This window comes from Streptomyces sp. YPW6 (genome assembly GCF_018866325.1).
Classification (GTDB): domain Bacteria; phylum Actinomycetota; class Actinomycetes; order Streptomycetales; family Streptomycetaceae; genus Streptomyces.
This window is the reverse complement of the sequence record NZ_CP076457.1, coordinates 57,672-173,014: the sequence shown is the minus strand read 5'-3', so window position 1 is coordinate 173,014 and position 115,343 is coordinate 57,672. Positions and strand designations below refer to the sequence as shown.

85 protein-coding genes, 13 pseudogenes and 1 riboswitch (2 of these 99 cut by a window edge) are annotated in these 115,343 nt (G+C 69.8%); of the genes and pseudogenes, 55 read left to right on the top strand and 43 right to left on the bottom strand.

What is annotated here, in order from left to right; all coding sequences use genetic code 11:
- On the bottom strand, positions 1 to 54 hold the start of the coding sequence (locus tag KME66_RS00715; protein ID WP_216317832.1) for an SIS domain-containing protein. The gene continues 834 nt to the left of window position 1, outside the view; only the first 54 of its 888 coding nucleotides appear in the window; the start codon lies at positions 52 to 54; its stop codon lies off the left edge, out of view.
- 260 nt (positions 55 to 314) lie between these two features.
- Here KME66_RS00715 and KME66_RS00710 point away from each other — a divergent pair, with 260 nt between their 5' ends.
- Positions 315 to 1,079 (top strand): SDR family oxidoreductase, encoded by a 765-nt coding sequence (locus KME66_RS00710; protein ID WP_216329003.1) that lies wholly within the window; start codon positions 315 to 317, stop codon positions 1,077 to 1,079.
- Between the two features lie 58 nt (positions 1,080 to 1,137).
- Here KME66_RS00710 and KME66_RS00705 read toward each other — a convergent pair whose 3' ends face one another.
- From KME66_RS00705 to KME66_RS00675, 7 genes are all read right to left on the bottom strand, one after another.
- The gene (locus KME66_RS00705; protein WP_253208190.1) at positions 1,138 to 4,026 is read right to left on the bottom strand and encodes a DUF5682 family protein; all 2,889 of its coding nucleotides are present in this window, start codon (positions 4,024 to 4,026) and stop codon (positions 1,138 to 1,140) included.
- Positions 4,023 to 5,153, bottom strand: a complete 1,131-nt coding sequence (locus KME66_RS00700) for an AAA family ATPase (protein ID WP_216317830.1) — start codon at positions 5,151 to 5,153, stop codon at positions 4,023 to 4,025. Before KME66_RS00700 ends, KME66_RS00705 begins: the two co-directional genes overlap by 4 nt.
- 102 nt (positions 5,154 to 5,255) lie before the next feature.
- A complete protein-coding gene (locus KME66_RS00695; protein WP_216317828.1) occupies positions 5,256 to 6,644 on the bottom strand; it encodes a VWA domain-containing protein in 1,389 nt (462 codons plus the stop codon).
- Positions 6,641 to 8,065, bottom strand: coding sequence for a hypothetical protein (locus KME66_RS00690; RefSeq protein WP_216317826.1), 1,425 nt, complete (start codon positions 8,063 to 8,065; stop codon positions 6,641 to 6,643). The genes KME66_RS00695 and KME66_RS00690 overlap by 4 nt, the downstream gene beginning before the upstream one ends.
- The gene (locus tag KME66_RS00685; RefSeq protein WP_073224210.1) at positions 8,035 to 8,553 is read right to left on the bottom strand and encodes a hypothetical protein; all 519 of its coding nucleotides are present in this window, start codon (positions 8,551 to 8,553) and stop codon (positions 8,035 to 8,037) included. Before KME66_RS00685 ends, KME66_RS00690 begins: the two co-directional genes overlap by 31 nt.
- Before the next feature lie 80 nt (positions 8,554 to 8,633).
- Positions 8,634 to 21,005 (bottom strand): non-ribosomal peptide synthetase/type I polyketide synthase, encoded by a 12,372-nt coding sequence (locus KME66_RS00680; protein WP_253208189.1) that lies wholly within the window; start codon positions 21,003 to 21,005, stop codon positions 8,634 to 8,636.
- Positions 21,006 to 21,278: 273 nt separating this feature from the next.
- Entirely contained in the window at positions 21,279 to 21,608 is a 330-nt protein-coding gene (locus KME66_RS00675) for an antibiotic biosynthesis monooxygenase (protein WP_216317823.1), read from the bottom strand.
- Positions 21,609 to 22,002: 394 nt separating this feature from the next.
- Positions 22,003 to 22,075: riboswitch (cobalamin riboswitch) on the top strand.
- 122 nt (positions 22,076 to 22,197) lie between these two features.
- On the opposite strand from KME66_RS00675, the gene KME66_RS00670 reads away from it, so the two are divergent.
- From KME66_RS00670 to KME66_RS00660, 3 genes are read left to right on the top strand one after another with little or no spacing between them, the layout of a single operon-like run.
- Positions 22,198 to 23,307, top strand: a complete 1,110-nt coding sequence (locus KME66_RS00670; RefSeq protein ID WP_216317821.1) for an iron ABC transporter permease — start codon at positions 22,198 to 22,200, stop codon at positions 23,305 to 23,307.
- Positions 23,307 to 24,089: an ABC transporter ATP-binding protein gene (locus KME66_RS00665; protein WP_216317820.1), complete on the top strand. Its 783-nt coding sequence runs from the start codon at positions 23,307 to 23,309 to the stop codon at positions 24,087 to 24,089. Before KME66_RS00670 ends, KME66_RS00665 begins: the two co-directional genes overlap by 1 nt.
- A gap of 15 nt (positions 24,090 to 24,104) precedes the next feature.
- Entirely contained in the window at positions 24,105 to 25,127 is a 1,023-nt protein-coding gene (locus KME66_RS00660) for an ABC transporter substrate-binding protein (protein WP_216317818.1), read from the top strand.
- 103 nt (positions 25,128 to 25,230) lie between these two features.
- Here KME66_RS00660 and KME66_RS00655 read toward each other — a convergent pair whose 3' ends face one another.
- Entirely contained in the window at positions 25,231 to 26,061 is an 831-nt protein-coding gene (locus KME66_RS00655; RefSeq protein ID WP_216317816.1) for an aldo/keto reductase, read from the bottom strand.
- A 204-nt stretch (positions 26,062 to 26,265) separates the two neighbouring features.
- Positions 26,266 to 27,174: an NAD-dependent protein deacetylase gene (locus tag KME66_RS00650; RefSeq protein WP_216317814.1), complete on the bottom strand. Its 909-nt coding sequence runs from the start codon at positions 27,172 to 27,174 to the stop codon at positions 26,266 to 26,268.
- A gap of 242 nt (positions 27,175 to 27,416) precedes the next feature.
- On the opposite strand from KME66_RS00650, the gene KME66_RS00645 reads away from it, so the two are divergent.
- The gene (locus tag KME66_RS00645; protein ID WP_216317812.1) at positions 27,417 to 27,995 is read left to right on the top strand and encodes a snapalysin family zinc-dependent metalloprotease; all 579 of its coding nucleotides are present in this window, start codon (positions 27,417 to 27,419) and stop codon (positions 27,993 to 27,995) included.
- A gap of 109 nt (positions 27,996 to 28,104) precedes the next feature.
- Here KME66_RS00645 and KME66_RS00640 read toward each other — a convergent pair whose 3' ends face one another.
- Together KME66_RS00640 and KME66_RS00635 are read right to left on the bottom strand one after the other, a co-directional pair.
- Positions 28,105 to 29,289, bottom strand: coding sequence for a GDSL-type esterase/lipase family protein (locus KME66_RS00640; protein WP_216317810.1), 1,185 nt, complete (start codon positions 29,287 to 29,289; stop codon positions 28,105 to 28,107).
- Between the two features lie 83 nt (positions 29,290 to 29,372).
- Complete coding sequence (locus tag KME66_RS00635) at positions 29,373 to 29,945, bottom strand: TetR/AcrR family transcriptional regulator (protein WP_216317808.1); 573 nt, start codon at positions 29,943 to 29,945, stop codon at positions 29,373 to 29,375.
- Between the two features lie 83 nt (positions 29,946 to 30,028).
- Between KME66_RS00635 and KME66_RS00630 the strand changes: the two genes are divergently transcribed.
- The 3 genes from KME66_RS00630 to KME66_RS00620 all read left to right on the top strand — a co-directional run bounded on the left by KME66_RS00630 (position 30,029) and on the right by KME66_RS00620 (position 32,273).
- The gene (locus tag KME66_RS00630; RefSeq protein WP_216317807.1) at positions 30,029 to 30,520 is read left to right on the top strand and encodes an FBP domain-containing protein; all 492 of its coding nucleotides are present in this window, start codon (positions 30,029 to 30,031) and stop codon (positions 30,518 to 30,520) included.
- 299 nt (positions 30,521 to 30,819) lie between these two features.
- Positions 30,820 to 32,070: a cytochrome P450 gene (locus KME66_RS00625; RefSeq protein ID WP_216317805.1), complete on the top strand. Its 1,251-nt coding sequence runs from the start codon at positions 30,820 to 30,822 to the stop codon at positions 32,068 to 32,070.
- Between the two features lie 5 nt (positions 32,071 to 32,075).
- Positions 32,076 to 32,273, top strand: coding sequence for a ferredoxin (locus tag KME66_RS00620; protein WP_073224198.1), 198 nt, complete (start codon positions 32,076 to 32,078; stop codon positions 32,271 to 32,273).
- Between the two features lie 98 nt (positions 32,274 to 32,371).
- Here KME66_RS00620 and KME66_RS00615 read toward each other — a convergent pair whose 3' ends face one another.
- The 4 genes from KME66_RS00615 to KME66_RS00600 form a co-directional block, all read right to left on the bottom strand.
- Complete coding sequence (locus KME66_RS00615) at positions 32,372 to 33,718, bottom strand: hypothetical protein (protein ID WP_216317803.1); 1,347 nt, start codon at positions 33,716 to 33,718, stop codon at positions 32,372 to 32,374.
- Positions 33,719 to 33,925: 207 nt separating this feature from the next.
- Positions 33,926 to 34,486: a tellurite resistance TerB family protein gene (locus KME66_RS00610; protein WP_216317801.1), complete on the bottom strand. Its 561-nt coding sequence runs from the start codon at positions 34,484 to 34,486 to the stop codon at positions 33,926 to 33,928.
- Between the two features lie 74 nt (positions 34,487 to 34,560).
- Positions 34,561 to 35,217 carry a DedA family protein gene (locus tag KME66_RS00605; RefSeq protein WP_216317799.1) on the bottom strand — a complete coding sequence of 219 codons (657 nt, stop codon included), beginning with the start codon at positions 35,215 to 35,217 and terminating at the stop codon, positions 34,561 to 34,563.
- A 223-nt stretch (positions 35,218 to 35,440) separates the two neighbouring features.
- On the bottom strand, positions 35,441 to 35,803 hold the full coding sequence (locus tag KME66_RS00600; protein ID WP_216317797.1) for a hypothetical protein: 363 nt from the start codon (positions 35,801 to 35,803) through the stop codon (positions 35,441 to 35,443).
- Between the two features lie 503 nt (positions 35,804 to 36,306).
- Here KME66_RS00600 and KME66_RS00595 point away from each other — a divergent pair.
- Positions 36,307 to 37,134 carry a class I SAM-dependent methyltransferase gene (locus KME66_RS00595; RefSeq protein WP_216317795.1) on the top strand — a complete coding sequence of 276 codons (828 nt, stop codon included), beginning with the start codon at positions 36,307 to 36,309 and terminating at the stop codon, positions 37,132 to 37,134.
- Positions 37,135 to 37,252: 118 nt separating this feature from the next.
- Positions 37,253 to 37,879, top strand: a complete 627-nt coding sequence (locus KME66_RS00590; protein WP_216317793.1) for a bifunctional 2-polyprenyl-6-hydroxyphenol methylase/3-demethylubiquinol 3-O-methyltransferase UbiG — start codon at positions 37,253 to 37,255, stop codon at positions 37,877 to 37,879.
- Between the two features lie 4 nt (positions 37,880 to 37,883).
- On the opposite strand, the gene KME66_RS00585 is transcribed toward KME66_RS00590, so the two are convergent.
- The 5 genes from KME66_RS00585 to KME66_RS00565 form a co-directional block, all read right to left on the bottom strand.
- Positions 37,884 to 38,435 (bottom strand): GNAT family N-acetyltransferase, encoded by a 552-nt coding sequence (locus KME66_RS00585; RefSeq protein WP_216317791.1) that lies wholly within the window; start codon positions 38,433 to 38,435, stop codon positions 37,884 to 37,886.
- A gap of 205 nt (positions 38,436 to 38,640) precedes the next feature.
- Complete coding sequence (locus tag KME66_RS00580; protein WP_216317789.1) at positions 38,641 to 39,582, bottom strand: sigma-70 family RNA polymerase sigma factor; 942 nt, start codon at positions 39,580 to 39,582, stop codon at positions 38,641 to 38,643.
- Between the two features lie 10 nt (positions 39,583 to 39,592).
- Positions 39,593 to 40,783 (bottom strand): FAD-dependent oxidoreductase, encoded by a 1,191-nt coding sequence (locus KME66_RS00575; RefSeq protein ID WP_216328999.1) that lies wholly within the window; start codon positions 40,781 to 40,783, stop codon positions 39,593 to 39,595.
- 354 nt (positions 40,784 to 41,137) lie between these two features.
- Positions 41,138 to 42,619 carry an FGGY-family carbohydrate kinase gene (locus KME66_RS00570; protein WP_216317787.1) on the bottom strand — a complete coding sequence of 494 codons (1,482 nt, stop codon included), beginning with the start codon at positions 42,617 to 42,619 and terminating at the stop codon, positions 41,138 to 41,140.
- 62 nt (positions 42,620 to 42,681) lie between these two features.
- Positions 42,682 to 43,737 carry a 2-hydroxyacid dehydrogenase gene (locus KME66_RS00565; protein ID WP_216317785.1) on the bottom strand — a complete coding sequence of 352 codons (1,056 nt, stop codon included), beginning with the start codon at positions 43,735 to 43,737 and terminating at the stop codon, positions 42,682 to 42,684.
- A 245-nt stretch (positions 43,738 to 43,982) separates the two neighbouring features.
- On the opposite strand from KME66_RS00565, the gene KME66_RS00560 reads away from it, so the two are divergent.
- The 6 genes and pseudogenes from KME66_RS00560 to istB all read left to right on the top strand — a co-directional run bounded on the left by KME66_RS00560 (position 43,983) and on the right by istB (position 52,052).
- Positions 43,983 to 44,648, top strand: coding sequence for a histidine phosphatase family protein (locus KME66_RS00560; RefSeq protein ID WP_216317783.1), 666 nt, complete (start codon positions 43,983 to 43,985; stop codon positions 44,646 to 44,648).
- Positions 44,645 to 45,421, top strand: a complete 777-nt coding sequence (locus KME66_RS00555) for a DeoR/GlpR family DNA-binding transcription regulator (RefSeq protein WP_216317781.1) — start codon at positions 44,645 to 44,647, stop codon at positions 45,419 to 45,421. The genes KME66_RS00560 and KME66_RS00555 overlap by 4 nt, the downstream gene beginning before the upstream one ends.
- Positions 45,422 to 45,647: 226 nt before the next feature.
- Positions 45,648 to 47,078, top strand: coding sequence for an FGGY family carbohydrate kinase (locus KME66_RS00550; protein ID WP_253208188.1), 1,431 nt, complete (start codon positions 45,648 to 45,650; stop codon positions 47,076 to 47,078).
- 872 nt (positions 47,079 to 47,950) lie between these two features.
- Positions 47,951 to 48,847, top strand: coding sequence for an ATP-binding protein (locus KME66_RS33740; protein ID WP_253208187.1), 897 nt, complete (start codon positions 47,951 to 47,953; stop codon positions 48,845 to 48,847).
- An 834-nt stretch (positions 48,848 to 49,681) separates the two neighbouring features.
- Positions 49,682 to 51,249, top strand: a pseudogene (gene istA / locus KME66_RS00540) (IS21 family transposase).
- Between the two features lie 11 nt (positions 51,250 to 51,260).
- A pseudogene (gene istB / locus KME66_RS00535) lies at positions 51,261 to 52,052 on the top strand (IS21-like element helper ATPase IstB).
- Between the two features lie 31 nt (positions 52,053 to 52,083).
- On the opposite strand, the gene KME66_RS00530 reads toward istB, so the two are convergent.
- The 4 genes from KME66_RS00530 to KME66_RS00515 all read right to left on the bottom strand — a co-directional run bounded on the left by KME66_RS00530 (position 52,084) and on the right by KME66_RS00515 (position 54,382).
- Positions 52,084 to 52,503 carry a DUF5959 family protein gene (locus KME66_RS00530; protein WP_216317777.1) on the bottom strand — a complete coding sequence of 140 codons (420 nt, stop codon included), beginning with the start codon at positions 52,501 to 52,503 and terminating at the stop codon, positions 52,084 to 52,086.
- Between the two features lie 110 nt (positions 52,504 to 52,613).
- Positions 52,614 to 52,805, bottom strand: coding sequence for a hypothetical protein (locus KME66_RS00525; protein WP_216329803.1), 192 nt, complete (start codon positions 52,803 to 52,805; stop codon positions 52,614 to 52,616).
- A gap of 423 nt (positions 52,806 to 53,228) precedes the next feature.
- Complete coding sequence (locus KME66_RS00520) at positions 53,229 to 53,504, bottom strand: hypothetical protein (RefSeq protein WP_253208186.1); 276 nt, start codon at positions 53,502 to 53,504, stop codon at positions 53,229 to 53,231.
- Between the two features lie 212 nt (positions 53,505 to 53,716).
- Positions 53,717 to 54,382: a hypothetical protein gene (locus KME66_RS00515; RefSeq protein WP_216317774.1), complete on the bottom strand. Its 666-nt coding sequence runs from the start codon at positions 54,380 to 54,382 to the stop codon at positions 53,717 to 53,719.
- Between the two features lie 292 nt (positions 54,383 to 54,674).
- Here KME66_RS00515 and KME66_RS34370 point away from each other — a divergent pair.
- Positions 54,675 to 54,896, top strand: a pseudogene (locus KME66_RS34370) (helix-turn-helix domain-containing protein); the annotation flags it as partial.
- A gap of 12 nt (positions 54,897 to 54,908) precedes the next feature.
- Positions 54,909 to 55,124 (top strand): hypothetical protein, encoded by a 216-nt coding sequence (locus KME66_RS00505; protein ID WP_216329802.1) that lies wholly within the window; start codon positions 54,909 to 54,911, stop codon positions 55,122 to 55,124.
- Between the two features lie 85 nt (positions 55,125 to 55,209).
- Here the strand turns inward: KME66_RS00505 and KME66_RS00500 are convergent, their stop codons facing one another.
- Positions 55,210 to 55,878, bottom strand: coding sequence for a TetR/AcrR family transcriptional regulator C-terminal domain-containing protein (locus KME66_RS00500; RefSeq protein WP_216317773.1), 669 nt, complete (start codon positions 55,876 to 55,878; stop codon positions 55,210 to 55,212).
- A gap of 87 nt (positions 55,879 to 55,965) precedes the next feature.
- Between KME66_RS00500 and KME66_RS00495 the strand changes: the two genes are divergently transcribed.
- Together KME66_RS00495 and KME66_RS00490 are read left to right on the top strand one after the other, a co-directional pair.
- On the top strand, positions 55,966 to 57,384 hold the full coding sequence (locus KME66_RS00495) for an MFS transporter (RefSeq protein ID WP_216328995.1): 1,419 nt from the start codon (positions 55,966 to 55,968) through the stop codon (positions 57,382 to 57,384).
- Positions 57,381 to 57,785, top strand: coding sequence for a cupin domain-containing protein (locus KME66_RS00490; protein WP_216317771.1), 405 nt, complete (start codon positions 57,381 to 57,383; stop codon positions 57,783 to 57,785). The genes KME66_RS00495 and KME66_RS00490 overlap by 4 nt, the downstream gene beginning before the upstream one ends.
- 221 nt (positions 57,786 to 58,006) lie before the next feature.
- Here the strand turns inward: KME66_RS00490 and KME66_RS00485 are convergent.
- A pseudogene (locus KME66_RS00485) lies at positions 58,007 to 58,736 on the bottom strand (transposase family protein); the annotation flags it as partial.
- A 504-nt stretch (positions 58,737 to 59,240) separates the two neighbouring features.
- On the opposite strand from KME66_RS00485, the pseudogene KME66_RS00480 reads away from it, so the two are divergent.
- A pseudogene (locus KME66_RS00480) lies at positions 59,241 to 59,432 on the top strand (FMN-binding glutamate synthase family protein); the annotation flags it as partial.
- A 599-nt stretch (positions 59,433 to 60,031) separates the two neighbouring features.
- Positions 60,032 to 60,532, top strand: a complete 501-nt coding sequence (locus tag KME66_RS00475; RefSeq protein ID WP_216317769.1) for a cupin domain-containing protein — start codon at positions 60,032 to 60,034, stop codon at positions 60,530 to 60,532.
- 87 nt (positions 60,533 to 60,619) lie between these two features.
- Here KME66_RS00475 and KME66_RS00470 read toward each other — a convergent pair whose 3' ends face one another.
- The 3 genes from KME66_RS00470 to KME66_RS00460 are packed head-to-tail and all read right to left on the bottom strand — an operon-like array spanning position 60,620 to position 62,583.
- A complete protein-coding gene (locus KME66_RS00470) occupies positions 60,620 to 60,922 on the bottom strand; it encodes a hypothetical protein (RefSeq protein ID WP_216317766.1) in 303 nt (100 codons plus the stop codon).
- 57 nt (positions 60,923 to 60,979) lie between these two features.
- Positions 60,980 to 61,588 (bottom strand): DJ-1/PfpI family protein, encoded by a 609-nt coding sequence (locus KME66_RS00465; RefSeq protein ID WP_216317764.1) that lies wholly within the window; start codon positions 61,586 to 61,588, stop codon positions 60,980 to 60,982.
- Positions 61,585 to 62,583, bottom strand: coding sequence for a GlxA family transcriptional regulator (locus KME66_RS00460; protein WP_216317762.1), 999 nt, complete (start codon positions 62,581 to 62,583; stop codon positions 61,585 to 61,587). Before KME66_RS00460 ends, KME66_RS00465 begins: the two co-directional genes overlap by 4 nt.
- A gap of 237 nt (positions 62,584 to 62,820) precedes the next feature.
- Here KME66_RS00460 and KME66_RS33730 point away from each other — a divergent pair, with 237 nt between their 5' ends.
- The 4 genes and pseudogenes from KME66_RS33730 (at position 62,821) to KME66_RS00445 (ending at position 66,864) form a co-directional block, all read left to right on the top strand.
- Positions 62,821 to 63,621 (top strand): transposase, encoded by an 801-nt coding sequence (locus KME66_RS33730; protein ID WP_367303620.1) that lies wholly within the window; start codon positions 62,821 to 62,823, stop codon positions 63,619 to 63,621.
- Positions 63,573 to 63,683 carry a hypothetical protein gene (locus KME66_RS34510; RefSeq protein ID WP_367303619.1) on the top strand — a complete coding sequence of 37 codons (111 nt, stop codon included), beginning with the start codon at positions 63,573 to 63,575 and terminating at the stop codon, positions 63,681 to 63,683. The genes KME66_RS33730 and KME66_RS34510 overlap by 49 nt, the downstream gene beginning before the upstream one ends.
- 775 nt (positions 63,684 to 64,458) lie before the next feature.
- On the top strand, positions 64,459 to 64,821 hold the full coding sequence (locus KME66_RS00450) for a hypothetical protein (RefSeq protein WP_216317761.1): 363 nt from the start codon (positions 64,459 to 64,461) through the stop codon (positions 64,819 to 64,821).
- 250 nt (positions 64,822 to 65,071) lie between these two features.
- Positions 65,072 to 66,864: pseudogene (locus KME66_RS00445) on the top strand (acyl-CoA dehydrogenase).
- Between the two features lie 114 nt (positions 66,865 to 66,978).
- On the opposite strand, the gene KME66_RS00440 reads toward KME66_RS00445, so the two are convergent.
- The 4 genes from KME66_RS00440 to KME66_RS00430 form a co-directional block, all read right to left on the bottom strand.
- Complete coding sequence (locus KME66_RS00440; RefSeq protein WP_253208184.1) at positions 66,979 to 67,554, bottom strand: hypothetical protein; 576 nt, start codon at positions 67,552 to 67,554, stop codon at positions 66,979 to 66,981.
- 8 nt (positions 67,555 to 67,562) lie between these two features.
- Positions 67,563 to 67,856, bottom strand: a complete 294-nt coding sequence (locus KME66_RS00435) for a hypothetical protein (protein ID WP_253208183.1) — start codon at positions 67,854 to 67,856, stop codon at positions 67,563 to 67,565.
- 1,832 nt (positions 67,857 to 69,688) lie between these two features.
- Complete coding sequence (locus KME66_RS34365; RefSeq protein WP_301184484.1) at positions 69,689 to 69,814, bottom strand: hypothetical protein; 126 nt, start codon at positions 69,812 to 69,814, stop codon at positions 69,689 to 69,691.
- Positions 69,811 to 70,359, bottom strand: a complete 549-nt coding sequence (locus KME66_RS00430) for a hypothetical protein (protein WP_216317759.1) — start codon at positions 70,357 to 70,359, stop codon at positions 69,811 to 69,813. Before KME66_RS00430 ends, KME66_RS34365 begins: the two co-directional genes overlap by 4 nt.
- A gap of 482 nt (positions 70,360 to 70,841) precedes the next feature.
- Between KME66_RS00430 and KME66_RS00425 the strand changes: the two genes are divergently transcribed.
- From KME66_RS00425 to KME66_RS00410, 5 genes are all read left to right on the top strand, one after another.
- Positions 70,842 to 71,990 carry a hypothetical protein gene (locus tag KME66_RS00425; RefSeq protein ID WP_216317756.1) on the top strand — a complete coding sequence of 383 codons (1,149 nt, stop codon included), beginning with the start codon at positions 70,842 to 70,844 and terminating at the stop codon, positions 71,988 to 71,990.
- A gap of 2,047 nt (positions 71,991 to 74,037) precedes the next feature.
- Positions 74,038 to 75,804 carry a CRISPR-associated endonuclease Cas3'' gene (locus tag KME66_RS33720; protein WP_253208182.1) on the top strand — a complete coding sequence of 589 codons (1,767 nt, stop codon included), beginning with the start codon at positions 74,038 to 74,040 and terminating at the stop codon, positions 75,802 to 75,804.
- Positions 75,801 to 76,916: a helicase-related protein gene (locus tag KME66_RS33715; protein ID WP_253208181.1), complete on the top strand. Its 1,116-nt coding sequence runs from the start codon at positions 75,801 to 75,803 to the stop codon at positions 76,914 to 76,916. The genes KME66_RS33720 and KME66_RS33715 overlap by 4 nt, the downstream gene beginning before the upstream one ends.
- Positions 76,917 to 77,237: 321 nt before the next feature.
- Positions 77,238 to 77,969 (top strand): type I-E CRISPR-associated protein Cse1/CasA, encoded by a 732-nt coding sequence (gene casA / locus KME66_RS00415; protein ID WP_216317754.1) that lies wholly within the window; start codon positions 77,238 to 77,240, stop codon positions 77,967 to 77,969.
- A gap of 13 nt (positions 77,970 to 77,982) precedes the next feature.
- Complete coding sequence (locus tag KME66_RS00410) at positions 77,983 to 78,657, top strand: type I-E CRISPR-associated protein Cse1/CasA (RefSeq protein WP_216317752.1); 675 nt, start codon at positions 77,983 to 77,985, stop codon at positions 78,655 to 78,657.
- Here the strand turns inward: KME66_RS00410 and KME66_RS00405 are convergent.
- A protein-coding gene (locus tag KME66_RS00405; protein ID WP_253208180.1) for an IS5 family transposase occupies positions 78,612 to 79,459 on the bottom strand; the annotation gives its coding sequence in 2 pieces (ribosomal slippage) (positions 78,612 to 79,112 and positions 79,115 to 79,459; 846 coding nt in all). The genes KME66_RS00410 and KME66_RS00405 overlap by 46 nt on opposite strands.
- Before the next feature lie 266 nt (positions 79,460 to 79,725).
- Here KME66_RS00405 and casB point away from each other — a divergent pair.
- The 13 genes and pseudogenes from casB to KME66_RS00345 all read left to right on the top strand — a co-directional run bounded on the left by casB (position 79,726) and on the right by KME66_RS00345 (position 93,529).
- Entirely contained in the window at positions 79,726 to 80,382 is a 657-nt protein-coding gene (casB, locus tag KME66_RS00400; RefSeq protein WP_216317750.1) for a type I-E CRISPR-associated protein Cse2/CasB, read from the top strand.
- A gap of 218 nt (positions 80,383 to 80,600) precedes the next feature.
- Positions 80,601 to 81,698, top strand: a pseudogene (cas7e, locus tag KME66_RS00395) (type I-E CRISPR-associated protein Cas7/Cse4/CasC); the annotation flags it as partial.
- A 55-nt stretch (positions 81,699 to 81,753) separates the two neighbouring features.
- A pseudogene (locus KME66_RS33710) lies at positions 81,754 to 81,843 on the top strand (type I-E CRISPR-associated protein Cas5/CasD); the annotation flags it as partial.
- 124 nt (positions 81,844 to 81,967) lie between these two features.
- Positions 81,968 to 82,561, top strand: a complete 594-nt coding sequence (gene cas5e, locus KME66_RS00390; protein WP_367303638.1) for a type I-E CRISPR-associated protein Cas5/CasD — start codon at positions 81,968 to 81,970, stop codon at positions 82,559 to 82,561.
- Positions 82,558 to 83,205: a type I-E CRISPR-associated protein Cas6/Cse3/CasE gene (cas6e, locus tag KME66_RS00385; protein WP_216317748.1), complete on the top strand. Its 648-nt coding sequence runs from the start codon at positions 82,558 to 82,560 to the stop codon at positions 83,203 to 83,205. Before cas5e ends, cas6e begins: the two co-directional genes overlap by 4 nt.
- Before the next feature lie 21 nt (positions 83,206 to 83,226).
- Positions 83,227 to 84,774, top strand: a complete 1,548-nt coding sequence (locus KME66_RS00380) for a Mu transposase C-terminal domain-containing protein (protein WP_216317745.1) — start codon at positions 83,227 to 83,229, stop codon at positions 84,772 to 84,774.
- Entirely contained in the window at positions 84,771 to 85,580 is an 810-nt protein-coding gene (locus KME66_RS00375; protein ID WP_216317743.1) for an AAA family ATPase, read from the top strand. Before KME66_RS00380 ends, KME66_RS00375 begins: the two co-directional genes overlap by 4 nt.
- Positions 85,581 to 86,382: 802 nt before the next feature.
- Entirely contained in the window at positions 86,383 to 86,889 is a 507-nt protein-coding gene (locus KME66_RS00370; RefSeq protein WP_216317741.1) for a hypothetical protein, read from the top strand.
- A 58-nt stretch (positions 86,890 to 86,947) separates the two neighbouring features.
- On the top strand, positions 86,948 to 87,577 hold the full coding sequence (locus KME66_RS00365) for a hypothetical protein (RefSeq protein ID WP_216317739.1): 630 nt from the start codon (positions 86,948 to 86,950) through the stop codon (positions 87,575 to 87,577).
- Positions 87,574 to 88,095: a hypothetical protein gene (locus tag KME66_RS00360; protein ID WP_216317737.1), complete on the top strand. Its 522-nt coding sequence runs from the start codon at positions 87,574 to 87,576 to the stop codon at positions 88,093 to 88,095. The genes KME66_RS00365 and KME66_RS00360 overlap by 4 nt, the downstream gene beginning before the upstream one ends.
- Before the next feature lie 531 nt (positions 88,096 to 88,626).
- Positions 88,627 to 90,180: a DUF4041 domain-containing protein gene (locus KME66_RS00355; protein ID WP_216317735.1), complete on the top strand. Its 1,554-nt coding sequence runs from the start codon at positions 88,627 to 88,629 to the stop codon at positions 90,178 to 90,180.
- Between the two features lie 300 nt (positions 90,181 to 90,480).
- Entirely contained in the window at positions 90,481 to 91,500 is a 1,020-nt protein-coding gene (locus KME66_RS00350; protein WP_216317732.1) for a hypothetical protein, read from the top strand.
- A gap of 64 nt (positions 91,501 to 91,564) precedes the next feature.
- Positions 91,565 to 93,529 (top strand): hypothetical protein, encoded by a 1,965-nt coding sequence (locus tag KME66_RS00345; RefSeq protein ID WP_216317730.1) that lies wholly within the window; start codon positions 91,565 to 91,567, stop codon positions 93,527 to 93,529.
- 258 nt (positions 93,530 to 93,787) lie between these two features.
- On the opposite strand, the gene KME66_RS00340 is transcribed toward KME66_RS00345, so the two are convergent.
- Entirely contained in the window at positions 93,788 to 94,702 is a 915-nt protein-coding gene (locus tag KME66_RS00340; protein ID WP_216317728.1) for a GIY-YIG nuclease family protein, read from the bottom strand.
- A gap of 78 nt (positions 94,703 to 94,780) precedes the next feature.
- Positions 94,781 to 94,939, bottom strand: a complete 159-nt coding sequence (locus tag KME66_RS34505; protein ID WP_216317725.1) for an HNH endonuclease — start codon at positions 94,937 to 94,939, stop codon at positions 94,781 to 94,783.
- 3 nt (positions 94,940 to 94,942) lie between these two features.
- On the opposite strand from KME66_RS34505, the gene KME66_RS00330 reads away from it, so the two are divergent.
- The 5 genes from KME66_RS00330 to KME66_RS00310 all read left to right on the top strand — a co-directional run bounded on the left by KME66_RS00330 (position 94,943) and on the right by KME66_RS00310 (position 99,137).
- Positions 94,943 to 95,260 carry a hypothetical protein gene (locus tag KME66_RS00330; RefSeq protein ID WP_216317723.1) on the top strand — a complete coding sequence of 106 codons (318 nt, stop codon included), beginning with the start codon at positions 94,943 to 94,945 and terminating at the stop codon, positions 95,258 to 95,260.
- A gap of 1,056 nt (positions 95,261 to 96,316) precedes the next feature.
- Positions 96,317 to 96,532, top strand: a complete 216-nt coding sequence (locus KME66_RS00325) for a hypothetical protein (protein ID WP_216317721.1) — start codon at positions 96,317 to 96,319, stop codon at positions 96,530 to 96,532.
- Positions 96,533 to 96,929: 397 nt separating this feature from the next.
- Positions 96,930 to 97,646, top strand: a complete 717-nt coding sequence (locus KME66_RS00320; protein WP_216317719.1) for a helix-turn-helix transcriptional regulator — start codon at positions 96,930 to 96,932, stop codon at positions 97,644 to 97,646.
- The gene (locus KME66_RS00315) at positions 97,643 to 98,206 is read left to right on the top strand and encodes a hypothetical protein (RefSeq protein WP_216317717.1); all 564 of its coding nucleotides are present in this window, start codon (positions 97,643 to 97,645) and stop codon (positions 98,204 to 98,206) included. Before KME66_RS00320 ends, KME66_RS00315 begins: the two co-directional genes overlap by 4 nt.
- Positions 98,207 to 98,306: 100 nt before the next feature.
- Positions 98,307 to 99,137 (top strand): SAM-dependent methyltransferase, encoded by an 831-nt coding sequence (locus tag KME66_RS00310; protein WP_216317715.1) that lies wholly within the window; start codon positions 98,307 to 98,309, stop codon positions 99,135 to 99,137.
- Between the two features lie 57 nt (positions 99,138 to 99,194).
- On the opposite strand, the gene KME66_RS00305 is transcribed toward KME66_RS00310, so the two are convergent.
- On the bottom strand, positions 99,195 to 100,115 hold the full coding sequence (locus tag KME66_RS00305; RefSeq protein WP_216317713.1) for a DUF5753 domain-containing protein: 921 nt from the start codon (positions 100,113 to 100,115) through the stop codon (positions 99,195 to 99,197).
- 101 nt (positions 100,116 to 100,216) lie between these two features.
- On the bottom strand, positions 100,217 to 100,447 hold the full coding sequence (locus tag KME66_RS00300) for a DUF397 domain-containing protein (RefSeq protein ID WP_031032222.1): 231 nt from the start codon (positions 100,445 to 100,447) through the stop codon (positions 100,217 to 100,219).
- A 504-nt stretch (positions 100,448 to 100,951) separates the two neighbouring features.
- Between KME66_RS00300 and KME66_RS00295 the strand changes: the two genes are divergently transcribed.
- A complete protein-coding gene (locus KME66_RS00295) occupies positions 100,952 to 101,446 on the top strand; it encodes a winged helix-turn-helix domain-containing protein (protein WP_216317711.1) in 495 nt (164 codons plus the stop codon).
- Positions 101,443 to 101,799 (top strand): annotated as a pseudogene (locus KME66_RS00290) (transposase); the annotation flags it as partial. The gene KME66_RS00295 and the pseudogene KME66_RS00290, both read left to right, overlap by 4 nt.
- A 13-nt stretch (positions 101,800 to 101,812) precedes the next feature.
- On the opposite strand, the pseudogene KME66_RS00285 reads toward KME66_RS00290, so the two are convergent.
- A pseudogene (locus KME66_RS00285) lies at positions 101,813 to 102,578 on the bottom strand (IS5 family transposase).
- A gap of 111 nt (positions 102,579 to 102,689) precedes the next feature.
- Here KME66_RS00285 and KME66_RS00280 point away from each other — a divergent pair.
- A pseudogene (locus KME66_RS00280) lies at positions 102,690 to 102,908 on the top strand (transposase); the annotation flags it as partial.
- Between the two features lie 289 nt (positions 102,909 to 103,197).
- Here the strand turns inward: KME66_RS00280 and KME66_RS00275 are convergent.
- Positions 103,198 to 103,669, bottom strand: a pseudogene (locus tag KME66_RS00275) (methionine adenosyltransferase); the annotation flags it as partial.
- 163 nt (positions 103,670 to 103,832) lie between these two features.
- Between KME66_RS00275 and KME66_RS00270 the strand changes: the two are divergent.
- Positions 103,833 to 104,216 carry a VOC family protein gene (locus tag KME66_RS00270; RefSeq protein WP_367303618.1) on the top strand — a complete coding sequence of 128 codons (384 nt, stop codon included), beginning with the start codon at positions 103,833 to 103,835 and terminating at the stop codon, positions 104,214 to 104,216.
- 1 nt (position 104,217) lies between these two features.
- Here KME66_RS00270 and KME66_RS00265 read toward each other — a convergent pair whose 3' ends face one another.
- Positions 104,218 to 105,351 (bottom strand): IS630 family transposase, encoded by a 1,134-nt coding sequence (locus KME66_RS00265; protein WP_216317709.1) that lies wholly within the window; start codon positions 105,349 to 105,351, stop codon positions 104,218 to 104,220.
- 90 nt (positions 105,352 to 105,441) lie between these two features.
- Here KME66_RS00265 and KME66_RS00260 point away from each other — a divergent pair.
- A pseudogene (locus KME66_RS00260) lies at positions 105,442 to 105,702 on the top strand (transposase); the annotation flags it as partial.
- 781 nt (positions 105,703 to 106,483) lie between these two features.
- Here the strand turns inward: KME66_RS00260 and KME66_RS00255 are convergent.
- Entirely contained in the window at positions 106,484 to 112,636 is a 6,153-nt protein-coding gene (locus KME66_RS00255) for a DNRLRE domain-containing protein (RefSeq protein ID WP_253208554.1), read from the bottom strand.
- Positions 112,637 to 113,316: 680 nt separating this feature from the next.
- Between KME66_RS00255 and KME66_RS00250 the strand changes: the two genes are divergently transcribed.
- Positions 113,317 to 115,343: the 5' portion of an N-acetylmuramoyl-L-alanine amidase gene (locus tag KME66_RS00250; RefSeq protein WP_253208179.1), read on the top strand. Its footprint extends 25 nt past the window's final position; only the first 2,027 of its 2,052 coding nucleotides appear in the window; the start codon lies at positions 113,317 to 113,319; its stop codon lies beyond the right edge, outside the window.

Below are 115,343 nucleotides of genomic sequence, written 5' to 3'. Positions count from 1 at the left end.
GGCGACCTGCCAGCAGTCGGGCTGGCTGGCCAGCTCCTGAGCCACGTGCGTCATCTGTGCTCCCTGATCGCGGCGATCGATGCTCGAAGCTGCATATTAAGCGCGCGTTTCAAGCATTATCAAGCAGATGCGCGTCAGGTCCGCACGTCCGGCGCGGCCGCCCCGCCCGGCCTGCGGGATCCGGCGAGGGCCGGTCCCCACCGGCGATCGTGAGATGGGTGCCACTTCGCGATCGCGCATTCGGTCCCGGCGGATGGGTAGGGTGGTGGCGTTTCGCGACAGCTGCGGAAGGGTCGAGCCAGGGAGAACGATTCATGGGTTCGCTGACGGGAAAAGTCGCCCTGGTCACGGGCGCCAGCCGGGGAATCGGCCGGGCGATCGCCCGGCGGCTCGCACGCGACGGCGCCTTGGTCGCCGTTCACTACGGCATGCGGGCGGAGGCGGCCCGGGAAGTGGTCGCGGGGATCACGCACACGGGCGGACGGGCTTTCGCGGTGGGATCCCTGCTGGGGGTGCCGGGAGACGTCGAAACCCTGTACGAGGCGTTCCGGGCGGGAATGGCGGACCGGGGAGAGGAACCGGCGCTGGACATTCTGGTCAACAACGCCGGTGTGAGCGGATCGGGGCGCATAGGCGACGCCTCGCCGGAAGTCTTCGACCGCCTGTTCGCGGTGAACGTGAAAGCGCCGCTCTTCCTCATCCAGCAGGGTCTGGCCCTGATGCGTGACCGAGGCCGGATCATCAACATCTCGTCGGCCGCCGCCCACCGCTCCTTTCCGGAGTCCGTGACCTACGCCATGACCAAGGGGGCGCTGGAGACGCTGACGCTTGCGGTGGCAAAGGAAGTGGCGGAGCGCGGCATCACGGCGAACACCGTGGTGCCCGGCTTCGTGGAGACCGACATGAACGCCCGGCGACGTGAGACGCCGGAGGCCGCGGCGGTTCTGGCCGCGCACTCCGTTTTCGGCCGCCTGGGCCAGCCGTCCGACATCGCCGACGTCGTGGCCTTCCTCGCCTCGGAGGACTCCCGCTGGGTCACCGGACAGAGCATCGACGCCACGGGCGGCATCGGGCTCTGAGACGGCGGACCGGCCGGTGCCGGGGCGGCTTCGACCGCCCCGGCACCGCGCACCGCCCTCACGCGCCCGGGAGCAGCGACTCCCACGCGATCGCGGAATCAGGGTGACGCGACGTCAGCGCCGCACCGGCCGGGCCCGAGGGGTCCCCGTCGGGATCGGCCCACGTGCCGTCGCAGCCCAGCAGCTCCGCGACCGCGTCCAGCGTCCCCGGGTGTGCGAAGAGCAGAGCGGCGCCACGGCCCCCGGCGCCGGCCGCCCGTACCCCGCCGTCCGGCGCGTCCCCCTCCGGCGCCTCCCGCCACGGCGGCACCCACGTGTCCAGTGCCGCGAGCCGGGCCGGGAAGACGCGCCCCGCTTCCCGGATCAGCACCGGGGCCAGATCCGCGGCTCCGGCACGCAGGGTCGTGATCAGACTCGGCAGCCACGGCAGCAGAACCGGGTCCGGCAGCCGCCCGAACGCGTTGGACACGGCCTCCACCACCACGTCCGACAGCCCCGGCACCGGCACCAACGCGTGCACGAAGCCGCTCAGATAGCGCGGATAGGCGGGCACCACCAGCGGGTTGGCCAGCAACGCGCCGCAGCGCTCCCGCAGACCGGCCCGCGACAGGGCGCCGAGCTGCACCTGCGCCGCCCACAGGAGCGCGGTCCGCTCCGGGTCCGTGGGGCGGGACTGGGCGACGGCCAGCTCCAGCTGGGCCCGGTCGCAGCCCAGGGACAACGCGAGACCCTCCATGCTGAACAGGAAGCCCAGCATCGCCGCCACCTGTCCCACGGTCGCGTCCTCGTCGGTGAACGCGGTCGGCAGCAAGGTGCAGTAGTGCGCGTAGCCGGCCTTGACGAACGACTCCACCCACGGCGGCAGCACCGGCTCGGCGGTCCGGTAGTACGCCAGCAGCGCCCGCACCCGGCGCAGCACCTCCGGGGCTCCGTCCACCGTCCGCTCGGCGGCGAGGACCTCCAGGGCACGGGCGCCCAGCTCGTCGGCGAGCCGCCGGCCGCCGACATACAGCGTGGCGTCCTCGACGGCGGCGAGGACGCCCGCCGTCGTCGCCCGCGGCCCGTACGCATCGCGGCGCAGCCGCTGTTCGAGGACCTGCTCGATGCTCACGCCCTCGTACCCGAGCTCGATGAGTGCCCGCTGATGAGTGCCCAGCGCCAGGTCCCACGACTCCTGGAGCGACCGCTCGCCGAGCCGGCGCTCACCCATGATCGGCCGTGCCGCGCCGTGCGGCATCAGCCGGCGCAGCATCCACAGCACGTCCGAGCAGGCCGCCAGCTCCGGGCGGGAGTTCAGGTCCAGCAGGGCACGCCGCACTCCCCGCTGCTGGAGCTTCAGCTCCAGCGGGGCGAGCCGGTCGTGCACATCGCGGGCCAGCGGCGGCAGCGCGTCGTAACCGACCCGGCCGGTCCGGTCGCCGCCCATCATGATCTCGACGAGGCGCCGCACATCGCGCCGGCCCGGCACCGCGTCCTTCTCGATGCAGGTGACCGCCGCGTCCTGGAAGTCGTACGGGGTGGGTCTGGCCCGGTCCCGCATCCCGGCGAGCAGGATCGACGTCTCGAACACCGCGATGGCGTCGGCGGTCGACGCCTGATAGCCGCTGCGCCGTGCCGCGCGCACGATGTCGACCGACCAGCCCAGCAGTTCGGCCTCGTCCAGCGTGTCGAGGACCGGTGGCCGCCGCAGGAACCCGGAGAGCCGGTCGTCGGCCGCCTCCGGCGGGGGAGCGGCCACGGCGGGGGCGGCCTTCTTCGTCGCGCGGGGCTTCTTCGCGCCGTCCTGCCCGGCCAGCCGGTAGGGCTGTACCCGGGTGCGCTTGAGGTTCTTCGCCCACTGCGTCGCGGCGATCGACACCGATCCCGGGGCCAGCCCGAACTGCGCCTCGATCGCCGCGTGGCTGGACGGGATCAGCCCGTGCTGCCAGGTGGTGGCGGACCGGGGGGAGATGGTGAACGTTCCTCCGCCCGCCACCCCGAACTCCTCGACCCGGCTCGCCGCGTGGAAGGCGCCGCACACATACAGGCAGTCCTCCGGGTCCGCCTCCCCGGCCGCCAGATGCTCGCGGATCCGGGTCCACATGTACCGTTCACGGTCCTCGTCCACCCGGACCCGGTCCCCGTCGCCGGGGGCGAGCCGCCGGAACAGGCTGCCGACGAGGAACATCACCTGGCGGTAGGCCTCATGATCGCTGTCGCCGAGCGGCACCTCGACGTACTGGTGCCACCACTCCGACCAGTGCCGCACCTTGCCGTGGCGCAGCAGATGCTCCTCCAGCTCGGCGAAGCGGGGCCGCAGGTCGCCGATCCCCACGCCGACCGCCTCACCGTGCAGCTCGGCTTCGGGCTCCGGCCCCCCGTCCGCCGCGGCGGACGCCTCCTGCGAAGCGCGCTCGCCGTGGCGGCCGTCCCACTGGAAGACATGGTCCGAGGACCGGTCGACGAGGACCAGCTCGACACCGGGGGTGTCCAGCGCGTACGCGATGGCCTGGTACTCGGCGGACGCCTCGGTGACCGGGGCGACGACCGACAGCGGCGCCCACTCGGCGGGGAACCCGTCGACGTCGCTCGCGAAGGCCTGGACCGCCACCGGAAGGCGGCAGTTGCGCAGCTCGCCCAGGAGCGGCGCCATGTCCTCGCACAGCTCCAGATACACGACCTTGGGCTGCTTCTCGCGCAGTCGGCGGGCCATGGCGAGCGCGGAGGCGGGTGAGTGATGACAGACCGGGAAGATCTCCAGCGGCTCGCGCACCGCCCGGTCCACGTCGTCGACCATGCCGAGGAGGATGCCCTCCAGGGCGCCGGGACCGTCGGCGAAGGCGGTCGCGGCCTCGTGCAACTGCTCGCGCAGCGCCGCGAAGGACGCCTGCCCGGCGCTGGTCGACGCGGGGGCGGACCCGTTGGCGGAAGGTGCCCGGCCGGGCGCGTTCTGAGGAGACCCGGTCATGACAGCGTGGCGATCGTGTCGCGGCCGCCGTCCAGGAACTCCGGCCAGGAGCCGCCCTCCTGCTTGCTGCGCGGCTCGACGACACCGTGCAGGTACTTGTTGAAGATGGCCAGGTCCTCGGGGTCGCGCCGGGCGAGGGAGCCGACGAGCGAGGAGGCGAGGGTCCGGGCGGTCAGCGTGCGCTCGCCGAAGAAGTTGCTGTGCAGGACGGCGTCCTCCAGCACACCGATCTGCTCCGCCGTCGACAGCGAGGACTCCAGCTTCTCGTCGTCGCTGCCCGCGGCCACGGCCGAGGCCCGCAGATCGGCGAAGCTCTGGAGCAGGACGTCCAGGAGCGTCGGCGGCACGTCCAGGTCGATCGCGTGCCGCCGCAGCAGTTCCTCGGTGCGGAAGCGGACGATCTCCGCCTCGCTCTTCTTGTTCGTCACGACCGGGATGCGCACGAAGTTGAAGCGGCGCTTCAGCGCGGACGACAGGTCGTTCACACCCCGGTCGCGGCTGTTGGCGGTCGCGATGATCGAGAAGCCGGGCTTGGCGAAGACGATGTTGTCGCCCGTGTCCGTGCCGTCGCCCTGCAACTCGGGGACCGAGATGTACTTCTCCGAGAGGATCGAGATCAGCGCGTCCTGGACGTCGCTGGTGGAACGGGTCAGTTCCTCGAAGCGGCCGATGGCACCCGTCTCCATCGCGGTCATGATCGGCGACGGGATCATCGACTCACGCGACTGCCCCTTGGCGATGACCATGGACACGTTCCATGCGTACTTGATGTGGTCCTCGGTGGTGCCGGCCGTGCCCTGCACCACCAGCGTGGAGTTGCGGGAGATCGCGGCGGACAGCAGCTCGGCCAGCCAGCTCTTCCCGGTGCCGGGGTCCCCTATCAGGAGCAGGCCCCGGTCGGAGGCGAGGGTGACGATCGAGCGTTCCACGAAGCTCCGGTCGCCGAACCACTTCTGTGGGATCTCCCGGTCCAGGCCGTCGGCGCGTTCGGAGCCCAGGACGAACAGCCGGACCATCTTCGGGGAGAGCCGCCAGGAGAACGGCTTGGGGCTGTCGTCGATCGACTCCAGCCAGTCGAGCTCCTCGGCGTACTTGGTCTCGGCGGGGGCACGCAACACGTCGGACATCGGAAGGCCTTTCTGAACGGGCGAGAAAAGTGTGAGAAGAAGAGAGGGACACGGCGGGGGGAGCGCACGCGATGACGGGCGGCGGTCACACCCCGCAGGGCCTCAGGTGAGGAACGTCTTGAGTTCGTGCACGAGCTTGTTGATGTGCCCGGAGACCACGGGTGTGCCCAGGGCCTTGAACCGCTCCCGGAACCACGGGTTGACCTCCTGCCGCCCGGAGCTGGTCACCGAGCCGACGGGGATGAACTTCACCCCGGAGCGGTGCACGGCCTCGATGCCTTCGAACAGCGGCTGGGAGCGGTCGAACTCGTAGAAGTCCGAGATCCACACCATGACGGTGTTCTTGGGCTCGGCTATCTTCGGGCGCGCCATCGCCATCGCGACGGGGCCGTCGTTCCCCCCGCCGAGATTCGTGCGCAGCAGCACGTCGAACGGGTCGTGCACCCACGGCGTCAGGTCGATCGAGCGGGTGTCGTAGGCGATGAGATGGACGTCCACCTTCGGCAGCCCGGCGAAGATGGAGGCGAGAATCGTGCAGTTCACCATCGAGTCGACCATCGAGCCGGACTGGTCCACCACGACGATCAACCGCTGCGGCGCCGTCCTGCGCACGGTGTGCCGGTAGTAGAGGCGGTCCACATACAGCCGCTGCTCCTCCGGACTCCAGTTGGTGAGGTTCTTCCAGACGGTGCGGTCCAGGTCGAGGTTGCGGAAGACGCGCTTGGGCGGCACCGAACGGTCCAGCTCGCCCACGGTGGCCTTGTCCACCTGGGTACGCAGCACCTCGGCCACCTCGTCGACGTACCGGCGGATGAGTGACTTCGCGTTGGCCAGGGCCACACCCGACAGATTTCCCTTGTCCCGCAGCAACTGCTCGATCAGCGACATGCTGGGCATCAGCCGCGCGGCCAGCGCCGGATCGGCCAGCACCTCCCGCAACCGCATGCGCCCCACGAGGTCCGCCTCGATCGCCGCCAGCTCCGGCCCGAGACTGCCGCCGTCCAGGCCCGCGCCTCCGGTGCGCCCGCCGCGAAGCTCGCCCGGCGGACAGCCCAGCGCACGCTCCAGCCACCCGGCGTCGGACTGCCAGCGCGCCAACTGCTCGGCGCTCACCGCGCTCGAACCGGTCGCGAAGACATTGAGCAGCACCTTCGACACCAGCGCGGCACGCCGCACCTCCGCCGCCCGGTCACGGGATCCGTCCGTGGCATCCTCCGGCGTCATCAGCCCGTCGAACTCGGCTGCCAGCTCCGGATGGCGCTGCACGAGCGAGTCGAGCGACGCTCCGGGATCCAGCAGCGCGGACGGCAGACCGATGTCCTCGACCACCCCCAGGCTCGCCGACTCCAGGGCGGGCTGCTCCTCACCGTCGAGGAGACGGGCCAGGAGCCGCCAGTACAGCACCTGACGGCGGTTCTCGTACGGGTCGGGCGCGGCCGGGGACGGTCCGGCGACGGGGCCGGGCGACTGCCCGGTGAGGTCCTCGGTCATGTCCGCAACAGCCTTCCGGCGCGTTCGCGCAGCACGGCGACGGCATCGGTGGCGGCCTTCTCCGCCCGGACACCTGCCTTGTCGGTGGTGCCGCCCGCCCACGCCCCGGCGTGCACGGCGACGGCCTTCTTCCGGACGGTCGTCTCGACCGCGAGCGGCTGGAGGAGGAACTCCCCGGCATCCCAGCGCAGCAGCCCGACACAGGCGTGGGAGGCGGCGACCGCCTCGGGCGTCAGCGGACCGGCGGCGGGCATCCGGTCGGTGTCCACGGCCAGGAGCTGCCCGGCGAGATCGAACGTGAGGCGGCCCTCCTCGCTGTGCGTGGCATACCCCTCCAGCAGCACCGGCACGGCGATCCGCACGGGATGCCGGTCCAGCGGAGCGACACGAGCCGCCGTCGCGGCGGACAACCTGACCCGCGCCGTGGCGAAGGGATCGGCCGGCTCACCCGCACGGGCCCGCTCGTCGTCCCAGAGCAGATCCCCTTCGGCGGTCACCGGCATGGCGTCCAGCTCCATCGAGCGTCCTTCGCTCACCGCGGCGAGCAACGACATCCGCGGACGCAGCAGTTGCCACAGCCCCGCCCCGACGACCGTGTCGGGCTTCGGCGCCGACACGCCGGCACGTACCAGACGGGGCGCGCTCCCGTCCGCCGGCTCGAACACGGCGTGGACCTGGGCCTGCACCGCCGTCGCATGCTCCTGCACATCGACGCCGAGCGGCAGCAGCCGACCGGTCACCGAGCCGCAGGACCGCTCCCCGGCCGAGCCCGGCACCGTCAACAGCAGGGCACGCGACCACAGATCGGCCAAGCGGCGCACCGGAACGCGCTCCAGTGTCGCCCCCGGGCAGGACGCGGCGAGCTCGGCGGCGAACCCGTCGAGCAGCGTCGCCCGGCGGCGCATCCCCGGATCGGGGAGCATCGCGGAGACCACCGGGGCGGCCCCGGCGACGAGCTCGTGGTCGATGCCCCGCCAGCCGCTGCGCGCGAGGTCGCACAGCCAACTGCGCGCCGCCGCCAGGAGGTTCACCCCGGTCTCCGGTCCGGCGACGGGCGCGGCGGGCTCCTCCTCGCAGGCGGGCCTGCTCACAGCCTCGTCGATGCGCAGCGCCAGCGCGTCGTACACGGAGCCCAGCAGCGCGCTGCGGGCGGCGGCGAGCGCCACGAAGTGGTCCTCCCCGGCGGCCCCGGCCCCCGCACGGTCGGCCGCCTCCGCCACCCGGGTGGCCAACGGCGTCCCGGCGACGGCCCCGGCGAGCCCGGCAACCGCGGCCGCCTGCGCGGCACCTGGCCGCAGCAGACCGGCCACCAGCGCCTCGTCGAACGCGTCCACGGCGGCGAGCACCTCGTCGAGCCCCTCGACCGGATCGGCCAGCAGATCGCCGCGCATCAGGCCACCGCCCGCGTCGGCGGGAACCACTGCATCTCGGGCAACGGCGCGGTGACCGGAGCCAGTTCGAGATAGGTGAGGTGCCGCAGGAACCGGCTGAACACCTGGGCGGCCGCCGAGGAGTCGTCCTTCACCGGCCGCGTCGCGGTCATGGCGGCGGTGAGCGACTGCGCGTCAGGCTCCCCGTCCGGGCGCTCCACCGCGAGATAGCGGGCCACGCGCCCGGCGCCGTACTGCAGCACCGCCTCGGCGACGAGCGCCTGGATGTGCTTGCAGAACATGCCGCGCGCACCGCCGCAGGGCCGGTTGTTGTTGGTGCTGCACGCGAACGCGTACGTCCGCGCCGCCACCGACGACACGTACACCCGCCCGATGTCCGAGCCGCTGGAGACGACCCCCTGCAACCGCCCGTCGGCCAGTTCGACGAACGGCACCTTGGCCAGCTTCCGCGGGCGCGCGGGCGCCATCACCCGCGCGGTACTCGACTGCTCCCAGACCGACAACGCGTCAACTCCCATGCATGCGAAAGGGGACGTCCACGCCTTCTCGGCGGGACATCAACGAACCTAGTCCCGACCACTGACATTGATGCTGATCCTCAGGTCTCGGTGGTCGTGACGTGGCCACCGGCCGACGCGACGCCGTCGATCGTCCCCGGGCCGATGGTGCGGGTGAGGAGGTGCAGGGGCGCCGGGCGGATGCCCGCCGCCCCGGCCGCCTCCCAGTACGCCAGCCCGGTCGCCGCGTCGACCGGACCGTGGACGAGTGGCACGGCCGCGCCCGAGGCGTGGAGCAGCGACTCCAGGCGGCACGACGCGATGCCGTCCGCCACCATCGGCTGCGCCAGGTATCCGGCCACCGCGGCGGCCGGCAGCCCCGCGGCCACCTGCCGCTCGGCGGACCCGGCACTCAGCAGCCCGCCGCCGACGACCAGGACGTCCTTCGCCCGTTCCATCCGCCCGAGGGCGCGTGACGTGTCGAAGCAGTGCGGGAACGAGTCGTCGACCACCGTCGTGCCCGGGGCGAGCGCGTCGACGTCCAGGAGCGTGCCGCCCCCGCTGACCGCCGCGACGATCAGACGTGCCCCGTACACGGCGTCGGGCAGCCCCTGGTCCGTCCCGAGCACCTCCACGGCCTCGGCGAGGCCGCGTTCCAGAAGGCTGTCGGCCAGTTCCTTCAGGCGCGGCCCGCTGCCCGCTACGTCACAGAGCAGCAGCCTGGCGGGCGGCTCCTCGGCCAGGGTGAGCAGCAGCTCCAGCGAGGAGGAGCCGATCGAGCCGAGCCCCACGAACGCGACGGTCAGGGAGCCCAGCCGCTGCCGCGTCGCGTCGAGCGCGGCGTGCACGGTCCTGACGACGGACACGACGGTCGCCGCGTGCCCGGTGGTGACGGCAGGGGCGGAGCCCGTCGTCCCGACGGCGCGCAGGACGTCGAAGCCGTAGCCGGTGAGCGACGGGATCATTCCGGCCAGGGACACGGCCCGCGCCCCCAGGGACGAGGCGAGCTCCACCCCGCGCGTGGTGTGCCCGAGCAGGGCGTCGCCGGGAGCGAGTTCGTCCGCGAAGAGCGGGACGCACACGAAGCCCGAACGGCCCAGCGGGGTACACAGCGTCTCCAGGAGCCGCGGCCGTCCGTCGGGGAACAGCAGGGTCCGCAGTTCCTCGCGCGGCAACGCCGCCTCCGGCAGACCGGCCAGCCGGGCCAGGTCGTCCGGGGACGGCAGATAGCCGACGAGCGCGGCGTCCACCGGCTCGTCCCGGCCGGTGGGGTCCGGCTCGGCGAGCCGGCCGGGACGACCCGACCGGTCGAGCCCGTGCACACCCTTGCCGTCAGGGATCCCGGGCACGGCCGAGTCCGCCGCGTGCGCCAGAGTGTCGCGTACCGCGTCCGCGAACACGGCCAGCGCCTCGGGGGTGAACGCCGTGGCCGCCGCGCGGACGGTGACCCGCAGCCGCCCGCCCTCCGGACCGGCGGACAGGAACACGTCCGTACCGGTCGGAGGCGGCGTGTACACGCTGTCGCCGTCCTCCCGGGTGACCGTCAGGGCCTCGCCGCCCAGCGGGCCCAGAGCGGTGAAGTCCAGATAAGTGAAGAAGAACTGCGAGGCCAGGGGCAGCCCGTTGGGCAGCGCAGGCACGGCCCCCTCGTACGTCCGAGCCTCGGCGGACTCAGCGGCCAGGCGCCGCAGATCGTCCTCGAACCCCGCGGTCTCCCTCCGCCCCGACGCCGGACCCGCGGGCCGGAGCGGAACGGCCGTGGCGAAGGGGCCGAACACCCGGTGCGCGTCCGGCAGGCCGTCGTCCCGGCCGCTCACCGCGAGACCGAGCACCAGATCCGTCCGCCCGGTGGTGGCCGCGAGCGCCCGGTAGTAGGCGGTGAGCACAGGGGCGTGGAGGGTGGATCCGTGACGCGTGGCCAGCTCGCGCAGTGCTCGGGTGTGCTCGGCGCCGACCGTGAACCCGTGCGTGTGGAAGAGCGGGTTCGCCGCGGCGTCCGGCGGAGCGGAGGTGTCCGGGCCGGGGGAGAGCACGGGCGGCCGGTAGGGAGCGCTCAGCCGGGCCCGCCGGTCCTCGCCGGCCGGGGCACCGGGCTCCGCCGCGGCGGCCGCCGTACGTTCCGCGAGGCGGACGGCGTGGTCGCGGAAGGTGCTGAGCGGGGGCGCCGGAGCCGCCGCGTCACCCCGGGACAGGGCGTCGTACGCGCTCATCAGCTCCCTTACCAGAAGCGCGGCGCTGTAGCCGTCGCCGATGATGTGGTGGGCGTGTGCCACCAGGAGGTGTTCGTCGGGTGCGACGGTGAGCACCCGCAGGCGCAGCAGAGGCCAGGCCCAGGTTTCGAAACGGCGTGCCCGCTCGGAGGCGACCCGTTCCTCCACCTGCACCGGGTCGCTGAGGGTCTCGAAGTCGACCGGCAGGCGCAGCGAGGGCGGCAGCTCCTGCTGGACGGCCGGGCGAGCTCCGGCGGGGAAGACGGTGCGCAGCATCGGGTGGCGTCCGACGAGCGTGTCCACGGCACTCTGGAACCGGGCGGTGTCGAGGCGGCCGCGCAAGCGGAACCGGGTGAGCCAGGACGAGGTGGTACCCGGTGCGATGGCTTCGGCCAGCAGGAATCCCCGTTGGGTGGGGGTGAGAGGGAAGGACGGAGGCGCCCCGGTGCCGACGGCGGTGTCAGCGGAGGCCTCCACCGTGCTGTCGGTGGCGGTGTGAGCGGAGGTCTCCTCGGTGTTGTCGGGGGCTTCGTCGGTCGCCGCGTCCACGGCCGATGCCAGGGCCGCGAGCGTGCGGTCGCGGTAGACGACGGTCGGCCGGGGAAGCGGCCCCCCGCCCCGCTTCTCCAGCCGGGCGAACACCTCCAGCACGAGCAGCGAGTCACCGCCCAGGGCGAAGAAGTCGTCCTCGCGGCACACGTCGTCGGTCTGGAGCAGCGCGGCCCAGATGGCGGCGAGGCGGATCTCGGTCGGTGTCCGGGGCGCGGTACGGGTGGTCGCCGTGGGGGAGGGTGAACGGGGTGGGGTCTCCCCGAGGGCCGGCAGCGCACGGCGGTCGATTTTGCCCGTGCCCGTGAGCGGCATCGTCCCGACACGGGTGATCCGGTGCGGAATCATGTAGGCGGGCAGGGACTGCGCCAGGTGACGCCGCAGTTCCGCGGCATCGTCCCCGGACGGGACGGACGCTCCTGGCCCGGGCGTCACGAAGGCGGTGAGGCGCCCGTCCTGAGCTAGCACGACGGCGTGAGCGACGTCGGGATGCGTCTGGAGCACCGCCTCGATCTCGCCCGGCTCGACCCGGTTGCCCCGGATCTTCACCTGGTCGTCCAGCCGCCCGAGGAACTCCAGAGTGCCGTCCTCGGAGCACCGCACCCGGTCGCCGCTGCGGTACCAGCGCCGTCCGCGCCGCACAGTGAACGCGGCCTCGGTGAGGTCCGGTTCGCCGAGGTACCCCGGGGTGAGACCGGTTCCGGCGATGAGGAGCTCACCGGCATCGCCGGGCCGCGCCGCCTCCCCGTCGGGACCGACGACCTCCACCTCCGTACCCGACACCGGTCGCCCGATGGGCAGTCGCCGCACATGGTCGCCGGGCCGCTCGCTGATGATGTGGCAGCTCGTGTTGATCGTGGCCTCGGTGGGGCCGTACAGGTTGGCGATGCGCCGGCCGTCGCCGAAGAGGTCGAACCAGCGGCGTACGTGCGCGGGTGACAGGGCCTCGCCGCCGACATGGACCCACCGGAGGGCGGACAGGTCCGGCAGGGGTTCGCCCCGGCTCACCCGTGCCTCGGCGGCGCTGAGAAGCTGTTCCCAGAGCGTGGGTACGGAGCTCCAGACGGTGATGCGGTGGCGCTCGACGTGGGTCAGCAGCCGGTCGGGGTCGCGCAACAGGTCCCGGTCGACCGTGACCACGGTGGCGCCGACCAGCAGCGGGGCGAGGAGCTGGCGGACCGAGGCGTCGAAACAGGGCGACGCGGTCTGGGCGAGCCGGTCGTGCGCGTCGTAGCCGAAGGTGTCGATCGCCCAGCCGAGGTAGTTCTCCATGGACCGGTGGGTGATGGGCACGGCCTTGGGCCGTCCGGTGGAACCGGAGGTGAAGATCACGTACGCGATGCCGTCGGCGTCGGTGTGGGCCACGGCGCCGGGCCCGGCTGCCTCGCCCGGGTACCGCACGGAGTTCCGCGAGAGCGGCGGCGGTACGTCGACGGGCACCAGGGTCACGTCGCCGAGCGCTTCCCCCGCCGCGCGGGTCGCGGTGTGACAGAGCACCGTACGGGCCCCGGAGCGCGTGAGCTGGTCGGCCAGGCGCGCGGTCGGGTGCCCGGCGTCCAGCGGAACCCAGCCCGCACCGGCGCGCAGGGCCGCGACGACGGCGACGACGGTGTCCGCGCCCGGTTCGGTGAGCAGCCCGACGAGGCTGCCCGGGGTGACGCCGTGGGCGAGCAGGGAGCCTGCGAGAGCCTGCGAGGCACGGTCGAGTTCGCCGTACGTCAAGGTGGCGGCGCCGGTGTCGACGGCGACCGCGTCCGGGGTGGCGCGGAATCGCTCGACGAGCCGGCGCACGAGCGTGGCGGACCCGGTGGCCGCGAGGGGCGTGGCGGACCCGGAGGCAGGGAGGGGCGTGGCGGACCCGGAGGCCGGGAGGGGCGTGGCGGCGGTGGCCGTGAGGGCTGCCGCGGCCAACTCGTCGTGGAAGTCACGGTCCAGGCGGGCCACCGTCTCCGGGGCGAAGAGCCGGACGGGGAAGTTCCACGAGAAGCGCAGGACGGTCTCGTCCTGCCAGCACAGCAGGCTCAGCCGGGTCGCGGCGGTGGCGGTGCCCGCGGCGGTCGGCCGCACGCTCACCGGACACCGCTCGTCGAGTGCGGCGGGGAAGCGAGAGAAGCTGAAGCCGGCCGGGCCGGCCGTCCGCGGGCCGGGCGCGGCCGGGTCCGCCGGCAGCAGCCGGGCCAGGTCCAGGCCGGTGAGGCCGGCATGCCGCTCGCTCTCCAGCCAGATCCGGGCCAGTCGCCCGGCCAGGGCCCCGACCGGCTCGTCCGGGTCCGTCGAGCACAGCAGGGGGAGGGTGTCGGCGAGCGGCCCCACGAGCCGGTCCAGGCCCGTCGTCCGGCCGTCTCGACGGGCACGGGCGACGTTCACCGCGATCTCCCGCTGCCCGCTCCACCGGGCCAGACAGCGCACCTGCACGGCGAGCAGCAGATGGAACAGGCTCACTTCCGCATCGGCGGCCCGCTTCTCCAGCGCGGCGCTCAGCGCCGGATCGAGACTGCTCTGATGCGTGGTCAGGGGAGCCGAGGGAAGGGCCCGTGGATCACCGTCGTACGGCAGGCGCAGCGGCTCGCCGCGGGATGCCAGCCGGTCCGCCCAGTACCGCCGGTCGGCGGCGAGCACTTCCCCGCCGTCCGTGGAGGACCGCTCGTCGGCGGCAGCGGTCGCGTACCGCGCGAAGTCGGTGCCGAGCGGGGGCAGCGCCGGTGTCTCTCCGTGGGCGAAGGCGGTGTAGAGCGACCAGAGTTCCCCGGCGAGGACGTTGAGGCTGTATCCGTCACCGGCCGTGTGGTGGATGACCAGCACCAGATGGGACAGCTCCGCGCTCTCCCGGGCGAGGACCGCCCGCACGGGAGGCTCGGCGGAGAGATCGAACGGCCGGTTGCACAGGGCCGTTTCGAGCTCCTCGATACGACCGGGCGCCTCGTGGACCTCGTACCAGGTGGACAGGTCGGACGGCGGGGCGACGTACTGCACCGGTGACGCGGACCCCGTGCCGCCCCCGGCGTCGGTGATGCGGATCCGCAGCATGGTGTGCCGGTCGGCGAGTGCACGGAGCGCCCGGCCCAGGAGCCGGCTGTCCAGCGGACCCCGGACGGTCTGGCGCACGTAGCCGTGCGCCGGGACCTCCGGGTGGAGCCGGCTGCCGGTGTGCAGGGCCAGCTGGACCGGGGTGAGCGGGAACGGGGCCCCCTCCGGAACGGGGGCCGGTGTACGGGGGAGGGTGGGGGAGGCGAGGGCCGGTGTGCTGTCCAGGTGCGCGGCCAGTTCCGCGACGGTCCGGTACTCGAAGAACAGCGTGGCGGGCAGGGCCGTGCCCCGTTCCCGTTCGAGCTGCCTGACGAGGTCGACGGCGGCGAGCGAGTCGAGGCCGAGAGCGAGGAACGGTTCGTCGTCCGGAACCTCGGAGGCAGGCAGCCGCAGCGCCGAGGCGAGCAGGCGGCGGAGCAGCGCTCGGGTGCCGGTGCCCTCGCCGGGCCTCCGCGCCGAGGCCGCCGATCCTGATGCCGATGCCGATGCCGATGCCGGCCCTGATGCCGTTCGCGCGCCTTCGACCGCCGGGGCCGGGGGCTCCGGGGACGGCGGGCCCGCAGGCGGCGCAGACGGTGTCGGATCGGCGAACAGCAGCTGCGCCGCGTCGACGCCGCATGCCGCGCGGAGCGCCGCCGACGCGGCAGCGAGGGCAACGGGCCGTCCTCCGGCGCTCCGTACGGTGGGGGAGCCGGCTCCCGTCCCGGTGCCGAGCACCGCCGCCATGCCCGTACCGTCCAGGGCGGCGAGATTCACGGACTGCCAGGGCCTGCCCGCGTGCCGTTCCGACGCGGCGAACGCGTCGAGGAAGGCGTTGGCCCCGGCGTAGTCGCCCAGCGCGCCCGCCAGCCCGGGGAGCACGGCGCTCACGGAGGAGAGGGCGACGCGGACCGCCGGGTCGAGCCCGTGCCGGCGCAGGGCCAGCGAGAGCAGCAGGGTGCCCCGGGTCTTGGCGGCCAGCGCGTGCGCCGTCTCCTCCGGGAGCCTGTTCCGCAGGGTGCCCGGGCGTACGACCCCCGCCGCGTGGAAGAGGGCGTCCAGGCGGGGCAGCCCGGCCAGGAGCGCGTCGACATCCCGCTCCGCCGAGACGTCGGCCACGCGGTAGTGGACGGTGGCGCCCAGCCTACGGAGTTCGTCGGCCAGCCCCTCGGGAAGCGCGGGGGAGCGCCCGGTGAGGACGAGGGTGGGCCGGCCGCGGCCCGCGAGGTCACGGGCGAGAGCGGCGCCGACCCCGCCGCCGCCCCCGGTGATGAGGAAGGTGCCGTCGGCCGGCAGCGGAGACCGGGCCGGCCCGCCCGGTGCCGGGGCGTCGGCCGCCGTCGGCACGAAACGGCGGGTGAGCCGTCGTCCCGCACGCCAGGCGACGACGGTCGTGCTGCCCGGGACACCACCGGACTCCAGCTCGGCCAGCACGGCCGCCAGACGCTGGGACGGGGTGTCCAGCGAGCAGAGGTCGAGGGCGGTGGCCGCGGCACGCGGAGTCTCCTGCGGCAGCGCCAGCAGAAATCCGCCGAGAACGGCATGGGCGGGCCGTGGCCTTTCCCGCACGGTGCCCGTGGCATGCACGTCCTCGGTCACCACCAGGAGCCGGTGCGCGCGCGTCTCGTCGAACCGTGCGAGGGCCTCGTCGAAGGCCGCGGACACGGCATCGTGGGCCCGGCCGAGGTCCTCGCCGGTGTCCTGGGCGGGAGCAGGCCCGGCCACCAGGACCACGGCATCGGGAGGCCCGTCGTCATCCGCTGCGTGGCGACGTACGCCCGCGGTCGACAGGTGCGAGGCGAGCCGGTCGACGGACGCGGGGTCGGGTCCGGTCAGCAGCACCGAGCGCACGGAGCCCGCCGTCTCCGCCGCCTTCGCGGGCAGGGGGTCGTCCTCCCACCGGACCCGATGCAGGAGCGGACCTGCGGGCGGCCCGGCCCAGTGGCGGCGGCGCTGGAAGGGGTAGGTGGGCAGGGGGACGCGGTGGTGGCCCGCGTCGAGCGCGGTCCGCTCCAGCGGCGCGCCGAGCGACCAGAGCCGTCCGACGGTCGCCAGAAGATCTCCGCGCCCGCCGTGCCGGTCATCGGGCGTGGGCGCCTCATCCGCCCGCCCGGCGGAACGCCCGGGCAGGGCACTCATCACCGTGATGGCCGCGCCCGGCTCACCGGGCGCGTACGTCCTTGTCGCCGCCCGGACCGCGTCCGACAGCACCGGGCCGTGCCCGATCTCGACGAAGGTGTCGTATCCCTCTCTGGCCAGGCGCTCCACGGCCGGCCCGAACAGCACCGGGCGCTCGGCGTGGTCGCGCAGGTACCGCGCATCGAGAACCGGCTGCCAGGCGGCGGTGACCGTGCTCATGAGAGGGACGGACGGGATGCGCGGAGCCAACGCGCGGGCCGCGTCGGCGAGCCGGTCGGCCACCGGCCGCATCAGCGGTGAGTGGAAGGCTCGCGAGACCCGCAGACGGCGCGTGGGGACGCCCCGGGCGTCGAGGGCGAGTGCGGCGTGCTCAATGCCGGAGACCGTCCCGGACAGGACCTGGAGTCCGGGGCCGTTGTACGCGGCCACGGTGAGGGTCCCGCCGGAGTCCGCCACCGCCGCCGCGACAGCCTCCTCACCCCCGCGAACGGCGAGCATGGCGCCGGGATCGGTGAACGCCCCCATGAGACGCCCGCGTTCGGCCGCGAACCCCACCGCCTCCCGGAGCGTCAGCATCCCGCTGACACAGGCGGCGGTGATTTCCCCGACGCTGTGCCCGGCGACCGCGTCCGGCTCCGCACCCCAGGTACGGAGCTGGCGCGCCAGCGCCACCCCGGAGGCGACGAGGAGCGGCTGGGCCACCTCCGTCACGGCCTGCGCGGCCGGATCCACCTCCGGGTCCAGCCCCCAGTCCAGCAGGGTCCGCCCGAGGACCGGGCCGAGGAGCGCGGACGCCTCGTCGAACGTGTCCCGGAACACCGGCGCAGTCCGGTACAGCGCCCGGTCCCGGCCCGGGGCCTGGGCGCCCTGCCCGGGAAACAGGAAGGCGACGCGCGGGCGGGAACGGACGACGTGCGCGGCGGGCACACCGGTCGCGCCCCTCAAAGCGGGTCCGCCCGCTCCGCCGGCCCCGGCACCACTAACCGTCCCGCTCTCTCCCGCGCCCCCGGCCGCTCCGCCGGTCCCGGCGGCGAAGGCGGCGAGACGCTCCCGCAGATCACCGTCGGCGACGAGGGCGAGCCGGTGGGGCCCTTCGTCCCAGGCCGTACTCGCGGTCCGGCAGACGTCGCCCTCGCGCAGTCGCGGACGGCCTTCCAGATGCGCCGCGAGCCTTTCCGCCGCGTCCCGGAGCGCACCCGCACTCCGTGCGGACAGGGTCAGCAGATGAGGCCCGTCGGCGGTGACTTCACGCACGGCACCCGGCGACGACGCGGCAGATCCGGCTGACGTCGGCGGGAGCGGGGCCTCTTCGAGAACGGCATGGGCGTTGGTGCCACCGAAGCCGAACGCGTTGATCCCCGCGACGAGAGGCCCGGCGGACGTCCAGTCCCGAGCCGCGGAGACCACGGCGAAGCCCGCAGAGGCCAGGCCCGGCGCGGGCGGGGCGTGGTGCAGCGACGGCGGCAGGCGACGGTGGCCCAGAGCCAGCACGACCTTCACCAGCGCGGGCAGCGCGGCGGCGTTCAGCAGATGCCCGATGTTCGTCTTCACCGAGCCCAGCAACCGCGGCTCGCCGTCCGGCCGTACGGGAAACGCGTGGGCCAGCGACCGCAGCTCGATCGGATCGCCCACGGCCGTACCCGTGCCATGGGCCTCCACATAGCTCACCGAAGCGGGATCGACGCCCGCCGCCTCGTACGCCCGGGTGATGACCTCGCGCTGCCGCAGCGGATTGGGCGCCATCAGGCTCATCGACCGGCCGTCGTTGTTGACGGCCGTCCCCCGGACCACCGCGAGCACCTCGTCGTCCGCGAGCCGGGCCGCGTCGAGACGGGTGAGGACGATCGCCGCCCCGCCCTCGCCGGGGACGAAGCCGTCCGCGTCGGCGCTGAAGGCACGGCTGCGCCCGGTGGGGGACAGGGCCTGCGCCGCTTCCAGGAGCCGGTGCGGGGTCGAGGTCAGATGGAGGTTGACCCCGCCGACCACGGCGAGGTCGCACTCGCCGTCCAGCAGGCTGCGCCGGGCCAGATGCAGGGCGACCAGCCCCGACGAGCAGGCGGTGTCCACCGCGAGCGCGGGACCGTCGAGGTCGAGGCTCTGCGCGACCCGGGCGGCTGTCAGGGCGGGCAGACTGCCGGTGAGCACGGTGGGCAGCGGAGCGCCGTCGTCCGAGGCCCGGTCCAGGATCTCGCGGTAGCCGCTGTCGCCCACCGACGCGAACACGCCGACCCGGCGACCGCGCCGCCGGGGTCCCGCGTATCCGGCGCGTTCGAGTGCCTCGTGCGCGAGTTCCAGGAAGAGACGCGCCTGCGGGTCGATCGCGCGCGCCTCCTCCTCGCCGATGCCGAAGTGATCCGCGTCGAAGGCGGCCGGGTCCTTCAGGAGCCCCGCCCAGCGCTGCCGGGGAGCGGCCCGGTGGTCGCGGACGTCGTCGTCCCAGCGACCGTACGGTACGGGGGTGATGGCGTCGTGCCCGTCGATGAGGAGGTCCCAGAAGTCCTCGGGGGTGTCGGCGCCGGGGAACCGGCACGCCATCCCGATGACGGCGGCGACGGCGTCCCCGCCTCCTGCGGTCCTGTCGGCCCCGGCCCCGGCCCCGGGCGCCGGGAGGCCGGGCACCACGGTCAGAAGGTGACCGGCGAGCGCAGCCACCGTGCCGTGGTCGCGGATGACCGCCGGCGGGAGCGTCACCCCGAAGGCGTCCTCCAGTGCTACCAGGACCTCCATCGCCTTGAGCGACGTCCCCCCGAGACTCCCGAACGGCTCCTGCACACCGATCGAATCGGCGGGCCGCTCCAGCACCCGCGCCCACACCTCCCGGACGGCCTCGACGGTCCGGCCCCGCGCCCGGGGCGCCTCCGCCGACGGCACTGCGGCCGGGGGCACGTCCGTGCCGGGAGCCGAGGCCGGAGCACCGCCGCCGCCCGCCGCCCGCTCGCCCGTCGCGAACGCGTCAGCCCCGAACCCACCGGCCTCGAAACGCTCCCGCAGCCGTCGCCGCTGCAGCTTGCCGCTGGTCGTACGGGGAAACCCCGCGGGCGGCAGGGCCAGCACCCGCACATCGTCGTGCAGCAGCGCCTCCCGCACCCGGGCCGCGACGCGTTCGAGCACCTCCGCCGCGTGGCGCGGGGGCCGCGCCCAGGGGACGAAGACCATGACGCGCTCCGCACCGGTGACCGGGTCGGTCGAACCGACCACCGCCGGGGCCCCGGGAGGCAGCCCGGGTGTCGCCGCCGCGACCTCCTCCAGGTCCGTCGCGTGGAAGGTGCGGCCGTTGAGGAACAGGATGTCCTTGTGCCGGCCCGTGACGCACAGCCGGCCCTCCCGCAGGAACCCGAGGTCACCGGTGCGCAGCCACCCGTCCGTGAACGTCTGCGCGCTCACGCCGGGAAGACCGTGGTAGCCACGGGCCAGTTGAGGACCGCGCACCATGATGTGCCCGACCCGCCGCTCCCCGAGGACGCCGCCGTTGTCATCGACGATGCGCACGGCGCATCCGGCCACCGGCCGGCCGACGTCCATCAACTCGACGGCCTCCAGACCCTGTTCGGTGTCCACGGCCACGCCTTCGCTCAGCGACGCCCGGTCCAGGACCAGTGGCTCGGCCACTTCCCCCGCCGGCGGGAAGGTCACCGCGAGCGTTGCCTCCGCCAGGCCGTAGACGGGCTGGGCCGCCGCCGGATCCAGCCCCGCGGGTCGCGTCCTGTCGGTGAACGCACGCCACACCGCGGGTGCGATCGGCTCCGCCCCGACCAGGAGCAGCCGCACGGCCGAGAGGTCCAGCCGGGCCAGGACGTCCGCGGGAACGCGCCGTACGGCGAGCGCCAGGGCGAAGTTGGCCGCCGAGAGGACCGTGGCCCGGTGCCGGGCCGCGACCTCGAACCACAGGCGGGGCCGCTTCGCGAACGACAGCGGACCGATCTTGACCTGCCGGGCCCGGGCGGCCAGCGGAGCGAGATGCGTACCGATGAGCCCCATGTCGTGGAAGTACGGCATCCAGCTGACCACCACGTCGTCGGCGCTCAGCGCCGATGCGGCCCGTATCTGCTCCAGATTGGCCAGCACCGCACGATGCGTCACCTCCACCCCCTTGGGTGCACCGGTGCTTCCCGAGGAGAACTGCAGGAACGCCACGTCGTCGCAGCCGCCGGGTACGGGTTCCCGCAGCAACGGCCCCGCGCGCAGGGCGTCGAGGTTCAGGGCGCGTGCACCGTCGGGAAGCTCACCGACCAGCGTCGCGGTCGAGGCGTCCACCACGAGGGGCGGCCGGCCCAGGTGCTCCCAGACCGGCAGGACCCGCCGGGTGTCGGCGGCCAGCGGAACGGGAACGAGACCGGCCGCCACCGCGCCCCAGAACATCGGCTGGAAGTCCTCGCTGCGATCGGCGAGCAACGGCACACAGGTCCCGGGCGCGACGCCCGCCTCCCGGAGGCCGCCGGCCACCCGCAGGGACTCGTCCAGCAGCCCGCTGAGCGTGACCGTCAGCTCGCTTCCGTCGCCACGGACGTGCACGACGGTCTGCCCGGGGGCCTCACGGACCGCGTCCAGCAGTACATCCAGCAGTGTCATGGGGTGCTCCACCGGCCGATCGATCCGTTCCGCGCGATTTCTCCGAAGTTCCCGGATGTTCTCCGAAGAATGATCTTAAAAACGCGCGGGCCCGGGGGAATCAACCGCCGGGAGGAGGCGGTGTGCACCCTGGGAGTGACACGGCGGGGGAGTCCGGCCGCGGACGCACCCGGGACCGGCCCCGGCGACGTCGCCCGCTCGACGGACAGCACGAAGAGCCCTGCCCGGCCGGTCGGTACCGGCCGGGCAGGGCACACTTCGGTGCGTGCTCGCCTACGCCTCCTTCGGCGCCGCCTGCTGCACGACCTCGAAGGACCACACCGTGGACCCGCTCGCCGCAGGCTTGGGGCGCTCGCCGCCGGAGGCGTCGCCGCCCTGGTGGGCCGACTTCATCGGACCCTCCATCCACGCCTGGAAGGAGGCCTCGTCACGCCAGCGCGTGTAGACGAGGTAGTCGTCCGTGCCCTCGAAGGGCCTGAGCAGTTCGAACCACTCGAATCCGTCGGAGCTCTCCACGGCATGGGCGCGGGACGCGAAGCGCTTCTCCAGCGTCTCGCGCTGTTCCTGGGGGACGGTCAGCACATTGATCTTGACTACGCTCATGGCACCATCCTGCCGCACGAGGTCCGGGCCCCGTCGCTCCAGGGGGAGGGAAGCGTCCGTGTGGGTCTCCCGTCCCCCTCCCGGCGGCGGAGGAGAGTTCCACCGTGACACGCAGCCGCAGCCGCAGCCGCAGCCGCAGCCGGTGCGTGGCGGGAGCGCGAGGGCCCCGTCGTGGGCGCGGGCGCGGAAGAACCCGGGGCGGTCGGCACCGTACGCGGCGGCACGGCACCCGGGTCACCGCGACGATCGCGGCTCCCGCACACGGTGATGGCGCACCTCCCGCCTCCTGCGCCCGTCCGCGGGGACAGCCCCGGCGGCGCCGTCTCGCCTCCCGCTGTCCGCTGCCCTCCCGGCGGCCGGGGCGGCGGACGCGCTAGGCTGCTGAACCGCCACGGGGGAAGTCCGGTCGAAGTCCGGCGCTGACCCGCAACGGTAGGCGGACCCCCGGTCCGTGAGCCCGATCACCCGCGGCACAGAACGCTCCTGACCATTCGCCGTGGACTGCGAAAAGGGCGCTGCGCGGGACGGCCGCCGTCCGGTGACGCTCCTCCTTGCGCGACGCACGGCCCGAGGCGAAAGCGACCCGCCCGTGGCCACGTCCCTCGACCGCATACCCGCCAGGCCGCCACGCCCCGCGCGCGCCGGCTCCGGACCGCCCCCGCCACGGCGCGTCCCCCTGCCGCTGCTCCTGACCGGCCTGGGCCTCGCCCTTCCCCTCTCGCTCGTCTGCGGGGCGGCACTCGGGGCGTCCGGGCTCTCCTGGGCCGAGGTGACGCGCTACCTGTGGGCAGGGCTGACCGGCGGAGCCATCGGCTCCCACGAGGTCCCGGCCTACACCATCGTCTGGGAACTCCGCCTGCCGCGAGCGGTTCTGGCCGCTGTGGTGGGCGCCGGCCTGTCGGCCATCGGCGTCGCCGTCCAGGCCATGGTGCGCAACGCGCTCGCCGACCCGTTCGTGCTCGGCATCTCCTCGGGCGCCGCGGTCGGCGCCAACGCCGTACTCATCTTCGGGGCCCTGGGCGCGCTGGGCATCTGGGCCCTGTCCACGGCGGCGTTCGGCTCCGCGCTCCTCGCCATGCTGCTCGTGTACGCGGTCGCCCGGACCGAACGCGGTCTCACCCCGCTCCGGCTCGTGCTGACGGGGACCGCGATGTACTACGGCTTCTCGGCCGTTACCACGTTCATGGTGTTCGCGGCCGAGCGCGGCGAGGCGGCCCGCTCCGCGATGATGTGGCTGCTCGGCAGCCTGAGCGGGGCCAACTGGGCCGCGGTGCCGATCGCCGCCGGGGCGGTGCTCCTCGGCCTCGCGCACCTCGGCTGGTCGGCGCGGCGGCTGAACGCCCTCGCCATGGGTGACGAGACCGCCGCCGCGCTCGGCGTCGATCCCGGGAGACTGCGCAAGGAGCTCTTCCTCGTCTCCGCGGCGGTCACCGGGGCGGTCGTCGCGGTCAGCGGCGCCATCGGCTTCGTCGGTTTGATGGTTCCGCACGCCACCCGGATGCTGGTCGGCGCTGACCACCGGAGGCTCCTGGCCGCCGCACCCCTCGTGGGAGCCGTCCTGATGGTCTGGGTCGACATCCTCTCGCGTGTGGTGCTCGCCCCGGCCGAACTGCCGGTGGGTGTCCTCACCGCGGTCATCGGCGTTCCCTGCTTCCTCCTTCTCATGCGCCGGCGCGCCTATTCCTTCGGGGGCATCTGATGCGGATCGACATCGACGCGCTCACCGTCGAGACCGCCGGCGCGCGCCTGGTGGACCAGGTCACCCTGGCCGCGGCCGACGGGCAGTTCGTCGGTCTGGTCGGCCCCAACGGCAGCGGGAAGTCCAGCTTGTTGCGCTGCGTCTACCGCGCGCTCCGCCCGTCCGCCGGCGCGGTCAGGATCGGCGGTGAGGATCTTCACGCCCTCACCACCCGGGAGGGTGCCCGACGTCTGGCCGCACTTCCGCAGGACGCGGTCGCCGATTTCGACTTCACCGTCGCCGAGATCGTCGCCATGGGCCGTCTGCCGCACCAGGGGCCGATGGCCCGGACGACCGACGAGGACCGCCGCCGCTGTGACGAGGCGCTGGAAGGAGTCGGGGCGGGACACCTCGCCGGACGCGGCTTCCTCAGCCTCTCCGGCGGCGAGCGGCAGCGCGTCCTGATCGCCCGCGCGCTCGCCCAGCAGCCCCGCGTCCTGGTGCTGGACGAGCCCACCAACCACCTCGACATCGCCCATCAGTTGGAAGTCCTCGCCCTCGTCGGCGGCAGCGGCCTGACCGTGCTGACCGCCCTGCACGACCTGAACCTCGCCGCGCTGCACTGCGACGTCGTCCACGTCATCGACGGCGGCCGGATCGTCGCCTCCGGACCGCCGCACGACGTCCTGACCACCGAACTGCTGGCCGACGTCTTCGGCGTGCGGGCACACCGCGTCACGCACCCCGAGACCGGCGCGCTGCAACTGCTCTTCGATCTCCACCCGGCCCGTTCCGCCTCCTGAAGGAGTCCCGCACCCATGCTCCACCCCCTGCGCCCCGCGGCCCTCGTCCTCGCCGCTGCCCTGGCCCTCACCGGCTGCGGAGCCGACGTCACGCCGGAGGCCGACGGCAAGGACAGCGCCGCACAGGCCGACCGCCACTACCCGGTGACCGTGGAGAACTGCGGTGAGAAGAAGCGCTACGACAAGGCCCCGCAGCGCGTCGTCACCAACGACGTCGGCATCACCGAGATCATGTTCGCCCTCGGGCTCGAGGACCACATGGCCGGATACGTCATGCCCGACGACAAGGGCGACATGACGTCGGTCCCCTGGAAGGACGGCTACCAGAAGACCAAGTGGCTCTCCAAGGAGCGCATCAACAAGGAACTGGTCCTCGATGCCCGGGCCGACCTGGTCTTCGCCGGCTGGAACTACGGATTCAACGAGGGCGAGGGCTTCACCCCCGCCGCACTGCGGCGCGTCGGCGTCGACTCCTACCTGCTCAGCGAGTCGTGCCGCAACGGGCGGGGCAAGGCCCGCGGCGTCATGCCCCCGCTCGAAGCGCTCTACACCGACCTGCGGAACCTCGGGAAGATCTTCGACATCGAGGAGCGGGCGAACGCCCTCGTCACCTCCTTCCGGAAGGAGGTCGCCGACGCGCGGTCCCGGGCGGCCACGGGCGACGACCGCCTGCGCGTCTTCCTGTACGACGACGGGAAGGACAAGCCGTTCACCTCGGGCGCGTACGCCGGACCGCACGACATCATCACCAAGGCCGGCGGCGACCACATCATGAAGGACCTCAAGGACAGCTGGACCACGGTGGGCTGGGAGACGGTCGTCGACCGCGATCCCGAGGTCATCGTCATCAACAACTACGGTGAAACCGGCGCCGACGAGAAGCGGAAGTTCCTGAAGTCCTACGAGCCGCTCGCCGGGGTTTCGGCGATCAAGAACGACCGGATCGTCGTCCTCGACTACGTGGACCTCGTGGAGAGCCCGCGCAATCCGGCGGCCATCAGCGCCCTCGCGAAGGACCTGAGGGCGTTCGCGCGGTAGCGGTCATCGCGCGCGTACAGGGGGGAGCACCGCGTACGCACGCAGGGCGGGCCCGGCGCCGGAGATGCTCGCCGGTGCCGGGCCCGCCGTGCTCCCCCGCGGGTCAGCCGTTGAACGTGTCCGGGTCGGGCCCGGTGCGCTCGTCACGGTTGAGGGCGGCGATCTCGCCGATGTCGCCCTCGCTGAGCTCGAAGTCGAAGACCGCGATGTTGTCCTGGATGCGCTTGAGCGTCACGGACTTGGGGAAGACGATGTCCCCGCGCTGCAGATGCCAGCGCAGCACCACCTGCGCGGGTGTCCGGCCCACCCGCTCGGCGATCCGCGTGATCGCCGGGTCGGAGAGCACCTTGCCCTGGGCGATGGGCGACCACGCCTCCGTGGCGATGTCGTGCTCCGCCCCGAAGGCCCGCAGGGGCTCCTGGGTGAGGTACGGGTGCACCTCGATCTGGTTGACGGCGGGCACCACCGTGCTGCTGTCCAGCAGCCTGCGCAGATGGTTCTCCTGGAAGTTGGAGACCCCGATCGCCTTGGCCCGCCCGGACCGGTAGATCTCCTCCAGGGTCTTCCACGTCTCCACGTAGTCGCCCGGACCACCGGGCAGGGGCCAGTGGATGAGGAAGAGGTCCAGGTAGTCGAAGCCCAGCTCCTCCAGGGAACGGTCGAACGCCCGGAGCGCCTCGTCGGGTGCGTGCGCGCCGTTGTCGAGCTTGCTCGTGACGAAGACGTCGGCACGGTCGAGCCCGGATTCCCGGACCGCCTGGCCGACCTCCTTCTCGTTTCCGTACATCTGCGCCGTGTCGATGTGCCGGTAGCCGGCGTCCAGAGCGGCGACGGTGGTCTCGCAGGTCTCGTCCGGCGGGATCTGAAAGGTCCCGAAGCCGAGCTGGGGGATCGTCACACCGTTGTTGAGGGGGACGGACGGTACTGAAGGCACGGTTGCTCCTTGCTCTGTCGACGGCCTCGGAAGGCGGTGTGAGGGACGTAAGGGACGAGGCGGACAGCCGCCCCACAGTGGCGTACCCGACTCCCTGGGCGGAAAACTGCCCAAAAGCATCTATATCGGTAATACTCCGTGCGCGCAGAGTGGCGGAGGCGTGCCTGCCGCGCCGCTACGCCGTGAGGCGCGCCTGCCGCGTCGCTACGCGGTGCCCGCCGGGGCGTCGGCGGGGACGGGGATGCCCAGCCGGCCCGCCGCAGCGGTGAGGGCCGACCCCAGCGGAACGGCGACGCGGGTCACCGCGTGCCGGTCGCCCCTGGTGGCATCCCGGTTGACGATCAGCACCGGCGTGCCGGCGGCGGCGGCCTGGCGGACGAAGCGGAGCCCCGACATCACGGTCAGCGACGAGCCCAGGACCAGCAGGGTGCGCGCCTCGCGGACCAGTGCGCGGCAGTGCTCGACCCGCTGCGGGGGAACCGCCTCGCCGAAGAACACCACGTCCGGCTTGAGGACGCCCCCGCACACGGCGCAGGGCGCCACCCGGAAGTCTCCGACCTGTTCGTCGGTGAGGTCCGCGTCGCCGTCCGGGTTCATCGAGGAGGCCACCGGCGCGAAACCCTCGTTGGCCGCCTCCAGCCGGTGTGCGAGCTCGCGGCGCGGGCTGAAGGCGCCGCAGGACAGGCAGACGACCCGGTCCAGGCGTCCGTGCAGGTCCACGGTGTCCTCACTGCCGGCCGCCTGGTGCAGCCCGTCGACGTTCTGCGTGATCACGCCGGAGAGCAGGCCCTGCCGCCCGAACGCGGCCACGGCGCGGTGCCCGGCGTTGGGCCGGGCGCGGCCGAACGTACGCCAGCCGAGATGGCTGCGGGCCCAGTAGCGGCGACGGGCCCCGGCGTCGGCCGTGAAGTCCTGGTAGGTCATGGGCGTGTGACGGCTCAGGCTCCCGCCCTCGCCCCGGTAGTCCGGGATGCCCGACTCGGTGGAGATGCCCGCCCCGCTCAGGATCAGGACACCGCCACCGCGCAGCGCCTCGGCGACCGGCTCCAGGTCCGTCGTGCCCGGCGGCAGCTCCTCGGAGGAGGTCCAGCTCAGGGTGGGGCGCATGCGCATGTCCTCCAGGGTACGGAACGGGCCCCGGCGTCGCCGGACCCGTGCCGCCACGGGGCAGGGGCGGTTTCCGGCCTCATTTTGTGACAGGGGCATGACCAAGGAGCGATCGCGGCATAGGTCATGCGGCCCGGGAGGCACGGCAAACCGGCCGTCGAGGCCGTCCGGTTCCCCGCGAACCGGCCGTTCTCCCACTCGCCCGGCTCCGAGCGGAGCCGGGCCCCCCATGAGTGAAGGGACGAACAATGCTGGATTCCAGATGGTTCAAGGCGGTCGGTGTCGCCGCGGCGCTCACCCTGGCCTCGGTCACGGCGGCACAGGCCGCCCCCGCGCCGGACCTGGCTGCGAAGAGCACGGCAGCCGTCGTGACGCTCCGCTACGACGACAGCCGGGCCGGCGGCTGGGAGGCAGCGATCGCCGCAGGAGTCGCCTCATGGAACGCGAACGTCCGCAACGTCAAACTCGTCGAGGCCGCCCCCGGTACACGCGCCGAGATACAGATCGTGGCCACCAGCGGCTGGCCGCAGGCCACACTCGGCCCGGTCCGCCCCGGCGGCCGGGCCTGGGTGGAGCTGGGCAGTCAGGCGGTCACCCAGGGCCATGACAAGACCCGTATCGCCGCTCATGAACTCGGCCACAGCCTGGGCCTGCCGGACACCAAGCCCGGCCCCTGCTCCCAGCTGATGTCGGGTTCCAGCGCCGGTACGAGCTGCACGAACGCGGTTCCGAACGCGGCCGAGCGGTCCCGGGTGGAGTACGCCTACGCGGGCGGCCTCGCCTCCCGCGTCCCGGCCGACGGCCGCATCCTCGTGGACGCCCCGTAATCGGCCGCACGGCGGAGGCGGGGAGCGGGCCTCGTTTCGAACCGGCTCCCCGCCGACCTGCCAGGGGCGCGCTCGGCGGGGAGTCGGCCGGTGATCCGGACGCTCCGGGTCACCGGTCCTGCGGGGCGAAGGGACCGCCGCGGCCGAAGGCGTGCCGGGCGAAGCGTTCCGCGATACGCCGGTGGGCGGCGGGATCCGGGTGCAGACCGTCGGGCAAGGGAAGCTCGGCGTGATCGTCCGCACCGTAGAGCTCCAGCCCGTCGAGGTGGTGCAGATGGGGGTCGGCGGCCGCGCGCTCCCTGACAATCCGAGCCAGTTCGTCCCGGATCACGGTCAGTGTGAGCTTCCCCGCGGGGACCTCCGCGGGATCGCCTGTGGCCTGGAACCCCACTCGCCCCTCGCGCATCGCCGTCAGGTCGGGGGCCAGCGGCCCCGGGGTGTTCTCGTGGAGGGGGCAGTAGATCGGCGAGATCACCAGCAGCGGTGTGGTGGGATGCCCTTCGCGCAGCGTGTCGAGGAAGCCGTGGACGGCCGGGCCGAACGCGCGCAGCCGCATCAGGTCGGCGTTGACGATGTTGATGCCGATCTTGACGCTGAGCAGGTCCGCGGGGGTGTCGCGCATGGCGCGGGCGGTGAACGGGTCGAGCAGGGCGCCGCCGCCGAAGCCCATGTTGACCAGTTCGGCACCGCCGGAGGCCGCCGCCAGGGCGGGCCAGGTCCCGGTCGGGGTGGTGGCGTTGGAGCCGTGGCTGATGGAACTGCCGTGGTGCAGCCAGACCGGCCGGCCGCTCGGCCGGGGACTGCGGACCGGAGCGTCGGTGCGCAGGGCGACCAGGAGCGTCGTCTCGTCGTGCGGCAGCCAGATCTCGACGTCCTTCTCGACGTCCGGCAGACCGGTGAACCGGAGCGTCTCCACCGGCCCCGGCCGGGTCTGCGCCGTCCCCGTGGACAGGTCGATGGTGAGCGTGTCGCCGGCGGGGGCGGCTGACCGGTCCACGAGGCGGCCGTCCACGAGGAGTTCGTACACCCCGTCGGGGCGTGCCGGCGCCCCGGCGTAGACACGCTTGGTGGCCACCACGTCCAGTTCGACGGCGCTGGCCCGGGTGCGGAACGCCAGCCGGACTCCGGAGGGCTGCGACTCGGCCATGGCCAGCTGGCCGTCGGTGATCTGCTGCCGCGCCCGGGCGGGCAGCCGGTGCGGCAGCACTCCGCGCTCGGTCTGCTCCAGGTCGAGCGCGCCGCGCAGGATGTCGGCGCTGATGGGGGTGGCCGTCCAGCCGTGCCGGGTGGTCATGTTCTCGCTCTCTTCGTTCGTCGCAAGGGGCAAGGGGCAAGGGGCAAGGGGCAAGGGGCGGGGGTGGGGGAGGGGCATCCGGGTCAGGGAGAAGCGGGCCAGTTGCGCAGCAGGGAGTCGAGGGCGTCGATGATCTCCGTCCAGCTCTCCTCGGAGGAGGGGGAGCTGTGGCTGAAACCGCCCGCCATCTCCAGTTCCACATAGCCGTTGAAGACGCTGCCCAGCAGCCGCACCGCGTGCGTCTCCTGTCGTTCGGGCAGGTCGTAGCCGCGCAGGATCGCCCGGGTCATCCGGGAGTGGCGCACCGCCGCGCTCGCGGCCGCCGTTTTCGTATCAAGGCGGAACCGCGCCGCGGCGAAGCGGCCGGGGTGCTGGAAGGCATAGTCCCGGTAGGTGTCGGCGAAGGCGCCGAGCGCGTCCCGGCCCGCCCGCCCCGCGATGGCCGCCGAGGCCTGGTCGGCGAGTTCCTCCAGGGCCAGCAGGGCGATCCTGGTCTTGAGGTCGTGGGCGTTCTTGACGTGCGAATACAGGCTCGCGGTCTTGATGCCCAGCTTCCGGGCGAGCTCCGACGGAGTCACCCGATCGAAGCCGATCTCGTCCGCGAGCTCGGCGCCCGCCCTCACCACGCGCTCTGCGGCCAGTCCCGCTCGTGCCATGCCACTCTCCGAATGCTCACTCGTGATCGCCTAAAGAAAATATAGGTTTGCCTAATAGATTTAGGCAAATTAGCGTGGATCTCATGAACCCCGTGACCGAGCGAGAGATCCGCAGCGCCTTTGTGAACTGCACCAAGGGAGAGGCCAAGCGCCTCCACGTCCCCCGTGACCTGGCCGACCGGCCGTGGGGCGACCTGGACTTCCTGGGGTGGCGCGACCCCCAGGCCCCCGACCGGGCCTACCTCGTGATGCCGTCCGGTGAGGGTCACGTCGGGGTCCAGTTGCGCTCCTCCGACGCCGGCTCCTCGCAGACCCGCCGCAGCATGTGCTCGATGTGCGTGACCGTCCACACCGGAGGCGTCCGTCTGCTGGTGGCGCCCAAGCCGGGGAAGGCGGGCAAGCAGGGCAACTCCGTCGGCGCCTACATGTGCGGCGACCTCGCCTGCTCCCTCTACGTACGAGGGAAGAAGGACGCCGGGGTCGGCGGGCGACTGCGCGAGTCCCTCACCCTGGAGGAGCAGATCCACCGCACCGTGACGAATCTCGCCGCCTTCATCGCCAGGGTGACGGCGTGACCGCAGCCGCTCCGCAGACCCGGAGCGGCCCGGACCGCATGGTTCCGGACAGTCCGGTGGAGGTAATCGGGCCCCGCTTTTCCAGCCACTTCGTCCACATCCCGCCTGCGGATCGATCCTGGACCGAGGGGATGCGGAGATGTTCGATCATGTGCGAACGGCACCGGCCAGATCCGAAGCTCCGCAATGTGGCCGGTCCTTGCGTGGACCACATGGGTGCCTGAGGCATCCAATTGACGGTGAGGTGCGGAGCGACCCGCTCCGCACCGTCCACCGAGCACTGCGAGGCGACCGCTCCCATGACGGACTCCACGACGGAACCGGCCCGCCAGGACCGTGCCTTCGCCGGCACCGACACCGGACCCACCCCCGCGCCCCCGTTCCCGCAGGACCGTGAGTGCCCCTACCACCCGCCCACCGGCTACGAACCGCTGCGCGCACAGGGCCCGCTGAGCCGGGTCACCCTCTTCGACGGACGCCCGGTCTGGGCCGTCACCGGACACGCGCTGGCCCGTCGCCTCCTGGCGGATCCCCGGCTCTCCACCGACCGCACCCACCCCGGCTTCCCGATTCCGGCCGAGCGTTTCACGCAGACGCGGCAGCGGCGCTTGGCGCTCCTGGGCGTCGACGATCCCGAGCACAACGCCCAGCGCAGGAAGCTCATCCCGAGCTTCTCCGTGAAGCGCATCGCCGCGCTGCGCCCCCGGATCCAGGAGACGGTGGACGGGCTGCTGGACGCGATGGAGCGGCAGGGACCTCCCTCCGAACTGGTCGCCGACTTCGCGCTGCCGGTGCCGTCCATGGTGATCTGCGCACTCCTCGGCGTGCCCTACGCCGACCACACCTTCTTCGAGGACTGCTCGCGCCGCCTTCTGCGCGGCCCTGCCGCGAGCGACGTGGACGGCGCGCGGATCGAACTGGAGGAGTACCTGGGCGCGTTGATCGACCGCAAGCGCGCGGAACCGGCGGAGGGACTGCTGGACGAACTGATCCACCAAGACCACCCGGACGGGCCCGTCGGCCGCGAGGACCTCGTCTCCCTCGCCCTGATCCTGCTCGTCGCCGGACACGAGACGACGGCGAACATGATCTCGCTCGGCACGTTCACACTGCTGCGCCATCCCGGCCAGCTGGCGGCGCTGCGGTCCGGCAGGACGACGACGGCGGTGATGGTCGAGGAACTGCTGCGCTTCCTCTCCATCGCCGAAGGCCTGCAACGGCTGGCGGCCGAGGACATCGAGGTGGACGGGACGACGATCCGCAAGGGCGAGGGCGTCTTCTTCTCGACCTCGCTCATCAACCGCGACGCCGAGGTGTTCGAGCATCCGGAGACGCTGGACTGGGACCGGTCCGCCCGGCACCATCTCGCCTTCGGCTTCGGCGTCCATCAGTGTCTGGGCCAGAACCTGGCCAGGACCGAGCTCGACATCGCCCTGCGCACCCTGTTCGAACGTCTGCCCGCCCTCCGGCTGGCGGTACCCGCGGACGAGATCCGGCACAAACCCGGCGACACCATCCAGGGCCTGCTCGAACTGCCCGTGGCCTGGTGAGGGGCATGGACATCCGGGTCGACAGGGAACGCTGCGTGGGCGCCGGGATGTGCGCGCTGACCGCGCCGGACGTGTTCACACAGGACGACGACGGGTTCAGCGAACTCCTTCCCGGCCGCCCGGGGGTGACGCGGAACCACCCGTTGGTACGGGAAGCCGCACGCGCCTGCCCGGTCGGGGCGGTCGCCCTCACCGACGACTGAAATCCGACAGCCGAGGACGGCGACGGGCCGGGACACCGGGTCCGGTCCGGGCCGGACCCGGCGGGGAGTGGGGACCCACCCCCGCCGGGCCTCGGCCACTACGCGACGGGGGTCGGGTTGACCGTCACCCAGGCCGTGTTGTTGCCGGGCTTCGGGTCGTGCGGGAAGCCGGCACCCGTGATCACCGGACGCAGGGCCACCTGCCCCCTCGCGTCGGGCACGACGGTGTCGATACGGAGGTCGAAGCGGAAGGTGCGCACGGTGTCCTCCAGCACCCAGTACGGCATCTCGCACAGATAGCGCGGAGCGCCCAGACGCCCCTGCTGGTAGCTGCCGCCGGCCGACGTACGGGGGTCGCACGCGGCGGGTGCGCGGGTGACGGTGACCCCTTCGGGAACCGTGAAGTCGACCAGGGCCACCGAGTCGCCCGAACCGAGGTTCCCGACCCAGCCCGGCCCCTTGTTGCGGAAGGTGAGCGAGGCCTTCACGGTCTCGCCGACGGCGCCGCCGACCCGGGAACCGCGCACCGCGAAGTCGGCCGTGTTGACCGCGTCCACTTCGAGGCTCCTGTAGTTGTTCCCGTCATCGAGATCCACGACCCCGCCGACGGGCTGCACATCGACGTCGAGGCGCTCCCGGAGCGCGTGGTCCGCCAGGGCGATGCGCAGCGGCTGCGGCAGGGTGAAGCTCTCACCGGGCTGGAGCACCCGGTCGAAGGCGCACTCGGCGCGGGACATGGGCGCGTAGTCGCCGCCCGTCTGCGTGTACGTGCACGCGTCGTACCGCGAGTCGAAGCCGAGGCCGTACGTCGCCGTCATCCCGAGGGTGAAGCCCCGGGCGGGCTCCTGCCCCTCGTTGCTCACCGTGAGCGCCGCCGTGTGCACCGTCCCCGGGGTGGCGCCCTCGACCGGGTCGAGCCCCTCCAGGACGAGGTCGGGTCCGGAGGACAGGGTGAGTGTCGTCTCGAAGGAGTCCAGCGGGGCCTCCAGCGTCCCGTCCGGGCCGCCGGTCGCGGTCGCCGCGTAGGTGATCCGCCCCTGCGCTCCCGCCTCGGCGCCGTCGGCCGCCCGGACCTCCAGCAGCACCTGCGGGCTGTAGTCGGGGCCGATCACGGGTACCTCGGCGACGGTGCACACGGCGGTCGTCCCGGTGACCGCGCAGTTCCCGGGCCAGGTCACGTCGGCCACCCCGGCGAGCCCGGAGGCGTCGACGGTCAGGCGGCCGTCCGTGACGGTGAAGGTGTCGTTGTCGTGATACAGACCGACCTCGACCGGGGCAGCGGCCCCGGCGCCTGTCTGCAGGTTCATCTCGTACGGCGCGGCGATCCACAGCTGGTCGGACTCGGCGGCCGACGCCGGTACGGACAGACCGGCCAGAAGGATTCCGGCGGCCGCGACGGCACCGGCGCCGAAGCGGACGAACGGACGGGCGGAGACGGGTCTCATGGTTCTCCAGTGACTGGGCACGATGCACTCCTGCCGGGGCGTGGGATGCCCCGGCAGTCGTTTGACGATCAAGGAACACCCAGGGTTGTGCTGCGCCTCGCCCGAATCGGACGGGGCGTCGGAGCAGAGACCTGACCACTCCGATGCCCCGTCAGGCGGGCCCGCCGCCCCGCAACGAGAGTCCGGGGCGAGGTGTCACCGTACGGCTCAGAGACCGAACTCCTGAGGGGAGACGCCGAGCGCCGTGCACGCCTCCCGCAGAACCTGTGCCTCGGCCGGGGCGACATACCCGTCCGCGCCGGCGATCACGAAGCCGGTCTGGACGACCGCCTTGGCCTCCACCGGCTTCTTCGCCGCCTTGGCGATCTCCTGCATGGCCTCGGCCCTGCCCTGCTGGAAGTTGAACATCAGCTGGTCGACATGCTTGTTGAACCGCTGCCGCAGCTGCTCGGGCGGGAAGTTCTGCAGGACGTCGTTCTGCAGGATCAGGTTCTCCACATGGTGCCGCTCGGCGGGGTCGACGGAACCGTCGGCGGCCGCCACCAGCGCGCACATCGCCATACTGGCGTCCCGGTAGGCCCCGCTCTTGAGCTCCGTCTTCAGGGAGCCGAGCTGCGACTTGAGCAGCCCGACCAGCTTCTCCTTCGAACCCCCCGCGTGCCCCGAGCCCCCTGTCCCCGGCTGCCGCTGACCGGCGGGGCCCCTCGCGCCCTGCGCCTGCTGCTGCAGCCCCTTGGCCTGGTCCTTGATGCGATCCCACATGGCCATTCCTGCCTCCTTGTCGATCGGATCGATGGCCGCACACTGCGCGCGGCCTCGTGACGTTCATTGCCGGAAAACGGTCACACGCGGTGGGCCCGCCGCTCGTTGCGCCGGGTACGCACCCGGCGAGTGACCGCCACGACCAGCGCCGCGACGACGAGCACGAGCACCACCTTGGAGAGCACCCCGACGTAGCGCTCCACGAGCTCCCACCGGTCACCCAGCAGATAACCGGCCATCACGAGGACGAAGTTCCAGATGAAGCTGCCGAGAACGGTGAAGAGCACGAAGGTCGGCAGGGGCATCCGTTCGACGCCTGCCGGGATGCTGATCAGGCTGCGGAAAATGGGAACCATCCGGCCGAAGAAGATGGCCTTCCTGCCGTGCTTGAGGAACCACTTCTCGGTCTTCTCCAGGTCGGACACCTTGACCAGGGGGAGCCTGTCCCACAAGGCGTACATGCGCTCCCGGCCGAAGAGGGCCCCGATCCGGTAGAGCGCGACCGCGCCCACCGCCGATCCCAGCGTCGTCCAGAAGAGGGCGGAGAACAGGCTGATCACCCCCTGCCCCGCCGCGAAGCCCGTCAGCGGAAGAATGATCTCGCTCGGAAGCGGAGGGAAGAGGTTCTCCAGGGCGATCGCGAGCCCGGCCCCCGGGCCGCCCAGGGTGTCGACGAGGCCGGTCGCCCACCCCGCGATCCCGCTCGTCGGTTCCGAGGCGAGGGGGAAGTGGTACATGTACGTCTGCTCCTGGAAGAGTCAGGGGTTCCGGAGATCCCGTACGGCCGTATCGCGCAGGAATTCCGTGGCCCACGGGTGAGAAAAGGGATCGCAAACACGAAAGGCGAAAGACTGAATCCTTGTGCGCGACGCGTGTGAGACGGGACGCGATGGCCAGGGCGGCCAGCGGGAGATCAGCGCTGGGGCGGCCGGACGGTCACCGGGTGATCGGACGGCCCACTCAGCAGCGAAGGATCCGGGCCTGGGCGGGGCTCCGCGATCCCGAAGGCGGAACATCGTGCCGGGCGATGCCCGCCGGACAGGCATACAGATCCGGCGCCGGGGAAAGAACGCCCGACTGCACGGGGGACGACGCCGTCGCGCTTCCGGCTTTGTGGCGCTGCTGGAGCGTGACGTCCCCCTCCGTACCGTCCAGCGGAACTTGCGCCCCCGGTGCGTCGACCGAGGAGACGGCACGGGCCGGGGCGTGCGCTGCCGCGTCGACGGCCGCCAGGGCCTGGGAGGAGAATCCCGGGGCGAACGCGGACATCAGCAGGAGCACGGCGATACCGGCGTAGCGGGACAGCATCTCCCTGTAGCGCATTCCGACGCTCCTCGTCCCGGTCGAATCGGCCGCATGCTGAACTGCCGAAGCCGCTCGGCGAATTACTGCCGAAGAACCGCACTTTAGCAGCCCGGACTGAAGAGAACCTGAAGCCCGACCGGCCACCTGATGCCTCCCCTCACCGGCCGGGGCGAGGCGATCCGTCGTCCCGGCCGACCGGCTCGCGCCCGGTCCGTCCCCCCGCCCTCCCACCGGCCCACGCCGATCCAGCCCCGAGCCCCGGCCCGGCACCGTGCGGGCTCCGGCGGGTGCCCCCGCGTGCACCGATCGGCCCCAGCCACGGCGAGCCTCGGCCGCGCGGAGGACGGCCGGTGAAGGATGACCGCGGGCGGCCCCGGACCGGGGCCACCCGCCCATACCACCCCTGTCGCGTGGAGAGGCCCGGCCATGGAACTGCTCGACGACCTGCCGCCGCACCCTGCCGACGGCCGGGCGCCACGCAGCCACCGGGACGACCGGCCCGGTGCCGTACCGGTGACGGCGTGACCTCCGCTCCGCCCGGAGGCGTGCCGGGCGAGGGCCGCTACGGCGAGGCGGCCTTCCGCCCCGACCGAGCGGGGGAGGCGGAGCGCATCGACTTCGGTGCGCTCGCCTACGACGCCATCACGATGGCCCGGCTGCGGGCGCTCGGCGCCGGGCCGGGATGGTGCTGCCTCGACATCGGAGCCGGAACGGGCACCGTCGCACGCCGCCTGCTGGGCGAGGCCGGGGTGGCGAGCGTGCTCGCCGTGGACCGCGACGTGCGGTTCCTCGACGCACGCCCCGCCCCCGGCCTCCGGGCGCTCCAGGCCGATGCCACCGCCCCCGACTTCGCCCCCGGCCTCTTCCGGCTCGTCCACGCGCGGTTCGTGCTGATGCACCTGCCCGAACGGGACCGCCTGGTCGGCAGGCTCGCCGAACTCCTGGTGCCCGGCGGTGTGCTGGTGCTCAGCGACGCGGTCGACGTGACGGGCGAGCGGACACCGGACACCCCGTACACCACGGCGATGCGGGCGATGTGGCGGGGGCTGCGGGACACCATCGGCACCGACGTCTCCACGGTCACGTCGTACCCGCGTCTGCTGCGCGAAGCGGGGCTCGACCAGGTGGCGGCGGAGATCCACGTCCCACCGCTGGAGCCGGGCAGCGCCATCAGCCGCTTCTGGGCCGACACCTGGCGGCGCAGCGGGCAAGCCATGCTCTCCACCAGCCTGATCGACGCCGCGGGCATCGACGACGCGGTGCGGTACCTGGAGAGCGACGCATGCGCCGCGCTGTCGGCCGGAATGCTCACGGCGTGGGGGCGAAAGCCCCAAGGCCCCGTCGGCTGACCGCACGGGCTGCCCTCGGCCCCCGTTTCCCCGGACCGGCGGCCCGGGCCGCCCCCGTGGTGGGCGGCTCGCCTATGCTCCCGCTGGGGAGAGAGCCGACCGGAAGGCATGCGGAAACATGACAGGGCAACGCGACCGTTGGGCGGAACTGACCGGTGGGCAGGCCGGGGAGGAGTACGCGCGGCGATTCGCCCGGCTCGCCGCATCGGGCCACGACGTCCACGGCGAAGCCACCTTCTGCACCGCGCTCCTGAGGCCCGGGGCTCGCGTGCTCGACGCGGGCTGCGGCACCGGCCGCATCGCGATCCGGCTCGCCGAACTGGGCCACCACTGCACCGGTGTGGACGTCGACTCCTCGATGCTGGCCGTCGCACGTCGCGATGCGCCCGCACAGGACTGGCTGCTCGGTGACCTGGCCCGGCTGGACACCCTCGGTCTGGCCACGGACTTCGACCTGGTGCTCGCCGCCGGCAACGTCATCCCCCTCCTGGCCCCCGGCACCGGAGCGGCCGTCGTCGGACAACTGGCCGCCGTACTGCGCCCCGGCGGCCTCCTGGTCACCGGCATGGGACTGGACGCCGCCCACCTGCCGCTGGAGGAAGCACCGATGACCCTCGCCGAGTTCGACGGGTGGACCACCCGGGCCGGACTCGTCCTGCGGCGGCGCTACGCGACCTGGAGCGGTGACCCCTACAACGACGGCGGCGGTTACGCGGTGAGCGTGCACGCCCGTCCGGCCGCCTGAGATCTCACCGCCGGTGTGCCGCGACCGGGCGCCGGGCGCCGAACCACTGCTCCGCGCCGAACTCCTCGAACCGCGACACCTCGGTGAACCCCAGCTTCAGCGCGAGGCGCAGGGAAGGAGCATTGTCGATCCGGGTGCAGAGTGCCACCGGCTCACCGGGGAGTACGGTGCTGAACCAGTCGAGCGCGGCGGTGCATGCCTCGGTGGCGTACCCCGATCCCCACGCCTCCGGCAGGAACATGTAGCCGAGTTCGGTGCAGCCGCCGTCCGGACCAAGCCGCCCCGGACGCTCGGGGGTCCGCTCCTGGAGGGTGACCGTGCCGATCATCGCTCCCTCCAGCTCGACGACGAAGAGTCCGGGCCGCCGCCCCGGGACCAGGGGGACAGCGCGTTCGAGTTCGTCCCGGGAATGGGGGCCACCAAGGTGGGCACGCACCTCCGGCGACGCGAACAACTCGACGAAGGCCGCACGGTCCCGGGCCTCGGACTCACGGAGCACGAGCCGTGCCGTCGTGACCGGGGCCGGTGGCCAGGAGAACGATGCGGGCTGCGTCATGACGGGGAACCTATCGCACGCCCATGCGTGGATGAGCGGAGTCGCACGGATCAACACGGAACGGAGAAGGCCGGGTTGAGCCGAACCGGCCGCGAGGCCCGGAGCCGTCGACCACGTGACTCCGGCAGGGGCCACCACCGGGAGCGACCGTGCGGCGCGGGCCCGGCGCCGCCCGCCTCGGCGGGTTCCGGCGGCACGACCCCGGTCACCGGGCGTCGACGACCGGAACACCCGGGTCGTGCCGCCGCCAAGCCGCGTCCAGGCGCGTGAGCCGGTGCGCGGCGGCGATGCCGTACAGCGCCGAGACCTTGCCGTCGCCGACGTCGAACGCCACGGCCCCCACGACCCGGCCCCCGGCCACGGCGATCACGGCCGGTGAGCCGTTGACCCGCGCGAGATACATCGCCGTGGGGCCACCGGCCAGGCGGCGCTTCGCCGGGGTCGACCTGAACCCCGCCCTGACGAACGAGGCGACCCGCTCCGGCGTCCGGTGCCGCAGCAGCCGCCTGGCCAGTCCCGCGCCGTCCGAGACCGCCGTCACGTCGTCGGTGAGCAGCGCCACCAGCCGGTCGGTGCTCCCCGACGTGGCGGCGACGAGGAACTCCTCGACCACCCGGCGCGCCGCCGCGGGGTCGGCCGCACCGCCGGTGCCACGACGTGCGTCCGCGAGCCGGGTCCGGGCCCGGTGGGCGTGCTGCTGGCTCGCCGCCACCGTGATGTCGAGGATCGCGGCGATCTCGGTGTGGCTGTACGCGAACGCCTCCCGCAGGACGTAGACGGCCCGCTCGTTCGGCGAGAGGCGTTCGACGAGGGTGAGCACGGCCAGGGACACCGACTCCCGCTGCTCGAAGGTGTCGGCGGGGCCGAGCATCGGGTCACCGTCGAGCAGTGGTTCGGGCAGCCACGCACCGGCCGTCCGCTCGTGGCGCGCCCGCGCCGAGCGGAGCCGGTCGAGGCAGATGTTGGTGGCGACCTTCGTCAGCCATGCCTCCGGCACCTCGATCCGTTCGCGGTCCGCGGACTGCCAGCGCAGGAAGGTGTCCTGCACGGCGTCCTCGGCATCGGCCGCCGATCCGAGCAGGCGGTACGCGAGTGAGGCCAGCCTGCCCCGGCCGGCCTCGAACGTGTCGACGGCTGAGCTGTCCATGCGCGGCACTCTAGGCGGCGGCCCGCACCGCGGCCCCGTCCGGCGCCGGCGCCGGACGCCGCCGGCGCTTGGGAAGGCCGAAGGTCGGATGGGCGATGCCCCATGCGGCCCCCTTGAGCACTCCCGACTTGAGCCGCGCGGCCGTCCGGCCGCCGAGGTACCAGGGCTTCGACCGGACGTCGTCGCCCACCATCTGGAAGATGGCGTCCCGGCGGCCGAGACTGATGTGGTTGCCGAAGTACTTCAGTCCGGTGGCCGGGACGTCGCCGCCCGTCAGACGCGCGATGATCGCGCTGGTCGCCTGCATGTTGGTGAGCCCGGCCGAGGCGCAGGACATCGGCAGGGGCCGGCCGTTCTTCCCGATCGCGTAGGCGCAGTCGCCGGCGGCGTAGACATCCGGGTGCGAGATGGAGCGCATGGACCCGTCGACGACGATCTGCCCGGTGGCGGCGACCTCAAGGCCGGCGGCGGCCGCGATGGGGGCTACGGCGAATCCCGCCGACCACACGGTCACCTCGGCCGGAAGGACCGAACCGTCGGCGGTGATCGCCCGGGCCTCCTCGACGGCGGATACGGCGGTGTGCTCGTGCACGGTGACACCGAGCTGGTCGAACGCGTCCTGCAGATGACGCCGGGCCCCGGGGGAGAGCCAGGCGCCCAGCTGACCGCGGGCGGCGAGCGCGACCGAGAGACCGGGCCGGGATTCCGCCAGCTCGGTCGCGGTCTCGATACCGGTCAGCCCCTCGCCGACGACCAGGACGGATCCGCCCTCGGGGAGGTGGTCCAGACGTTCGCGCAGGCGCAGGGCCGGACCCAGACCGGTCACGTCGCAGGCGAACTCGGCCACGCCGGGGACGCCGTGGTGGGCCGCGGAGCTGCCGAGGGCGTAGAGCAGGGTGTCGTAGGGCAGTTCCCCGGGGCCGTTCGCGCCGGTCAGGAAGACCACCCTGCGGTCCAGGTCGAGTCCGGTCACCCGGGCCAGGCGCAGCCGCACCCCGGTGCCCGCGAACACGTCGGCGAGCTTGCGGCGCGCGATGTCCTGTCCGGCCGCCACCTGGTGGAGACGCATCCGCTCGACGAAGTCGGGCGCGGCGTTGACGACGGAGATCTCGGTGTCGGCGGGGGAGAGCCTCCGGGCCAGACTTCCGGCGGCGAAGGCCCCGGCGTATCCAGCGCCGAGTACGACGATGCGGTGCTTCATGAGCGTCATGACGGGCTCCTGTCTCGTTCGCGTACCCCTTGAACGGGACAGCCCGGCGATTGCTGACAGACCGCGGGTGTGACACAGGTCACGAGAGGGTGGCGATGCGGGCCCGTCGGCGTCAGTGATGTCGTGCCGGTCGCCCCGGCGGTTCCTGCCGTCCAGGTCGGGCCGGAGGGCCGCCGGACGGACATCGCCGGGAATGCCGACAGGGGGTGCGGATCGCGATCCGGTCCAAGGGTGCTCGGCAGGAATCTCCCGGTCGTCAGGCGCGGAGCCTCCTTCGCGTCACGTGCACGCGGAAGGAGCTGAGAGCCAGGAGGAACGTCGTCAGTATCGGGCGGTCCGGAGCGCTCAGAGGTTTCCGGGGTGTCCCGGCGGCCGAGGGTGGGTTCCCCATGCGGCCCGGGCCGTTCCCAACTCCGCGCGGTACCGCCCGTATCCGTCCTCGTACAGCGCCCGTACGTCATCACGTGGTTCGATCACCCGATGGCGCCCCGGCGACACCGCGTACCCGGGGTACAGCGAGGCCCTGGCGACGGACACCACGCCGAGTGCCCCCACCTGTTCCTCCCCCGGGATGCGAACGGGCCGGCCGAGGATGTCGGCGATCAGCCGGGCCCACGTCAGCGACCGCGTGCCGCCGCCGCACAGGGCCAGGGTGCCGTTCAGTCCCGCCGCCTCCAGGCAGTGCCGGGCCGCGTAGCCGATGGCCTCGCAGACGGCCCGGACGGCGTCCGCCCGGCCGGTCGCCAGGCTGAGGCCGTCGAGTCTGCCCTGCGCCGACGGGTCGACGAACGGGGCCCGTTCGCCCGCTTCGGACAGGAAGGGGAAGGCGCGGACACCGCGTGCGCCGGGCGGGCTGTCGGCGAGCAGGCAGTCCACGTCGGCCGTGGTCGCGCCGACGAGACAGAGCACCCACTCCAGCGCCGCCGTCCCCACCATCGCGGGCATGGCACGCAGCCACCGGTCGGGGGCGGGCGTGCACAGCCACATGCCGGCGGGCTCGGCGAGCGGATCGAGGGCGACCCGGTCGGTCAGCACCTGGCTCGCGAGGGTCGTGCCGAGGATGAGGACTCCGTCTCCCGCCTCACGGACCCCGCTGCCGATCGCGCAGGCCGGCAGGTCGTACGGCCCCGCCACGACCGGGAGCCCCTCGGGCAGGCCCAGCAGTCCGGCGCCGGGACCGTGGAGGGCGAGCACCGTGCCCGGGGCGGCGGGAGGCGGCAGCAGCCCCGCCCGCTCGGCGATACCGCACGCCGCCAGCGCCTCGGGCGCGTAGCGACGGGTACGGGGGTCGAGGAACGGCAGTGTGGCGTCGGATGCGTCCAGGCAGACTCGGCCGGTGAGGCGCTGGGCGACGGCGTCGACGCAGTATCCCGCGACGGCTGCCCGGTCCAGCGATCGCGGCTCGTGCTCCTGGAGCCAGTTCAGCAGCGGGCCGTGGCACCCCGGGAACATGCCGGAGCCGGTGTGCGCGTAAGCCGTGCCGATCGTGCCGTCCGTCAGCCAGCGGGCCACCAGGTCCGAGGCCCGCGCGTCCATCCAGGAGATCGCGGGCCGCACCGGGCGGCCGTCCCGGTCCCGCAGCCACAGCCCGTCTCCCTGGCCGGTGAGCGCCACGGCGTCCGGCAGCCGGCCGAGCTTCGCGGTGACCTCCCGCACGACGCCGCCGACACCGGACACGACGTCGTCGAGGTCCTGCTCGACGCGACCGCCGGGCAGCATCTCCAGGTGTGAGCGTTGGCTCGCGGAGGCCAGGGCCGTGCCGTCCTCGCCGAACGCCACCGCTTTGGTGACCGATGTCCCGATGTCCACGCCGATGATCGTGCTCAAGCCTGCTGCCTCCTGTGCGAGCCGATGGGGGCCGAGGGGCCGGGGTGCTGGGGCGCCGGCCCTCAGGGCCCGCCGTCCCCCAGGACGTCTCCGTTCGCGAGATGCCGCAGTTCCTCTCCCCGTACGAAGCGGCCGACCTCGGCGGCGGTGACGGCCGCCGCACGGTGTGCGGTCTGCCGGGTCGCGCCCGCGAGATGGGGCGTGGTGATCACGTTCGGTACGTCGTGCAGGGGCCAGCCGGCGGGGATCGGCTCGATGTCGTACACGTCGAGGGCGAGAGCCCCCAGTGCGCCGCTGCGCAGCAGCTCCGGCAGCGGCGCGTGGTCGAGAAGCCCGCCGCGGGCGGAGTTGACCAGGACCGCACCGGCGGGCAGCAGCCCGAGGCGGCGGGCGTCGAGCAGGTGATGGGTCTCCTCGGTCAGGCGGGCGTGCAGGCTCACCACCGAACTCCTGGTCAGAAGGTCGTCCAGTCCGACGGGTTCGACACCGTCCGCCGCGACCGCCTCCGGGGCGGCGTACGGGTCGGCCGCGAGCACATGCGCCCCAAAGGCGCGCATCACCCGCGCCACGATGCGGCCGACGGCCCCGTAGCCCACCAGCCCGACCGTGGCCCCGCCGAGCTCGCCGCCGGTCTCCTCGTACGCGTAGAGATCGCCCCGCCAGACGCCCCGCTTCAGCTCCGCGTCGGCAGCGGCGATGTGCCGCATCGCGGCCAGCGTCAGCCCCACCGCGAACTCCGCGGCGGCGGGGGCGTTGCGGCCGGGGGCGAAACTGACCCGCACCCCGTGGCGGGTGGCCGCGGCCAGGTCCACGTTGACCGGCCCGCCCCGCGAGACGGCGACGAGCCGCAACCCGGGCGATGCGGCGAACACCCGCTCGGTGAACGGGGCCATCTGCGTCACACAGACGGACGCCCCGTCCAGCGCCTCCACGATCTCGTCCTCCGTGCCGCTCGCCTCCCGGACCTCCGCGACCGGACCGAAGGGCTCATGGGGCCAGGGCAGCGTCAGCTCGGTGAACTCCGGGAGCTTCTCTCCCGTGCGGGACAGTTCCTGACCCACCGCCGCGCGAATCGACGCGGGACGGACGAAGTGGTCGCCTGCGGCGAGGATGCGCATGACGTCGGATGCCTTCTGCGAGGAGGGCCGCTGAGGTGGATGCCGAGCAGGCCGGCAGGTTGATCCGGGCTTGACGCGGGCCTGGCCGGGGCGTGGTCCGAGCCGGGGGAGACCGGCCCGGGTTGTGAAATGTCTGTTAAATTTAACAGCGCTGCCGTTAACCGGCAATGCGCCTTGCCGCCGCGGACAACGGCGGCCCCGCGCCCGCCGCCGCGCCCCGGCCCGACCCGGAAGGGGCTCTCCTCATGACCACGCGTCTCCTGCTCGTACGGCACGGCGAGACCGAGTGGCACGCGGAGAACCGGTACGCCGGCGTCACCGACGTCGCCCTGACATCGCGAGGCGTGGCCCAGGCCCAGGACCTCCGGGCCTGGGCCGTGCGCAGCGGCGTGGACGCGGTCGCCTGCTCGCCGCTCAGCCGCGCCCGCCTGACGGCGGGCCCCGCGGCGGCCGCGCTGGGCCTGGAGCTGGAGGTCCAGGAAGGGCTGCGGGAGGTGGACTTCGGATGGGGCGAGGGCCGCACGATCCAGGAGATGGCCGATGAGGACCCCGAAGCCGTACGGCGGTTCCGTGAGGACGCCGACTCCGGCGCCTTCCCCGGCTCGGAACCCGTCCACCGGGCAGCGGCCCGGTCGACCGCTTCCCTGCGCGCCCTCGCGGACCGGCACCAGGGACAGCGGGTGCTCGTCGTCGCCCACAACACGCTGCTGCGTATCGCCCTGTGCGGACTTCTCGGACTGCCTCTGGGGCGCTACCGGCGGATCTTTCCCCGGCTGGACAACGGCGCCGTCACGGAGATCGAGATCGGCGGCACACAGACGGCGCTGCGGTCGCTCAACGTCCCTCCGGCGCCGTTCCCCGCCCTCGCCCCTGCGCCGGGTCCGAGCCCTGCGGGAGACCGGCACCCATGACCAAGAGATCCGCCGAAGAGCGCCGGCGGCTCATCGCCGACCATGTGATCGAGCAGGGCACGGCCACGGGCGCCGCCCTCACCCGGCTCACGGGCGTGAGCCTGATGACCGTCCACCGGGACCTGGACGACCTGGCACGCCAGGGGGTGCTGCGACGCTTCCGCGGCGGGGCGTCCGCCCTGCCCTCCACGGTGTTCGAGTCGAGCCTCGACTACCGGCTCGGTGTCAACACGGCGGAGAAGGAAGCCGTCGCGCGGGCCGCCGCCGCGCTGGTGGAGCCCGGCATGTCGGTGATGCTCGACGACTCCACCACGGTGCTGGTCATGGCGGGTCTGCTGGTCGAACGGGCCCCGCTCACCGTCGTCACCAACGCCCGGCGGGTGCTGGACGTCTTCGCCGGATGCGAGGGCATCCGTCTGATCGCGCTGGGCGGCGAGTACTCGCGCACTCATGACTCCTTCCTCGGTATGCCCTGCGTCGAGGCGGTGGAGGCGCTCTCCGTGGACCTCGTCGCGGTCTCCACGTCCGCTCTCGACGCCAGGGCGGCCTATCACCAGGAGCAGGACGTGGTGCTCGTCAAACGGGCGATGCTCACGTCGGCGGCAACGAAGGTGATGCTCATGGACCACACCAAACTCGCCCGCACCGCGCTGCACCGGGTGGGTCCCGTCGATGACCTCGACCATCTCGTCGTGGACGACGGAACTGACGCCGAACTGCTGGTCGGACTCCGCGAACGGACCCGGGTCACGGTTGCGGCCGTCGGACCGTGACCCGGGCCCTCGTCGCTCCCACCGCGCCGGAACACCCGCCGACTTCGCCTTCGGGCCACCACGGCGACGGCCGGCCTCCGTCCGGTGACCGGCCCGCACCCGTGAACGTCCGGGGAAGGACACAGAGCGTATGAGCCTTGATTCCCACAGCCCGACTCCGCCCCCGTCATCCTCTCCGCCCCCGCCACCCTCCCCGCCCCTGTCATCCTCTCCGGCCTCTCCGGTGGTGATCGGCATCGACGTGGCGACCGCGTCCGTGCGGGTGCTGGGTGTGGACGAACAGGGCCGCGTCCTGGCGGGGGCGCGGGCCGATCTCCCACCCCCCGCACGGGCCGGCGCAGGCACGAGCGAGCAGGACGCCCGGTCGTGGTGGCCGGCCGTGCGGTCGGCCCTGCGCCGCACCACGGGAGCCCTGCCCCGCCGGGGACGGGAGGTGATCGCGGCGGCCGTGTCCGCCACATCCGGCACCATCGTGCCCACCGGGACTCGTGGTGAGCCGCTCGGCCCGGCTCTGATGTACGACGACCGGCGGGCCGCCGGCATCAACGCCCAGGCCCAGCGGGCGGGCAGCGTCCGGTGGGAGGAGCTCGGCCTGTCGGTGGGTCCCACCGCTGCGCTCGGCCGGGCTGTGTGGTGTCTGCGCACGTACGGTTCCGCTCTGCGCCAGGTTCTGCACACCCCGGAGTTCATCGGCCGCGAGCTGACGGGGCACCCGGTGGCGACGGACTGGAGCCACGCGCTGAAGTCCGGCTACGACGCCCGCGCGCAGCAGTGGGCGCACGAGGTGTTCGACGCCCTCGGATTCCCGCTCGGACTGCTCCCGCCCGTGGGCGCCCCCGGTACCGAGGTGGGGGTCGTCGGCCCGGAGGGCGCCGCGGCGACGGGGCTGCCCGAAGGGTGCTCCGTACGTCTGGGGATGACGGACGGCTGCGCGGGCCAGATTGCCACCGGCGCGGTCGAGCCGGGCCGCTTCGTGGGGGTCGTGGGGACGACGTACGTCCTCAAGGGGGTGTCCGAGCACCTGGTCCGCGATGCGGCCGGGGCGTTCTACAGCCATCGCCACCCCGACGGCTGGTGGCTCCCCGGCGGTGCCTCCAACACGGGAGGGGAGTGCCTGGCCGGGGTCGCCCCGGCCCGCCTGCCCGAACTGGACGCCGCCGCGGCGGCCCGGGGGCCGGCGTCGTACGTGCGCTACCCCCTGTGCCGTGACGGTGAACGCTTCCCCTTCGTCTCCGGTGCGGCGCGCGGCTTCGCACTGGGCGGCCCGCGCGACGAGGCGGACGCCCACCGCGCCGCGCTGGAAGGAGTCGCCTTCCTGGAACGGCTCGCCCTGGAGCGGATCCAGCGTGCGGGCATCCCGGTGCTCGGCCCGCTCCACGCGGCCGGCGGGGGAAGCCGCAGCGCCGTCTGGACGGCGATCAGGGCCACGGTCCTGGACCGCCCGGTGAGGGTCGTCGATCGCGCGGAGACGGCGTTCGGCGCCGCACTGCTCGCGGCGGCCGGTACGCTCCACGAGGACCTCGCCGCGAGCGCCGCCGCGATGGTGCGCAGCGGCACCCTCATCGAGCCGGTGCGGGCGGAACGCCCAACTCTGGAGGAGGCCTACGGTCGATTCGTCGCGGAGCTGAGCGAACGCGGCTGGCTCCCCGACGACTGACGCGGCCGAGCCCGCGCCCCGAGGACGCGGGCTCGGCCGCGCTTGTGAGCTCTCCGTGACGTTGCGGGATGTTCACCTGCGGCACAGAGTCTTGAGCGAGACGGCTTTCCAGGGGGCTCTGTGCCAGGGGGCCCTGTGCCAGGGGGCTCTGTGCCCGGGGTCAGGGACTCCGCCTCTTCAGCACGTGTCCTGCATGTAGAAGGAGAATGCGTTGGCAGCGGGCGAGGGCTCATGCCGTTGGGGCAGGACGAGGCCCTGTCCGGAGGGTCCCGATGGGGCCTGGCGGTAGCCGCTTGGGTTGTGCCGCGGTGCTGCCGTGTTCAGATCCATCAGGTTTCGTCGGTGCCGGTGATGTGATCGACGCGTAGTCGGTGGCTGGTTGCACCTGGCACGGCGAGCCGGCTGATTCTGAGGTTGAACTCGTGGTGCCGTAGGGGCCGACGGCAGGCCGTCGGCTGCGGTATCACCGGGCATGCGGTATCCGCGAGGAGGCGGGCCGACGGCCGAACGGCAGCAGTTGCGCGAAGAGTTACGGAGGAAGGCTGCCCGAGAGGCTCGCCCGGGGCGAGGCGAGTTCGGTGATCGCCAGGGACCTTCGGGGCAGCGTCCGCTCTGTGCAGTGTTGGCGGCAAGCGAACAAGTAAGGCGCTGGCTGACTTTGCCCTGGCCGGGCCGCGTGAGGACAGCGCGGCGAAGGTGGCTGCGCGCCGGCCGCCGCACCCCGCGTCAGCGGCTGCGGGCCCGGCGGCGGGAGGAGAGCGGCGCAGTTGCGGGTGTGGTGTTGCCTGGGGGAGTGCAGCTGGTGCGGACGTCGTCGGTGAGGCCGGTTGCCGGGGCGGTCGGGCAGACGATGGCGGCTCAGGGGGCGGTGTGTGTTCGGCGAACCGGGCCGGGGCAAGACCGTGGCCGTGCGGCTGGTGCTCAATGAGGTGCCCGCAGGCTGGAAGGTGACGTGGGTGCCGGTGCCGGTTCGGCCGTCGGTGGCCGACGTGCGGCGTGCGGTGTTCGACGTTCTGCCGCTGCCGGGCCGGTTACCGCACACATCGGCGCGAGCCGGTGCCACGGTCGCGCGGGTGCTGGTGGCCGATGAGGCGCAGCGCCTTCCTGTGCCGTGCCTGGAGTATCCGCAGAGCCTGTGGCACCACCCCGGCACGCGCATCAGGCTGGTGCTGCTCGGTCCGGGCAGTGAGCGGGCGCTGACCCGGCTGCCGCATCTGGTAGGGCGGATGGACGCGTGGCAGGTGGTTCCACGCCTGGCCGGAGCGGAAGTGGCGACTGTGGTGACGGGCCTTCATCTGCTGTGGCGTACCGTCCCGGCCCCGGATCTGAAGTGGATCGACCAGTCATTCACGCGCGGCACGTTCCGTACGTGGGCCGCTTTGACTACGCACCTGCAGAACGCACCGCTCACCACCGCTGATGCATCCGTCGACCGGGCTCTTGCTATGGCGGCTGTGGAAGCGGGTCGCGCCGCGATGGTGAACGGGGCGCTCCTGCAACGGTCGGGGCGCTCGCATGCTTTCAGCCTCGGCAAATACACAACGTCTCACCGAGCGAGGAGAACTGGCATGCAGGATGAAGGCCGTCCGTGCAGGCGGCGGACTGCCTGCGGCGTCGAGGACGGCACTGCGCGGTTCTGCGGTGCGGCGGCTGCTCGCCCTGCGGGCGGGGAAAGAGCTGTCAGCCGGTCCTGTTCGCGTGGCTGTGAACGCGCTGGGGTGTCGGAGCGCACAGTGCGGCGCTGGCTGGCCGCAGCTGAGAAACGATGAGGCCGCAGCCGCCGCCCCTGGCGCATGGTTCCGGGCCGGTACGAGGTTCACGATGACGTCTGAAGTCCGTGGGCTGTTGGCGCTGTGGAATGGGGAACGGGCGGGCGGCCCATCGAGAACTGGTTCTCCGCGCGGCCCGGCAGTTTCCGCCTGGCGACGCACCGTCGTTGACGACACTGCACCGGGCGATCCGTCGTGATCTGATGCCCGGGGAGCGGGCGGGGCTCACAGGTGGGGAGCGGGTGGCGCGCGCACGATGTGTTCCTGGCCCGGCCGCGGGGCTGGCGCAACCAGGTGGGGGAGACGGACCTCGGATCGGGCAGCGCCATGACCCCGCGTAACAAGGTCATCCGTCCCGCACCGGAGGCAAGCTGGGCAGCCGGCCGAGCGTCGGCCCGTCCCGCCAGTGCGAGCCCCACCCGCTGCAGGGCGCGGGTCAGCAGCGTGGTGAACCGCGCGTACGGCGCGGCCAGCCGGGAGAACTGCTCGGCGAACGTCCGGCGCGGGCAGTCCGCCGCCCCACAGATGGATCGCGGGACCGTCAGCCGGATCACAAAGCCCTGCTCGGCGAGCGGAAGGTCCTTCAGCCTGCGCCGGTAGCGGTCATGGCCCCGGTCCGAGGACAGGCTGGCTCTGTAGGTGAGTTGCAGGAACGTCTGATGCTCAGCGGCGGGAACACCCGGTTCCAGGGGAGAGTGATGTCGCTGAGTTCTGGAGAAACCTCGGTGCTTGCTTCGGGACCATGGATGTGCTTTGCACGACGAGGGGGCCCGGGTGTAGCCGAAGTCCAAGGTCGATCTGTACGCGGCGATCCGCCGTGACGCCAGGACGGGCATGGCGACGCGGGCGCTCATGCGGAAGTACGGCGTCGGCTACGAGACCGTGCAGCGGGCTCTGGTGTCGGCCCTGCCGGAGCCGCGCAGGAAGATGAGGCCGCGCGCGACGCGCCTGGATCCCTACAAGCCGGTGATCGACGCGATCTTGAAGGCGGACCTGACCGCGCCGCGGAAGCAGCGGCACACGGTCAAGCGACTCTACGACCGGCTTCTCGACGAGCACGACGCCGTCGACATCTCCTACCAGATGGTCCGTACCAACGTCGCCGAACGCCGTGGGGAAATCCGTCTCCAGGCCGACAAGGGGTGGTTGACGCGTTCGCCCCGCAGACCCACCGGCCCGGAGCCGAGGCCGAGGTCGACTTCGGAGACGTCACCATCAAGTTGGCCGGCAAGCTGGTGACCTGCTACCTGTTTGCCTTCCGGCTGTCGTACTCGGGCAAGGCCGTCCACCGCATCTTCGCCTCGGCAGGGCAGGAGGCGTTCTTCGAAGGCCACGTCCACGCTCTCAACTTGCTGGGCGGAGTGCCGACCGGGAAGGTCCGCTACGACAAACATAGAGCCGCCGTCGCCCAGGTGCTGGGCCTCTCACGCCGCCGCATCGAAGCCGAAGGCTGGACTGCCTTCCGCTCCCACTACGGCCTGGATGCGCTCTACTGCCAGCCCGGCATCCGCGGCGCCCATGAGAAGGGCGGAGTCGAGGGCCAGATCGGCTGGTTCCGCCGCAACCACCTGGTCCCCGTCCCCGAAGTGGCCACCCTCGCCGAACTCAACGAGATGATCGACCGGTGGGACCAGCAGGATGACGCCCGCCGGATCCGCTCCCGCCCTCACACGATCGGTGAGTACTTCGCGGCCGAGCAGCCGCTCTTGGCGCCGCTGCCGGAAGAACCGTTCGAGACAGGCAGGCTGTCGACACCACGAGTCGACCGCTACAGCCAGATCTGCGTCCGGATGAACCGCTACTCGGTCCCGGTCCGGCTGATCGGGCGCACTGTCCGCGTCATGCTCCACGCCTCCGAGCTGGTGGTCTACGACGGCCGCGAGGAGGTTGCCCGGCACGAGCGGCTTATCGCCCGCAACGAATCCCGCCTCGATCTCGACCACTGCCTGGAAGCCCTGATCCGCAAGCCCGGCGCCTTGCCCGGTGCCACAGCCCTCGATCAGGCCAGGGCTGTCGGCCGGTTCACGCCGATCCACGACGCCTGGTGAGCAGCCGCGGTCAAAGCACACGGCGAACGCGAGGGCACCCGGGCCCTGATCGAGGTCCTCCTGCTCAGCTGCCATCTGCTGCACGATCAACTCGTCGCGGGGCTCGCAGCGGCCTTGAAGAGCGGTGCCCTGACCGCGGATGCCGTCGCCCTGGAAGCGCGCAAGGCGGCAGATGCCGAAAACGATCCCGAGCAGGCTCCGTCGTCGGCCGCGCTCGGCCGTCAGACCGGCATGGCCCAGCTGCCAGCAGCCGTCCGGGCTCATCTGCCGCCGGACAAGCGGCCCCTCCCGTCTGTCGCCCACTACGACCTGCTTCTACGACTCCGCCCACCCGACCGCCCCACCCAGTCATAGAGGAGATCACCGTGTCCCTTCCCCGCCAGCGAGGACTCACCGAGCAGGCCGCCACCACCGGCGTCGTCCAGGCATGCCGCATGCTCCGCCTGCCCACCATCCGGTCCCAGTTCTCGGATGTGGCCGAGACCGCTGAACGCGAGCAGATGTCCTGTCTCGGCTTCCTCGCCGAGCTCCTCCTGGCGGAGTGCGACGACCGGGCCCGCCGCCGCTCCGAGCGCCGCATCAAGGCCGCCGGGTTCCCCCCGCGACAAGTCTCTGCGCAGGTTCGACTTCGACGCGAACCCCAACATCGACGCAGCAAGGATCCACACCCTCGCCAAGTGCGAATGGATCAAGAAGGGCCTGCCCCTCTGCCTCATCGGGGACTCCGACACCGGCAAGTCACACCTGCTGATCGCACTGGGCACCGAGGCCGCGATGGCCGGCTACCGGGTCAAGTACGTCCTGGCGACGAAGCTGGTCAACGAGCTGGTCGAAGCCGCCGACGAGAAGGAGCTGACCAAGACCATCGCCCGCTACGGCCGCGTCGACCAGCTCTGCATCGACGAACTCGGCTACATGGAACTCGACCGCCACGGCGCCGAACTCCTCGTCCAGGCCCTGACCGAACGCGAAGAGAAGAACAGCGTCGCCATCGCCTCCAACGAGTCCTTCTCCGGCTGGACCAAGACCTTCACCGACCCCCGCCTCTGCGCGGCCATCGTCGACCACCCTTCGGCGGCAACATCATCGAAACCGGCACCGACTCCTACCGACTCGCCACCACCCGAGCACGCGCCGAACAGCAGGCAGCCGGCTGACAAACACGCCGAGCAGCACCACACGGGACGGTCAGCCAGAGAACAACCGCCGCACCCTTTCGAGACGCGCACGCTGATCATCGATCCAGCCAGTCGCCGGAAAGAGGGGCACGCGGACCGTCACCTGTGACGACGGACCATCATGGACCGACACCGCGATCACACCAGGACTCACCGGCTTGATCTTGAACTGCACGGTCCGTCCCGAGTTCAGCCACGACACGAACCGATTCCCCGCAAGCGCCCCCAGAGCCTCTTCCCAGTCATCGAGGTCATCGGACGTCACATAGACAGGGAAGCTGCCCTTGACTGTCTCGGTCTCCACGACGAACTCACAGTCCAAGACATCCCCGCCTGGGGCCGGCCGCGCCAGCACCCGCAGCGAGACAACGTGACCGCTCGTCCCCGGCGGATCGGCCAGATAGATCAGCTCGCCCAGATCGTCTTCCACCACAGCCCCTCCCACCGGATTCGAACAGAAGTATCATCCCTTAGCCCGCCGACACACACGGCGCCGAGGTGGGTGTTACTGATTCTCACCAACATCCCGCAGCCAGTTGATCACCCACTGCTGCCGGAACTCCACGACAAACGTTCTCCGTTGCCGCCTACGAAGCCAGACAGGTCGCAGTCCGGACACGCCGCCACGGACGCGCGGCTTCTTGCTACCACCTCGACCGTAGGCGCCTCGACCTCCACCTCGTCGATACCGTCGAACACCAGCGAGTCCCAGAACTGTGCATCGGTCCGCATGGCCAGCACCATCACTTTCTGCGGCCAGCCGGAGCAGCGACCGGAATGCCTGTGAGGGAGAGTCACTTTTGGTGTCAGACGCCAAGGCGTACGCCGTCTCGTATGAGCCAGTCACTCGCAATACTTCGTCCGAGGCGGCAGCGACGGTCGCTCCTCGTGGGTGACCCAGGCGGGTGAGTGGAGCCGGCTCCGGCGAGCGGGAAAGCCCCGGGTCCCCCGGAGTGCGGCTCGGGCCCCTGCCTCCACGGTCTGACGGGACGCCGGACAGCCTGCTCGGGCTATGGGAGCGCTGTGGCGCTCCCATAGCCCGAGCAGGCTCCTGCGGTACGGCTGCGGCGATACGGACTTCCCGCCCGCGCCGGGGCTTCGGCCGTCTCTTGGTCCGTCGCGGCTCATCTGCGGCGGTTCTGTCAGACGGCTGGCTTACTGCTCGACTGTCAAGGCCCAGCGGATCCCCGCTGGTGCTGTCACTCGTACGGTTCCCTTCTCGCGTTCCCGCTTGAGGTGGACCTCGTTGTAGGTGCTGCTCACTTCCCTCTCCACGCAGTCGAGAGGGAAGGAAATCCCTGTCGGGTCGATGGAGACCTGGATCTTTCCCTGGCCCTGGCAGTTCACTTGGATTGCCAGCCTGCCGGCGCCGATGTCCTCGGTCAGGGGAAGTTGCGCGTTGCCCTTCTGGGAGGCTGCGGAGAGCAGCACTACTCCGTCGCCGACCGGTTTCGGTGCGGTCGAGACGGACTCGCCCTCGATGTGCTCTGCTCTGTGCGTGTCAGTCGTGGTCGGCTCGGCGGGGCGGGAGCTTGCGGCTTTCGACGGGCTGTTCCCGCCGTCGCTGCATCCGGTTGCGCTGAGCGCCAGCGCACACACCAGTGGCGCGAGGACCAGGTGAGCACGCTGCGGCAGAGAGCCGCCTAGTCTTCCCACAGGTACCAGCCGACCTTGATCGGCGTGTAGCTGGTGATGGTCTTCTTCGCAGAGGTCTGGCAGTTGCTGTAGATCTTGTAACTGGTGCCGGTGTTCTTCAGGCGGTAGACGCCGTACTTGGCATTGGTCGTCTTCTTCGCCGGGGTGTCGACTGAGATGCTGTTGCCGAGCTTCGCGGTCAGTTTCGCGCTCAGGTTGACCTCGTACTTGGCCTCGATCTCCGCGATCATGGCGGAGACGCTGCCCGAGAGGCCCGCAGTCACGCTGACTCCTACTTCTCCGGTGACTTCGGAGACGAAGGTCGAGCGTGCGGTGCGCGAGGTGCCGTTGTAGTTGGAGTTCGTCGGCCCGACACCCTTGTGGTACTGCTTCCCCTTGGTCTTGGGAATGTAGACATTCCGCGGGGAGCAGTACTCAGCATCGGGTGTGTCGACCGGAGGCTTTTCCGGCTTGAACGTGGGATCCGGATCGGGTGCCGGATTCTCCACCAGGTCGGTCTCCTCGGGCTCCTCAGGCGGAGCGGTGTTCACGGTCGTCGGCTCATCAGCCGTGACCGCTGTCGGCGCACTTGCCGCAGAAGGTGCCGCAGCCGCACCACACATCACGGTGAGCGCGAGGGCGGAAGTGAACAGCCCGTTTCTTACGATGCCCACGAGGCATCCTTTCCCCCTGCCGCCCCCGATCGGGGGCGGTCTCCCCATATTTCTCGCACATCCGCAGACCGCGGTACAGAGCAAGATCATTCTTTGAGGAGAAATTGAGGAAACAGCTTGGGTGCCGCGCGGAACCTCGCGCAGGCATGTATCCCGGGAGAAGGCATTGGTGGCGCTGAACGGCGCAGGGTGACAGGTTCTTCGGGCGTCACCGCGAGATTACTGAACTTGATCTGGTGATGTCGGGCTGTTCGCCGGACAGCGTGCGGGTGGCTTCGGTAGTCCTGGTGAGGTGAGATATCCGCAGGGTGGTGGCTTGACCGACGCCGAGAGGGCCGCGCGAGAGCGGGTCCGGCTTCAGGCTGTGACTGGCTTCGAGGCCGGCGGGAAGAACCGGGAGATCGCTGCCGCGTTGCGGGTCTCGGACCGGTCGGTGGAACGCTGGCGGCGTCAGTGGCGCGAGGAGGGCTTGGCTGGGGTGGCGTCGAAGGGATCGCCTGGTCGGCCCCGACTGTCGGAGAAACAGATGGCCAGGTTGGAGCTCAACGGGCACGGTATCCGAGTTCGCATCGCGCGCAACGCGGCACTGGCCGCCCTCGCTGCTGATCTGCCCAGCCCGGTCCTCGCCGACGTGACCGGGACGCACCGCCACACCGTACTCCGTTGGGTCACCTACGCCAGACGTGACTGGGCCCAGTACCTCGCCGCCCGCGCCGAGGAGGTCACCAGCAGCAGATCGTAGCGATCGTGAGATCGGCTTCGTGAGGATCCGCGGCGGAGCCGTTGGCACCGGATCGGCGCCCGAGAATATGAACTGAATGAGCAGGTCAACGGGGAGCCAGGAGGCCGTCTACCAGGGCTCGGAGCCCGTCCAGGTAGGTGTCCTTGGCGGTCAGTGGTGACCACTGCTCCGCTACCTGTGCCAAGCGGGGTAGCTCGCTCGGGTCGAGATCGGCGAAGACTTGTTCCCGGTAGGTGGGACGGTCGTCGTCCGTGCGCCGCCGGGCTGCTGTCACGCGGACCACGATCTCTCCGGCGGTGTAGTACCAGATCGCGCGGTAGCCGTGTACGGCCCGCTCGGAGGACAGGCCGCATTCGACCAGGCCGTCAACGATCTGCTCGACAAACCAGAGAGCGGATGTGGCCATCAGGTCGTCGGCGGTCAGCACCTCCACGATCCACGGGCAGGCGGCGAGCGCCTCGTGGATCGTTGCGGCGGCGTCGATGATCCGCTCGCGGGGCCGAGCGGGCAGTTCGCGTCGGTGCAGCGTCCGCGTGGCGTAGTCGTCCAGCAATAGGACGAGCAGTTCTTCCTTGTTGCGGACGTGGTGGTAGAGCGCCATCGGCGTACTGCCGATCTCCGTGGCCAGCCGCCGCATGGTCAGCCGGTCCACGCCTTCCGCGTCCACGATCCGACGGGCCGTTGTAACGACCTCCTCGCGGGAGATGCGGGGAGGTCGGCCGAGGGTTTTGCGCGGTGCGGACGGCTGCGGCATGCCCTCATCATCCCCCAGGTGTCGACAACGTCGATCCCCTGGCGCTACTTTTCGTACGTGTATAAAAAATTGCGAGGGCGACCCGGAATGGTGCTGGCGGCCGTGGCCGTCGCCCAGTTCGCCGTCGCCCTGGACTTATCCGTGGTCAACGTCGCCCTGCCCGCGATCCGCACCGCGCTCGGGTTCGCACCGCTCGACCTGTCGTGGGTCGTGCATGTCTACGCGCTCACGCTCGGCGGATTTCTGCTGCTGGGAGGCCGAGCATGTGACCTCTATGGCCGACGACGGCTGTTCGTGCTCGGCCTGGCCGTCTTCGGGCTGTGCTCACTGGCGGGCGGGCTCGCCCAGGCACCCTGGCAACTGATCGCCGCCCGCGCCGGCCAGGGCCTGGGAGCCGCTGCGGCCACACCGGCCACACTGGCGATACTCACCACCACCTTCCCCGAGGGCCCGCAGCGCGTGCGCGCGCTCGGGGTGTGGAGCGGGGTGAACGCCGCAGGCGGAGCGCTGGGCGTGCTGGCGGGTGGGCTGCTGACCCAGTACGCGGGCTGGCGCTGGGTGATGCTCATCAATCTGCCCATCGTCGCGGTGGCTCTCGCGCTGGTCCGCGCAGGCGCGCCCGCCGAAGCACGCCCCGCCCGGCGCGAGAGGCTGGATGTGCGCGGTGCCGTCTTGGCCATCGGTGGAGTCGGGCTGCTGGTGACCGGTGTCGTGCGCACCGACGCCCAAGGATGGGACTCCCCGACCGCATGGACAGTGTTCGTCGCCGCAGCCATGCTCCTGGCCGCCTTCGTCGTCACCGAATCCAGGGCTCCCGCACCGCTGTTGCGTCTCAGCCTGCTGCGCAGCCGCTGGGTCGCCGGGGCCAACGTGGTGGTCTTCTTCTCCACGGCCGGGCAGTTCGCGGCGTTCTACTTCGTGTCCCTGTACATGCAGCAGGTTCTGGGCATGAGCGCCGCAGCAACCGGCGCCGCGTTCCTGCCCTTCTCCGCAAGCCTGGTCGCGGGCACCCTCGTCGCGACCCGCGCCACCGCGGCACACACCCCCCGCGTCTCCCTGGTTCCCGGCGCCATGCTGGCCGCCGCGGGCCTGGCCTGGTTCGCCTTCATCAGCCCAGACGGCGACTTCCTCACCGACGTGCTCGGCCCCAGCATCATCACCGGTATCGGCGTCGGACTGGTCATCGCCCCGATCGTCGCTGCCGCAACCACCGGCGTCGCACCCCATGAGGCCGGCATGGCCTCCGGCCTCATCAACAGCTCCCGCCAACTCGGCGGCTGCATCGGCCTGGCCACCCTGGCCACAATCGCCACACACCGCACCGGCACGGCAACCGACCCCGCCGCGATCAACGACGGCTACGCCCTGGGCCTTGCCATCGCCGCCGCCCTTTTCATTCTCGCCGCCATCGTGGCGATCTGCTTGCTACCCCGCCGCCGGGCCGAAACACCTGCCTCGCAACTCGCCACCTCCGCAGAGAATCGACTGGAAGGAACGCCGTCATGACGACAACACCCCTCTCACCCATCGACCTCTTCGCCGCGGCGCTGCACATCCATCCCGACGGCGATGTCCGAGCCGCCGAACGGCGGATGACGAACAGTGACTCCGGCGCCTGGCAGCTCGCGACGTTCCACGTGGAGACCGACGTCGACGTTCACGCCGACCGCTGGGAGATGCACCCGCAGGCCGAGGAGGCGGTCTGCTGCCTGACCGGCGGTGTCCGCCTCTACTTCCGTCCCGCCAGGCCCGACGACACCGAGGACATGGTGCAGTTGCAGCCAGGCACCGCCGTGATCGTCCCCCGTGGTCGCTGGCACCGCCTGGAGCTGGACGCCCCCAGCGACCTGATGTCGATCGCCCTTCGCCACGGCACCCGCCTCGAAAAACGTGCCAACACTCGCTGACAGCGGGCTGGCCCGGCTGAGCCTGCCGCCGGGCCACCCCGCGACAACTGCTCTGGGGAAGGCGGTCACCGCAGGATGCCTCCTCGTCGATTCGCCGCCTGGGATCCATCCACCCCGGGTAGAGCTCAGAGCCCCGGCGTCACGTACTCGGATTCACCAGTCGGGGCGAGCGATATCGGGGAATAGCGCACGGTCGGAATAACCTCCTCCCGCCAGTAGACGAGGACGGCCTTCACCACGTCGGTGATGCGGTTGGTGCTGCAGCGGAGTTTCCGCAGGAGCCGCCAGCCCTTGAGGGTGGCGATGGCCTGCTCGCCGAGGCAGCGGATCTTGGCGTGGGTGGTGTTGTGACGGCGCTTCCATCGCTTGAGACGGCGGCCACGAAACGGGACTCGGACGGTTCCGCCGGCACCTTGGTATGCCTTGTCAGCCCAGCATGTGAGTCCCGCTTCAGCGAGGGCTTCGATGGTCCCGTGCTGGCGCGCGGCGGTGAGCGTGAGTGGAGCCGGGAAGCGCGGGCGAGGCCCAGAGCAGTCGTCCGAGCGGGTCCATGAGGACCTGGACGTTCATGCCGTGGCGCTGGTGTTTCCCGGAGTAGTACGGGGTGTCTGTGGCGGTCCGGTCGATCGGCAGCAGGGTGCCGTCGAGGATGACGAACGCCTTCGCCCGGGTCGCCTTGATCGCCTCGGCCAGGGCCGGGGCGAGGGTGGCCAGGATGTCGACGGCCTCGCGTATGTAGCGGAAGGCGGTTGCGATCCCGATGCCGAAACCGGCCGCGAGCTGTGCGTAGGTGTCACCGCACCGCAGGTGGGCCAGGGCCGGCAGAGCCTGTCGCGCTGAGGGAAGCCGCAGCCACCGTGTGCCGATCTCCCTCCGCCTGGCTGTCAGTTGCCCGGTCAGGAGCGGCAGGGTGCGGGTGGACAGATCGATCCACGACGGGTAGACAAGCACACGAAGCTCCTGGCGGACACGGGTGATCTTGGTCGAGAACCCATCTACCAGGAGCTTCGTCGTTACGCAGGACCGGCCAACTCGTGGTCAACGCCGCCAGCTTGGAAAAGGCTCAAGGATCCACCCCCTGCTGAGCGAACTCGCCCAAGTGACGGCCTCGGACGAACGCACAGCCCAGCAGCTCTACAAGGCCGCGGCACGCAAGTGGCACCCGGATGCTGGGGGAGACACAGGGACATTCGCGCTGCTCCAACTGGCCTACCACCCCGGGCGCAGCAGGAGGGGTTCTGAGGGCGGCAGAACGTGCACGCAGTCACCGGCCGATGCTGTAGTTTCCTGTTCCTTCTGTCCGGCCGGTCGACCGGCTGCTCGTCGGTAGGCGGGCGGGCCGCGACCACTGGTGCTCGTTCACCGTGTCACCCGCTCTATGACCTTGCAGTGGGTGAAGCCGTTTTCCATGGAGGAGCCTCCCGCCTGCCAACCGGGACCGGCGCGAGCGCTTCCACTCAGCGGCGTGAACGCCGCTGCACCGGGGCCGGCGTCCTCCACCCGTCGCTCATCACCCCCACCGACATAGACATCCTGAACGGCGACTACGACGCCCGCAGTCTGGGGAGTGCGTACGGCTACAAGGACGGCTGGGGCTCGCTCGGCCCGGAGCTCGCCCATGAGATCGCCGAACTGCTCACCACCTGAGCCGGCTACTCGGCCACCTGTCGTCAGTCAGCTCCTGCACTGCGCGCGCTCGCCGGTATCCGTCGCGCCGGCCAACTGCTCCTCGTACCACGGCAGGAACTTCGTCCCGCCAGACCTCCGCCGCAGCCGCACGCCCATCCGGCCGCGTCGATGCCGGTAGCCACGTCGTACTCGTCGTGCCGGGGCGCAGGTCGAGTTCGCGGACCATTTCAGCTGATCGGCGGAACCGTCTCAGCCGTGGACACAGCCCTGCCCCCACACGTCGAGCGGCGATAGCTGGGGGTCGACGGTCTCAACATGTTCGTACGAGCCGGCCGGGCCGGAGGCTCCCTGGCGAGTGAGGCCCGGTGTTGCCGGGAACAATGGCGGACCATGGTTGATCGAGGCACCGGGGCACCGAGGCGCCACTCCGCAGTGTGCCGCGCCGCTGCTCGGTGGCTTCCAGCTCTCCGGGACAGGCCCCCGCGTTGCCCGTAGCCTCGGTGGCGTGAGCACCCGGACACTCCCCGCACCCCCGCCTTCGCCCGTACGCCCGCTGCCACCTGAGGACGACCGCGTAGTCGAGTCCTCCTCCGGGCGGCCGTTCGGAGGAGGATCGCATGATCACCGCTGAGCATTGGATCGAGGCGCTCGGCCTGGAGGAGCACGTGGAGGGCGGGTATTTCCGCCGGACGTTCCAGGCCGATCACCGCCCGCGTATCTCCACCCCGGCGGGCGACCGGTACACGCTGACGTCGATCCACTACCTGCTGACGCGCGGATCGCCCGTAGGCCACTGGCATCTCAACCAGTCGGACATCCTGCACTTTCACCACCACGGGGAAGCGATCACCTATCACCTCCTGTATCCCGACGGCCGCCACCGCACCGCCGTGCTCGGCCAGGACCCTCACCGGGGCCAACTCCTCACGCTCGCCGTCCCCGGTGGAGTCTGGAAGGCGTCCCACCTCACCCAGGGCGACCACGGCCTGATCAGCGAAGCCGTGGCACCCGGATTCGACTACGCCGACATGACGCTCGGCCAGGAAGCCGACCTCCTGGAGCGTTTTCCCGAACAGGCAGAACTGATCCGCCGCTTCTGCCGACCCGCCGCACTGTGACTGTCCAGGCGGCGGCATTGCCTCATGGCATGGGAGAAGGCCGGACCGGCGAGGCGGCGGCCGCCGGTCCGGCGTCGGGCAGGCTGATCAGACCCAGATGTAGTTGTCGTCGGTGACGGCTTCGAGGGCGGCGTCGGTGACGGTGGCGGGGGGATCGGGCAGAGCGGCGAGGGCGGCCCCAATGGGCGGGAAGATCGGCAGTTCGGCGGTCTTGCGGTAGTCGACCCACTCGATGACACCGGTCTCGTGGCTGCCGTCGGGCAGTTCGTCCAGTTCGACCTCGGCGAGGGTGGCGCGGACCTCGGGGTGATGTGGAGGCGGTAGATGAGGTGGAGCTTCCGCGGCGGCGGGGTGGGGCCGGGGCGTGTGACGGGCGGGTCGACGACCCACATGAGGTCGCCGCCCTCGGCCTGGTTGCCTGGGGCCGAGCGCGGCTGCCGGTTCCGGTCAGCCGACGATGGGTTCGTCGGCGAGGTAGGGCGGCGCAGGATCGTACTGGATGTACTGGCGTACCGCGCGGGCGTGCTCGCGCCCGTGCATTTGGCCCACCAGCCACAGGGCGCTGTCGATCCCGGCGGAGACTCCCTGGCTGGTGACCAGATTTCCGTCCACGACGTACCGGGCGTCACGGACGACGGTGACGTCACCGAGAGCCTCAAGCTCGTCCTCGTGGCTCCGGTGGGTGGCGACGCGCCGCCCGCGCGCGGGACCAGCGGCGTGAATGAGCACCGCACCGGTGCACACGCTGCTGACCCAGGAGGCCTGCGCCGCGGTTCGGGTGATCCAGTCGGTGACGACCGGGTTGTACGGTTCTGTCTCGCGAGCCCCGCGTCCGCCCGGGACCAGCAGTACGTCGAGGGGCGGGTGGTCGCCGAATGTGTGGTCTGGCAGGACACGCATCCCTTTGCCGCAGCGCACAGGCTCGGGCTTCTCGGAGATGAGGACGGCGGTGTCCCTGCCGTCGCGCAGCATCGAGGAGGCGGTGAACACCTCCCAGGGGCCGACGAAGTCCAGCTCCTCGGCATTGTTGAAGATCAGCAGCCCGTAGGTGGTCATGAATGTTCCTGTTCCTGTTGCGGTTCCGCAGCGGAGGTGGTGGACCGGAAACGGGCCCGGTAGTCGGAGGGCGCAATGCCCAGGTGACGGTGGAAGGTGCGGCGCAGTGTCTCGGCGGTGCCGAAGCCGCAGCGCCGGGCGATGGCCTCGACCGGGTCGTGGCCCTCGGCGAGCGCGCGCTGGGCGGCCTCGACGCGTACGCGTTCCACGTACGAGGCTGGCGGCATACCCAGTTCGGCGGTGAACCGGCGCTGCAGATGACGCGGACTGAGCCGCGCGTTCTGCGCAAGTTCGGCGATTCCGTGCCGAGCACCGGGATCGGCATGAATCGCTGACACCGCGGCACGGACCGGGTCGGTCGCCGGCTCTTTCGACCACAGCGCCACGCTGAACTGGGACTGACCGCCGGGCCTGCGCAGGAACATGACCATCTCGCGTGCAACAGCACGGGCGATCCCCCGCCCCAGATCGTCCTCCACGAGCGCCAGGGCGAGATCCATCCCGGCGGTGACACCGGCCGATGTCCACACACGCCCGTCCCGGATGAAGATGGGCTCGCAGTCGACATCAACCTCCGGATGCTCCCTGATGAGCTGCTGCTCCCGGGCCCAATGAGTGGTGACCCTGCGCCCATCGAGGAGTCCGGCGGCAGCCAGCAGGAACACCCCGCTGCACACCGAGGTTACGCGGCGCGCGCTCGCCCCGGCCTCCCGGATCCACCCGGTCAGCCCCGCATCAAGGCACGCCCGGTCGACTCCCTTGCCGCCGGCCAAGACCAACGTGTCGACACTTTCAGGATCCAGGTCGTCCACCCCGTACTCGGCGTGGACCGGAAGTCCGCTCGCCGCCTGCACAGCCCCGGAACGAGGCGCTACCACCTGGCATCGATACCCGCCCGCCAACCGCCTGGCGTGCTGGAACACCTCGTGGGGGCCGACGAGGTCGAGAGGCTGAAACCCCTCATAGATCATGAAAACAACGCTGCGCTCCGTCATGCCTCCACCCTCGGGGAACCAGTGCAATGGCGTCAACGACATACATCCCACGAATCGCGCCACAGGGGGTGACTGTGTTTGACGCGCGGCCCCCTCTAACTTGATCTTTAGCCTCGGGCGTCGAACGGCCTCTCGTACTTGATCATCCGGTCTGGTAACTGCCGTACGTGCAGACGGCCTTCGGCTGAGCATGTGCTCCGACCAAGGAACACACACGCTCAGCACGAAGGCCGTGGGATGAGTGTGCTGCATCAAGCTGTCCGGCAGGATCCGTTCGAGGAACTGTCACGCTTCCGGGGCGAGTTCTACTCCTGTTTGACCAGACGTGCGGACGCTCTGTTCGAGCTGGCGGATGCCGTGCTGTGTGCGGTCGGCCCGGTCAGGTCGCTGGTGGAGCTGTCGCTGGTGGGCGAACACCGTCGTGGGCACGGCGGGCTCTGCGACGCCCTGGCCGCCGGCAGGGGGGAGGTGGCCCGGCTGCGTCGGGCCCTGGCCGCGGTGCCTTTGCCGCGGGCGGCGGACGGGCGGCTGGTGCTGGCCGCCGACATCACCTGCTGGCTGCGGCCCGACGCGCACACCTCACCACAACGGATCCTGTGCCACACCTACGGACGCGGCAAGGACCAGCACATTCCCGTCCCCGGCTGGCTGTACTCGGTGATCTGCGCACTGGAGACGGGCCGCAGCTCGTGGACCGCTCCGTTGGACGCACTGCGTCTCGCCCCGGGTGACGACGCCGCCACGGTCACCGCTGGGCAGATGCGTGAACTGGTCGAGCGGCTCGTCAGCGCCGGGCAGTGGGGAGGCGGCGACCCGGACATCCTGATCGTGGTGGACGCCGGTTACGACGTGCCCCGTCTGGCCTTCCTGCTCAGGATCTGCCGGTGCAGGTGCTGGGCCGGATGCGCTCGGACCGCGTCCTGCGTCGCGCTGCACCACCCCGTGAGCCCGGCACCCGGGGCTGCCCGTCCCGCCACGGTGGCGAGTTCGTGTTCGGCGACCCCGCCACCTGGAACACCCCTGACGCGGCGACCGTGACCGAGACCCGCCTCTACGGCGTCGCAGCCGCCCGGGCCTGGGACCGGCTCCACCGAGGCTGACCCATCGCTCCCCTGGACCGCCCAGCTGGGTGCGCTGCCGGTGATCGAGGGCACCGTGATCCTCCTGAAGGTCGAGCGCCTGCCCAGCGGTGCCACCCCCAAGCCGGTATGGCTGTGGTGGTCGGGCACCGACGCCACCGCAGCCCAGGTCGACCTGCTCTGGCAAGCCTTCCTGCGGCGCTTCGACATCGAGCACACCTTCCGCCTGTTCAAGCAGACCCTGGGCTGGACCTGTCCGAGGATCCGAACCCCGGAGGCCGCCGACCGCTGGACCTGGCTGATCCTCGCGGCCTTCACCCAGTTCCGGCTCGCCCGCCCGCTCGCCGCTGACCTTCGCCCCCTTGGGAGAAACCGGCCCCGACCGACAGACTCACCCCTGCCCGAGTCCGCCGCGACTTCCGGCACCTCCGCCCGAAGGCCGTCTGTCCCGCCGGAGCACCGAAATCCTCCCGCCCCGGTCCCGGACGACCACCCGGACGCAAGAACACCCGGCCGACCCCACGCCACGACGTCCACACAGTCCGCAAAACGGGCATCACGAAATCGAATGCGAAGAAGTCCACTTCTCCTCGCCCACGCCGCACAGGTTAAAGATCAAGCTAAGGGCTGTCCCGTCATCCCTGCCGGATCAGCGCGCGGCGTCAGATGCGGTGCATCGCAGGGCGGAGGGACGTCCGCATACTGGATGTATTCGGGTGTCGACAACGCGGCGAGGCGCCGTAGCTGTCGTCGTGCGCCCCGGCAGGGATTGCGGGACAGCCCTCGGCGTCTTCGCATGACGACTGAGAGCGCCCGCCGGGATCTGGCGGCCACGTGCACGGCTGCGGACAGCGGCTACATCCTGCGCGTGGTGCGTTGGGGCAGCAGTGAGCTCCTCGCGGAGGAGGACCTCACGCACTGGCCCGGCTGGCCCGACTTCCCGGTCGATGCCGCCCACGCGGCGGGGGGGCTTGTGATGCTCGGCTACATGATCTGGCCCGACAGCATCACGCCGGACTCGCTCCTGGGGTGGCGGCCTGTGCCGGATGGGCGGGGGTGGTCGGCGCGGGTCGGAACGTTCGAGCAGCTGCGAGACGCCGGAATGCGGGACGCTGAAATCCGATCGCGGCTGCGCGAAGGGCCGTCCGGCCGGCGGTGATCCGGAGACGCTGTTGCCCTGGGTGTGGTGCTTCCCCCGGGTGGCACCGCATCCCGTTACGGCGAAGGGCCGTTCCGTACCCGTTTCCGGCGTGCGGAGCGGCCCTTTCGTGTTCCGGTCGGGTGGTTCAACAGGCCGCTGAGCAGGTGGAAGTGAGTGACGGGGCGGGTACCTACCGTGTTTTCGCCCTGCTCAATCGTGGTGATCCTCACGCCGTCAGACGTGATCGATCAGGCTAGTTTTCTCCGGTGTGACTGTCTCTCAGATTCCGGTTTCCGGTTCCGTCTCCTCTGTCCCCGTTTCCGCCGCTCTCGCCGGCGTCCTGTTCGCCGGTCAGCTGCGAACCACGCACGACCGGTGGAGGAGCTTGTTCAGCTCCGCCCCGTTCCGTTTCCGGGAAGGGCTCACCCATCGGGAGCGAATACGCCTGAGCTACGACCGGCTCCGGATCGTCAACGAAGCCGTCGAGGCTCCGCAGGCGCTCGCGGTCGATCCGGTCGAGCTGACCGCGATCCATGAGTGGGCCGGTGCCGTCGACCCGGGCATGGCCACGATCATCTCGATCCACTACAACCTGTTTCACGGGAGCCTGGCGGACCATGATGCGGCCGGGCGGGACCTGGGCGAGTACGTCCGGGGGGATCGCATCGGGACGTTCCTGTGCACCGAGGTGGCCCACGGCAACGACGCCGCGCAGATGGAGACCACCGCGACGTACGACCCGGCGGCGCGGGACTTCGTGCTGCAGACCCCGCACCCCGGTGCGGCGAAGTTCATGCCCAACACCGGCCCGGCCGGCGGGGCGAAGGGGGCCGTCGTCGCGGCCCGCCTGATCGTCGAGGGCACCGACCAGGGCGTCTTCCTGTTCCTGGTGCCGCTCAGCGGCGGCGACGGCAGCCCGCTGCCGGGCATCGGGGTGCGGCCGCTGCCCCAGACGACCAGCAGCCCCGTCGACCACTGCGCCACCACCTTCGACAACGTTCGCCTGCCGTACGACGCTCTCCTCCAGGGCGACCACGGACGCCTCACCCCGGCCGGGAAGTTCGCCAGCGCGCTCGGCAGCTCCCGCCGCCGGTTCCTGGAGTCCATCGGCCGGGTCACCATGGGCAAGCTCTGCATGACCGCCCACGGGCTCGGCGTCATGCGGCACGCGCTTCACGTCGCCATGCGCTACGCCCACACCCGTCACACCTCCGGCATGACGAAGGGCCAGCGGGTGCCCTGATCGCCCACCGCGGGCACCACACGCCGCTGCTCGACGCCGTGGCGACGACCTACGCCGCCACGCTGCTCCAGCGCTCGGTGGTACGGCAGTGGGACCGGGCCGGCGGAGAGGAGCGCGAGGCGTACGAGCGGCTGACGGCGATCACCAAGGCGTGGATCACGTGGCAGTCGAGGGCGGTCATGTCCGAGTGCCGCGAGCGGTGCGGAGCACAGGGCCTGATCCAGGCGAACGGGATCGCGCTCCAGCTCGCCTCCATCGAGGGCACGATCACGGCCGAGGGCGACAACACGGTGATCATGCAGAAGGCCGGGGGCGAGATGCTGCTCGGCGGCGTCGACCTCAAGCCCGAGAGCGAGATCGCGGCCGAGAGCCGGGAGCTGACCGACCCCCAGTTCCTCCAGGATCTCCTGGCCGACATCGAGCGCATCTCCCACACCCGCGCGAAGGCCCGGCTCCGGAAGCCTGCCGCCTCACCGCTGGCCCGCTGGAACTCCACGGTGACGCCCGCCGTGGCCCTGGCCGATGCCCACGTGCACCGGCTCGCCGCCGAGGCCCTGCTGACCGCTGCCGCCCAAGCGCCCTCTGGAGTCCCGGCGGACCTCCTGCGCGCCCTGCACGCTCTGTTCGCACTGCGCAGGATCGCCGCGAACAGCGGGGACCTGTTGGCACGCGGGAGGGTGACGGCTGTTCAGGTCGAGAGCCTGCCCGACGCCGTTGAGGAAGTCCTGGGCTTCATGGAGCCGCACGCGCTCACCCTGACCGGGGCGTTCGGCATATCCGAGGAGATCCTGGAGACGCACCCGATGCTCAGCGCCTGACCAGCGCTGTGAAGGGGGGAAACGGGCTCCGGCCGCCGAGCGGGGCGGCGGCCGCCGTGACGGGTCACAGGTACAAGGACCGGTGCATCGTGTACATCCACCAGTCGCCCGTGCTCAAGGCGAGGCAGAACTGGTCGCGGTAGTCCGCGTACTCGGCATGCAGAGCGGCGTCGAGGCAGACCTCCGACGCCGCCCCATCAGTTCCGCCACCAGGGCGCGAGGCGCTGACAGCTGCAACGCCTTCAGCACCCGGCGGTAGTTGTCGACCAGCTCCCGGTCCAGATCGGGTTCCCTGATCTCGGCGAGCGCCTCGGCCAGCGGACTGCGCAGCTCCAGCTCCGCCAGTTCCAGCAGCCGGAGGCATTCGGTCAGGTTGCTCAGGCTCTCGACGCTCACCTCGACCGCGTACATGCTGATCAGTTGCTCACCCTCGGGCCCGTAGAGGCTGTAGCCCTTCGACCTCCGGCGGCTGTACTCGGCGATCTCGAACGACTTGTGCGTGTGCCAGGTCAGATGGCCTGGAATCGCCCGCTGGATGTCGCCCCAGGAGTCGTAGGCCCGGCGGATCTTCTCGGCCTGAACCTCGGGCAGTTTGGCAAGGTGGAGGTAGTACAGGGAGTGGAACAGGGGCTCTTCCATCTCCAGGAACCGCGTCATGAACATCGGGTCGTCCGGCACCAATATGTACACAACGGCTCCTAGTCGCCAGGCTCGAAGATGAAGGTCATGACGGTCGCGCCGGTGGCCCGGACGGGGACCGGGTGCGCGGTCCCGTCGCCGAGTGCCGGGTGGTGCAGAGGCAGGGACGCGCCGCCGAGCCCGCTGCCGTTCTCCTCGATCGCCCGCAGCCGGGCGTCGTCGGCCATCTCCGACAGCAGCTGGGCCGCTGCGCCGTCCAGCTGCGCCCGGTAGCACGCCAGCTTGACCTCGGTCAGCAGTCGCGGGGCCCAGGCCCGCTCCCAGTCCAGCAACAGCCCCCTGCTGACTGTCACTTCCCTGCCGTAGATGATTCTCATTTCAGTGTGATCTGGGGTGGCGCATCTTAGCTACTGGAGCAGGGGCGATATGAGGTTGCTTAAGGAATGTCATGAGAACTGCTGATGCAGGTGCATGAGAATTGCCTGTTCGCTCCGCTGAGAGTTGCAATAAGACGATGCTCTTGACCTGCGGTTTTGTGCTGAGTTTACTTCTCCGTACTCGGTGTCGCGTGCGCCCGGGCGAGCTTGCCGATCGGCGAACGGGTTGCCACCTCACACGGGACCCGCTCAGTAAGCGGCAGGTCAAGGCCATCGAGAGCCGGTTCGTTCCTGCTGGAGCCAGCCCTCAGCGGCTGTCACTACTCTCATGGGAGCGAGAAACACTCCCGTTCGCGTGGGCTCTACCAATGAGCGAAGAACGTTTGTCGCAACATGATCGAGTTACTCCTGCTTGCGCGGACTCTAAGGCTCGGTGGAGTTCCACAGGAGGTGCCACTCGAGTCGGCCCCGCTCGCGCGGGCTCAACTGGTCCTGGCCGTCGGACAGACGCAGGACCCCCGAGTCAGCCCCGCTCGCGCGGGCTCTACCCAATGTCCCTTTTGCCGGGCCGGGTTGGCTGGGAGTCATCCCCGCTTGCGCGGGCTGCACTTGTGGACCGACTCGCCCATGGTGCTGACGAACGAGTCACCCCCGCTCGCGCGGGCTCTACGATCTCCACGAACCCTCAACCCACGAGGACGCCGAGTCAGCCCCGCTCGCGCGGGCTTTCGGACATTCCGGGCCGACGGTGGTGGTGTGGAATCACCCCCGCTTGCGCGGGCTGCACTCCCGCATCACCCGGATCCCCATCTGCGACGGCGAATCACCCCCGCTTGCGCGGGCTGTACCTGCCCAAGTTGAGCGGCGGCGGTACGGGGTACGAATCACCCCCGCTTGCGCGGGCTGTACTGGTGCACCCGCTGACCAACCTCGGCTGGCTGCGAATCACCCCCGCTTGCGCGGGCTGTACCCTTCCTGACCTGGATGTTCTGAGCTGCTTTACTGTTTCTTTGCTTGTGCTGCCTCAAGGTTGGCCAACAGGTACTCCTGGTGGCGTACGCGATGAGCTTGAGCATATCGACGGCAGGCTGATCTCGCATCGCTCATGTCATGAACCTGTACTCGTGGATGCTGCAGCCGCCGGAGAGGCGGGCTCGGCTTCCGGGATGACCGGAGGGATCAGATTTTCGCTGGCCTTGACCAGGCGAGGCTGACGAAATGTTGCTGGCCCCGCCCGAGGAGGACCGCCCTTATGTAACCGTCGTTGCGGCCGAATATCCCACGGAGTTGGAGGCTCTGTCCGCCGCCCAGACATCGCAACTCCTCTTACCGGGGAAGGGCGAAGACGCCCGCGTGACGCTGCTGTCGACTCCGCGGGCTGGCCTGCTTCCGGCCGGCGTCGGTCGAGGGGGTGCGCCGAGGCCCGCGTGGACGAGCCAGCCAACCGGACCGGCGGTCCTCATCCTGATCATGCAGGTCTCGGCCGGATGCAACACTGACGAGACCCGTGCTCCGAGCCCCTGCACGCCCGATTTCGACGCGTGGACACTCCCGCTCGCGCGGGATGCACGCAGCGAACCTCCGACGTGTCGTCACCACAGGCTGGTTGCTCCAGCCCGCGGGGGCTCTGCAGTGGAGCCCACACTGTGTTTCGCCGCAACGACCCATTACCCCTGACCGCGCGGGCTCTTCCGCGGCCCGCTGCGCATAGGCGGTCTCACTGCCAGGGCGCCCCGCCCCACCGGAGAACCTGATCCCACACGCCTGCGAACAAGGGCGGACTCTCTGCCTTTGTGGCGGTCATGCCCTCAGGAGTCAGAGGGGCGGCCGCTGTGCGGGACGGGGGAGTCGAAGACATCGACGACGAATTCCGAAGTTCCGCTGCCCTCGAAGTCGACGTCGTAGTGGCTGTGCAGCAGCGTATGGACCCTCACCCACCGGCCCTGATCTGTTGCGTCCGCTGCCACCTGGAGCGCGCCGCGAACAGGGCCGGCGCTGTTGTCCTCTGCTTGCTCGTCCAGGTCCGTGCGAGCTTGGCCCCCTCGGGGAGGGCCCAGGTGCGCGGAGTGGCGCTGGCCGGTACGGAGACCTCGTCATCGAGGAGTTGGATGACCCATTTGATGCCGTCGCCGTCGCGCTGTCGCTCGTTCGACATGCGAATGCCGAGCCCGATCGTGTAGGCGCCCTCGAGGTACTCCTCGAGTTCCTCGTCGACCCCTCCGAAGAACACAGCTTCGCGCACAACCTCGACCGGCCCGCAGTCGGTGAAAGCCCCCATCACCGGGGCGCACTTGTCCTTCAGGTACTGCTGCACGGCCATCCGTACCGCCCTAGGGACCCGGTCCAGTACCTCTCCCAGGGCACGGTCGTCACGGTCGTAGAGATAGGAGTTGAGGACTCGGACCAGTTGCGTGGTCAGGTGGAGGTCTCCGGCTCCCAGGGTGGTCACTGCCTCCAGCTCGTCCCCAGGATTCTTCACCAGGGCGAACACTCTGCTTCGCCCTGGGCTGGTGTGCGCGATGAACGAATGAATCATTTCCTGTCTCACATCACATGTCAGAACGGTCTCTGGCGCGAACAAGCGCCAGGCCATAGAAGAACGGGGGAAACCCTGCCAACCGACGTGTCGCACGAGCTGCCAGCTCGTCCGCATGGATCGGAGGTGAGTCGCTGTCGGATCCGGTACTTCAGCCCAGGATCCGCATGGCTGTCCGCAGCTTACGCACCGCGAACTGCCGGGGGCAACGACACGCTTGCTGTCCCCGGGCGCTGAGGCCTCAGCGAGTCCGTGACGGCAACATCCTGTGCATCAGGCCCCACCCAGGCCTCCCGTGCCACCGCGACGATTCGAGGCCGGGCGCTGATACCTGCGCGACAGTGCCCGGCGGAAGTCTCCGTCTGCCGTATGCGCCCCGGGCAGCGCGTTGCCCGGGGCGTGCCGCATACCGCATCATCGCGCCCATGAGTGATGCTTCCCGTCAGCCCAACCCCGGCACAGGCCTGCTCGGCCCGCGTTACGCCCGCCGCAACCAACTCGGCGCCACAGCAGACATCGAGGGAGGGGGACGGTGGGTGGCCGTCGACGAGTCAGGATGGGACGGCGACCAACTCCACGGCGAACAGCGCAGCCGCTACCTGTCGGTCGGATCAGTAGCCATCAGCGACGCCGACGCGGAGCCCATCGTGGATGAGATCCGCTCCGCTACCCGCCTGCAAGCACCTGAGCTGAAGTTCTCAGGTGTCTTCGCCGGCCCGAAGAACGGCCAGCGGCGCTCTGCCCTGTCCGCGCTCCTCGCACCGGGCGGTGCTCTGCACGAAAGGGCATCGGTCTATCTGCTCGACAAGCACTACTTCGTCGTGGCCAAGCTGATCGACCTGTTCGTCGAAGAACAGGCGCACAAGCACGGCAGCAACTTCCGCAACGCCGGCGATGCCCGCAAGATGGCCCGCAGCCTGTTCGAGGAAGGCCCCCGCGCCCTGGGCCCGGCGCTCTTCGGCCGGCTGCTGACGTCCACCGTCGCCTTCACATCCCAGAGGAACCGGGACCAGCAGGTCACTGTCGACGACTTCTACGAGGTCGTGGAGGCCTGGGCCCGTTCATGCCGGCGCAACGTCACCGAGGCCCTGGCACTGCTGCGTACCACCCGGGAGGAAGCCGGCGAATTCCTCCAGGCCGCACACGGGCCCGACGCCGCCATCCCGCAAGCACTGGAGCCCCTGATCCCGGCCGTAGCCGCGGTCACCGCCAACTGGTCCCGGAAACTGGGCAGGGTCAACATGCTGGTAGACGACCAGAGAACCCTGTCCGATACGAACCTCGACGACATCGAGGCGGAAGCACGTGACCGCGGCTACCCCGAGTTCCGCCACCTGTCCCGTGGGGTGCATCTGGGCCAGCTCCTGCGAGGGCAGTCCACGCAGCACCCCTCGCTACAGCTCGCCGACCTGATCGCGGGGGCCGGCTTTGCCGTGGCACAGCGCCATCACGGACTCGCCAACCCCGCTGGAGAGGACCTGCACCCCGTCGTGGTGCCCCTCATCGACGTGGCGGGCATGCTCCCTCACGACGAGCCCGCACGGGTAGCCCAACCAACCCCGCCCGTAACCTGACCGCCAGCCCCGCGAGGACTCACGGCACGCGCTGGACAGCGCGCCCGGCCTCCGGGCTCACCGGGGGCCGGCCCCCGGCTCGTCCCTACCGAGAACTACCGCCCGCAGGGGAGCGCCGTGACGATCTGACTCATCAACGAGCGGCGTTCGCATTCCAGCGCGACCGGCACCGGCGCGACGTGTCAACCCGTTCACATCCGCTCTGGAGCAGACGAACTCTGCGAGTGCACCCCACGCACATGCGAAAGCAGTCGGGTTCCGCCAGGCCAACTCTGTCCGGCCAGGTGCTACGACCACCTGGCCCAGAAAACACGACCGGCTACTCTCGCCCGCGCAGGCTCTACCACGTCCGGCCTTTCAGCGCTCTGCGCCATCTGGGGTCACTCCCGCTGGCGCGGACTGCACCGGGCGATGGCCCATATCGCCTCGTCGCGGTTCGGAGCACTCCTGCTCGCGCGTGCTGCAAATCGGCCTCGAGGTCGCCGGACAGCCGATCGGTCCGCTCCCCGCTCGCGCAGCCCGATGTCCGGCCCGGGCTGCGGTCCACTCCCGCACGCGCGGGCAGCACGGGTTCCGTGCATGAGAGCGGCGTCCTGGGGCACTCCCGCCTGGGCGGGCTGCACCACCGCACCTCGTCAGTCCGTTCGTCCTGGACGAGTCACTCCCGCTCGCGCGCCTCGCGTACGAGGACCAGGCGATCGTCAAGGTGTGCGTGAAGGCCCTGGAACGGGCGGGTTACGGGGCGGAGCCGGAGCGCGTGTCCGGCTTCGGGTCCGCCCTCCGCTTCCGCCGGAAAGACCGTCGGGGCAGCATCCTGCACAGGCACGCCCCTACTTGCCTGCCCACATCACCTCCGACCTCCGTGAAGTCGGTCTGATGTTCGGCCACCACGCGACATTCCGCCCGTGCGATGCCCTCACGCTCGCGCAAGCGAGGGCTGCATCCCGACGGCCGCCGGATCGCCTGCAACACCGCCGAGTCAGCCCCGCTTGCGCAGGCTCTGCACCGCGCCGGCCGGCACGATAGACGACGGACGCCAGTCAGTCCCGCTCGCGCGGGCTCAACGATCACCCGCACCGCGGTGACGATCGGCACAGCGAGTCAGCCCCGCTCGCGCGGGCTCAACTCCATTCGCCTGGCCGGGCCAGGACCGCGGTCCGAGTCAGTCCCGCTCGCGCGGGCTCAACTTCCGGGTAGTTCGCGGCGGGATCCCCTCCGCCGAGTCAGTCCCGCTCGCGCGGGCTCAACCCTTTCTGACCTGGGGATTCTGAAGCGCTTTGCCAATCTTTTGCTCGCGTTGGCTACTCAAACGATGCCATACGGATTGGACGCCCGGCTGGGTGTTCACTACCGGGCCGCATCACGCCCGCTCTCGCGGGTAACACATCGAGATTCCCCGCGCCCGGGCTCCAGCACAGGGCGCTCTAGAAGGCCGAGCCCATCCATCTCGTGCGGGCGCTACGCCAAACCAAGTTCTAGGCATAGGCCGAGATGACCTACGGTCTCTCCCACTCACGTAGACGCTCCACCTTCCACAGTCGAACCCTGGACGCGCTGGCCGAGTTGCTCCCGCTCGCGCAGGCTCTACTGGGTCAGATCGGAACACCAACATGGCGGTGATCGGATGAGCCCCACTCTCGCGGGCGATGGCAGTAGACCCGTTCCCATGGCCCGAATCCGCGCGGGTCACCCCCGCTCGCGCGGGCTCAACGAAGGCCAAGAGCACGAGGTCAAGGCCGGGGTCGTGTCAGCCCCGCTCGCGCGGGCTGCACGGTCCCGCCGGACTCCGTCTCGGCCAGGCCTGCGAGTCAGCCCCGCTCGCGCGGGCTCTACGGCCAGGAAGTCGGCCGTGTCCTTGTGCTGGGCGAGTCAGTCCCGCTCGCGCGGGCTCTACCCCTTTTAAGCTGGGCGTTCTGAGGAGTTTTGCCAGTCATTTGCTCGTGCTGGCTAATCGAATGATGCCACACGGGTTGAACGCCAGGCTGAGTTCTCCGCTTTCTCCGCGGTCTTGATCTGAGGAGGCTGGTGGGGTGGCAGCGTTGGGGGGATGGGAGTTCTTGAGGATGTCCGGTATGAGGGTGTTGATCTTCGTCCGTGGGGGAAGTTCGATGGCGCGACGCGGATGGTGTATTCGCTGCTGTTCCACTTGATCGATGTGGGTGCGGTGGCTGGGGTTTTGTGGGACCGGTTCCTGACTCCGAGCCAGCGCGAGGTCATCAGCGCAGGACTTGGCATGTCGCAGGAGCGGGTGCGTTCGCTGGTGTCGTTTCTGGCTGCCATGCATGACATCGGGAAGCTGATCCCGTACTTCCAGTCTCTCGAATCTGTGGCGCAGATGCGGTTGGGGGAGGATCTGCTGGCGGATGCGGGCTGTGTGGTGGAGGTGCCGCACGCGCGTGCGTCGATGCATGCCGGGCTGCGTCTGCTGGTCGAGCTTGGATTCGAGCTCGGGGGTAACGACAGCCCCGCCGTACGCGCTGCTCAGTGTCTGGGCGGCCACCACGGCCGGTTCCTGCAGCTCGATGTGGACGGAACAGCCTCCGCTCACCGGGTGCAGGCCACCTTGGGCGGGCCCGTGTGGCAGGATCTGCGCCGCCGCTACACGCGCCTGCTCTGGCACCTGTTCGGAGTCAACGAACCCCCGGAGCGGGTGTCGGTCGAGGCTGCGGTGCTGATCACGGGGCTGACGATGGTCGCCGACCGGGTCGCGAGCCAGCGCCGGTACTGGGTCCCCAACGCACACACTCCGTCCTTCGGTGCTGCCGAACATCACAGCCAGGCCCGCCGGCAGGCCGAGGAGGAAGTCGAGCGGCTCGGCCTTGCCCGCTTTTCCTTGGATAGCGTCTCGTTCACCACCGCTCACCCCGGACTCGTGGAACCGAATGCTCTGCAGGCTTCCGTGATGGAGGAGTTGCCGCATCTGGTCGCCGGGCGGGGGAGCGGCATCGCGGTGGTCACCGACGCCATGGGCGCGGGCAAGAGCGTGACCGCCCTGGAGATGGCACGGATCTTCAACGAGCACTGCGGCACCCAGGGGGTGATGTGGCTGCTGCCATCCACGGCTGCCGCCGACCAGGCCTACGAGGTCCTGGACCAATACGTGCGCGCACACCGGCCCGAGTACGCCCCGGTGACACTGGTGCACCACCACAGCGACCTCAACGAGGCCTACACCCAGCAGCGTCTCTTCCCGGAAGACGCATCCGTCCTGGACGGGCCGCCCGACGGCCCGTTCGCCGACGATCAGGACGGACTGTTCGCCGACGACGAGACCGAGTACGGACCGGCGGCCGCATGCCCGGACCGGTGGCTGCGCGGACGGGACCATGCGCTCCTGGCCCAGTACAGCGTGACCACCATCGACCAGGCCCAGATGGCCGTTCTCCCGGTCCGGCACAGTGCTCTGCGCATGCTGGCCCTGTCGGGCAGGACGGTCGTGGTCGACGAAGCTCATGCCCTGGATGCGTTCAGCCAGCTGCAGTTGCTGCGTCTGCTGCACTGGCTGGGAGCCCTGAACAGTCCGGTCGTTCTGCTGTCGGCGACGATGCCCGCATCCACGACGACCGAGTTGGTGCGGGCCTACCTGTCCGGAGCGGGCCGCACCGGACACCATGGCGTTCCGTTCGCGCCCGGTTATCCCGGCTGGCTGTTCGCGGACGCGGCCACAGGCACCGCTCACCTCATGCCGGAAGCGGCCCAAGACCGGCAGCGGGCCGCCCAGCGTCGGACCGCCCGGATCCGTACCCGGCCGGTCACCTACCGCCGCCTGGGCCAGACCGGCCGCAGCGTGGACGCCGGGAGCGCCTGGCCGTGATCGCCGACACCCTTCAACCGGTCGTTCACCACGGCGGGTGCGCGGCGGTGGTGTGCGCGACCGTCGCCGATGCGCAGGACACCTACGCGTACCTGTGCAGCATCTGGGCCGGCCCGGCCCACGACCTGGTCCTGGTCCATGGCCGGGTGGGCGAGCGGCGACGGCAGAACACCCTGGCAGACCTCCGCCGCGAACTAGGGCCCGCAGGCCCGCGTCCGCTGCGGCGCGTCGTGGTCACCACCAGCCTGCTCGACATGAGCCTGGACATCGACGTCGACGTGATGGTCAGCGATCTCGCTTCCGCGGCACGGCTGCTGCAGCGCCTGGGCCGCCTGGGACGGTTCACGCGCCGATGGGCCGGCCAAAGCCGCCGCCCGGTCTGGTGGGACGGTGACGACAGCCCGACCCTGACGGTGCTGCACCCGGTCAACTCCCGCGGGGCGACCTCACTGCCACCCGGCTGGGGCACGATCGAACCTCCTGTCACCCTCCACGAAACCGCCCGGCTCCTGCCGCAGTTGGAGAAGAAGCCCCTCGTGGTGCCCGACGACGTGCAGGCCCTGGTCGAACAGGTCCACGGCGTCACATCCGGCTTCGCCGCAGAGACGGCCCGCCTTCAGCGGATGGCCGCCGCACACCGGGGGCGGACCAGCCGCCTGCAGCAGCTCAGCGCACTGCACCTGGTGCCACCGCCGAAACGGGTCTCCTCCCTGGCCGACCTCCACCGCCAATACCTCACCACCGCCCAGGCGGCTACACGCCCCGGCGTCCTGCCCCGCCGCGTGCTGCCCTGCTACCGGACCGCCGACGGCCTCCTGACCCTCGACGCCGCCGGTCTGGTTCCGCTGCCGGACCAGGAGCATCTCAGCCCCCGCCAACTGCGCAGCATCCTGGAACACACGGTGCCCGTCCCGGCCGCCTGGGCAGCCCGCGCCGGTGCCCGCCATCAGCCGCCCGCCAGCTGGAAGCAGCACCCCATGCTCACCGACACACTGCTGCTGCCCACCCCGCTGGTCACCCGGGAGAGTGAATGTGACCGGGGTGAGCAATTCGGCCATCACTGGCTGCGCATGGACGACGAACTCGGCCTTCTCCACCACAAGCAGCAATGATCACCGTGCGTGAAGGCCACTAGCGAAACTATTACGCCACTACTTGATCGTCGTACTTTCTCACCGGCAGTGAGGTGGCGTCGCGACGTGATTCGCTTTGGCCACGCACCGCCGAACACCCGGCCGCACATCGCACACCGTTCCGCCTCACAAGGGCCCGGTGATGCCCCCTGCCGTCGACGCCTCGCGCGCAACTGCTCGGGGACACCCTGCTGCCGCCTCCACCACACGGAGGACCCCGAGATCCCCGTGTGACTGGCTGCCGACCTTTCCTGCGGGCCCGCTTCCACGCACCTGCCTCATTACCGAAAAGACCTTCCAGTGCCACCATTACCCTCCTCCGCCGCTACGTTCAGCGCAGCCGACGACCCCTGGATCGACACCCGCACCGGCCCTCACTACAGCCAACGAGGCCTGCGGGACCTGTTCCTGAACGCCCACACCATCGACGACCTCGCCCTGCCCCACCCCCCGGCAGCCTCAGCTCTGCTGCGGATCACGGTCGCGATCACGGCCCGGATCACCGGCCTGGATGATCCCGAACTCACCGCCTCCCAGTGGAACGCCCTGCGCCGTACCTGCCTGAAGCAGGGCCGTTTCACCCCGGACGCCGTCCACGCCTACTTCGACCAACACGCCTGGGACGTCTTCGACTTGGTCCGGCCCTGGCTGCAGGAGCCCGCGCTGCGTACCCAGTGCGACCACAGCAGCGGCATCAACGCCTTCGTGCCCGGGCGCCCCGCCGGGAACAACCTGGCCTGGTTCAGCCCGCACGGCCACCACACCGCCGAGCCCGTGCCCACCGCCGAGGCACTGCAGATCCTGCTCATCCACCACTACTACGGCCGCTCGGGCCAGTGCACCCCCCGCACCGTGGACGGGGTCACCACCGGAAGCCAGAACAGCGGGCCCCTGCGCTCCACCGTTTCCTTCCACCCTCTGGGCCGCACCCTGCACGAAACGCTTCTGGCCGGTGTGCCGGCCTTCACCGGCGACGAACAACTGCCCAGCGCCGACGCCTGCCCTGGGAAGAGACAGCTCCCAGCCCCATAACCCGTCAGCTCTGGTGTCCTGGCCTGGCCGGCTACTGACCGGACAGAGCCAGCACGCGATCCTCCTCGTGCCCGGCCCCGGCGGGCACCGTCACCGACGCCTACCTCACCTGGGCCACCAAGGGCCCAAGGAGCCCGAGGCCGAGGAGGCCGACGAGCCCAAAGAGCCCGAGATCAGCACCGATCCCTACCTCTCCTACCGGTTCATCACCGAACGCAAGAGCGTCACCCGACGCCGCACCAAGAACCGCGCTGATGCCTCCCGCGCGTGGTGGCGGGAACTGGACACACTGGTCCTGGCCCCAGACGAACACGGCACATACGTCCGACCGGCCGTCTTCGACACCCTCAACGATCTTCCAGAGGACCTGCGGCGCAGTCTGCGGATCCGCATCCACGGATTCGACCAGGACGGCAAGGTCATCGACCGCCAGTGGTACACCGCGATCACCCCGCCGCTGCTGAACTGGACCCAGGAACACGACCCGGCCAAAGCCCAGCGCATCGCCGAGTGCTGCCGGGAAGCCGAACAGACCGCCCAACGGCTCGCGACCGTCGCAAAGAAGGCATGGAAGACCGCCACCCACAGCGGCGCCTCCAAGACCACGTGGGCGAACAAGGCCCTAGAGATCGTCTTCAAAGGTCAGATCCAGAGCATGATGGAGGCGATGGTGACGGCCGCCTGGTAGGACTCGCGGGTTTTGTCATAGCGGGTGGCCAGTCCGCGCCACTGCTTGAGGCGGTTGAAGCAGCGCTCGACGACGTTGCGGCGGCGGTAGATGCACCGGTCGAAACCGGGCGGCCGTCCGCCGCGTGTGCTGCGGTTCAGCCGGCCCAGGATCTGGTCGGCGCGTTCGGGGATCGTGTGGGGGATGCCGCGTCGTCGCAGGTAGGCGCGGATCTTTCGAGAGCTGTAGCCCTTGTCGGCGACCACGTGGTCGGGCCGGGAGCGTGGACGCCCGGACCCGACTCTGGGCACGCTGATCGAGTCCATCACCTTCTCGAGGCGGGTGCAGTCGTTGGCGTTGCCGCCCGACAGGACGAAGCCGAGAGGACGGCCGCGCCCGTCGCAGGCCAGGTGGACCTTCGTGCTCAGTCCACCACGGGATCGGCCGAGGGCGTGATCACCCGCTTCGTCCTGTCGACCGCCCTTTTGCCGCCGGCGGCATGCTGGTGGGCCCGAACGATGGTGGAGTCGACCGACACCAGCCAGTCGATGTCCCCGGCCGCGTCCTTCTCCGCCTGGACGGCCCGCAGCATGCGCGAGAACGTCCCGTCCAGCGCCCACCTGCGAAAACGTGTGTACAAGGTCTGCCAGGAGCCATAACGTTCCGGCACATCACGCCAGGCTGATCCGGTCCGCAGCTTCCACACGATGCCGTTCAGTACCAGCCGGTCGTCCGAACGAGGCCGCCCCGCAGTCCCCGAACTCGGCAGCAACCGCGACAGCACAGCCCACTCGGCATCCGAAAGCTCATGACGACGCACCATGACAAGCATGATCCCTCATCACCTGATCACCTTTGAAGACGATCTCTAGCCCGGTACTGGCCGAAGGCCGAGACAGCGTTCTGGCGGCTGCTGGACGAGCCCGAGACAGACGCACCCGCCGCTTTCGCGGCCGCGGCCGCGGCCGCTCTGCGGGAAGTCACCGAAGCCGCCCGGATCCGCCACAACTCCGCAGCCCACGCCGTCGCCCATGCCGTCAAGGGCCTCTACCGCCGGCGGCGGCCCTCAGCACCCCGGAAGACCGCCTGATGCCCACCACCGCCGAACACCGCGCCTCCTGCGACGAGTTCGTCGCCCACATCCACGACCTGTGCGCCGAACCCGGTACCCGCGTCCGCCTCAGCCGGGGGAGAGGCCGACCTGTAGAGGAATGTGCTCCCATGGACCGCTATCTGGCCCGACGTACCGCGCACCGCGCCGGGCGCCGCGCCTACTACACCGTCGCCAGCCTCATCGCGACAGCAGGCCCCCAGACCCACACCCCAGGGGTGCGCCCCGAACCGGAAGACCCTGCCGCCCTCCTGACCACAGGAGAAGACGCCACCGGCACCCTGGGCGCCCCTCTCGTTGTCCCCGCGGAGCCGGCCCCTGCTCCGCCGGAGCCCGACCCCGCCGCATGGTTCGCCCGGCCGAACCTCGGCGCCACTCTCGCCGCCGCCGTCCGCACCGCCGGGCACAGCGCCGGCCGCACCGAAGACACCCTGAGTGTCCTCACCCGCCTGAGCGACGACCAGCTGCACCGCCGCCTGCCCTCCACCGTCACACGACTCCTGAAGGACAACGTCACCCCCGACTGGGGGGTCCTCCTCTACGACCTGGTGCAGCGCCCCTACCAACGTGACCAGGTCGGACTGCGCTGGCGCGACGCCTTCTACCTCGCCACCCCCGAACCCCGGCGCTCCTGATCCTCCCTGCCGCGAGCAGCCCCGCTGCTGCCTGCCGGTACTAACCGGCCAGACACCCCTGGCGCAGGCCACCAGGCGGTTCACGTTCCCGACGTCCGTCCGACCCGGGTCCACCAGCACAGCACGGACAGGCCTCGCCCCCTTCCTTCAGCCCACGACTCCGTACTCCGCGGAGCGTCCCTGCGGCATGCCCGCCACCTCACCGAAAGAGCTCTCCCTTGCACGAGCCGGCCCGCTTTCTCGACCTGCACATCCTGCACCCCGTGACCGCGGCGAACCTCAACCGTGACGTCGACAACGACCCCAAAACCCTCTCCTACGGGAACGCGACGAGGGCCCTCGTTTCCCCCCAGGCGTGGAAGCGCCCCATCCGTCTCAACGTCGAACAGGAACTGGGGGAGCACGCCGTCCGCACCCGCATGGTGCCGCCCCTCGTCGCCCGGAAACTGCAAGAAGCCCAGTGGCCCGAGGACCTTGCCGCGTTCGCCTCCGCGCAGATCGTCCACTCCGCCAAGGGCGGGGGCCTCAAGCACAACGCCAAGGACGGCAACCGCACCCAGGCCATGCTCTACCTCCCCGCCGGCGTCATCGACGACCTCGTCGCCCTGTGCGAAAAGCACCGCACGGAACTGGAGGAAGCCCTCGCCGCCCACACCCCCAAAAAGGAAATCAGCCCGGTCCTGCCCACCAAGGACCTCGCCGCGCACCTGACCAGCCGCACCGCGAGCATCAACCTCTTCGGACGGATGCTCGCCGAACTGCCCGCCGGCCACGTCGAAGCGGCCGTCCAGATGGCCCCCGCCTTCTCCGTCCACCGCAGCGACCCGCAGCCGGACTTCTTCACCGCCGTCGAGGACCTGCCCATGGGAGGCGACAGGGGCAGCGCCCATCTGGAGACCGCGTTCCTCACCACCAGCGTCTTCTACCGGTTCGCGACCATCAACATCACCGACCTGCACCACAACCTCGGAGCCGCCACCCCCGCCGACACCGTCACCAGTCTCGTCGAGCTGTTCGTCCGCCACTTCATCCTCAGCATGCCCGGCGGCAAGAAGACCTCAACCGCCCCCCACACCCTCCCCGACCTCGTCCACTACACCGTCCGCGACCGCCGCTCCGTCTCCTACGGCGCCGCCTTCGAACAGCCCGTCAAAGCCGCTCCCCAGGGCGGCTACACCATCCCCGCCCGCCAGGCGCTCACCGACTACGCCACCACCGTCAGCCGCCTGCTCGGCACCCGCCACCTCATCGCCCACGGCCACACCAGCACCACCAACAAACCCATCAAGACCCTCGGCACCCACCACACCTCCTTCGACGACCTCGCCGCCGCCTGCGCCACCGCAGCAACCACCACCCCGCGGGCCGACCGTGAGCGGGCTCATCCTGCGCCTGGCCGGCCTGCTCCAGTCCTCCGGCGAACGCGGCGTCTTCCACTACCGCGACACCTGCGCCTTCCCCACCCGTTCCCAGCTCATCGGCATGTTCGCCGCCGCCCAGGGCCGCCGTCGTGAACACGCCCTCGACCCCTACCCCACCTGCAGGCACCCGGTGACACCACCGCCCCAGCCACCGCGACCTCACCATCACCATCCGCATCGACCAGCCGGGCATCCTCTACCGCGACTTCCACACCGTCGGCGGCGGCTACCCCCGCGAAGAAGGCATTCTCACCGGCAAAGGAGAGCGCCGCAGCCAGGCCAAGGCCACTCTGGTGTCCCAGCGCGACTACCTCACCGGCGCCGTCTTCACCATCGCCGTCCAGGGGCCCGCCGCGCTCACCGCCTACATCGCCGACACCCTCCAGCGCCCCCGCTTCGGGCTGTTCCTCGGCCGCCGCGCCTGCCTCCCCGACGAACCTCTCGTCCTCAACCCCCACAGCTCCGACTCCGTCACCGAACTCCTCACCCGCACCCCCCTCACCCGCACCCCGGCACTTCCACCCACCGCCGCACACCTCCCCACGACCTTCGTCTGGGAACACCCGCCCCCGGGTGCGGACCCCACCACTCCGCCCGACCGGGAAAGCACCAGCGAACCCGTCAACCTCACCAGCCACGCACGGCGCCACCTGCCCCGCCGCTTGTGGATGACCACCGAACACCTCCCCGCACACCTCCACGCCGGACCCCGGCCGCTCGACACCCTCACCGCGTACATGCACGGAGAACCCGCATGACCAGCCTCACCCGCATCGCCCTCAACCCGCACAACCGGGCAGTCAGAGCCGACCTCGCCGACGTCGACAGCCTCCACAAGACCCTCATGCGCCTGGCCCCCGACCACCACAACAGCCCCACCCCCCGTGCCGCCGCGGGCCTGCTGTTCCGCACCGAGTCCGGGCCCGACCCCACCCTCCTCGTCCAGACGGCCCACGTACCCGACCTCACCGCCCTGCCCGCCGACTACGGCACCGCCCGGACCGTCGACCTGGCCCCTCTGCTGAACTCCCTCACCCCCGGGCGCACCGTCCGCTACCGCATCACCGCCGCCCCCACCGTCGCCCGCTCCGCCGGCAACCCCAACCGCCACCCCGTCACCGGGAAACGCCGCGGCAAGATCACTCACCTCACTGGAGACGACGCCATCACCTGGTGGCAGACCCGCGCGCAAGCCGTCGGACTTCAGCCCGCCAGTGTCTCCGGCCTTCCCAGGCCCTTCCCCCGCACCCGGGTCACCCGCACCTCCCCCCACTTCATCCTCACCCAGTTCGACGGCATCGCCCGCATCACCGACACCACCCTCCTCACCCACGCCCTGACAACCGGCATCGGTAGAGCCAAAAGCTACGGAGCCGGCCTCCTCTCCCTCGCCCTCACCTGAACCCGAACAGAAACCCCTCCCATGTCACCTGCCCCTGACCTGAGCGCCCTGCGCGCCGCCGCCGTGCACCGCCTCTACACCCTCGAGCAGTCAGAACAGCTCACCCGCACCCGGATCACCGGCGTCGCCGACGCCTTCGGCGTCGACCCCCGCACCGTCGACCGCTGGCTCGCACGCGCCCGCGCCAACAACGGCACCTACCAACCCCCCAGCCGCACCAGCTTCACCCTCACCCCGCACATGCTCGACGCGATCGCCCGCTGGCGCGGCAACGCCACCGCCGCGTGGAAGGAACTACGCGCCGACGGCCACCCCGTCCCCTCCCTGCCCACCTTCCACCGCGCCACCAACAGAGCCCTCACTCCCGGCATGCGCGCCGGCCTCCGAGGCGGCGAGAAAGCACGGCGACGCTTCGACGTAGCCGGCGAACGCGACCGCCACCACCGCAACTACGCCTGGGAAACCGACCACGTCGAAGCCAGCGTCAAAGTCCGCGTCGAAGGCCACATCCGCAAACCCTGGATCACCTTCTTCATCGACTGCGCCACCTCAGCCATCTGCGGCCTCGCCATCACACCGCAACGCCCCAGCCGCGAAGCCGTCCTCGTCGCCATCCGCGACGCCGTCCTCATCGACGAACACCACGGCCCCTTCGGAGGCATCCCCACCTACCTGCGCGTCGACGGCGGCAAAGAATTCCTCTGCGCCACCGTCAAGGAAGCCCTCGGCGCCCTGGGCACCGACATCATCGAACTGCCTCCCTTCACCCCCGAAGGCAAACCCAACGTCGAAGCCGTCAACGGCGCCATCAAGATCACCCTGTTCGCCGGCATGCCCGGCTACACCCACGCCCCCACCCTCCGCGGCGGCAAACCCGTCGACCCCGACCAGCCCCTGCTTCCCTTCGAAGAGTTCGTCCGCCTGGTCCTCGCATGGGTCCAGCACTGGAACCACGAGAACACCCCCGCGAGCCTCAACGGCCGCACCCCCCGCGAGGCCTGGGACGCCGACCCCGCCCTCATCGACACCGTCACCACCGAAGCCCTCCACACCTACACCCTGGAACGCCACGGCCGACCCCTGACCATCAACAACGGCGGCGTCCGCTGGCGCAAACGCAACTACATCGCCGACTGGATGCACGGCCGCGTCGGCGAAAAGGTCCACCTTCGCTACCTCCCGCACCACGACCACCGCGTCGAGCTCTACGACCCCCAGACAGGCCGCCACCTCGGCCACGCCGTCATGGCCCAGCAAGCCACCCCCGAACAGGGCCTCAGCCTCAAACGCGCCCGAGCCCGCCAAGCCGACCGCCTGCGCACCAAGCTCCAGAAAGCCGAGAAGAACCGCAACATTCGCTACGCAGCCGCAACCCGGCCCGCCCCACCCGTACCCCTAGACGCGATGCCCGAAGAAGAAGCCCTCGAACACCTACGGAACCTCGACGGATTCGACCCCGCCGCAGAAGCACTCCCCGACCTCATCCAGCTCCCCGAACCCGACACCGGCCTGACCCTGCCCATCAACCCCAACCCCCCGCCACCGACCGACCCCAAGGACCAGCCGTGAGCACCCCCGCCACCCCACCCCGCCCCACCCAGCTCCCACCGCCCAGCCAGGACCACTTCGCCGGACTCACCGGAGCCAACGCCATGGCCACCCGAGGCATGGCCGAGACCGAAGCCCGCATCCTCAAAGCCATCAAGCACAACGCCATCGTCTGCATCCACGGACACGTCGGCCTCGGCAAAACCTTCGCCGTCCACACGATCCTGCGCCGCCGCGCACCCGAAACCACCATCCGGCTGCGCTACAACAGCGGCGCCAACATGAACGAAATCCGCACCCACCTCTGGAGCCGCCTCGGCCTGCCAGGAGAACCACCGCAGGCCGCCGGCCCCTGCGACCAGCAGATCCGCGACGCACTCGAAGCAGAACCCCGCATCCTGCTCATCGACGAAGCACAAGGACTCGGAACGAAACCCCTGGAGTACTTCCGCACCCTCTGGGGCGACGACGCCCGCCGCGCCGCCATCGTCCTCGTCGGCAGCGGCAACACCCGCCAGAAGATCCTCAACAACCCCGCCCTGCACTCCCGGATCCTCGACTGGTACCAGTTCAGCCCGCTCACACCGACCGAGGTCCAGGCCACCATCCCCGCCTACCAGAAGATCTGGGCCACAGCACCACCCGAACTGATCCTGTACGCCGACGACATGGTTGGCCACGGATCATTCCGGAACTGGGCAAGGATCACCCTCCACCTCCACGATGCCCTGGAGGACAACCCGAAACTCACCCTCGACAAAGACCTCGTCCGCTGGGTACTGAGCCGCATCGACCCCACCACCCGCCATACTCCACAACGCAACTGACAGCACCGCAGGTCTTCAACAAGGCGCCTTGGGGCGGATCCCGAACGCTTCTGAGAGGCGATCAGAGAGCCCTGCGGCAGGGACCTCACCAAACCTGAGGGCTCCAATAGCCGTCGGCCCGTCGGTCCAGGTGCTCGGCCAGGTCCCTGAGGACCGCCCCTGAGCTGCTGCCAGCCGAAAGTGATGGTCTCGGCTATCTCCGTGATCTTCGAGCAGATCGCATCTCTCGCTCGGCCTCGGGCGTTGCGCTGCTGGGCCCTCGTGGGGCCCATCCTGAAGATCAAGTGCTGTGTTACCAGGGTGACATGAGTGATGGGGATCAGGGTCGGCCAGAAACGCTACTGTACCTGCGGCCGTCCGCCACCAGCTCAACGCCCCTTTCTACGTAACCGGTTTGTGCAGATTCTCTCTCTGTGTCCGATTCGGTAGAATGCGTGCATGCTGCGGGTCGGCCCGCCAACTGCACCACCTCGTCGAGCTGTTGACCCATGTCGCATGCATGCACTTTTTGTGAGGACATGCATCGTCATCCACCGCAATGAGATACTGATGAGTGGCAGCGGGCTGCGCCGCAGCCGCCGGGGGACGGAGGGGTGCGTTGAGCCGCTGGTACGGGCCTCATGAGCAGTGGCCGGCTCATCAGAAGCCATCGTGGAAGCAGACTCTTCGTGAGGCCCGAGCTGCGGGCTGGCACCTCATGATGATCGAGGGGCACCCCTGGGGGCGTATCTCCTGTGATCCGGGCTTGGGGGATGACGGCTGTACGGAACTGGTCTTCAGCTCCGGCAGGGCGACGGAGACAGTGGCGATCCAGACTCGCGGCAAGATCAAGCGGTGCGACCACGGCGAACTCGAGTCGCAGCAGCAGATCGTCTTTCGCGCATCGGGCCTCCTCGATCAGGCGGACAGCCTTCTGGGTGCCGCTGATCTCTGCCTGCGGGCGGCCGGCAAGACCGCAGAGGTGAGGCACCTCCTCAACAGAGTCGACGCTGTGGCAGATGAGGCGGACAAGCTGCTTGAGCGTGCTCTCGTCGGCGAGGGCGACAGTGCCCGGCTCATCGAAGGGGCATTCGATTCTCTGCCGCAGGGCTATGAACTGGGGTTTCCGCCGTCGCATGAGGATGTTCGGGACCTCATCACGGGTGCTGACGCGCGGGCCGACGAGGCTCGGCAGCTTGGCGATGAGCTGCCTGCGGGAGACCTCGGTGCAGCCCTGAGCGAGAGAATTGCGCAGGTCAGAGCGCGGGCGAGCACCCTTTCAGGGGATCTTGCCCGAGTCTGGAATGCCGAGGATTCTTCCGGCGCTTAATGTGTTGGAGAAGTCCAACATGAGGGTATCGTGGCAGCAGGAAGGAGGGGGTACTTCCATGGAAACGGTCATTCCTCTTGTTGTGCGCAACATCAGTCTCAATGATGACGAGACAGCCAATCAGCTGGCACTACATCTGTCGGACCTGGGGTGGGGGGCGAACGCTGGGCAGGTGGTGGCATCCGTGTACACCACAGATGCCGACCCCGTCGCAGCGGCGGCAGCAGCAGCGGTAGCCATCAAGCGCGCTCTGCCACAAGCACGCATCGAACGCGTCGATGAACAGTTCGTTTCGCTTGCCGACATCGCCGCCCGCACCGGCTTGAGTCACGAAGCCATCCGGCTCTGGACCACAGGCAAGCGGCGGGCTTCGGGCCAGCCCTTCCCGGACGCGCGCGCACACGTTGGCCAGGGGCGCGCCACAAGCAAGATCTGGACCTGGCCGCAGGTGCGCGACTGGCTCAAGGCTCAGTACTGCCTGGATCTCGACCCTGATGTCGCCTACCTATCTCCGCAACAGGTGATGAGCTTGAACGCACTCCTGGCCCAGCCGCCACAAGAGCGCTGGCAACCCGTCGCCCAGGCCGGCGTCACGCGTACTCTCGCTCAAGTCGACGCCGCTCTTGAAGAGGGCTCGGCGGCTCGCTCCATCAGCAAGCGTTTCGCTGTTCAAGGCCCGCCATCATGAGCTTTACAGGCACGACCACGGAAGACGACGCCCAGGGCCCGGACCTGCAGCAGCAAGTAGCCGACTTGAACAGCCGGCTACATCTGACCGATGTGCGAGTGCAGCGTCTGGAAGCCGAAGCCCATCAGGACCCACCCTTTGACGTCCACCGCATCCAGATCCACATGTCGGCCAGCGAGGTACTCCTGGAGCCCCCGCGCTTTGCTGCACGCTTCAGCCAGACAGTCGAGCTGCAGGACAGCGAGGAAACAACGCTGGCGCACGTAGAGGTGGCCGTGGTCGTCGACTACACCCTGGATGACGGCCCGCTTCCTTCCGGGGAGGCGGTGACGGCATACGTAGAGAACAACAGCTACTTTGCTGCTCACCCCTATCTTCGCGAAACGCTGCAGAGCGCCACCCTGAGACTCGGGCTCGAACCCGTAGTCCTAGGTGTCCTCGGGCGAGGACAGCCCCGGCCTACAGAGATCAACATGGTCCGTCGAGTACCCGTTTCCATGAGCGAAGAAATGGACTGAGCACGGCCGCCGTCATCATCTCCCAGACCACCGCGAGAATGCGGGCGAGGTGCATCGTCTTCGCGCCACCTCGGACCAGTTCCTGTGCCCAGACCCAGCTGGCGATCGAGCCGTCAGGGTCGTGGCCGGCCTTCCGGCCGACCGTCTGGGCGAGGGATCGCAGACGCCGGGCCTCAAGCCTTCCTGCAGGCCGCCCGGGCGGCCATCGCGGCGGATCCGGGGGGCGTGGCGGTGAGGATGACTGACAGAGTCGGACAAGGACAGTCTCCCCGGCGCGGTCTGCGATGCCCGGGAGCCTAAGGGTTTCGCCTGCTCGTGCCTCGGACCGCCAGGGCCCACCGAGGGCGAGCTGCAGCAGGGACGACGGGTCCACCTCCGTCGCCGTCTGAGTTTCGATGCTCGTGGACCAGCCAAGGTGCTCTTTGCGCCGCTTTTCGTGATCGGTCCTTCTCCCGGCAGGCTGCGCGGCATGATCGCAAGAGTTGCTCTGGGTGTGTCACCGAACGGTGGCTGAGTGGGGGGAAGGCGAGCGTGAGCGTGAATGGGTTCCGGTTCAACCCGCCGCCGAACTGGCTGTTGCCCGAAGGATGGGTTCCCTCGGACGGCTGGCAGCCTGATCCCTCGTGGCCACCGCCCCCGCCGGGCTGGCAGTTGTGGCTGGCTGACTCCCCCGACGCCGCTCCGGTGACCGGTGCCATCCCTCACCAGTCCGCACCTCAGCCCGAGGCTCCTGCCGGCCGGAAGCGGGGCTGGTTCGGCCGCAGGCGACAGACTGAGGCAAGCGAGCTCGAAGAGCTGAGGGCATGGATCGCGCAGGCCCACGGCGCGGACGCCGCACAGGTTGCCGTGCTGGTGCACCGGACACGTCATGAGGCGGCCGCGCTGCTGACCCAGGCCCGGGCACAGGCCGAAGGCATCGTCGAGGAAGCACGCCAAACTGTCAAAGACGTCAAGAGGGAAGCCAAGCAGGTCGCCAAAGACGCCGAGACAACTCGCAAGGAAACCGAGCGGCAGCGCAGTGAGATCTACCAGGCCGAAACCCGTCTGACCGAACTGCAAGCTCAGATCGTCACCACCGACGAGACGGTCCTTCTCCAGCAGGCAGGGATCTACGCCTACCGGCACCAGTTGCACGACGCTGTCGCCTACCGCAGCCGCCTGGATTCCCTCAAGGCCGAGATCAAGGATCTCGCACGCAACAATCAGGCGGTCCTGGCAGCTACGGACTGGACCGTCAACGGCTCTGCGCGCGAGGGCCGGAAGATGATCCGCGACTTCTCCAAACTAATGCTGCGCGCCTACAACGCAGAAGCTGACTACGCGGTACGCACCATGCGCCCCCACCGCCTCACCTCACTGGTCGACCGCCTCTACAAGAGCCGGGAGACCATCGCCAAGCTCGGCGCCACCATGCACATCCGGATCTCCGACGCGTATCACGACGCCCGCGTCCGCGAACTGCAGCTGACGGCCGACTTCCTGCAGAAGAAGGACGAGGAGAAGGAAGCCCAGCGCGAGACGAGAGCCCGCGAACGCGAGGAAGCTGCAGCCCAGCGTGAACTGGACCGTGAGCGAGAGAAACTCAACAAGGAACTCAACCACTACGAGGCTGCCCTCGAACGTCTCCGCTCCCAGGGCAACCACGACGCGGTGCGCGACATGGAATCCAAACTCGCCGAGATCCAGCAGGCACTCCAGGACGTCGACGCACGAGCGGCGAACATCCGCACCGGCTACGTCTACGTCGTTTCCAACATCGGCGCCTTCGGCGACACCATCGTCAAGATCGGCATGACCCGGCGTCTTGAACCCCTCGACCGCGTCTACGAACTCAGCGGCGCCGCCGTCCCCTTCCGCTTCGACGTCCACGCCCTGATCTTCAGCAAGGACGCCGTCGGCCTGGAAACCCGCCTCCACCAAGAATTCGCCGACCGGCGCGTCAACCGCGTCAACAGCAGGAAAGAGTTCTTCTACGTCACCCCCACCGAAGTACGTACCGCGCTGGAGCGCTTCGCAGGGGAACACCTGGTGGAGTTCAGCGAGACCCCGCAAGCACTCGAGTGGCGCGCCAGCAAGACAGGCTGATGCATCACGGCGCAATCACTGCCGGTAAGCCGGGCGAGCACGTGGCCTTCTGGCAGAGCCGGGCGGCGACAGGCGGCTGCACTCCGCGCTGAAGGCGGCGCAGCCTGCCCCAGACGGGCTACGTGTGAAAGTCGCGGTCCACGACGTTGTGAAACCAAGGTCACCTCTTCAACTGCGCCGACACGAGCCACCTCGACGCCCCCCGGGGGCTCCGTTGCACTCGTTCCGGCTGAAAGTCAATGACACCGTGTGCTGGGCACCGGTCTGACCGATGTCAGTGCACGGGAGTAGCGTCGGCGCATGTACATGAAGGCGGAGCCTGACGAGGCGTGGGAGAAGCTGCGTGTGAGCCGGGCGAACCCGCCCGGCAAGGCCGGCAGCGGAGCACGCCGGAAAACGTATGCTGCGGCACTGGAACAAGCAGAGCAGATGTTCCGCGCGGCCGCCGTGGTAGGCCCCGCCACTCGCCCCCTGCAGGTTTTCTACGGCCTGAGCCAGGCCGGCCGGGCCATCGCCGCCGCGGCGGTCGACCTCAAGGGCGAGGACTGGCGCCTCGACGGTCACGGCATCAAGGCCAGCGGCTTCGACAAGCCCTTCGCCGACATCGAGATCCGCACCGACCCCGCGACGTCGCGGAGCAGTTTCGTGCGGCTGAGCCAGCTCCTTGACTCCCCGGTCTGGGGCAGGGACCCGGTACGCCTCGAAGACCTCTGGGACATGCTGCCGGTCAACCGCGAGTACCCGCTCACAGACCGGAACCGGCACCCCACCCTGTACACGGACGACCGCAGCATCCACGGCGACCCCCACCCTCTGCTGCACGTCCCCGTCTGCGACATCCCCGACTGGGTCATCGACGACGGCAGCCGCAAGACGGTGAACGCGTTCTTCGCGAAGTACCCGGGCCTCGCCCAGCACCACGAGTACGTCCGCCGGACACCCCGCCCCGACGGGCCCCCCGACTTCACCCGCTACGACCACGGCGGCGGCGAACTCCGGGTGAGCTGGCTCATGCCCCAGGGCAACGCACTCGTCGAGGAGCGCCGTGAACACCTGCGTGGCCTCTCCCGCAGCCACGGAGACTCGCGCTGGTTCCTCCCGGCGATCGAACCGACAGGACGACAACCGCATTTACTGATGGTGTGGTGGTCGGTGGTGTACACGCTCTCCATGCTCGCCCGCTACGACCCAGCCGCCTGGGCCGGACTCATCAGCGTGGACGGCAGCCACCACGCCGTCCCCATCGAAGGCGTACTTAAGCGCGCCATCAGTTTCCTTCCCGGCCTCATTGTCCGCACCGTCGAAGAAGTTTCAGGCTGACTGCCGCAGACAGCGAACCCGTCTGCCGCAGTCAGCACCCGCTCAGACAGAAGCGATCCATCCCATGACCTCGTACGCCTTCAGACTGTCCTACACGCAGATCAGCTGCTCGGGATGCGGTATCAGCCGCATCCGGGGAATCATCTGCCCCGACTGCGGCCACCGTCCCCAGCCGTGGGAGATCGACACGGCCGGCCGAGCACGCCGCGAGGCCGCTGCCGAGGCGCGGAAGCTGCTGACGCAGCCCGTCGCCCCACTGCCCACCGGCCCGCTCGGAGTCCCAGAGACCCTGCACGCCGATCTGTTCCAGCGCCTCGCAACATGGCACAGCGGCTTCTTCACAGCCGTAGCAGAGGCAGCACAGGCTACCGAGTGCGGAGCGCCAGACCTCAAAGCCTGCGTCGCCGAGTTCACCGAACTGCGTACCTTGGTCCACAACACGGACGCCAGACGCCCACTGACAGTACGGCTCACCATCCTGCGTGAGCTTGTCGCCGAGCTGACCTCGATGATCGACGCCTACCTTGCCGCACTGCTGGCCGCCACCCCGCTCGAGGCACAGAAACACGGCACACACGCCCAAAGCCACCTCGACCGCGCCGCGGGCCTCATCAAGACCGCCAACGACGCTGCGGACGGAGCGGAACTTTTCTTTGCCGAGCGGGACACCGCGCGGATCCAGACCATCCTGCTGGCTCGCGCACTACGCACCTTCGAGGTTCCCGATCTGCTGGCCCTGGACGCAGCAGCCCGGGACCAGCTGCAGGACATCACATCCTCACGCGGCGTCAACGGCTCCGGAGTCATGCTCGCCGTCGGGCAGGTACTGGCCCAGAGCATCTTCGACCCAGACCGCTTTTGTGAGGTCATCCGCCTCGCCTACGACGTGTTCCGCTCCAACCCCCAGGTTCTGCGCGCACTCGCACAAGAACCGGTCTTCGAAGGTGACTTCAAGCGGGCCCTGCACGAACTGTTCGACGGCACGATGGAAGCCGTCCATGCCGTCGACCATGCCACACACTCCCGACAGGCGGGCCGAGCCCTGCTCAGCATCGCCCTGGCACAGGTCGAAGGGCCAGGTCAGGTCATCGCCACCGCCCTCCTGCTGGCCTGCGGCCGCAAGACAGCCGCATACAGGGACCTGCGGCACAAGAACGCCACCGAGCTCATCACCGCAGCACAACAGGAGCCGAGCCTTCACGGCCTCCTCGACGGGCTGGACAACGACCTGCGCACCGGCCGCGCCCACGCCCTGGTCCACTACGACGACACCGGCATAGTGATCGAGCGGAAGAAGAGCACCCGCACCATCGCGTGGCGCGATGTCATCGACGGCGTCTTCCAGGGCTATGAAAGCATCCACGCCTGCCAACTAGCGCTGTGGCAGGCCATGGGCGAGCTGGGATACACCAACTTCGCCACCGAAGACCTGTGGCAGACGCTGGGCCTCACCCCCGAGCAGATGATCACCATCATGCTGGAGAACTCGAGCTACCAGGACGTCGCTGTCACACCAGGGGAGAGGCACTGGACGGTGGAGGCCCGGACAGAATCTGCTCCGACGCTCTCCGTCCATGCAGCTCTCATCCGCACCTACCTGCCACGCCACGTGGACAAGCTCACTTTCACCGTGCACCAGAAGGACGGAGTCCACACCCTGTCCGGCCCCCTTGCTCCCTGGCACGCGTTCACGACAGCACCCCAGGACAGCGAGGCGAAGATGATGGCCTATCTTCGTGCCCAGCTCTCATGGACGTACGACAACACCCCCGTCCTGTCCACCGATCACGTGCGCCGGTGGACCGCCCTGCAGGCCGCGCAAACCATGAACCAGACGCCCGCGGAAGCCATCACCCGTCTGCGCGCCTTCCGTGACCTGGCACGGTTCGCAAGTGATGACGAGCTCGTCTGGGCGCTCACCGGAGTCATCCGGTACAAGCGGCTCGGCAGGACAGCCAAGGCGACAGCAGAGCTGTCCCGGATGCAGTCCTGGTGCAGCCTTCTGGCACTGCTTCCCGAAGGGCGCTGAACCCGCGAAAGCACAGGAGAGCAGCCGCAGGCCCGCAGATCTGCGTAGTGGACCCACGCCCGGGTCGAGTCCCCGCCAGGAGCGGCGCTGCCGGCCCTTCGCTGCGCATTTCCTGGCCCAGGAGGCGGCCAATGGACCGGGAACCCTCTCCGAGCCACTGTCCGAAGCAGGGGGAAGCCGCAGACCGGGACGGCTCCTGGTTCAGGTACTGCACGGGGAGGCGTACGTTCGGCAGGGTCCCGGTCGGACCGCCCCACTTCACGCCGGGGACGCGGCGGTCGCTTCCTCGTTCTCCTTGATGGTCCGGCCCTGGTCGTCCTTCCATTCCGTCCGGCCGTTCTTGCTGCCGCCGGCCAGCACGCTGGCAGCACTGGAGGGACTGTCGAAGATGAAGGTTCTGGCCAGCCGGTACTGCCGGTCGTTGACGCTCACCAGAATGCCTTCGGCGACGAGCTCTTCACGTATTCTCTGGTAGCCCGCAACCATGACCTTCGTTTCCTTGCGGGCGAGTGCACCTGCGAGGACGGCGAAGCCCCGTGAGTCGCTGTATCCCTCGGCTTCGGTCAGCTGGGTCGTCAAGCGGTAGCGCTGGCCGGCGATCCGCGCCTGATCGTTCTTCGTCACCTGCGCCGCCGTGGACGCGGCGGGCTCGTCGTAGATTTCGAACGCTGTGACCCCCAGAAGCGGAAGCAGGATCAGCGCCTCGTCGAGGTAGGCCTCCATGTCCGACGTCTCCGGCTCGGACAGCCTGCCCAGGGCTGCTGGGTTGGTCGCGTTCTCGACCCCCGCGATCTGCGCCGTTTGGGCCATGGCGATCAGACGCGCCTCCAGGTACCTGATGTGCGCCTTGTTCAGGGAGTCGTCCTTCGTTGTCAGGACGAAGGCGCTGGACCAGAAGTCCTTCTCCCTGACGTGCGCATCGAGCCGGATCCGCACCTCTTCTCCCTCGCCGATGTAGATTCTCACCGGCCGCGCTCCCTGGGGATCGGCCCCCACCAGCACGTAGACGCCGGAGCGCTGGAGCTCAGCGCGGTGGCGAGCACGGTCGTAGTCGGAGCGCGAGAAACTCAGGCAGCAGCCGGTCCAGCCGATGCGCTCGACCAGCCTCATCCCCTGAGGAGTCCCATCGATGAGGAAGATACGGATACTGGCCCCACGCTGCTGATCGACCATGACACCCTTGCCGTAGAGAGCCGCGGCGCCCGCCTGGAGAAGCAAACCACCACCGACTGCGTTCCAATGGAGAGAAGATCATAAGACCGTGAGCGCGACAGGCGGCTCGCGACGGCACGGCGCCTTCCTTCCGAGCCGCCCAATCCATGCCTTTCTGTCCCCTTTGTCCAAGTTGCAGTGAAGGCAGGCCGGCACCAGGCTCCCGAATCCGTCTCTTCCGCCTGGAGAAATGGGCACAACATGCTCCTGCTGCACAGAGCCAGGGGAACCGCTCGCGTCCCATGCCCGCGACCGGAAGTGGTTGCCGCCTGCCGTCGATACTTCGGGCCGGACTACACCAAGGGTGGCAAGGACTGCGACGAGTACCCCTTCGCCACCACATATGAGGGATCGGCGCAGGCGGACCATGACCCGTTCGCGGAGAAGCTGAACTACTCCGCGATGCCGGTCAACGCCCGGCAGAGCCAGGATGCCGGCATCCTGCTGGGCCAGTTCATGACCAAAAACCGGATCGTCGACGGCCCTGAAGGCGGACTCATCGTCAAAATCACCTCATAGGTGGTGAGCTGTCCAGTGGGCGGGGGCCGGCCTGCCGGTCTCCGCCCACTGGCGTTCACACGCCGGCTGGCCAGAACTGCGCCAGGTGGCGCTCTACACCCTCGGGAACGCCCTCGCGGGCCAGGGGTCGTACGTCGTCGCGTCCACGGCAGCGCGCTCGTACGCTCCATTGCCCGCCGTGATCCGACAAGTGTCTGTGCAGCCCGCCGTGGAAGATGGCGACGGCGCTCGGACTTCCTCTGCCGTGGGAGCAGGCTCGGTTGCCTCGGAGAGGCGAGGGATGCCCGGTCCGCCGGGGCACTCTGGGTGCGACCGGCAGGCGCCCGTCCGCAGGCCCGTCCGGAGTCGTCGAGCGCCAACTGTGATGCATGTCACGGGGGTTGCCCGACGGGGCCTGGCCCGCCCTTGCTCCGTTTGCGGGCAAAGCATGCAGATCGAGGCATGAGGCCCTTCCTGGCAGGGTGCTGGACACGCTGCGGAGTCACCCGGGAGGGAAATTCACGCACCGCAACCGAAATGTTGCGCTCGCAACGTTTGCATTATTCCCATAATCCCGTGCGTACGGAACGGATGTGAGGGTTCCGGATTAAGAGAACGTCGTGTCAACTCAGATTGACCAATCCGCGCTGCTGAGCAGGAAATCCGGCAGGGGCTGATCACAGCTGCTCAAAATGCGGAACGAACCGTCATGTAGAGGGCCTAGATTCAACCATTCATCGAGCCCTGATATGACAGCAGTCCGGTCCGAACTGGGCCTGATTGCACACCTGTTGCATGCGGGACGCTTTCCCATCCTGGGAACTTTTCCCAGGGGGGAGGGAACGGTCGTGAAGCCGTCCATCGCGCAGCTAATGTGTGGAATGACAGCGCGCAGCCGAGTAATGGCACGCTGTGCGCAGGTGGTCCCGGGATTGCAGCCCGAGACCACCCGGCAGGCCATCGTCAACCTGGAAAGGGTCAACAGTGACCACGGAAAACAGCCGGGAACAGGCTAACGTTCCCCCGGTCGTTCCATCGGGAATTATCCCTGCCCCACAGGCTCCCAAACCCCGCGGCGTGCATCTGTACGAGCTGCGTATCTGCGCCAGCCTCCTCCTCATGCTCCTGATCATCCTGCTGGGCATCGTCGCGTTCCTGTCGGTGCGGCCGGGTTGGCAGCAGCTGCCCGCCCTCTGGCCGTTCCTCTTCCCGCTCGCCCTGCCCCTGATCGGCCTTCTGGTCGCGCTGTCGAAGCGCAGCTACCTGCGCTACGTCCGCGTACGCCAGGTCTGATCTCCAACACCGTGGGGGACCGCCGCCCGGCGGTCCCCCACGGATCACTCCCTGCCGCCTGCGCGCCCGCACCCCGGATGCGCAGGCGGCAGGGGGAAGGGATGCAGTGATGTCTGACGCTTCAGGCAAAGCCCGTTGCGGTTGTGGCTGCGGGAAAACCATCGACCGGCGTCCCGGTGGCGGACGCCCGCGCGACTACTACGACGAAAGCCACCGCAGCCGCGCACAGCGGAAACGGGACCATGATCTGCGGGCCGCGGTACCCGGGTTCTCCCACCGTTCCGTCGCCACGGAACTCGCCCTTCGTGCAGATGAGCTGTTCGCGGCGTGCTTCAGTAACGTTCCCCTCGACGGGGTCCTGGAGCTGACGTCCAGGATCGTGGACGATGCCCAGTGCGTGGCCGCGGCAGTGGTGAGCGAGGAGCGCTCCGCGGGCCGCACCTGGTCGGAGATCGCCGTCGTGGCCGGACTGACCGAGGGCCAGGCCCGAGCGCGCTGGGGCGGTGCCCGTACCGCTCAGCGGCTCTCCGCCCGGGAACCAGCACCGTGGGCCCGCCAGCCGGATGGCACCGATGCGCACGCCTCGCGGACGGCGCCCCCCGCCGCTCAGCGCACGAGCGACGCCGCATCCGCCCTGGGGCGTGCCCTGCGTACGCTGCGGGAGCATACGAAGGCCGGCTTCGAGGACCTCGCGGCCGAGGCCGGTATGCCGGCCTTCGCGGTGCGCTGGGTCCTGGAGGGGAAGGCGGTGGTCCCCTGGACCACGGTCTTCACGCTCGTTCACCTGCTGGGCGGTCACCCCGCAGACCTGCGCCTGCTGTGGGAGACCGCGTCGAAGTCCGTACCCCGCCTGCCCGACGCGCCCTACCTCGCCGACCACCTGGCCGCAGGACTGCGCGGCGCACGGCTCGCCGCGGGACACCCGGCAGCAGCATCCATATGCCTTCCCGGGTTCAGCCAGGCAGAGACGGACGCAGTCTTCGACGGACGGCTCGTCCCGGACTGGAAGGCACTGTGCGAGGTACTGCAGTGGCTGGACGCCGATCCGGAGCCCTTCAAAGCGCCCTGGGCAGCTCACCGGGCAGCTCAAGAGCAAGGGCGGCGGTCCACGTGAACCGCACCAGCCGCCGGCCGGCGAGACCTGCCGGCGAGCGGATGCCGGCCGCCTTCTGCCTCGAGTACGCCGCCTTCCGCGAACTCCATCTCGACTGGTACCTGCGCTACGCCTACGTACGGACCGGTGACTGGCCCCGGGCGACCCACTGCGTTGAGGCGGCCTTCGACGCCCTGAGCGCGGGCTGGGCAACAGTTCTGCGCAGCGCCTGTCCGGCCGCCCGGGCCTGGCGGCTGCTGCGGGACCAGGCCAGCGAACGGACCACCTGCGCCGAAGGCCACAGCTGGAGCATCCACTGCCTGCTCCGCGACGCGCAGGCCGACACGGTCCTACTCCACCACCGCCTCAACCTCTCCATCAAGCAGACCGCCGGCCTGATGGGAATCGACGATCACGCTGTACGTGCCCTGCTGCGCAGCGCCGAGCGGGCACTTGAAGCATTCCCTCCCTGCGTCACCCCGCGCCTGTACGCGGCCTGCAACGCCCCGGCACACGACTCGGCCCTGCGTACGCCGGTGAGTGATTCGCACGACTCGAAATCGGTCATGAGGCCCCGTTGACGCCCTTTGGGTGACTGGCGGGTCAGCTGGACGACTCCTACGATAGATCTCTTCAACCGGGAAACATCGCCCTTCACCAAGGGCTCCAGGGAGTTGACGCATGGCCTACGGGGAGAAACCCCAATCTCGACGCCCCATCGACACCAGCACCCCCAGCGTCGCCCGCATGTACGACTATCTCTTAGGAGGCAGCCAGCACTACGAAGTCGACCGAAGAGCCTCCGCCGACCTCCTCAAGATCGCGCCCAGTACGCAGCAACTGGCCCGCAGCAACCGCGACTTCCTCCGCAGAGTGGTCCGCGTCCTCGCCCAGGACATGAACATCCGGCAGTTCCTCGACCACGGCTCGGGACTGCCCACCCGGGACAACGTCCACGAAGTCGTCCAGCGCATCTCATCGGACGCCAAGGTCGCCTACGTCGACAACGACCCCATGGTCCTCGCCCACGGCCGCACCCAACTGCACGAGAACGACAACGTCATGGTCATCGACCAGGACATGCGGGAGACGGAGAAGATCCGCTCCGCCACCACTGACTTCCTCGACTGGACCCGGCCGATCGCGGCCCTCTTCGTATCTGTCCTGCACTGCCTTCCCGACACCGACGACGAGCGGGACCCCGCAGCCCTGATAAAGCGTGTGGCGGCCGAACTCCCGGCCGGCAGCTACATGGTCATCTGCCAGCTCGTCAGCGACGACTCCGAAGTCCGCAACAGAGTCACCCGCCTCATGGCCGATACCACCCACAACCGGTGGGGCCGGGTACGGGAGCGGCACGAGGTCCGCCAGTACTTCGACGGCATGACCATCATCGACCCGCCCGGCCTCGTCGACGTCATCGACTGGCAGCCCGACCACCCCACGCCACCCGAACACCTGCGCCCCACCGACTGGGTCGAGTGGGGCGGCCTCGCCAGAATCGAGGCGTGACGCAGCTGTTCCCCGCTGACACCGGAGCGGTGGCACCCGACCACAGTCGGCCCGGCGTCACCGCTCCTTCGCAGCCCGCATCGCCCACTCCTTCGCGGCCCGCTCTATCTCCTTGATGCTCTCCTCGCGCCCCAGGGCGTGGTCACGGGCATCGGACAGCACCTTGCGGTAGTTGTCCAGCGAGCGCTGCTTCGTCGCATAGGTCGCACCCTCGATGTTCTCCAGGTAGGCGAGATCACCCGGGACGTGGTCAGGGAACTGGAGATAAGTGATGGCCATCGGCGGAGACATTGCGTCCTTGCTGATGATCCGCAAGTTCAACTTCGGCATCCGGGCCGCAGCGAGCAGATGCTCCATCTGCTCACGCATGACATCGGCGCTTCCCCGCCTGCGCTGCAGAACCGTCTCGTCCAGCACCGCAGTGATCCGAGGCAGATCCTGACCGAGGATCATCTGCCGCCCCATCCGCAGTGCAACGGTACGGGCGATCTCCGCCTCCGAGACAGGATTTGCCTCCATCATCCTGATCAGCGCCTCGGCGTAGCGCTCGGTCTGCAGCAGGCCGGGCACCACCTGATTCTCGAAGATCGTGATCTCCTCGGCACGCCCCTCCATACGGATCAGACGCTTGAGGAAACTAGGCGTCACATCGGCGAACCGCTCGTACCACTCGGAGTTCGACGCCTGGGCCAAGAGCTGCTCGAGGAAGCCCAAGTCCTGCCGGGACAGACCGTAGAAGGTAGCGAGGTCATACACATCGCGCGGCTTGGCGGGACTCTCCCCACGCTCCAGCCGGCTCATCTTCGACGTCGACCCCCGAATGGCACGCGCCGCCGCCCCCAGAGTGAGACCACGGCGCTCCCGATGCCGGCGCAGCTCCTCGCCCAGAAGCTGCGCGGCAGGGCGCTCGGTGCCCGCTGACGACAGATCAACCACCGATGACTCAGGATCTGACTGCCAATGACGGGCGGCGGCCATGTGGACTCCGAACAGTGCTGGGACATAAGTCGCCCCAGAATGCCCGCGCACATGCCCGCCGCACAATCTATGGCCAACGCGCAACGCTCCGCTTACGCGTATCACGCGGCGAAGTCGTCGAACTCCTCCCGCTTCGCGCCGTCGAGAAACGCGGCCAGCTCCGCCTTGCTGAAGACGAGTGCCGGCCCCTGCGGAAACCTGGAGTTCCGCACGGCCACACGTCCCTCCGGAAGCGAGGCCACCTCAACGCAGTTTCCGTTGTTGATGCTCGCGCGCGCCTTCCTCCAGGACGCCCCGGAGATCTGGTCCGCCTGCATGCCATTCGCGATCATGACTACTCCCTCGTTCCCGTCACGGTTTCCGCCACACCGGACTGCCAGTTCCCGTATGGGAATGCCTCGGTGGCCTGCGTGCAAAATGCTAGCCACGGGAGCGCGACAGAGCATGTCCCCGAAAGAGTGCAGTTCAGGGCCGCTTTCCCTATGAACGTTCTAATCCCTACGGTGTGAAAGCTAACCATCCGCGACGATTCCCGCGGCATGCAGACCAGGCCCTCTGCGCAGCCACACGGCAGCCAGCCGCCGCATGAGCGGGGGCGAACAACCTGACCGCTACTCCCACGGCGGCCCGAGGCGAGCCGGAGGGTAGAGCAATGCCGGTGCCTGACGTGCTGACCCGCCTTTCCGACAGCCTGAGCAGGCCGCGAAGGCGTCGATCGTCATCTCTCTCAGCGCAGCGGTTCCCTGTGAGGAGGTGGGCCTCGGCGCCACTACTGAGTTTGAACTCGTGGTGTCGTAGGGGCTGACGGCTCGTCGTCTGTGCGGTATCACCGGGACATGCGGTATCCACAAGGGGGCGGGCTGACCGCCGAGCGGCAGCAGTTCCGCGAGGAGTTACGGCTGAAGGCGGCCGAGAGGTTCGCCCAGGGCGAGGCGAGCTCGGCGATCGCCGAGGACCTACGGGTCAGCGTTCGTTCGGTGCAGCGATGGCGGCAGTTGTGGGACGAGGGCGGTCCGCGGGCTCTGCGGTCGCAGGGGCCGGCGTCGCTGCCGAGGCTGAGCGAGAAGCAGTTCGCCCAGTTGGAGGCGGAGCTGGCCAAGGGACCGGCCGCGCACGGCTGGGAGGACCAGCGCTGGACCCTGAGCCGTGTGAAGACGGTGATCGGCCGACGCTTCCACCTGACCTACACGATTCAGGGCGTGCGCAAGCTGCTGGTCCGTAACGGCTGGTCCTGCCAGGTCCCGGCCCGACGCGCCGTCGAGCGGGACGACGAGTCGGTGGCCGGGTGGGTCAAGGAGGTGTGGCCGTGCGCGGAAGACTCGCGGCGGTGAGTGGAGCCTGGCTCGTCTTCGAGGACGAAGCCGGTTTCTCCATGACGCCGCCGCAGGCGAAGACCTGGTCGCAGCGCGGTCGAACCCCGGTGGTGGGAGTCCGCGGCCGTTCCCGCAGACGGATATCCATCGCGGCGCTGACCTGCTACAAACCCGGCCACAGGTCGCGGCTGATCTACCGGCCGCGCCGGGACGACGGCCGCCGCGACGGTCGTAAGAGCTTCTCCTGGCGCGACTACCGGGACCTGCTGATCGCCGCCCACCAGCAGCTCGACGGCCCGATCGTGCTCATCTGGGACAACCTCAACGTCCACAAGGCCGCCGACCTACGGAAGTTCGCCGAATCACGTGACTGAGCCTTTTCCATCATCGCTCTGAGCTGGCCAGATGCAGGGTGAGGATGGCTTGGACGAGTGCGGTGATACGGGTGGTCGAGCATCGGATCTTGCGGAGGAGTCGCCAGGCTTTGAGGGTGGCCATGGCCTGCTCGACGAGTGCGCGGATCTTCGCGTGTGAGCGGTTGACGGCCTTCTGGCCGTTGGAAAGGGTTTCCCAGCGGCCCCAGTAGGGAGTGCGGACCGTTCCACCGGCGCCCCGACAGGCCTTGTCAGCCCAGCAGGTGACGCCGGCCTCGGCGAGGGCGTCGACGATGCCGTGTTCGCGGGCCGCGCGGACATCGTGGACGGCGCCGGGCAGGGCCGGCGAGGCCCACAGCAGCCGGCCGAAGGGGTCGGTGAGGACTTGCACGTTCATCCTGTGCTTCTTATGTTTCCCGGAGTAGAAGGGCCGGTCCGCGGCGATGCGGTCGATCGGCAGGAGCGTGCCGTCCAGGATCACGAACGGTTTCGTCGATGCCGTTCGCACGGCGTCGGCCAGGGTGGGAGCGAGGCCGGCCAAGAGGTCGACGGCTTCGGTGACGTACCGGTAGGCGGTCGTGGTTCCGATGCCGAATCCGGCTGCGAGCTGGGTGTATGTGTGCCCCACCCGCAGATGGGCGAGCGCGAGCAGGGCCTGACCCGACGCTCAGACGCCGCCAACGCGAGCCGATCGCACGACGGTGCTGCCGCAGACGGGTGGACAGGAAACGCAGGGCAGAACTGGACACGTCGACACCCGACGGGTAGACAAGCATGCGAAGCCTCTGGTGGAGACGGTTCTCTTGGTCGAAAACCCATCTACCAGGGGCTTCACCACGCTGTCAGCCCAACCGCCAAGCTCCTGGCACAGGTTGGAAAGAGCTCACTGGCTGACCATCTACTACTTGCCGCCCTACGCACCCGACCTCAACCCCGTCGAAGGAATCTGGTCCCTCCTGCGACGCGGCTGGCTCTCAAACGTCGCCTTCTCCACCCCCGAACACCTCGCCCGGCGCATCCGACGCGGCCTACGGCACATCCAGTACCGCAGTCACCTCATCGACGGCTGCCTCGCCGAGACCGGCCTGACCATAAGGCCCGCCTGAGCAACCCCACGACATCACGAGTTCAACTTCAGTAGCTGAACAGCCGAGATGGCGGTCCTGTGGGGGCCCGCCACCTCAGCGTTCAGTCACGTTCGAAGCGGCAGAGTGTGAGAAATTCGCCATGTTGATGTCTTAAATGGTTCGTTATCTGGGTGGCCCGCCGGAGGGTGATACCGGGATTCGCCCCTCCGTGAGGCCGGTCGAGCGTATGCGGAACAGGTGGTACCGCTCAGCGTTGCGTCTCGATGGATATCCGGTTAACGCTGGCTATGGCCCGAAACGCCTTCTTAGTGCCGATGATAATCTTGCGGATGGTCAGGCCCGCGTCGCCCATCGGGCCGCCGGCCTCGACCCGCCCCGTCGGGTTCACGAGCAGGCGGTAGCCGTCGGTATCTCCGCAGCGTGCTGCAACGAGACGACGACGGTGTCCAGGCGGACCGGGCGGTCCCCGTCGTACGCGATGCTGACCTGCATCTTGCCGTCCGGACGCAGGTAGGGCACCGTGCCGTCCTTGCGGATGTCCGTGAGCCGCCGCACCAGCCCGTGGGCGAGCTGGGCCGGCAGCGACATCAGGGCGGCGGTGTCGTCGCAGGCGTAGCCGAACTTCAGGCCCTGGTCCCCGGCGCCACCGGTGTCCACGCCCTGGGCGGCGTCGGGTGATTGGGCGCCGATGGAGTCCAAGACCCCGCAGGATGCCCCGTCGAACCCCCCCTGGACTGGTCGTAGCCGATGTCGAGGACGGTGCGGCGGACCACCCAAGCTGCAGCCGTACTCTCGTGTCGCTACTGATGTGGGGGTGACACTTTGACGACAACTCCTAGTGCCGCGTCAGACAACGTTCGCCCCGTCGTGTTGCGCGGGCTGAGTCGCTTCGAAGTCACCGGGTGGTCTCGGCGTGTGTGAGGGCCTCGGATACGGTCAAGCATGCGATCTCGAACAGGCGGCATGTGGTGGGGGACGACGATCGAAGCGCCGGACCCCAACGGTTTGGCGAAGTTCTATGCCGAACTCCTCGATTGGCACATCGGGCACGAAGAGCCGGGAACAGCCGTCGTGGCTGCCTCCCCTCAAGGGCCGTTCTTCGTGTTCCAGCAGGCGGACGGCTATCGGGCTCCGGTGTGGCCACCGGCCGACGGCGACCAGCGCCCGATGATGCACTTCGACTTCCAGGTCGGCGACCTGGACTCGGCGGTCGCCGAAGCGGTCGCCCTGGGCGCCACCGTTGCGGAGTTCCAGCCGCGGGAGAACGTCCGGGTGCTCTTCGACCCGGCCGGCCACCCTTTCTGCCTGTGCCGCGACGACGAATAGATCAGGCAACGTTTGTCCTGCTGACGACTTCGTGGAGGCGTTCGTCGGCGGCGTGTTTGTTCCGCCAGATGATGTAGCGGCGGATCATGCTGCCCTGAACCTTGTGGCTGGCGTGGTCGGTGCCGTCGAGGGCGAAGTAGCGCAGGGCGGTGAACTGGGCCTCGATCCGGTTGAGCCAGGAGCTGTCGGTCGGGGTGTAGGCGATCTCGACGTTGTTCGCCGCCGCCCACGTCCCGACCCGCTGGCACCGCTTCGTGGTCAGGTGCGGGGAGTAGTTGTCACAAACGATCGCGATGCGGACGTCCACCGGGTGCAGCGAGCGCAGGTATCGGCAGAACTCCAGGAATTTGGAGCGGTTCTTGGTCTTCTTGATGTGGCCGTAGAGCCGGTCCTTGCCCAGTTCGTAAGCGGCGAACAGGTGTCGCACTCCGTGCGGGCGGGTGTAGGTCGCCCGTCGGCGGGGTCTTGGTTCGCGGTCGGGGTTCTTGTGTATCCCGCCGCGTTCGGCCCACTGCCGCCCCGGGTGCGGCACCAGGTTGAGCGGTCCGAACTCGTCCATGCAGAAGATGACTCCGGGCTCGCCATCCTCGGGTATGACCTCGCCGTCGGCGATCGCGTAGAGGTGCTCGACGCGGGCCTTCTTCGCTGCGTAGTCGGGATCCTTCGAGGTCTTCCAGGTCTTCACGCGTTGAAAGGAGGCGCCTTCCTCGCGGAGCAGGATGCGCAGGCCCTCGTGGCTGATGTCGTCGACCACCCCCTCGGCGACCAGAAAGTCCGCCAGCTTGGTCAGGCTCCAGGTCGAGAACGGCAGGCCGTGCTCGGCCGGCTTGGACTTGGCGATCTTCTTGATCTCGCGGCGCTCGGGCAGCGTGAAGGTTCTCGGCCGGCCTCCCTTGTACTTCGGGTAGAGCGAGTCGAAGCCGTCCGTGTTGAAGTTGTGGATCACGTCGCGGACCCGGTCCGCGCTGGTGAACGTCACCTCGGCGATCTTCGCCACCGGCATGCCCTGGGCGGAGAGCAGCACCATCTGCGCGCGCCGCCAGGTCACCACCGAGCCGGTGCCCCGGCGGATGATCCGCAGCAGCCGTCTGCCCTCGTCGTCATCGACCTCTCGCACCCGCACACGTTCAGCCACGTGATCATTGTGCCCACCCGGCACTGCTGGAGACAGCAACCGGACGGCACGTCACGACGGGGCGAACGTTGCCTGACGCGGCACTAGCGACATTGGCAGAAGATCCAGTCCACGAACCCGCTGGAACGGATCAACCGCGAGGTCAAGCGTCGCACCGACGCCGTCCAGGTCTTCCCCAACGACGACGCGCTCCTGCGACTGGTCACCGCCGTGCTCTTCGAACTGCACGACGAATGGATCGCTTTCCCCCGCCGCTACCTGCCCGAGGGAAGCATGGACCAGCTCTACCCCGCCGAGCTCCCCAAAAGCGCCCCCGCACTGCCCAACACCACCAACGCGACCGCCGAATGATCGGCTACACCACGACAAGGGACATGACCCCCGCTCATGCCGCCGCGGCCCCGGAACTCTCTTCCGGGGCCGCGGCGGCGGTGTTCAGGAGGCGGTGACGCCCTATCGGGTGTCCTGGTCCTGCCGGGCGGTGCGCGGGTTCGGCGTAGTGATCATGGCCGGAGAGTACGCCCGCCAGGCCGCTGAAGGCAGATCCGGACCACAGCTTCCCGGTGGGCTTTCGCGTGGCCCGGGCGGCCGAAGGTTCGTCCCTACTATTTCGGCTCCTCCCGGCGCATCCCGGGCCTTCGTCGCGTCCTACCGGTCACGGTCTACCAGGACGTTCAGCAAGATCGTGTTGCGAACTCATAGGCTACATGGGTGAGGAACTTTCGCCGCGCCGACCCTTCATTGAGGCGGCAATGTTCATCCCGGCGGCTGCCAGAAGAAGCCCGCCCCCTATGTAATTTCTGATCCAGGCCGAACTTCCATCCGACCCCATTGCCACTGGCAGAACAAAAACCAATCCGGCGACATATACGGTCAGAATTCCCCAGCCGCGCAACTGGGCTCCGTCGGGTCGCTTTCGGTCCCATGGGGGAACCCAGCCACGGATCATGCAAAATCCGATCGGGACCAACAACGTCAGGACGGACAGGTAAATCCAGTACATAATTCACTCCCCTGAATCTGATTCATGCTGCACGTCGGCGGAGGGCTGAGCCCTCCGCCGACGCTTTACAGCTTTTCCCCCTTTATTGGGGAATTTATCCGGAGACTACGAATTGGGCATCGCTGGCCGTCAGCACCTTCGGGTCCAGTGCCAAACGCCCACTACCCCCATGTAGGGCGGAATGTATCGGCCGGCGAATCCTACCGTGAGGCATCGCCTTCTGGAATTCGCCTTGGCTGCAGTCTTCTGTATCCATCCCGAGTAGGCCAGGGCGCCCCAAGCGAAGCCTTGAAAGAACGGACCTCCGAAAGAGACGGCTCCCCAGACTGGACCGTAGAAATAGTGTCCACTTCTTCCGATTTTAGCCGTGTAGCTTCTGTTGAAGTGGAAGTACACGTTGGACTTGAAGGTTGGGATGCCCCATCTCCATGTGGTCCATGCCTTGATCACAAGCCGACCCCAGGAGTAATACCGGGTTTTGTTCCACCGGCCGTCCAGGTCGTATGCGTTGACGGGGTCGGCGCTCACGTATTCGTAGGCGTTGTCGTTACCACCGTAGACAGGGTCGGCGGAGAGGAACCGGCCTGTCTGCGAATTGTAAAGACGTACCCCCATGAGAGTCAGCCCGGTGGGAGTCTCAGCGGATCGCTGGTGAGAACCAAGCCAACCGTACCGGACGGCTGCCCCTGCCGCTTTGACGTTTCCGTATTCGTCCGCGTCCAGGGCAGTCGGCGCTTCCGCGGAGGTCAGCGGAAGAAGGAGCGCGGCGCTGCCATGGATGGTGCTCAACTGGAGCACCGTGCTGCCTGTCTTGCCGGTTACGGCAGCCAGTCCTCCGGAGAGGGACTGAACATTGCGGGTCAGGGTCCCGGCGTTGGTGTCCTCGACGATCCAGCGGGGGCTGTCTCCGTCGCTGTCGTAGTGGTTGCGCCGTGTCGCGGTCTGGGTCCAGGTGGTGCCGCTGCCGGTCTCGACCTTCCAGGAGCGGAAGCGCAGGTTGGCGTCGAGCTGCCAGGTCTGGCGCTTGCCGTTCGCGGTCTGCTGGTGGGCGAGGTCGTTGGCGTAGTAGCTGATGGTGCCGTTGCCGGGGGCGGCGGTTGTGCGGCCGAAGGCGTCGTAGGTGTAGCCGGTGTCGACGAGGCGGTCGGCGTTGTCGTAGGTGTGGTTGCTGGTGGTGGCTCCGGTGGTGGTGCAGTCCAGGCCGGGAGTGGCTGTGGAGGTGGTGAGGGTTTTGCGGTTGGTGCGCGCGTCGAAGGTGTAGGCGCGGCGTGTGCACACGGTGTCGGCGGTGTCCTCGACGGTGGTGAGGCGGCCGATGGCGTCGTACTGGTAGGTCTGGTCGGACCAGCCCGCGTGTGTGGTGTTCTGCCCGTGGATGGAATCCGTCACGGTGTCGGAGTAGACGAGCGTGCCGTCACTGTCCCGCGTGTAGGTGCGGTCGGTGGTCGTCCCGGTGCTGTCCTCGGTGATGGTGAGGGAGTAGCCGCCGGGCAGCTTCTCGGAGTTGACTGACCCGTCCGCGTTGTACGTCGCGGAGAAGACGCCGGCGACGGAGTCGGTGGCCCTGGTGGCGAGGCCGCGGGGTTCAGTGCTGTGGTCGTAGGTGTAGGTGACGGTGGAGGGGACACTGTCGGTGACCTTGACCGGCCGGTCGAGCAGGTCGTACTCGGTGGTGGTCTCCCCACCGTCGGCATCCGTGTAAGAGACTGGCCGACCGAGTCGGTCGTATACCTTCGTGATGGTGCCGCCGGTCGGCGAGACCGTCTTGACGGCCAGGCCGGTGGCCGGGTCGTACTCGGTGGTGGCTTCGGGGACGGCCTGGCCGATGCCGCCGGTGATGGCAACCTTGGTCTGCCGGCCGGCGCTGTCGTACGTTGCGGTCGTGGTGCGGGTGACGCCGTTGGCGGTCTCCGTCACCTTGGCCGGATTGCCCCACCAGTCGTACTCGGTGGTGGTGGTCGGCAGCGCGGACGGGTTGCTGCCGCCGCCGGTGATGGAACCGGCAGGTCCGGTGGAGCAGACCATGTCGGCCCACTCCGGTCGGCCCTGGCAAGTACCGGTGCCGGTGCCGGACCAATAGGTCGTCACTCGGGTTGCGGCGTCGCTGCCGGTGGCACCGGGCAGAAGCTGCTTACTGACGCGGCCCTGGGCGTCGTATTCGATGCTCTCGGTGATCGCGAGGCCGCCCGGATCCTTGATCGTCTTGGTAGGCAGCCCCTTGACCCAGTCATAGGCGGTCTGCACCGCCCTGATCTCGCCATGGACGGAAGGGTGCTCACGTATCTGGGCACCCATGCTCACCTTGGTTATCTGGTCCTTGACCGTGGCGGTTCCGTTGGTCGGGCGCCCCGCGTCGTACTCGTTGACCGTCCAGGTGCGCGCGGTCACCGCAGTGCCTGAAGGAACCAGGGTGGTGCTACCGGACTTGAGGTCGGCGGTCAGGTCGACGCGCCGCAGCGGGCCGAAGTCCTCCAGCTTTCGGGTTCCGGTCCCGTTGTAGACGGACTGAGTGGAGAGGAGGCCGGCGCGCTCGGCGGCGGTGAGCTGGGCAATGCCCAGGTCGGCCTGGGCTGCTCGGTCTTCGGTGGTGAGCCCCAGAGCGACGCCGCGGTTGCGAGCGGAAAGCTCCCGGACGATGTTGCCGAAGCGGTCGTACTCGCTAGTGGTGATGTTCCCGCCCGGCTCGACGGTGTTCACCCGCTGGCCGGAGACATTGAAGTAGCTCACCGACGCTCTGCGGTAAGCGTCGGCGGTGAGGCCGCTGCCGGTGTTCGATATCGGCGCGACGTCGGCCGGGAAGACGGCGGTCGCGTCGGTCGGGGCATCCAACTGCCCCCACGTTTTGACATCGGCGACGCCCATCTTGTACGGGGCAGTGGTGCCGGTCAGCGGGACGTCGTAGACGACGGTGGTGTTCGCTGTGCCGGATTCCGTGCCCGTGGTGCCCTGCTGGAGACCGGAGCGGGATGCCTTGAGGAGCATACCCTCACCAGCGGTGGCGGCATTGCCCACTTTGCCGTAGGTGAAGGTCCAGGGCAGTTCGCCGGGTGCAGTGAGGGAGGTGACGCGGCCCGCACTGTCGTAGGCGTACTCCGTCTTCAGGGACGGAGTGATCTGCGGGTTCCAGGTCTGGCGCAGGCGGCCGGAGCTGTCGTACAGGTAAGTCTGCACGGTGCGGGCCGTGGCCGCGGCCGCGCCGGGGGCAGTCGACCAGAGGCGGATCTCCCTCACCTGGCCAGCCACATCACCAAGATTGTTGCCGGTGGCCGTGGTAGTCACGCCATACACGAACTCCATGACACGGCACCCCTTGGCAGCGGGGTTGGTCTCGCAGGTAGCCGCGTTGACCGCCGAGGTCGGGGCGATGATCCGCTTGGGGCGGGCCAGCTTCTTGCCGTCGACGGTGACCGTCTCGGAAACTACGGCTGCGGTGGAGCCTGTCAGCCCGTCCCGAAGGATGCTGGAGACCTGCCAGGTAGTTGCTGCAGCGTCAGCCTTCTTGAAGGTTGTGACTGTGCCGTCGTTGTCGGTGAGGGTGAACGAACCTGCGACGCTGCCCTGAAGGGTCAGGTGCTCCAACCCGGGCTCGGGAATCCAGCCGCTCTTCGCCGCGTTCGCGCTGAAATGTTGTTCGCCTCCATCGGACCCAACGAGGGCGACCACCGTGGGCGAGGTGCTGCGCAGGTGCGAGTAGTCGGAGTCGCCGACCTCTGCGGCGACGCCGCTGACCCACTCCTTGCCGAAGATGGGGATCTGCCCGTCCTGCTTCGCCCCCTTGTCCGGGACTCGAGAGGAGGACGTCCTGGAGATCGACATGTCATGGGCTGAGGCGTCACTACCTGAAAGCTCGTAGTCACCGGTGATCGGATTCACCATGCCCGGTCCGACCTCAATTGCGGATGCTCCGTCACCATTGCGGTCGACCACTACGGTCAGGGGTTCGGTGGAGCCGGTGGCTGAGTTTGGGCCGGTGAAGTCGGCTTTGAGTTGCACGTTGCCGTCGGGGTCGACGGTGCTTGTCGTGTTCCAGACCAACGGGGCGTTCTTGCCGCCCGTTATCGGGACCGGCCAGGCCGTGAGGGGGGTTCCGCCTGAGGTGACGTCGGTCGCCGGGACCTTCACCCACGAGTCGGCTTCCGAGCGGCGCCAGGAGAAGGAGACGCTGTCGTACTTGGCGGCGTCTGCCTCGGCGGCCAAGGGCAGACGGCGTACGGTGCGTTCACCATCGGAGGGCTGGATGAACCCGCCGGGGCCTGCGTGGAAGGTGTAGTCGATGGCCTCGGACTTGTTGTCGGCCTTGTCGACTGCCCTCACCTGGAGGGTGTGGGTGCCGTCCTTCGGCGGGGTGAGGCTGATGGCCTTGTCGGTGCTGGAGCCCCCGGTGGCGGCCTTGGTCCAGGTCACACCGTCGAGGGACCATTCGAGCCAGTTGTGGTCGCTTCCGGTGGGCGGCGTGACGGTGAACGCGCCGGCCTGCCCGGTGCCCTTGACCCACTTGCCCGACGGGTAGTCGGTCGAGACGATCTTCGTGGGCGCCGAGGGCGCCTTCGTGTCGACGGTGAACGTCTTCCATGCCGACCAGCCCACGTTGTAGTGACTGCCGTCATAGGGCGAGGTACGGAACTTGTACGTCTTGCCGTCCGCGAGCATCCCCGTGGGGAGGGTTACCGATGCGACCTGCCCGGAGGGCACGTACTTCGAGACGAGGACGTCGCCGACCTGCGTGTTGGTGGCGTTGTCGAAGACCTGGAAGGTGCCGTTGACCTTGTCACCGTCGGCGTCGACGAACGTGTCGCGCAGCGTCGGGGTGAGGGTGTTGACGGTGTAGGCGCCGCCGTAGGAGAAGTACGGCGGGCCGGCCTCCTGCTTGGTACCGGTACGGGGCCGGTAGTTGTAGGTGACGACCAGCTTGGGCGGGTTGGTGGCGGCGTTGGCGGAGTTGACCCGCTTCCACTGCCCCGTGATGTTCTCGTCCGTGGCACGCAGACCCATGTGGCCACGGGTGGCCTTGGCCGAGGCCCACTCCTGCACCAGCGTGGTCACATTGGCGTTGATCCAGCCGTCGGGCTGGGTCGAGCAGGAGGAGTTACCTCGGGTTTCCGAGGAGGTGGCCTTCTTCGCGGTCCACGCCGGCTGATTCGGCGCTGCCCAGCGGGAAGAGGTCGACGCGGCCCCGGTGGACCACACCTCCCACGGCTGAGTGGGGCAGGAGGAGCCGGTGTAGTTGCCGGAGTGGAAGTTCCACAGGGACAGCTTGGCGTCCGTCACCAGTGCGTCGGAGATCGGGGCGGTGTTCCAGGAGATGAACGACCGGGCGGTACGGAAGGTGCCGTCGGCGTTCTTCGTGCCGGGGTTGCCCAGGTCGAGTTCGGTGTCGCCGGACCAGTCGCGGGTCTCGCCCTGCTGGACGTAGGTGTCGAACACGTTGGAGAGCGCCGACGTCGACGGGTCGACGACGACCGGGTACTTGGTGGCGGGGTCCGCGAGGAACTCCGGGTCGGGGGTGACGACCAGGTCGATGGCCGCCCCCTTCTTCACGACCTTCATCGCCACCGGCACGCGGCGGGTGTGCTCACCGGAGCGTTCGTCGACGGTGGAGTCCCACATCACCGGCGCGGGCATCACCGCGGTCTTCTTGTTCTTCTTGTCCGTGAAGACCACGCTGCCGTCGGCCTGCTGCTTGGCCTTCAAGCCTTTGGCCTTCAGCGGCAGCGTGTAGGTGTAGCCGTCGGTCGTGGGCTTCTGCTTGATCTCGACGTACTGCTCGAACCCGGAACGGGTCGCCTCGACCACGACGTCCGCGCCGGGGACGGCATTGACGTACTCAGCCCGATTGCCGTTGAGCTTTGGGGCGGGCAGGCCGCCCTTCCACTGGAGCGTGATCTGCTCGCCGCCCTCCCCGAGCGTCACCAGGTCGGTGGCCTTGGCCGTCTGTGCCGCCTTCAGCGAAGCGGGCGGGGTTCCGGTGCGGCCGGCCAGCTTCAGCCCCTCCGGGTGCGCCTTCGGTTCTACCCCGCCGCCGGCCAGCGTCACCAGGTCGAGGTCGACGTCGCGCCAGTCGCCGGTCGTGTCGTCCTCGAAGCGGACCGGTCCGGCCGTCAGCTCGGTGGTGAGCGATCCGTCCTTGTTTGCCCAGGTCGTGGAGGTCTCCGTGCGCTCCGACAGCGCCTCGACCCGCTTGCCTGACAGCCGGGCGGCGACGCGGGCGGACGGGACGTCCGCGGCCTGCGTGACGGCCGCCGGCTTCTCCGGTGCGGCAGGTGCCTGACGCTGCGTGGCCATCGCGATAGTGCCGTCGAGCAGCGTGACGGACAGGGCCAAGGCCAGACTCCCCGCTATGTAGCGCAGACTCCCCCTGGACCAAGGTCGCCCGCGCCCCTCCGGCGCAGGTATATGCATCGTCATGATTCCTCGGTCTCGTAAACACATCTACATCACCCATGTGATGCAGATGTGAAGTTACCGGGGGAGAAAAGACGAATAACTGAGACAAGAGGGGCAAGATCGACTTCGGAGTTCCTGAACATGAAGTGACGTTCGTCTCTTGTGCGTCTGGTGTGGTGAGCGTTTCCTTTTCGGCTGCACCCTGGATGCGTCCGCGCAAGGTGGCACTTCAGCCTGGTGTGAGTCGGCACGAGGGGCCCGCGAGAGGGATGTATGTTCCCTCCAGGCGTGCGCCGTGCGCGCCTTGGGGCTCTGCCGTCCTCGTGTGCGGGCGGATCGGGTGAAGGGGTGGGGGCTGCGTGAAGCGGCGAAGAATCGTGGGGGGCACGGCTGCTGCCGTGGCGGCGGCCATATCCGGGGTGCTGGTGTTCCAGTCCGCGGCCCACAGCCCCGTGGGAAGCATCGGAGCGGACGCCAAACCCGGCCCTGTGAAGGCAGATACACGCACCGCCGCGCTGCGAGCAAGCGATGACGGCCGCAGCGCATCACTGAAGCAGGACGAAGCGAAGCCGTTCAGCATGCTCGGCATCACCTGGACCGACCCGGCCGTGAGAATCACGGGAACAGTGGAAGTCCGCACCCGGGATGCCGACGGCGGGCAGTGGTCGAGGTGGCTGCGGCTGGACGGTGACAGCGGGCAGGGCGAGAGCGGGGCAGCGCGCGGCGGAACCGAGCCGGCCTGGGTCGGCCCGTCCAACGGCGCCGAAGTTCGGGTCAGTTCCGGTGGGAAGACGTCTGCCGGGCTGCCCGCAGGACTGCGCCTGGACATGATCGACCCCGGCAAGGGAACGGTGGCCGCCATGGAACCGGCGGCCTTCAGCGCCGAGGAGAGCGACGAGCCGTCACCATCGCAGTCCGTGGAGCCCGAGCCGAGCGTCACGGTGACGCCTGAGCCCTCGGCCAGTGACGAACCGAGCGTTGAGCCGTCGGCGAGTGAGCCCGCGCCCACCACCATGGCGCCGAGCAGCACGCCGCCAGTGGTGCCCTCGCCGACGGTCACGTCCGGCACTCCATCGTCCCCAACTCCTGCTCCGACGACGACCCCCTCGATGCCGACCCCGCCCATCACCGCCCGGGCCGGATGGGGCGCAGACGAGTCGATCAGCCCCGAGGCCCCCGGGTACCTGCGGGGCGGCAAGGTCAAAGCAGTCGTCGTGCACCACACCGCCGAAAGCAACAGCTACGCCTGCGCGGACGCTCCCAAGGTCGTACGGGCCATCTACGCCTATCACGTCAGGCAACTCGGCTGGAAAGACATCGGCTACAACTTCCTCGTCGACAAGTGCGGCACCGTCTACGAGGGCCGCAAGGGCGGCGTGGACCGGCCGGTGATGGGCGCGCACGCCTACGGCTTCAACGCCGAAACCGCCGGTATCTCGGTCCTCGGCACGTACACCGACACCGCCCCGTCGCAGGCCGCGATGGCCTCGGTCGCCCAGGTCGCCGCTTGGAAACTCGGCCAGTACGGTGTCAGCCCCATCGGCACGACCACCCTCACCGCCAGCGACAGCGGCCGCAGCTACTTCGGCAAGACGTGGCCCAAGGGCGCCCAGCTGTCCTTTCCCACCGTGCACGGCCACCGCGACAGCTACAGCACCCAGTGCCCGGGCAATGCCTTCTACAACCAGTTGCCCACCATCCGTGGCTGGGCGGGCGGATCGGTCGCCGAACTGGCCATCAAGTCCGTCACCGGCGCGGGAACTGTCGGCTCGACGTACTACACCAAGGCCGGCATCACCGTGAACTGGGCCGCCACGACTCCTGCTTCGCTGATCAAGCAGTTCGAGCTGCTCGTCGACGGCAAGAGCCTCGCCACCACCCCCGGCACCGCCACCTCCGCCAAGACGACCCTGCCCCTGGGCACCCGCAAAGTCAGCGTGCGTGCCACCCATCAGTCCGGCAAGACCACCACCACCCCGGCCGCGACCGTGATCGCCGAGGCCACAGCCCCCACGTACACCACGAAACCGAAACTGGCCCTGCGCACCGGCACGGTCAACACCACCGCCGTACCCCTCACCCTGAGCTGGAAGGCCACCGACACCGCGGCCCTGAAGGAAGTACGCCTCACCGCACCGGTCACCAAGACCTACGCCCCGGCCACCTCCAGCGCCGCCCACACCGCCAAACCGACGGTGGCCACAACGTGGTCCATGACCGCGTACGACCAGGCCGGCAACACCGCGGCCTCCTCCGTCTCGGGCACCCCGGTGATCATGCAGGAGAGCGCCGCGGTCAAGTCCGGCACCTGGAGCACCAAGTCCTCCACCAGCTACCTCGGCGGCAAGTCCTACTCCAGCGCCTCCAAGAACGCCAGCCTCACCTGGACCTTTACCGGCAGGTCCGCGGCCTGGGTCGTCTCCCGCGCCACCACCTCAGGCCAGGCCCACATCTACGTCGACGGCGTCAAAGCGGCCACCATCGACCTCAAGTCGGCCACCACCAGGTACCGCGACGCGATCTGGACCAAGACCTGGAGCTCCAGCTCGAAACACAGCATCAAGATCGTCGTCGTCGGAACCTCCGGGCGCCCGAGTATCACCAC

Coding starts and splice junctions, on each gene's coding strand:
- KME66_RS00665 (WP_216317820.1), top strand. CDS start 23,307: ATGCGGATCGACATCGACGCGCTCACCGTCGAGACCGCCGGCGCGCGC.
- KME66_RS00345 (WP_216317730.1), top strand. CDS start 91,565: ATGACCTCGTACGCCTTCAGACTGTCCTACACGCAGATCAGCTGCTCG.
- KME66_RS00565 (WP_216317785.1), bottom strand. CDS start 43,737: ATGCGCATCCTCGCCGCAGGCGACCACTTCGTCCGTCCCGCGTCGATT.
- KME66_RS00580 (WP_216317789.1), bottom strand. CDS start 39,582: ATGGACAGCTCAGCCGTCGACACGTTCGAGGCCGGCCGGGGCAGGCTG.
- KME66_RS00365 (WP_216317739.1), top strand. CDS start 86,948: ATGGAAACGGTCATTCCTCTTGTTGTGCGCAACATCAGTCTCAATGAT.
- KME66_RS00700 (WP_216317830.1), bottom strand. CDS start 5,153: ATGTCCGACGTGTTGCGTGCCCCCGCCGAGACCAAGTACGCCGAGGAG.
- KME66_RS33730 (WP_367303620.1), top strand. CDS start 62,821: ATGAGTGTGCTGCATCAAGCTGTCCGGCAGGATCCGTTCGAGGAACTG.
- KME66_RS00460 (WP_216317762.1), bottom strand. CDS start 62,583: ATGACGGAGCGCAGCGTTGTTTTCATGATCTATGAGGGGTTTCAGCCT.
- KME66_RS00360 (WP_216317737.1), top strand. CDS start 87,574: ATGAGCTTTACAGGCACGACCACGGAAGACGACGCCCAGGGCCCGGAC.
- KME66_RS00615 (WP_216317803.1), bottom strand. CDS start 33,718: ATGAGACCCGTCTCCGCCCGTCCGTTCGTCCGCTTCGGCGCCGGTGCC.
- KME66_RS00630 (WP_216317807.1), top strand. CDS start 30,029: ATGAACCCCGTGACCGAGCGAGAGATCCGCAGCGCCTTTGTGAACTGC.
- KME66_RS00625 (WP_216317805.1), top strand. CDS start 30,820: ATGACGGACTCCACGACGGAACCGGCCCGCCAGGACCGTGCCTTCGCC.
- KME66_RS00600 (WP_216317797.1), bottom strand. CDS start 35,803: ATGCGCTACAGGGAGATGCTGTCCCGCTACGCCGGTATCGCCGTGCTC.
- KME66_RS00475 (WP_216317769.1), top strand. CDS start 60,032: ATGATCACCGCTGAGCATTGGATCGAGGCGCTCGGCCTGGAGGAGCAC.
- KME66_RS00640 (WP_216317810.1), bottom strand. CDS start 29,289: ATGACCACCCGGCACGGCTGGACGGCCACCCCCATCAGCGCCGACATC.
- KME66_RS00305 (WP_216317713.1), bottom strand. CDS start 100,115: ATGGCCGCCGCCCGTCATTGGCAGTCAGATCCTGAGTCATCGGTGGTT.
- KME66_RS00295 (WP_216317711.1), top strand. CDS start 100,952: ATGCGGTATCCACAAGGGGGCGGGCTGACCGCCGAGCGGCAGCAGTTC.
- KME66_RS00695 (WP_216317828.1), bottom strand. CDS start 6,644: ATGACCGAGGACCTCACCGGGCAGTCGCCCGGCCCCGTCGCCGGACCG.
- KME66_RS00380 (WP_216317745.1), top strand. CDS start 83,227: ATGTCACCTGCCCCTGACCTGAGCGCCCTGCGCGCCGCCGCCGTGCAC.
- KME66_RS00310 (WP_216317715.1), top strand. CDS start 98,307: ATGGCCTACGGGGAGAAACCCCAATCTCGACGCCCCATCGACACCAGC.
- KME66_RS00590 (WP_216317793.1), top strand. CDS start 37,253: ATGACAGGGCAACGCGACCGTTGGGCGGAACTGACCGGTGGGCAGGCC.
- KME66_RS00505 (WP_216329802.1), top strand. CDS start 54,909: ATGGCCAGGTTGGAGCTCAACGGGCACGGTATCCGAGTTCGCATCGCG.
- cas6e (WP_216317748.1), top strand. CDS start 82,558: ATGACCAGCCTCACCCGCATCGCCCTCAACCCGCACAACCGGGCAGTC.
- KME66_RS00350 (WP_216317732.1), top strand. CDS start 90,481: ATGTACATGAAGGCGGAGCCTGACGAGGCGTGGGAGAAGCTGCGTGTG.
- KME66_RS00255 (WP_253208554.1), bottom strand. CDS start 112,636: ATGGCCACGCAGCGTCAGGCACCTGCCGCACCGGAGAAGCCGGCGGCC.
- KME66_RS00300 (WP_031032222.1), bottom strand. CDS start 100,447: ATGATCGCGAATGGCATGCAGGCGGACCAGATCTCCGGGGCGTCCTGG.
- KME66_RS00330 (WP_216317723.1), top strand. CDS start 94,943: ATGCTCCTGCTGCACAGAGCCAGGGGAACCGCTCGCGTCCCATGCCCG.
- KME66_RS00560 (WP_216317783.1), top strand. CDS start 43,983: ATGACCACGCGTCTCCTGCTCGTACGGCACGGCGAGACCGAGTGGCAC.
- KME66_RS00525 (WP_216329803.1), bottom strand. CDS start 52,805: ATGCGGACCGATGCACAGTTCTGGGACTCGCTGGTGTTCGACGGTATC.
- KME66_RS00620 (WP_073224198.1), top strand. CDS start 32,076: ATGGACATCCGGGTCGACAGGGAACGCTGCGTGGGCGCCGGGATGTGC.
- KME66_RS00645 (WP_216317812.1), top strand. CDS start 27,417: ATGCTGGATTCCAGATGGTTCAAGGCGGTCGGTGTCGCCGCGGCGCTC.
- KME66_RS00685 (WP_073224210.1), bottom strand. CDS start 8,553: ATGGGAGTTGACGCGTTGTCGGTCTGGGAGCAGTCGAGTACCGCGCGG.
- KME66_RS00605 (WP_216317799.1), bottom strand. CDS start 35,217: ATGTACCACTTCCCCCTCGCCTCGGAACCGACGAGCGGGATCGCGGGG.
- KME66_RS00555 (WP_216317781.1), top strand. CDS start 44,645: ATGACCAAGAGATCCGCCGAAGAGCGCCGGCGGCTCATCGCCGACCAT.
- KME66_RS00710 (WP_216329003.1), top strand. CDS start 315: ATGGGTTCGCTGACGGGAAAAGTCGCCCTGGTCACGGGCGCCAGCCGG.
- KME66_RS00635 (WP_216317808.1), bottom strand. CDS start 29,945: ATGGCACGAGCGGGACTGGCCGCAGAGCGCGTGGTGAGGGCGGGCGCC.
- KME66_RS00450 (WP_216317761.1), top strand. CDS start 64,459: ATGACGACTGAGAGCGCCCGCCGGGATCTGGCGGCCACGTGCACGGCT.
- KME66_RS00610 (WP_216317801.1), bottom strand. CDS start 34,486: ATGGCCATGTGGGATCGCATCAAGGACCAGGCCAAGGGGCTGCAGCAG.
- KME66_RS00575 (WP_216328999.1), bottom strand. CDS start 40,783: ATGAAGCACCGCATCGTCGTACTCGGCGCTGGATACGCCGGGGCCTTC.
- KME66_RS00495 (WP_216328995.1), top strand. CDS start 55,966: ATGGTGCTGGCGGCCGTGGCCGTCGCCCAGTTCGCCGTCGCCCTGGAC.
- KME66_RS33720 (WP_253208182.1), top strand. CDS start 74,038: ATGGGAGTTCTTGAGGATGTCCGGTATGAGGGTGTTGATCTTCGTCCG.
- KME66_RS00490 (WP_216317771.1), top strand. CDS start 57,381: ATGACGACAACACCCCTCTCACCCATCGACCTCTTCGCCGCGGCGCTG.
- KME66_RS00500 (WP_216317773.1), bottom strand. CDS start 55,878: ATGCCGCAGCCGTCCGCACCGCGCAAAACCCTCGGCCGACCTCCCCGC.
- KME66_RS00465 (WP_216317764.1), bottom strand. CDS start 61,588: ATGACCACCTACGGGCTGCTGATCTTCAACAATGCCGAGGAGCTGGAC.
- KME66_RS00660 (WP_216317818.1), top strand. CDS start 24,105: ATGCTCCACCCCCTGCGCCCCGCGGCCCTCGTCCTCGCCGCTGCCCTG.
- KME66_RS00270 (WP_367303618.1), top strand. CDS start 103,833: ATGCGATCTCGAACAGGCGGCATGTGGTGGGGGACGACGATCGAAGCG.
- KME66_RS00675 (WP_216317823.1), bottom strand. CDS start 21,608: ATGAGCGTAGTCAAGATCAATGTGCTGACCGTCCCCCAGGAACAGCGC.
- KME66_RS00340 (WP_216317728.1), bottom strand. CDS start 94,702: ATGGTCGATCAGCAGCGTGGGGCCAGTATCCGTATCTTCCTCATCGAT.
- KME66_RS00680 (WP_253208189.1), bottom strand. CDS start 21,005: ATGACACTGCTGGATGTACTGCTGGACGCGGTCCGTGAGGCCCCCGGG.
- KME66_RS00425 (WP_216317756.1), top strand. CDS start 70,842: ATGAGTGATGCTTCCCGTCAGCCCAACCCCGGCACAGGCCTGCTCGGC.
- KME66_RS00585 (WP_216317791.1), bottom strand. CDS start 38,435: ATGACGCAGCCCGCATCGTTCTCCTGGCCACCGGCCCCGGTCACGACG.
- KME66_RS00705 (WP_253208190.1), bottom strand. CDS start 4,026: ATGACCGGGTCTCCTCAGAACGCGCCCGGCCGGGCACCTTCCGCCAAC.
- KME66_RS00650 (WP_216317814.1), bottom strand. CDS start 27,174: ATGCGCATGCGCCCCACCCTGAGCTGGACCTCCTCCGAGGAGCTGCCG.
- casB (WP_216317750.1), top strand. CDS start 79,726: ATGCCCACCACCGCCGAACACCGCGCCTCCTGCGACGAGTTCGTCGCC.